At 66.5% G+C, this 113,536-nt stretch carries 122 protein-coding genes and 2 tRNA genes (1 of these 124 cut by a window edge); 55 read left to right on the forward strand and 69 right to left on the reverse strand.

Translation table 11 applies throughout. From position 1 onward, the window contains the following. The 8 genes from VGM20_04195 to VGM20_04230 form a co-directional block, all read right to left on the reverse strand. The coding region (locus tag VGM20_04195) for a hypothetical protein (GenBank protein HEY4100061.1) at window positions 1-307 on the reverse strand (307 nt) is incomplete at its 3' end. Continuing rightward, a complete protein-coding gene (locus tag VGM20_04200) occupies window positions 304-645 on the reverse strand; it encodes a hypothetical protein (protein ID HEY4100062.1) in 342 nt (113 codons plus the stop codon). The genes VGM20_04195 and VGM20_04200, both read right to left, overlap by 4 nt. Beyond that, complete coding sequence (locus VGM20_04205; GenBank protein ID HEY4100063.1) at window positions 642-1,556, reverse strand: hypothetical protein; 915 nt, start codon at window positions 1,554-1,556, stop codon at window positions 642-644. The genes VGM20_04200 and VGM20_04205 overlap by 4 nt, the downstream gene beginning before the upstream one ends. A 146-nt stretch (window positions 1,557-1,702) precedes the next feature. Beyond that, on the reverse strand, window positions 1,703-1,897 hold the full coding sequence (locus VGM20_04210; protein ID HEY4100064.1) for a hypothetical protein: 195 nt from the start codon (window positions 1,895-1,897) through the stop codon (window positions 1,703-1,705). After that, the gene (locus VGM20_04215) at window positions 1,894-2,079 is read right to left on the reverse strand and encodes a hypothetical protein (GenBank protein ID HEY4100065.1); all 186 of its coding nucleotides are present in this window, start codon (window positions 2,077-2,079) and stop codon (window positions 1,894-1,896) included. The genes VGM20_04210 and VGM20_04215 overlap by 4 nt, the downstream gene beginning before the upstream one ends. Then, window positions 2,076-2,207: a hypothetical protein gene (locus tag VGM20_04220; protein ID HEY4100066.1), complete on the reverse strand. Its 132-nt coding sequence runs from the start codon at window positions 2,205-2,207 to the stop codon at window positions 2,076-2,078. The genes VGM20_04215 and VGM20_04220 overlap by 4 nt, the downstream gene beginning before the upstream one ends. A gap of 97 nt (window positions 2,208-2,304) precedes the next feature. Then, window positions 2,305-2,718, reverse strand: a complete 414-nt coding sequence (locus tag VGM20_04225; GenBank protein HEY4100067.1) for a hypothetical protein — start codon at window positions 2,716-2,718, stop codon at window positions 2,305-2,307. Window positions 2,719-2,738: 20 nt separating this feature from the next. After that, window positions 2,739-2,942, reverse strand: coding sequence for a hypothetical protein (locus VGM20_04230; protein HEY4100068.1), 204 nt, complete (start codon window positions 2,940-2,942; stop codon window positions 2,739-2,741). A 121-nt stretch (window positions 2,943-3,063) separates the two neighbouring features. Between VGM20_04230 and VGM20_04235 the strand changes: the two genes are divergently transcribed. The 9 genes from VGM20_04235 (at window position 3,064) to VGM20_04275 (ending at window position 7,889) form a co-directional block, all read left to right on the forward strand. Beyond that, window positions 3,064-3,513 (forward strand): helix-turn-helix transcriptional regulator, encoded by a 450-nt coding sequence (locus VGM20_04235; GenBank protein ID HEY4100069.1) that lies wholly within the window; start codon window positions 3,064-3,066, stop codon window positions 3,511-3,513. Window positions 3,514-3,844: 331 nt separating this feature from the next. Continuing rightward, window positions 3,845-4,207, forward strand: a complete 363-nt coding sequence (locus VGM20_04240) for a hypothetical protein (GenBank protein HEY4100070.1) — start codon at window positions 3,845-3,847, stop codon at window positions 4,205-4,207. Further along, window positions 4,204-4,899: a hypothetical protein gene (locus VGM20_04245; GenBank protein HEY4100071.1), complete on the forward strand. Its 696-nt coding sequence runs from the start codon at window positions 4,204-4,206 to the stop codon at window positions 4,897-4,899. Before VGM20_04240 ends, VGM20_04245 begins: the two co-directional genes overlap by 4 nt. A 17-nt stretch (window positions 4,900-4,916) precedes the next feature. Next, window positions 4,917-5,258, forward strand: a complete 342-nt coding sequence (locus tag VGM20_04250) for a hypothetical protein (protein ID HEY4100072.1) — start codon at window positions 4,917-4,919, stop codon at window positions 5,256-5,258. A gap of 235 nt (window positions 5,259-5,493) precedes the next feature. Beyond that, complete coding sequence (locus tag VGM20_04255) at window positions 5,494-5,934, forward strand: hypothetical protein (GenBank protein ID HEY4100073.1); 441 nt, start codon at window positions 5,494-5,496, stop codon at window positions 5,932-5,934. A gap of 23 nt (window positions 5,935-5,957) precedes the next feature. Continuing rightward, window positions 5,958-6,236: a hypothetical protein gene (locus VGM20_04260; protein HEY4100074.1), complete on the forward strand. Its 279-nt coding sequence runs from the start codon at window positions 5,958-5,960 to the stop codon at window positions 6,234-6,236. Then, on the forward strand, window positions 6,233-6,679 hold the full coding sequence (locus VGM20_04265; protein ID HEY4100075.1) for a DUF2283 domain-containing protein: 447 nt from the start codon (window positions 6,233-6,235) through the stop codon (window positions 6,677-6,679). The genes VGM20_04260 and VGM20_04265 overlap by 4 nt, the downstream gene beginning before the upstream one ends. A 312-nt stretch (window positions 6,680-6,991) precedes the next feature. Then, entirely contained in the window at window positions 6,992-7,339 is a 348-nt protein-coding gene (locus tag VGM20_04270; GenBank protein ID HEY4100076.1) for a hypothetical protein, read from the forward strand. Next, complete coding sequence (locus tag VGM20_04275) at window positions 7,323-7,889, forward strand: hypothetical protein (GenBank protein HEY4100077.1); 567 nt, start codon at window positions 7,323-7,325, stop codon at window positions 7,887-7,889. The genes VGM20_04270 and VGM20_04275 overlap by 17 nt, the downstream gene beginning before the upstream one ends. Window positions 7,890-8,106: 217 nt before the next feature. Here the strand turns inward: VGM20_04275 and VGM20_04280 are convergent, their stop codons facing one another. From VGM20_04280 to VGM20_04340, 13 genes are all read right to left on the reverse strand, one after another. Then, entirely contained in the window at window positions 8,107-8,802 is a 696-nt protein-coding gene (locus VGM20_04280; protein HEY4100078.1) for a hypothetical protein, read from the reverse strand. After that, on the reverse strand, window positions 8,799-9,143 hold the full coding sequence (locus tag VGM20_04285; protein HEY4100079.1) for a hypothetical protein: 345 nt from the start codon (window positions 9,141-9,143) through the stop codon (window positions 8,799-8,801). Before VGM20_04285 ends, VGM20_04280 begins: the two co-directional genes overlap by 4 nt. Further along, complete coding sequence (locus VGM20_04290) at window positions 9,140-10,606, reverse strand: hypothetical protein (protein ID HEY4100080.1); 1,467 nt, start codon at window positions 10,604-10,606, stop codon at window positions 9,140-9,142. Before VGM20_04290 ends, VGM20_04285 begins: the two co-directional genes overlap by 4 nt. Before the next feature lie 3 nt (window positions 10,607-10,609). Continuing rightward, complete coding sequence (locus VGM20_04295) at window positions 10,610-11,041, reverse strand: hypothetical protein (protein HEY4100081.1); 432 nt, start codon at window positions 11,039-11,041, stop codon at window positions 10,610-10,612. 1 nt (window position 11,042) lies between these two features. After that, entirely contained in the window at window positions 11,043-11,444 is a 402-nt protein-coding gene (locus VGM20_04300; GenBank protein ID HEY4100082.1) for a hypothetical protein, read from the reverse strand. A gap of 3 nt (window positions 11,445-11,447) precedes the next feature. Beyond that, window positions 11,448-11,690, reverse strand: a complete 243-nt coding sequence (locus VGM20_04305) for a hypothetical protein (protein ID HEY4100083.1) — start codon at window positions 11,688-11,690, stop codon at window positions 11,448-11,450. Beyond that, window positions 11,687-14,239, reverse strand: a complete 2,553-nt coding sequence (locus tag VGM20_04310) for a hypothetical protein (protein HEY4100084.1) — start codon at window positions 14,237-14,239, stop codon at window positions 11,687-11,689. The genes VGM20_04305 and VGM20_04310 overlap by 4 nt, the downstream gene beginning before the upstream one ends. 25 nt (window positions 14,240-14,264) lie before the next feature. After that, window positions 14,265-14,711: a hypothetical protein gene (locus VGM20_04315; protein HEY4100085.1), complete on the reverse strand. Its 447-nt coding sequence runs from the start codon at window positions 14,709-14,711 to the stop codon at window positions 14,265-14,267. Window positions 14,712-14,723: 12 nt separating this feature from the next. Next, on the reverse strand, window positions 14,724-15,266 hold the full coding sequence (locus tag VGM20_04320; protein HEY4100086.1) for an N-acetylmuramoyl-L-alanine amidase: 543 nt from the start codon (window positions 15,264-15,266) through the stop codon (window positions 14,724-14,726). Next, window positions 15,263-15,631 carry a hypothetical protein gene (locus tag VGM20_04325; protein ID HEY4100087.1) on the reverse strand — a complete coding sequence of 123 codons (369 nt, stop codon included), beginning with the start codon at window positions 15,629-15,631 and terminating at the stop codon, window positions 15,263-15,265. The genes VGM20_04320 and VGM20_04325 overlap by 4 nt, the downstream gene beginning before the upstream one ends. A 98-nt stretch (window positions 15,632-15,729) precedes the next feature. Next, complete coding sequence (locus tag VGM20_04330; protein ID HEY4100088.1) at window positions 15,730-18,468, reverse strand: hypothetical protein; 2,739 nt, start codon at window positions 18,466-18,468, stop codon at window positions 15,730-15,732. After that, window positions 18,468-19,220: a hypothetical protein gene (locus tag VGM20_04335; protein ID HEY4100089.1), complete on the reverse strand. Its 753-nt coding sequence runs from the start codon at window positions 19,218-19,220 to the stop codon at window positions 18,468-18,470. The genes VGM20_04330 and VGM20_04335 overlap by 1 nt, the downstream gene beginning before the upstream one ends. After that, a complete protein-coding gene (locus VGM20_04340; GenBank protein ID HEY4100090.1) occupies window positions 19,220-23,077 on the reverse strand; it encodes a phage tail tape measure protein in 3,858 nt (1,285 codons plus the stop codon). The genes VGM20_04335 and VGM20_04340 overlap by 1 nt, the downstream gene beginning before the upstream one ends. Here VGM20_04340 and VGM20_04345 point away from each other — a divergent pair. Beyond that, complete coding sequence (locus VGM20_04345) at window positions 22,964-23,362, forward strand: hypothetical protein (protein HEY4100091.1); 399 nt, start codon at window positions 22,964-22,966, stop codon at window positions 23,360-23,362. The two genes, VGM20_04340 and VGM20_04345, sit on opposite strands and share 114 nt — an antisense overlap. On the opposite strand, the gene VGM20_04350 is transcribed toward VGM20_04345, so the two are convergent. The 22 genes from VGM20_04350 to VGM20_04455 all read right to left on the reverse strand — a co-directional run bounded on the left by VGM20_04350 (window position 23,314) and on the right by VGM20_04455 (window position 40,838). Then, window positions 23,314-24,174, reverse strand: coding sequence for a hypothetical protein (locus VGM20_04350; protein HEY4100092.1), 861 nt, complete (start codon window positions 24,172-24,174; stop codon window positions 23,314-23,316). The genes VGM20_04345 and VGM20_04350 overlap by 49 nt on opposite strands. Before the next feature lie 5 nt (window positions 24,175-24,179). Next, window positions 24,180-25,631, reverse strand: coding sequence for a hypothetical protein (locus tag VGM20_04355; GenBank protein HEY4100093.1), 1,452 nt, complete (start codon window positions 25,629-25,631; stop codon window positions 24,180-24,182). Between the two features lie 3 nt (window positions 25,632-25,634). Next, window positions 25,635-26,078, reverse strand: coding sequence for a hypothetical protein (locus VGM20_04360; protein HEY4100094.1), 444 nt, complete (start codon window positions 26,076-26,078; stop codon window positions 25,635-25,637). Continuing rightward, complete coding sequence (locus VGM20_04365) at window positions 26,071-26,682, reverse strand: hypothetical protein (protein ID HEY4100095.1); 612 nt, start codon at window positions 26,680-26,682, stop codon at window positions 26,071-26,073. The genes VGM20_04360 and VGM20_04365 overlap by 8 nt, the downstream gene beginning before the upstream one ends. Continuing rightward, window positions 26,679-27,065: a hypothetical protein gene (locus VGM20_04370; protein ID HEY4100096.1), complete on the reverse strand. Its 387-nt coding sequence runs from the start codon at window positions 27,063-27,065 to the stop codon at window positions 26,679-26,681. Before VGM20_04370 ends, VGM20_04365 begins: the two co-directional genes overlap by 4 nt. Continuing rightward, window positions 27,065-28,090, reverse strand: a complete 1,026-nt coding sequence (locus VGM20_04375) for a major capsid protein (protein HEY4100097.1) — start codon at window positions 28,088-28,090, stop codon at window positions 27,065-27,067. The genes VGM20_04370 and VGM20_04375 overlap by 1 nt, the downstream gene beginning before the upstream one ends. Before the next feature lie 3 nt (window positions 28,091-28,093). Continuing rightward, on the reverse strand, window positions 28,094-28,747 hold the full coding sequence (locus VGM20_04380) for a head decoration protein (protein ID HEY4100098.1): 654 nt from the start codon (window positions 28,745-28,747) through the stop codon (window positions 28,094-28,096). A gap of 3 nt (window positions 28,748-28,750) precedes the next feature. Beyond that, window positions 28,751-30,058, reverse strand: a complete 1,308-nt coding sequence (locus VGM20_04385; GenBank protein HEY4100099.1) for a S49 family peptidase — start codon at window positions 30,056-30,058, stop codon at window positions 28,751-28,753. Next, the gene (locus tag VGM20_04390; GenBank protein ID HEY4100100.1) at window positions 30,055-31,698 is read right to left on the reverse strand and encodes a phage portal protein; all 1,644 of its coding nucleotides are present in this window, start codon (window positions 31,696-31,698) and stop codon (window positions 30,055-30,057) included. The genes VGM20_04385 and VGM20_04390 overlap by 4 nt, the downstream gene beginning before the upstream one ends. Further along, window positions 31,695-32,027, reverse strand: coding sequence for a hypothetical protein (locus tag VGM20_04395; GenBank protein ID HEY4100101.1), 333 nt, complete (start codon window positions 32,025-32,027; stop codon window positions 31,695-31,697). Before VGM20_04395 ends, VGM20_04390 begins: the two co-directional genes overlap by 4 nt. Before the next feature lie 45 nt (window positions 32,028-32,072). Further along, window positions 32,073-34,001 carry a terminase gpA endonuclease subunit gene (locus VGM20_04400; GenBank protein HEY4100102.1) on the reverse strand — a complete coding sequence of 643 codons (1,929 nt, stop codon included), beginning with the start codon at window positions 33,999-34,001 and terminating at the stop codon, window positions 32,073-32,075. Then, entirely contained in the window at window positions 33,998-34,486 is a 489-nt protein-coding gene (locus VGM20_04405) for a hypothetical protein (GenBank protein HEY4100103.1), read from the reverse strand. Before VGM20_04405 ends, VGM20_04400 begins: the two co-directional genes overlap by 4 nt. 176 nt (window positions 34,487-34,662) lie before the next feature. Continuing rightward, window positions 34,663-35,151, reverse strand: coding sequence for a hypothetical protein (locus VGM20_04410; protein ID HEY4100104.1), 489 nt, complete (start codon window positions 35,149-35,151; stop codon window positions 34,663-34,665). 324 nt (window positions 35,152-35,475) lie between these two features. Continuing rightward, window positions 35,476-36,045: a hypothetical protein gene (locus tag VGM20_04415; GenBank protein ID HEY4100105.1), complete on the reverse strand. Its 570-nt coding sequence runs from the start codon at window positions 36,043-36,045 to the stop codon at window positions 35,476-35,478. Between the two features lie 151 nt (window positions 36,046-36,196). Beyond that, the gene (locus VGM20_04420; protein HEY4100106.1) at window positions 36,197-36,496 is read right to left on the reverse strand and encodes a hypothetical protein; all 300 of its coding nucleotides are present in this window, start codon (window positions 36,494-36,496) and stop codon (window positions 36,197-36,199) included. Further along, complete coding sequence (locus VGM20_04425; GenBank protein HEY4100107.1) at window positions 36,493-37,005, reverse strand: crossover junction endodeoxyribonuclease RuvC; 513 nt, start codon at window positions 37,003-37,005, stop codon at window positions 36,493-36,495. The genes VGM20_04420 and VGM20_04425 overlap by 4 nt, the downstream gene beginning before the upstream one ends. Then, the gene (locus VGM20_04430; protein ID HEY4100108.1) at window positions 37,002-38,795 is read right to left on the reverse strand and encodes a DUF87 domain-containing protein; all 1,794 of its coding nucleotides are present in this window, start codon (window positions 38,793-38,795) and stop codon (window positions 37,002-37,004) included. The genes VGM20_04425 and VGM20_04430 overlap by 4 nt, the downstream gene beginning before the upstream one ends. After that, a complete protein-coding gene (locus VGM20_04435; protein ID HEY4100109.1) occupies window positions 38,792-39,040 on the reverse strand; it encodes a hypothetical protein in 249 nt (82 codons plus the stop codon). The genes VGM20_04430 and VGM20_04435 overlap by 4 nt, the downstream gene beginning before the upstream one ends. Continuing rightward, on the reverse strand, window positions 39,037-39,732 hold the full coding sequence (locus tag VGM20_04440) for a hypothetical protein (protein ID HEY4100110.1): 696 nt from the start codon (window positions 39,730-39,732) through the stop codon (window positions 39,037-39,039). Before VGM20_04440 ends, VGM20_04435 begins: the two co-directional genes overlap by 4 nt. Before the next feature lie 19 nt (window positions 39,733-39,751). Beyond that, window positions 39,752-39,824 (reverse strand) — tRNA-Thr (locus tag VGM20_04445). Between the two features lie 71 nt (window positions 39,825-39,895). After that, window positions 39,896-40,372 (reverse strand): Ig-like domain-containing protein, encoded by a 477-nt coding sequence (locus VGM20_04450; GenBank protein ID HEY4100111.1) that lies wholly within the window; start codon window positions 40,370-40,372, stop codon window positions 39,896-39,898. A 46-nt stretch (window positions 40,373-40,418) separates the two neighbouring features. Next, entirely contained in the window at window positions 40,419-40,838 is a 420-nt protein-coding gene (locus VGM20_04455) for a hypothetical protein (GenBank protein ID HEY4100112.1), read from the reverse strand. Window positions 40,839-40,996: 158 nt separating this feature from the next. On the opposite strand from VGM20_04455, the gene VGM20_04460 reads away from it, so the two are divergent. The 5 genes from VGM20_04460 to VGM20_04480 all read left to right on the forward strand — a co-directional run bounded on the left by VGM20_04460 (window position 40,997) and on the right by VGM20_04480 (window position 44,690). Continuing rightward, window positions 40,997-41,059: transfer RNA gene (locus tag VGM20_04460), tRNA-Asn, on the forward strand. A 72-nt stretch (window positions 41,060-41,131) separates the two neighbouring features. Next, on the forward strand, window positions 41,132-42,652 hold the full coding sequence (locus VGM20_04465; protein ID HEY4100113.1) for a hypothetical protein: 1,521 nt from the start codon (window positions 41,132-41,134) through the stop codon (window positions 42,650-42,652). 167 nt (window positions 42,653-42,819) lie between these two features. Next, entirely contained in the window at window positions 42,820-43,125 is a 306-nt protein-coding gene (gene rpsN / locus VGM20_04470) for a 30S ribosomal protein S14 (GenBank protein HEY4100114.1), read from the forward strand. Window positions 43,126-43,143: 18 nt separating this feature from the next. Further along, on the forward strand, window positions 43,144-43,302 hold the full coding sequence (gene rpmG, locus VGM20_04475; protein HEY4100115.1) for a 50S ribosomal protein L33: 159 nt from the start codon (window positions 43,144-43,146) through the stop codon (window positions 43,300-43,302). Window positions 43,303-43,382: 80 nt separating this feature from the next. Further along, window positions 43,383-44,690 carry a pyridoxal-dependent decarboxylase gene (locus VGM20_04480; protein ID HEY4100116.1) on the forward strand — a complete coding sequence of 436 codons (1,308 nt, stop codon included), beginning with the start codon at window positions 43,383-43,385 and terminating at the stop codon, window positions 44,688-44,690. On the opposite strand, the gene uvrA is transcribed toward VGM20_04480, so the two are convergent. After that, window positions 44,687-47,488 (reverse strand): excinuclease ABC subunit UvrA, encoded by a 2,802-nt coding sequence (gene uvrA, locus VGM20_04485; GenBank protein ID HEY4100117.1) that lies wholly within the window; start codon window positions 47,486-47,488, stop codon window positions 44,687-44,689. The two genes, VGM20_04480 and uvrA, sit on opposite strands and share 4 nt — an antisense overlap. An 80-nt stretch (window positions 47,489-47,568) precedes the next feature. On the opposite strand from uvrA, the gene VGM20_04490 reads away from it, so the two are divergent. The 4 genes from VGM20_04490 to VGM20_04505 all read left to right on the forward strand — a co-directional run bounded on the left by VGM20_04490 (window position 47,569) and on the right by VGM20_04505 (window position 51,767). After that, the gene (locus VGM20_04490; protein HEY4100118.1) at window positions 47,569-48,630 is read left to right on the forward strand and encodes a lysylphosphatidylglycerol synthase transmembrane domain-containing protein; all 1,062 of its coding nucleotides are present in this window, start codon (window positions 47,569-47,571) and stop codon (window positions 48,628-48,630) included. Continuing rightward, window positions 48,627-50,414 carry an ABC transporter ATP-binding protein gene (locus VGM20_04495; GenBank protein HEY4100119.1) on the forward strand — a complete coding sequence of 596 codons (1,788 nt, stop codon included), beginning with the start codon at window positions 48,627-48,629 and terminating at the stop codon, window positions 50,412-50,414. Before VGM20_04490 ends, VGM20_04495 begins: the two co-directional genes overlap by 4 nt. A 153-nt stretch (window positions 50,415-50,567) precedes the next feature. Beyond that, the gene (locus VGM20_04500) at window positions 50,568-50,999 is read left to right on the forward strand and encodes an FHA domain-containing protein (protein HEY4100120.1); all 432 of its coding nucleotides are present in this window, start codon (window positions 50,568-50,570) and stop codon (window positions 50,997-50,999) included. Then, on the forward strand, window positions 51,000-51,767 hold the full coding sequence (locus tag VGM20_04505) for a Stp1/IreP family PP2C-type Ser/Thr phosphatase (GenBank protein ID HEY4100121.1): 768 nt from the start codon (window positions 51,000-51,002) through the stop codon (window positions 51,765-51,767). It abuts the gene before it with no gap. Window positions 51,768-51,788: 21 nt separating this feature from the next. On the opposite strand, the gene VGM20_04510 is transcribed toward VGM20_04505, so the two are convergent. From VGM20_04510 to VGM20_04530, 5 genes are read right to left on the reverse strand one after another with little or no spacing between them, the layout of a single operon-like run. Continuing rightward, on the reverse strand, window positions 51,789-53,012 hold the full coding sequence (locus VGM20_04510; protein HEY4100122.1) for an HD domain-containing protein: 1,224 nt from the start codon (window positions 53,010-53,012) through the stop codon (window positions 51,789-51,791). A gap of 12 nt (window positions 53,013-53,024) precedes the next feature. Further along, complete coding sequence (locus VGM20_04515) at window positions 53,025-54,884, reverse strand: phosphoenolpyruvate carboxykinase (GTP) (GenBank protein HEY4100123.1); 1,860 nt, start codon at window positions 54,882-54,884, stop codon at window positions 53,025-53,027. A gap of 27 nt (window positions 54,885-54,911) precedes the next feature. Continuing rightward, window positions 54,912-55,544, reverse strand: a complete 633-nt coding sequence (locus tag VGM20_04520; protein ID HEY4100124.1) for a hypothetical protein — start codon at window positions 55,542-55,544, stop codon at window positions 54,912-54,914. Continuing rightward, entirely contained in the window at window positions 55,544-56,134 is a 591-nt protein-coding gene (locus VGM20_04525) for a hypothetical protein (GenBank protein HEY4100125.1), read from the reverse strand. Before VGM20_04525 ends, VGM20_04520 begins: the two co-directional genes overlap by 1 nt. 37 nt (window positions 56,135-56,171) lie before the next feature. Beyond that, window positions 56,172-57,083 carry a deoxyribonuclease IV gene (locus VGM20_04530; protein ID HEY4100126.1) on the reverse strand — a complete coding sequence of 304 codons (912 nt, stop codon included), beginning with the start codon at window positions 57,081-57,083 and terminating at the stop codon, window positions 56,172-56,174. A gap of 31 nt (window positions 57,084-57,114) precedes the next feature. Between VGM20_04530 and VGM20_04535 the strand changes: the two genes are divergently transcribed. Beyond that, window positions 57,115-58,521: a diguanylate cyclase gene (locus VGM20_04535; GenBank protein HEY4100127.1), complete on the forward strand. Its 1,407-nt coding sequence runs from the start codon at window positions 57,115-57,117 to the stop codon at window positions 58,519-58,521. Here VGM20_04535 and VGM20_04540 read toward each other — a convergent pair whose 3' ends face one another. The 10 genes from VGM20_04540 to lepA are packed head-to-tail and all read right to left on the reverse strand — an operon-like array spanning window position 58,522 to window position 68,849. Beyond that, window positions 58,522-59,766, reverse strand: a complete 1,245-nt coding sequence (locus tag VGM20_04540; protein HEY4100128.1) for a peptidoglycan DD-metalloendopeptidase family protein — start codon at window positions 59,764-59,766, stop codon at window positions 58,522-58,524. Next, window positions 59,763-60,632, reverse strand: coding sequence for a permease-like cell division protein FtsX (locus VGM20_04545; GenBank protein ID HEY4100129.1), 870 nt, complete (start codon window positions 60,630-60,632; stop codon window positions 59,763-59,765). Before VGM20_04545 ends, VGM20_04540 begins: the two co-directional genes overlap by 4 nt. Next, window positions 60,629-61,315 carry a cell division ATP-binding protein FtsE gene (ftsE, locus tag VGM20_04550; GenBank protein HEY4100130.1) on the reverse strand — a complete coding sequence of 229 codons (687 nt, stop codon included), beginning with the start codon at window positions 61,313-61,315 and terminating at the stop codon, window positions 60,629-60,631. The genes VGM20_04545 and ftsE overlap by 4 nt, the downstream gene beginning before the upstream one ends. Continuing rightward, window positions 61,312-62,460: a PLP-dependent aspartate aminotransferase family protein gene (locus tag VGM20_04555; GenBank protein ID HEY4100131.1), complete on the reverse strand. Its 1,149-nt coding sequence runs from the start codon at window positions 62,458-62,460 to the stop codon at window positions 61,312-61,314. The genes ftsE and VGM20_04555 overlap by 4 nt, the downstream gene beginning before the upstream one ends. Further along, entirely contained in the window at window positions 62,457-63,002 is a 546-nt protein-coding gene (locus VGM20_04560; GenBank protein HEY4100132.1) for a hypothetical protein, read from the reverse strand. Before VGM20_04560 ends, VGM20_04555 begins: the two co-directional genes overlap by 4 nt. Further along, the gene (locus VGM20_04565) at window positions 62,999-63,901 is read right to left on the reverse strand and encodes an ATP-binding protein (GenBank protein HEY4100133.1); all 903 of its coding nucleotides are present in this window, start codon (window positions 63,899-63,901) and stop codon (window positions 62,999-63,001) included. Before VGM20_04565 ends, VGM20_04560 begins: the two co-directional genes overlap by 4 nt. Continuing rightward, window positions 63,898-64,863 carry a PfkB family carbohydrate kinase gene (locus VGM20_04570; GenBank protein ID HEY4100134.1) on the reverse strand — a complete coding sequence of 322 codons (966 nt, stop codon included), beginning with the start codon at window positions 64,861-64,863 and terminating at the stop codon, window positions 63,898-63,900. Before VGM20_04570 ends, VGM20_04565 begins: the two co-directional genes overlap by 4 nt. Continuing rightward, a complete protein-coding gene (locus VGM20_04575; protein ID HEY4100135.1) occupies window positions 64,863-65,843 on the reverse strand; it encodes an ROK family protein in 981 nt (326 codons plus the stop codon). The genes VGM20_04570 and VGM20_04575 overlap by 1 nt, the downstream gene beginning before the upstream one ends. Further along, window positions 65,843-67,045 (reverse strand): glycosyltransferase family 1 protein, encoded by a 1,203-nt coding sequence (locus VGM20_04580; GenBank protein HEY4100136.1) that lies wholly within the window; start codon window positions 67,043-67,045, stop codon window positions 65,843-65,845. The genes VGM20_04575 and VGM20_04580 overlap by 1 nt, the downstream gene beginning before the upstream one ends. A gap of 4 nt (window positions 67,046-67,049) precedes the next feature. Beyond that, window positions 67,050-68,849, reverse strand: a complete 1,800-nt coding sequence (gene lepA, locus VGM20_04585) for a translation elongation factor 4 (protein ID HEY4100137.1) — start codon at window positions 68,847-68,849, stop codon at window positions 67,050-67,052. Window positions 68,850-68,889: 40 nt separating this feature from the next. Here lepA and VGM20_04590 point away from each other — a divergent pair, with 40 nt between their 5' ends. After that, entirely contained in the window at window positions 68,890-69,786 is an 897-nt protein-coding gene (locus VGM20_04590; protein ID HEY4100138.1) for a DMT family transporter, read from the forward strand. Window positions 69,787-69,795: 9 nt separating this feature from the next. Here the strand turns inward: VGM20_04590 and VGM20_04595 are convergent, their stop codons facing one another. Together VGM20_04595 and VGM20_04600 are read right to left on the reverse strand one after the other, a co-directional pair. Further along, window positions 69,796-70,146, reverse strand: a complete 351-nt coding sequence (locus tag VGM20_04595; protein HEY4100139.1) for a carboxymuconolactone decarboxylase family protein — start codon at window positions 70,144-70,146, stop codon at window positions 69,796-69,798. Next, a complete protein-coding gene (locus VGM20_04600) occupies window positions 70,143-71,750 on the reverse strand; it encodes a M28 family peptidase (protein ID HEY4100140.1) in 1,608 nt (535 codons plus the stop codon). The genes VGM20_04595 and VGM20_04600 overlap by 4 nt, the downstream gene beginning before the upstream one ends. A 105-nt stretch (window positions 71,751-71,855) precedes the next feature. Between VGM20_04600 and VGM20_04605 the strand changes: the two genes are divergently transcribed. From VGM20_04605 to VGM20_04635, 7 genes are read left to right on the forward strand one after another with little or no spacing between them, the layout of a single operon-like run. Further along, the gene (locus VGM20_04605; protein HEY4100141.1) at window positions 71,856-72,749 is read left to right on the forward strand and encodes a DUF58 domain-containing protein; all 894 of its coding nucleotides are present in this window, start codon (window positions 71,856-71,858) and stop codon (window positions 72,747-72,749) included. After that, window positions 72,746-74,524, forward strand: a complete 1,779-nt coding sequence (locus VGM20_04610; GenBank protein ID HEY4100142.1) for a VWA domain-containing protein — start codon at window positions 72,746-72,748, stop codon at window positions 74,522-74,524. Before VGM20_04605 ends, VGM20_04610 begins: the two co-directional genes overlap by 4 nt. Next, window positions 74,525-77,794 (forward strand): transcription-repair coupling factor, encoded by a 3,270-nt coding sequence (gene mfd / locus VGM20_04615; GenBank protein ID HEY4100143.1) that lies wholly within the window; start codon window positions 74,525-74,527, stop codon window positions 77,792-77,794. 32 nt (window positions 77,795-77,826) lie between these two features. Beyond that, complete coding sequence (locus VGM20_04620; protein ID HEY4100144.1) at window positions 77,827-79,314, forward strand: peptidylprolyl isomerase; 1,488 nt, start codon at window positions 77,827-77,829, stop codon at window positions 79,312-79,314. Continuing rightward, entirely contained in the window at window positions 79,311-80,678 is a 1,368-nt protein-coding gene (locus VGM20_04625) for a peptidylprolyl isomerase (GenBank protein ID HEY4100145.1), read from the forward strand. The genes VGM20_04620 and VGM20_04625 overlap by 4 nt, the downstream gene beginning before the upstream one ends. After that, entirely contained in the window at window positions 80,675-81,589 is a 915-nt protein-coding gene (pdxA, locus tag VGM20_04630; protein ID HEY4100146.1) for a 4-hydroxythreonine-4-phosphate dehydrogenase PdxA, read from the forward strand. Before VGM20_04625 ends, pdxA begins: the two co-directional genes overlap by 4 nt. Continuing rightward, window positions 81,586-82,350: a glycosyltransferase family 2 protein gene (locus tag VGM20_04635; GenBank protein HEY4100147.1), complete on the forward strand. Its 765-nt coding sequence runs from the start codon at window positions 81,586-81,588 to the stop codon at window positions 82,348-82,350. The genes pdxA and VGM20_04635 overlap by 4 nt, the downstream gene beginning before the upstream one ends. A 1-nt stretch (window position 82,351) precedes the next feature. Here the strand turns inward: VGM20_04635 and VGM20_04640 are convergent, their stop codons facing one another. Next, window positions 82,352-83,674, reverse strand: coding sequence for a hemolysin family protein (locus VGM20_04640; protein ID HEY4100148.1), 1,323 nt, complete (start codon window positions 83,672-83,674; stop codon window positions 82,352-82,354). On the opposite strand from VGM20_04640, the gene VGM20_04645 reads away from it, so the two are divergent. The 3 genes from VGM20_04645 to VGM20_04655 all read left to right on the forward strand — a co-directional run bounded on the left by VGM20_04645 (window position 83,652) and on the right by VGM20_04655 (window position 86,920). After that, window positions 83,652-84,641, forward strand: a complete 990-nt coding sequence (locus VGM20_04645) for a cation diffusion facilitator family transporter (protein HEY4100149.1) — start codon at window positions 83,652-83,654, stop codon at window positions 84,639-84,641. The genes VGM20_04640 and VGM20_04645 overlap by 23 nt on opposite strands. Before the next feature lie 103 nt (window positions 84,642-84,744). Next, window positions 84,745-86,601, forward strand: coding sequence for a translational GTPase TypA (typA, locus tag VGM20_04650; protein ID HEY4100150.1), 1,857 nt, complete (start codon window positions 84,745-84,747; stop codon window positions 86,599-86,601). Between the two features lie 40 nt (window positions 86,602-86,641). Beyond that, a complete protein-coding gene (locus VGM20_04655) occupies window positions 86,642-86,920 on the forward strand; it encodes a hypothetical protein (protein ID HEY4100151.1) in 279 nt (92 codons plus the stop codon). Window positions 86,921-86,998: 78 nt separating this feature from the next. Here the strand turns inward: VGM20_04655 and VGM20_04660 are convergent, their stop codons facing one another. The 7 genes from VGM20_04660 to flgL all read right to left on the reverse strand — a co-directional run bounded on the left by VGM20_04660 (window position 86,999) and on the right by flgL (window position 92,810). Continuing rightward, a complete protein-coding gene (locus tag VGM20_04660) occupies window positions 86,999-87,313 on the reverse strand; it encodes a hypothetical protein (GenBank protein ID HEY4100152.1) in 315 nt (104 codons plus the stop codon). 97 nt (window positions 87,314-87,410) lie between these two features. Beyond that, complete coding sequence (locus VGM20_04665; GenBank protein ID HEY4100153.1) at window positions 87,411-87,860, reverse strand: hypothetical protein; 450 nt, start codon at window positions 87,858-87,860, stop codon at window positions 87,411-87,413. Next, window positions 87,857-88,243 carry a flagellar export chaperone FliS gene (gene fliS / locus VGM20_04670; protein ID HEY4100154.1) on the reverse strand — a complete coding sequence of 129 codons (387 nt, stop codon included), beginning with the start codon at window positions 88,241-88,243 and terminating at the stop codon, window positions 87,857-87,859. The genes VGM20_04665 and fliS overlap by 4 nt, the downstream gene beginning before the upstream one ends. Before the next feature lie 3 nt (window positions 88,244-88,246). After that, window positions 88,247-90,223, reverse strand: coding sequence for a flagellar filament capping protein FliD (fliD, locus tag VGM20_04675; protein ID HEY4100155.1), 1,977 nt, complete (start codon window positions 90,221-90,223; stop codon window positions 88,247-88,249). A gap of 72 nt (window positions 90,224-90,295) precedes the next feature. Next, a complete protein-coding gene (locus tag VGM20_04680) occupies window positions 90,296-91,393 on the reverse strand; it encodes a flagellin (GenBank protein HEY4100156.1) in 1,098 nt (365 codons plus the stop codon). 119 nt (window positions 91,394-91,512) lie between these two features. Beyond that, complete coding sequence (gene fliW / locus VGM20_04685) at window positions 91,513-91,941, reverse strand: flagellar assembly protein FliW (GenBank protein ID HEY4100157.1); 429 nt, start codon at window positions 91,939-91,941, stop codon at window positions 91,513-91,515. Further along, window positions 91,938-92,810, reverse strand: coding sequence for a flagellar hook-associated protein FlgL (gene flgL, locus VGM20_04690; GenBank protein ID HEY4100158.1), 873 nt, complete (start codon window positions 92,808-92,810; stop codon window positions 91,938-91,940). The genes fliW and flgL overlap by 4 nt, the downstream gene beginning before the upstream one ends. 84 nt (window positions 92,811-92,894) lie before the next feature. Here flgL and VGM20_04695 point away from each other — a divergent pair, with 84 nt between their 5' ends. From VGM20_04695 to VGM20_04810, 24 genes are all read left to right on the forward strand, one after another. After that, the gene (locus VGM20_04695; protein ID HEY4100159.1) at window positions 92,895-94,340 is read left to right on the forward strand and encodes a sigma-54 dependent transcriptional regulator; all 1,446 of its coding nucleotides are present in this window, start codon (window positions 92,895-92,897) and stop codon (window positions 94,338-94,340) included. A 178-nt stretch (window positions 94,341-94,518) separates the two neighbouring features. Beyond that, window positions 94,519-94,809, forward strand: a complete 291-nt coding sequence (locus VGM20_04700; GenBank protein HEY4100160.1) for a hypothetical protein — start codon at window positions 94,519-94,521, stop codon at window positions 94,807-94,809. Beyond that, complete coding sequence (gene flgC, locus VGM20_04705; protein HEY4100161.1) at window positions 94,802-95,227, forward strand: flagellar basal body rod protein FlgC; 426 nt, start codon at window positions 94,802-94,804, stop codon at window positions 95,225-95,227. Before VGM20_04700 ends, flgC begins: the two co-directional genes overlap by 8 nt. Continuing rightward, window positions 95,224-95,466: a hypothetical protein gene (locus tag VGM20_04710; GenBank protein ID HEY4100162.1), complete on the forward strand. Its 243-nt coding sequence runs from the start codon at window positions 95,224-95,226 to the stop codon at window positions 95,464-95,466. Before flgC ends, VGM20_04710 begins: the two co-directional genes overlap by 4 nt. A gap of 3 nt (window positions 95,467-95,469) precedes the next feature. Next, window positions 95,470-95,775, forward strand: a complete 306-nt coding sequence (gene fliE / locus VGM20_04715) for a flagellar hook-basal body complex protein FliE (GenBank protein ID HEY4100163.1) — start codon at window positions 95,470-95,472, stop codon at window positions 95,773-95,775. Window positions 95,776-95,779: 4 nt separating this feature from the next. Then, entirely contained in the window at window positions 95,780-97,225 is a 1,446-nt protein-coding gene (fliF, locus tag VGM20_04720) for a flagellar basal-body MS-ring/collar protein FliF (GenBank protein HEY4100164.1), read from the forward strand. A 2-nt stretch (window positions 97,226-97,227) separates the two neighbouring features. Beyond that, the gene (gene fliG / locus VGM20_04725) at window positions 97,228-98,253 is read left to right on the forward strand and encodes a flagellar motor switch protein FliG (GenBank protein HEY4100165.1); all 1,026 of its coding nucleotides are present in this window, start codon (window positions 97,228-97,230) and stop codon (window positions 98,251-98,253) included. 7 nt (window positions 98,254-98,260) lie between these two features. Next, complete coding sequence (locus VGM20_04730; GenBank protein ID HEY4100166.1) at window positions 98,261-98,836, forward strand: FliH/SctL family protein; 576 nt, start codon at window positions 98,261-98,263, stop codon at window positions 98,834-98,836. After that, window positions 98,829-100,172 carry a FliI/YscN family ATPase gene (locus VGM20_04735; protein ID HEY4100167.1) on the forward strand — a complete coding sequence of 448 codons (1,344 nt, stop codon included), beginning with the start codon at window positions 98,829-98,831 and terminating at the stop codon, window positions 100,170-100,172. The genes VGM20_04730 and VGM20_04735 overlap by 8 nt, the downstream gene beginning before the upstream one ends. Next, window positions 100,169-100,621 (forward strand): hypothetical protein, encoded by a 453-nt coding sequence (locus VGM20_04740; protein ID HEY4100168.1) that lies wholly within the window; start codon window positions 100,169-100,171, stop codon window positions 100,619-100,621. Before VGM20_04735 ends, VGM20_04740 begins: the two co-directional genes overlap by 4 nt. Further along, a complete protein-coding gene (locus tag VGM20_04745; GenBank protein HEY4100169.1) occupies window positions 100,618-101,070 on the forward strand; it encodes a hypothetical protein in 453 nt (150 codons plus the stop codon). Before VGM20_04740 ends, VGM20_04745 begins: the two co-directional genes overlap by 4 nt. Further along, window positions 101,070-102,494 carry a hypothetical protein gene (locus tag VGM20_04750; GenBank protein HEY4100170.1) on the forward strand — a complete coding sequence of 475 codons (1,425 nt, stop codon included), beginning with the start codon at window positions 101,070-101,072 and terminating at the stop codon, window positions 102,492-102,494. Before VGM20_04745 ends, VGM20_04750 begins: the two co-directional genes overlap by 1 nt. Next, on the forward strand, window positions 102,491-103,204 hold the full coding sequence (locus tag VGM20_04755; protein ID HEY4100171.1) for a flagellar hook assembly protein FlgD: 714 nt from the start codon (window positions 102,491-102,493) through the stop codon (window positions 103,202-103,204). Before VGM20_04750 ends, VGM20_04755 begins: the two co-directional genes overlap by 4 nt. Before the next feature lie 12 nt (window positions 103,205-103,216). Further along, window positions 103,217-104,470, forward strand: coding sequence for a flagellar hook protein FlgE (locus tag VGM20_04760; GenBank protein ID HEY4100172.1), 1,254 nt, complete (start codon window positions 103,217-103,219; stop codon window positions 104,468-104,470). A 323-nt stretch (window positions 104,471-104,793) separates the two neighbouring features. Continuing rightward, on the forward strand, window positions 104,794-105,228 hold the full coding sequence (locus VGM20_04765; GenBank protein HEY4100173.1) for a flagellar basal body-associated FliL family protein: 435 nt from the start codon (window positions 104,794-104,796) through the stop codon (window positions 105,226-105,228). 2 nt (window positions 105,229-105,230) lie between these two features. Then, window positions 105,231-106,124, forward strand: coding sequence for a FliM/FliN family flagellar motor switch protein (locus VGM20_04770; GenBank protein ID HEY4100174.1), 894 nt, complete (start codon window positions 105,231-105,233; stop codon window positions 106,122-106,124). Further along, window positions 106,121-106,474 (forward strand): flagellar motor switch protein FliN, encoded by a 354-nt coding sequence (gene fliN / locus VGM20_04775; protein HEY4100175.1) that lies wholly within the window; start codon window positions 106,121-106,123, stop codon window positions 106,472-106,474. Before VGM20_04770 ends, fliN begins: the two co-directional genes overlap by 4 nt. Window positions 106,475-106,477: 3 nt before the next feature. Beyond that, the gene (gene fliP, locus VGM20_04780) at window positions 106,478-107,608 is read left to right on the forward strand and encodes a flagellar type III secretion system pore protein FliP (GenBank protein ID HEY4100176.1); all 1,131 of its coding nucleotides are present in this window, start codon (window positions 106,478-106,480) and stop codon (window positions 107,606-107,608) included. Beyond that, window positions 107,605-107,874, forward strand: a complete 270-nt coding sequence (gene fliQ, locus VGM20_04785) for a flagellar biosynthesis protein FliQ (GenBank protein ID HEY4100177.1) — start codon at window positions 107,605-107,607, stop codon at window positions 107,872-107,874. The genes fliP and fliQ overlap by 4 nt, the downstream gene beginning before the upstream one ends. After that, window positions 107,871-108,674, forward strand: a complete 804-nt coding sequence (locus VGM20_04790; GenBank protein HEY4100178.1) for a flagellar biosynthetic protein FliR — start codon at window positions 107,871-107,873, stop codon at window positions 108,672-108,674. Before fliQ ends, VGM20_04790 begins: the two co-directional genes overlap by 4 nt. Window position 108,675: 1 nt before the next feature. Continuing rightward, the gene (locus tag VGM20_04795) at window positions 108,676-109,770 is read left to right on the forward strand and encodes an EscU/YscU/HrcU family type III secretion system export apparatus switch protein (protein HEY4100179.1); all 1,095 of its coding nucleotides are present in this window, start codon (window positions 108,676-108,678) and stop codon (window positions 109,768-109,770) included. Next, window positions 109,767-111,953 carry a flagellar biosynthesis protein FlhA gene (flhA, locus tag VGM20_04800; protein HEY4100180.1) on the forward strand — a complete coding sequence of 729 codons (2,187 nt, stop codon included), beginning with the start codon at window positions 109,767-109,769 and terminating at the stop codon, window positions 111,951-111,953. The genes VGM20_04795 and flhA overlap by 4 nt, the downstream gene beginning before the upstream one ends. Further along, on the forward strand, window positions 111,943-112,968 hold the full coding sequence (locus VGM20_04805; protein HEY4100181.1) for a hypothetical protein: 1,026 nt from the start codon (window positions 111,943-111,945) through the stop codon (window positions 112,966-112,968). The genes flhA and VGM20_04805 overlap by 11 nt, the downstream gene beginning before the upstream one ends. Further along, a protein-coding gene (locus tag VGM20_04810) for an AAA family ATPase (protein ID HEY4100182.1) crosses the window boundary here: on the forward strand, window positions 112,965-113,536 show its 5' portion. Its footprint extends 262 nt past the window's final position; the window shows 572 of its 834 coding nt (coding positions 1-572); it begins with the start codon at window positions 112,965-112,967; the stop codon falls past the right edge of the window. Before VGM20_04805 ends, VGM20_04810 begins: the two co-directional genes overlap by 4 nt.

The following is a 113,536-nucleotide window of genomic DNA, read 5'->3' on the forward strand; positions in this document are numbered from 1 at the left end:
GGGCATCGCGGAGAGAAGGGGTTGAAGGGAACATCTTGCGCTTCGGCCAGAACCGGCCGACCTCGGCGCCGAGCTCGAAGCCGTCGACGACGAGATAGACGAGGTGCGCCAGGAGGCGCTCGCCCACCGACGCGCCGCGGACCACCGCGGTGCGCGACCGACCATCTGGGGCCCGGACGAGATAGAGCCCGCGATCGATGCCGCGCCGTGGTGCGCGGATCCGCTCGACCGTGAACCCGGCGCAGGGATTCGGGCGGCTGGTGATCGGCACAGTGGTGCGCACGCGCCATCGGAGGAGTCGCGTCATGGCACCACCGCCGGAATCGTGGCGCCCAACAGCGCGAGCTCGGCTTCGAGGAACGCGATCCGCTCGTCGCGCCGCTCGATCTCGATTTCGCGCGCCTCGAGTCGCAGCTGCAGCGCGCCGGCGTCGAGCTTGTGCACGACCAGCTGCGCCGCCGCCTTGCGGAGGAGTTTCGCGTCAGCCTGCTCCCGCTCGGCGTGCACGGCATTCTCCGTGCGCAGCCGGACGTTCTCGTCGATCAGAATCGCATGCGATGTGCGCGAGGCAGCCGCGCCGGCGACGGCGCTGTCCCCGAGTAGCGGGAGCGTGCGATCGATGGCGTACCTGGCCGCAGCGGTCATGCGGTCACCCCGATGCCGAGGCCAGGGCCTTCCTCTGCCAGGGCCTCCGGCATTTCATCGAAGCTGGTGTCGCGCATCGCCGACGCGGCCGATGTGGGGGCGTCGCCCGTCTTCTTCGCCAACGGTTCCCACGCGGCGACCTGGTCGAGCACCCGCTTGACCTCGGCGCCGGTGCCGACTTGCAGGCGACCGAGCGTGTCGACGATCAGTTTCTCGAGCTGCCCGCGGTTCATCCGTCGCGCGAGCGCCGCCGCGACGATGGTCCGCTTCTCGTCGTCGGTCATGCGGGCGAGCTCGTGCCCTTCGTCGGCGCAGGGGATCTGCTCTTCGTTGGTGAAGAACTCGGTGGCGCCCGTTGCTTCCTTCGTGAGCAACGTGCCGCACCGCTTCTCGGCGGTCGTCAGGCAGCGATGGATCTCCGACCGGGCGTCCTGATAGAGCCAGCCCGCGCCATCGGCGGTGCGGAAGAATTCCTCGGTCGTGTCGCAGGCGGCCGCGCGCGTGGCGATCAGCCGGCCGACCGCATCGAAGATCCCCATGTGCACCACGACCGTCACATGTTCGCCCGATTGCTCGATCGTCGGCGAGCGCTCCATGTGCCGGACCGAGAGCCGCACCACGCCGCGCAGCACCTGGGCGCCGACTTCGTAGAGCATCGGCCGCTTGAACTTCTTCTGGCCGTTCTCCTCCGGGTTGCCGTAATGCACGCCTTCCTTGAGGACCGTCTCGAACGCCTTCTCCACCCGATCGTGCATGAGTGCCACGCGGCGGAGCCCTTCCTCGAACTCGTCATCGGAGAGATCCGCCAGCGTCTTCCCGGGCTGACTCATGAAGTCCTGATGCGCCTCGGCTCGTTGCAGCTGGAGCTCGCGCGAGGTCGAGACGCGCGCATTCATCGCGGCGGCGCTCACACGGGCTCCTTCGCTGCGACCGACGGCGCAACGCTACGGTGCTGTGATTCCGGCACTTGACCCTCGAAATGGTTATGGTGATCGTTGAGGGGTCCACGCAGGACACCCGTCCTACCAGAGCCCGGTTCGCGCCGGGCTTTGTCGTGCTACCAGTCCTGTCGCCCCATCCGTCCCACCGCATCCAGGTGCGCCCGCTGCAGACGCGCCCAGTCGACCTGCTCCAACCGCACCAGCACGCGCCACGCGATGACCACCGCCGGCAAGAGCAGGCCGACGATCACCCGCGAGAGAATCACGGCCGGCGCCGGGTGATCGAGGAACGCGACGACGTCCGGCCTCATCCGTCACCGCCCGGGATCATCGCGCCTGGCACGCTGCGCCAGTCATCGTGATAGAAGGGGAGACAGAGCAGCGCCGCGATCGCGACGGCGAGAATGCCGAGCACCGCGACCAGCAGAGCCAGCACGCCGCATCCGACCAGGACGAAGCCGATCGCGTTGATCACCGCGAGCACGGGATTCATGATTTCTCGTGCCCCATCGGCTTGAGCATCCGGTCGAGCAGCGCGCGGATGAGCTGCACCGCGCCGCCGAGCAGGAGGATCGTGGCGCCGAACGCGACGACGCCTTCGAGGAATTCGCGCGGGTTCACAGATGCCGCCACGCCGACCGGGCGAGGTCGATGAGGGAGCAGACGACCACGGCCGCCAGGACGACGGCCACACCGCGGCCGAGGAGATCCACGGGATTCATTTCGCCGCTCCGGTCAGTGCGCCCTTGAGCTGGAGTTCCCGCCCTCGCACCACGTCGACCGCGCGAATCAGCGCGTCGCGATTCGCCGGCGCGCCGTCGGCCAGGAAGACCGTGATCGCCTGCTGGACCCTGCACTCCGCCTCGCTGGCCGAGCAGAGCAGGCCAGCATCGAGTGATGATCGGTTCAGGTTCTCGCGGAGGAGATCGACTGCGGCGAAGAACCGCTCGAGCCGTACGGGATCGCTTTGATGCGCGTGCACCGCGTCGACCATCGCTTGCTGCAACTTCAAGAGCGCTTGGTGGGCACCGCCGACGCTGGCGTGGCCGCGGAGCACCTGGAAGCGTTCAGCTACCGCGTCGCGCCGCTGGTACTTGAACGTTGCGCGGTTCGACGCAATGCTCTCGCGCATGACTCCACGTGGAACCGCGGTCACGCCGCGCTCGGGATCTGGAGTGTGCCCCACGCGCGCCGGCGCAGAACTTCGGCGGCCGAGACATTCCGTCCCTCATCATTCGAGAGATCACCGGCCTGGCGGCGAATTTCAACCGCCTCGGTCTCGGTGAGCCGCACCATGACCGACACGCTGCGCGACTCCCGTTCTGGCTCGTCGGCTGGCGCTGAAGGTCCCGTCATGTCGCTAGCTCCTGTTAGGCGTTACTCTGTTACTCTGGCGGGAGAATGCTTGTCCCGTAACCAGTGCTTACAGTCTAACGCCTTGTTAGCAGACCTGTCAAGGGTCGGTTTAGGTGGGGTCTTGCCGGAGAAGAACTGGCGGTTTCAGCGGGTTTGGGACGAGGCGAAAGAGCCGTCGCAGGAAGCGTTCGGCCGCGGCATAGGGATCTCGGGACCGATGGTATCGATGATCGCCACCGGCGCCAGGCAGATGACCCTGGACGTGGCGCGGGCCATTAGCAGGAAGTACGGCTATCGCGTGGCATGGCTGCTTGAGGCGGAGGAGCCAGAGAAGCCGAACACCTCACAGGTCGCCGCACTTGAGCAGGCATACCGGAGAGGGGTCAGGGAGACGCTCGCGGCCTTCAGGCGCTTCGCGGACGAGCGGGAGGAACTGTTTACCGGACTAGGCGAAGGCCGCGCCGCGCGGGCGAAGGGGGCGGCTCGTCAGGTGAAGAAGGCGGAAGGGAACAAGCATGGCCCGCAATCGCCGCCAGAAGCGAGTCCGCCAGACCGGGCCCGGGAAGGATGACCTCCCCGTCGCCAGATTCGAGCCGGTTCATGATGACGCCATGGTCGTACCCGCATTCCCGGTAATGCGCCCATTTGCGGCGGAACGGCCACCACAGCACAACCGAATCCGGCGGGACGCCAAGCTCAGGAATCCCGGCATCGAAATAGGCAACAATGGGATCGTCAGGTGAGTCGGACATGCAGGCCCTTTTTCCCGTAGCGCACCCGAAAGAGTAACGCTGTAACGGTTGTCCCGTAAGTGCCTTTGATAACCCATTGTGAGGTCAAGACTTATGCGCCTCATTCTGTTTGCGGCCCTATTCCTTGTGGCGTGCAGCTCTGGCGAAACGATGACCGCCCCACCGGCCGCACACGGCGCCGTCGTCGGCAACTACCGCGCGATCTACAGCTTCACGATTCCGGCCGCGCCGTTCCCGGACCTTCACGAGACCGACACGGTATCGATCGCCGTGCAGACCGTCTCCGACGATTCGATCACCGGCACGGCGTCGGGCTCGCATGTGACGACCGGGTCGTTTTCTCTCGGCTTCTGGAACGTCGACGCCTTCCTAGTCTACGTGCAGTTGAACTACACGCCGATGCTCGAACTTCGGATGCAATTCTCTCCGACCGCGTGCGGCGCGACGACGGGCGTTCTCTATCCAGACTTCCGGCATTACTACATGGATAGCTGTTCGCTCACGAAGCAATGACAATAGCAAGCAAAGGCGATGAGTTTGCTCGTTCCGGCGGCTACGGCGGCGAATATCTCACCGCTCGGCTGGCGGACGAACTTGTCTCGCTCTGCCGTGGCATCCTCATCGACGGTGCGGTCGATCGGAACGAGGCGCGCGGACTGTGGGACTGGTGCGCCGCGAATCCGGGGGTGTCCCGGAGTTGGCCGGGAAGGGTCGTCATCGACCGCCTGAGCCGGCTACTTGCAGACGGCGCGATAGGCGATGCCGAGCTAGCCGACCTCAAATCAGTGTTCGAGGAAATCAGCGGGTTCCGTAACGGCTTTCAGGAACCGCTTGCCGCGTGCTTCACCGACCCCACACCCGAGATCACATTCGGCGGGAAACTCTTCGCAGTGACGGGCGGCTTTCTCTTCGGAACTCGGCAGGCTGTGATGCAGGCGATCGTCGATCGCCGCGGTCGGGCGCGCGACGAGGTAGTCGCGACGATTGACTATCTCCTCGTCGGCTCGCGCGCCTCACCCGCATGGAAAGAGACCAACTACGGGTCGAAGATCGAACGGGTGATGGAGATGAATCGAAAGCAGTCCCGGAGGCCGGTACACGGCCGTCCGCAGATCGGAGTCATAGCTGAGCGTGATTGGGTGAAATGCCTCGGCGTAATTCCCTCGACGCCGCCCGCGATCCACGATTCTGCGGAGACGCCGTGAAGCGATACCTCTTCCTTTTGGCGTTGCCGATCGCCGCGCGCACGGCGCCCCTGTCCGCTCAAGCCAGGCATTGCGTGAAGGGCATTCCGTGCGGCGGGGCATGCATCTCGGCGCGCTATACCTGCCACGTCGGCGTCGACACCACGCGCGCCGTGAAGGTGCAGTCGCCCGCGATGGCTGCGAAGGACACCTTTCGCGGAAGCGATTCCGTCTGGGTGGCCTCGGCGGCGGATAGCGTCTACTTCTTCGCCGTTTGCGATGCGGCCAAGGACGTCGCCCCGGCGAATCGCCGATACTTCAAGACTGAGCAGCTCGCCAAGGATGCCGGTTTCCGGCGGTCGCGGGTGAAAGGGTGTTGAGCGACGACGCGGTCCGGTGCCCGAAATGCTCCTCGCCGCAGATTCATGCGGGGAAGCGCGGATGGTCATGGACGACGGGCTTCATCGGGAGCGGCCGCGTTGTGATCACATGCCTGCACTGCGGCCACGGCTTTCGGCCGGGCCGACCGACGCGCCGATCGAAGCCAGAGCGGGTTCTACTGACAATGCTCTTCGCGGCCATGATCATCGTCTTGATCATGACGCTCGTCTCGAAGTGACCCGTCGCCCGTGGCCCTGGTCGGATCCCGTGAAGGCCGGCGATCCCCGCACCGGTAACGTCCGCTATGAGACAACGTACGACAACACGCGTGTCTCGCTGATGCAGGGCCCCGACGTGCTGCACGCCGAGATCCTGCGCAAGGCGCGGCCGGACATTCACGTCGGCGTGCCGCGCGGCGCGGCGGTGGTGCTGGCGGCGAAGCAGGCGAGCGACGAGCTGCAGATCGTCTGGACGGTGGCGAAGGGGATCGCGTCGGCGGTGATCGACGGCGAGCAGGTCGCGGCCGTCTACCTCACCGGCAAGCGGGGCGATCCGTACGCCATCCAGATGGACCGGCAGCCGGCATCAGCCAAGCTGCAGCTGGCGATCCTGCACGGGATGACGGTACTGGGCGGGAAGCCGAGAGGGTCGAAACCGACCCCCTTGACTATATAAACGATAGCGTTTATATTCCTTGCATGACGATACGGAAGCTGGTTCTCTCGGTGCACGCGGTCGATGACCTCACCGACCATAATGTGAAGCGGTGGCAGGTTCGGGTCACGATGGAAGCGGGTCGCGAATGTGAAGCGGTGACCCATACTGGCGCTGAGACCCGGTTCTCCCGGTGCGCGATGTTCGGCCGGAAGACGCTCAAAGTGGTCTTCCTACGCCGTCCAGACCACGACCTCATAATCTCAAACCATTGGATCAATCGCCCCACGAAACGGCGGCGGTTGGAAGGGAAGAAGAAATGAAGGCGACCTACTCTCGCGATGCGGACACGTTCCGCATCGCCCTCGACCTCCGGCCCGGTCCGCTGACGACCGAAGAGAACATTCCGGGAATCCTTGTCGACCGGAACCGGGCAGGGCAGGTCGTCTCGTTCACCGTGCTCAGTGCCTCGGTCACGCTGCCGAAGGGGGTCCTCGATGAAGTGCCCGAGCCCGAGGACAAGTGGCTCTCCCTCGTCGAGGCGGCGGCATATGCCTCGGCCGAGGGGGAGGAGCTGGCGGCGGCGACCCTGCGCGTTCAGATCCACCAGGGCCGAATCCCGGCTGGCGTCCTTCGGAAGGTCGGGAGGGCGACGCAGATCAGTCGGACGGGGCTCGTGAACTATCTGGAGTCGCGCGCGCCGTCTGGGCGACGGACAAAGCCAGCGCGCAAGCGGGATTCGCGGAGGATTTCTAGCGCGGCATAATGGCGACAGGTGTTCAATGTTTGGACGGTTGATTACGAGAACTGGCGGCTGGAAGTAGCTCGGCGGCTGTAGTAACCGTTGCGTCAGATAGAAATCTTCCGTACGATTCGTCGTTGCCCGCGGGGCATTGTCCCCGCGTCCGGGGAGGCAATCTCGACTTGCGCAACGGTCATCCGAGCGGAAGTGTCGACGAAGGACCGTCCTCCCTGGGCCCACCGGGCTCCCTGATGATGTCTGCCACGGAACTCCCATGCGTTTCTTCTCGTTGTGCGGTCGTGATGGCCGCCGGCGATCGGGCGCGATTGCGCTTCATTGAGCAAGCGCGTCGCCAAGAAAGTCCATCAGCTGCCCGAGCCCAAGAGGCCCCGGCAGCTGGCGAGCGAATTGGGAGAGATCGGGCAACATCTACTTCTGACCGTTGCATACAGCTACGGCGCCATTCTCGCCGGTCGCGCGATTGCGCAGATCCCCGAGCCTGTCGTTCGGGCATCATTGTATCTGGTGGACGGCGTCACGATGGGGACCTATGTCCTCAAGCGGCTGAGCGTGTTCGTCATTAAGGCAATGGATTTCGGCTTCAACTGCTACTACCGATACCTCTGGCACAAGCAGCGAATCGCACGACTCCAAAAGGGTGAGCTCGATGCCGAAGAAAATTGAACCACTGGACTCCTGGCAGGGCTTCATCGACTCGCTAGTAGCGGGGCTGTTGGCAGCGCCGCTCGGCATGTTGATGGGCTCGGGACTGATCCAAGCTGCCGGGTTTGCCTACTTGATCTGGTACACGGTGGCAATGGTACCGGGAGCGATCGTCGCGGCGATCTTCCTCATGGACATCGCGCGCGCCGCCATCGGCAAGCCGATGGCATGGGCTCCCGCGTTCATCGAGATCGTCCTTCGCTCGGATCCCGACGGACTGCGAACAGGTGCCCGTGCCCCACTCATCGTCGGAAATGCTCCGATGGTGATCTTGACGCACATCAGCGTGCTCGCTCTGATCGTTTCGAAGCGCGCAAGGAAGGCATACTTCGTCGCGCATACCGAGGCCGTCGAGCGATTCCAGCGGTCCAAGGCACAGGCCTCGCTCGATGACGTTCGCTCTCGCGCGCCTGGCTGGGTCGCAGATCAATGCTTCACCAAGACGATCAAGCTTACGCGATCGGAGCCGCACACTGGCGAGTTTGCAGTGGCGGGGCGCATGCGCGACTGATCAGGGTCGATTACCCTGCACGATCGAACGCCTCGGAGATCCTCCGGGGCGTTTTCTTTTCCGCCACAGAACTAGCCAAATGCTTGATGCATCATGGGACGGCGTGCAAATGTTGCAACGTTTGCGATTCTGCTAGTCGTCGACGGCGAGACGGCCCCTCTCGGGGCCGTTGAAGTTGAGCGCGGGGTGCACCGGGCCGACGGCCCGGCGGTAGGGTTCATGGGTGCAGGATACGCTTCACGACTTCGGCGGCCCCGGCAATGCATCCCACAGAGAAGACCTTATTCACGCACGCGCCGGTCGTCGCGGCACCAATCGCGCCGGTCTCGGCCGCGGATTCCAGCTTCGACCAGGGCGCCGGGACCTTGGCGGCTGCCTTCGCATCGGCGAGCAGCTGCGCCCGCTGGGAGAGTATCAGCGTGGAATCGGACGAGATGATCGCGCCCAGCTTCACGTTCGCCGCGATCTCCTGCACGTAAGCATCCCGGTAGCTCTGTCTGGCTGAGTCGACCGTCACGAGCTGGCGGCCGAGCGCGCCGATCTCAGTCCCGAGCGCCGGCACGAGCGAATCCCGATAGATCGCGAACGAATCGAGGGCGCTGCGCGCGGAGTCGAGCAACGCAAACGCCTTGCGCGCTCGAGCGGCCGCGCCGTCTTTCCCGGCGGAGGCGATCGCGGCCCGTCGATCGAGATCCGCCACTCGCACCGAATCCGCTCGCGCGGCCGAGTCGCGCTGCGCCAGCTGGAACCGCAGCACGGCGACGGTGCTGTCGTGCGATCGCTGCATGACAGCGAGACTGTCGGCGGATCGCCGCGCCGCCGCGGCCGCGGCGGAATGACAGATGGCGTAGCCACCCGCGAGTGCAGCGACGACGAGTCCGACGACTGCGAGCGCCTTCTGCCAGGTCGTCACCGCGGCTCGCCGGACTTGACGAAGATCACGCGTTCATGGGTGATCCGGTCGCCGTCGACGTCGAACACCTGATAGCCGAGCGTGCCGGTGAGCCCGCTGAGGGCCGCGGTCATCGCCGCGGCATCGCAGATCCCGGAGTATCGCCCCTGCGTGTTGGCGCGCTCATTAAGCGTGACTTGTGTCGACCCGAGCGGCGAATCTCCGATCTGCCGCACGAAGTAGCCCGAGACGCCCGACAGCCCGGTCGCGACTTCAGCGTTTCCCGTCGCTGCGTTCTTTCGTCGGGCATCGAACTCAAACTCCCAATCGCTATCGACCGGCACTTCCTTGCATGCGTTCATGAGTCTCTCGCAATCAGACGAAGGGACGGGGCGCTCCGGGAGGTCAAGGCGAGCGCCGGCGCCCCGCGATCAAACAAGGTGAGTGCGCTCGCTACAGACGGATGGGTCACGGCCGCGGCGCCCATGGTGAGCAGCAGGTCGAGCCCTGCCGGTGCGGCGACTGCCGCGATCCGGACCGGGCCGAAACTGAGCGCGAGGTCGAGCCCGACGGGATCGAGGATGGTGCCAGATTGCGCCGCGGCGTCCCCAAACCCGAGCAGCAGGTCGAGCCCGCCGACGTCGATCGTGAACGCGGGCGCCGGCGCGCCGAAGGCGATCGCGAGATCGAGCCCGACGGCATCCTGATCCGTCGCTGCCCTCGCGCCTCCCATTGCCAGGCCGAGATCCAGGCCGCCGGCGTCGATCACCGCTCCGATCGTCGGTGGTCCGAGACCGAGCGACAGGTCCAATCCCGCGGGATTTGAATGCGCCGACACGCTGGGCGCGCCGAGCACCAGGCCAAGATCGAGTCCCGCCGGATCGATTGCCGCCTTGTCCGACGGCGTGCCGAACGCGAGCGCAAGATCGAGCCCAGCGGGATCGATCGATGCCGCGGCCTTGGTCGTGCCGAACGCCAAGCCGAGATCGAGACCGACAGGGTCTGACGAGTCGGCGACTTTCGGTGTGCCGAGCGTGAGCGCGAGATCGAGACCGGTGGGCGTGAGGATGAGCGCCGATTTCTTGACCGCCGCGAAGAAGTAGCTGCGCGGTCGCCGCCAGCGATACATCGCCAGCGGGTCCTTACTGATGCGCTGGATCTGCGCAGGCGTCAGCGCATTGCGCCAGATGGACACCGCGCTGTGGATAGAACCGCCTGTTGATCCAGCCACCTGGAAGAACGACGTCGACGAATAGCCGTTCGTCGCTCCACTGTTGGTGGCGCTCGTATTGGCGAGCGTGCCATCCACCCAGACGCGATCGGTCGAGGCGTCGGTGACGCCGACAATCACATGCGATCCGGCCGAGGATGGGAAACTCCCACCGCTATTGACCTGGCGGAACGCGCCCTTGGCATTGTCGAAGGCCCAAATGCCGCCGGCGGCCCCAAGCGTGGAAACCCAGTAGGACGTGAAGGGGCTGGTGTTTGTGTTGTTGAAGAGGACGCCGGCCCCGCCTGTGGCGTCGCTGACGAACGCCCTGAGTCGGACGGCCCAGAGCAGGGTGATATTGACCGGAATGCGTAGAATCGAGGCCGTCGGCAGCGCATTGCTGCTGATGAGATCGGTGCTCGACGGCGTATAGAGGCCGCCGGGGCCGATCACTGGCGAACCGACTCGAGTGAGTGTGAGCCCCGATGCGCCAGGCCCAACCATCGCTTGCGACTCGGAGACGGCGAACGGCGTGCCGAGATACAGGCCGTCCCACATCCACCGGTACCGCAGGTCGCAGTCGTCGCGGTGCTGTGCGAAGGGCCTGTTCGCCATCAGTTACGACGCTTCGTCGGTATGCGGATCGATGAAGAGGGTGTTCCCGGTGGCGCCCATCGCCTTCCCCGAGCTGTTGATCACCATCAGTTTGAAATCGCGCGCCGGCGTCAGGAGGTTGCGGAGCCGAAGTACCTGGGCCGTCGAGACCGCGCGCAGCCGGAAGCTGCCGAGATAGCCATCGCGAGGATAGCCGTTCGTCGTGTCGCTATCCTCATAGGTCGTCCCGTCCTGCTGCACGACATAGAGATCGACCGGCGCATCAGCGACGACGGTCGCCGCGAACGCCGCCGAGAGGATGGCGTCGAAGTAGAGCGCCGCCGGCTTCGTAATCACTCCCGACAGCAATCCACTGCCGCTCGCGAGCGCATTCAGCCCGGCCCCCATGACCGAGATCGGCGAGCCGACAACGACTGGACTCAGGTCACTCGCCATCTCAGAGCTGAATCATCGCGTGGGTTTCATCCGCCGTCGGCTGCGTGACGGTCACGTCCACGGCGGTGACGTTCTGCGCGCCGAGATCCTGCTCGAGGACGACGGCGTTGGAATCATTCGTGTCGTACAGCACGCCGTAGCGGAAGTCTGCGCAGGTCAGCGCGGGGAACACCGGATCCGCGATGTCCGCATAGCTCTTGTTGGTGCCGGTGGCGTTGACCGCACCGCTCACCGCGTTTCCGCCAGCAGAGTAATTCGTGCCGCTCGCCTCGTGCGTGACCGCATAGGCGGTCTGACCCGGCGTATATGCCGAGGTCATCAGCGCGTACTTCAGGGCGTGGGCCACGACCTGAATCGAGTTGAGTCCTTTGCGGCGCTGGGCGGCGCTCATCGTCTGCGACATGGCTCAGCTCTCCTTCGCGGGCGTGATTTGGAGGCCGACGTGCTTGCGATGCGGCCGCTTCGCCGAACGCCCGATCACGCCCCATCGATTCGGTCCGAGCGGTTCGAGATGCTGGGCGTCGGTCCCTCGGCTGTGGCCGCCGTCGGCGGAGAACTCGATCGTGGTGCCGTCGACGGCGGTCACCGCGTGATCCTCGCCGTCCCATACCACGATGTCTCCGACAGCTGGACTGGTTGCGTTGCTCATGGCATCGTGACCTTCGCGGAATCCGCGTGAGGGATGGTGAGGTGGGTCGATCCAATCGTCACCGTCGTGGCCGCTGGTCCATCGGCGGCGGTCACCGTGGCTGGCGCGCCCGCGCGGCACTGCAGGACCGTCACGAGCAGATCCGTCGCGCGTCCCGCCGGCGGCGAGACCGTCACGGCGTAGCTACTCTGCGTGAAGCCCGGCCCGATGCTGTCAGGCGCGATCGCAAGCGCCGGCGAGCCGAGCGCGATCGTGCCGAGACACTTCCCGGTGCCGCCATCGTTCGACAGCGTGAAGGTGTTGCCGGCGATCGTCGGTTGGTGATGCATCTGCCAGCGCCACACCTTCTGCATCGACGGCGTCACCGCGGTCGCCTGGTCGACGACCACGAAGGCGCTGAGCGCGGGCAGGAACGCGACGGTGCGCGCATACCCGATCGCGATGTTGCGGCCGTTGCCAACGCCCCACGGATGGCCGTACGCATTGCCCGCTTCACCGCGGAGCACCATCAGCGTGTCGGTGAATTGCTTCTCGGTGATCGCGCCGTCGTTGCCGCCGAAGAAGACCTGGCCGCTGTCGCCGATCGTCAGGGTGTTGTAGTGGCGGCTCGCCTGCTCGATGCCGCTCGCCGAGTAGAGGTTCGCCGACGCCGTGATCCAGTCGCCGCCGCCCCAGATCATCAGCCCGTTCGCCTGCAGCGAGTTGTGGCCATCACCGACCGCGCCGGCTTGGAAGGTGAAGGCGAGCGCGTTCGGGTCCGTCCAGCTGGTGCGGCAGACGGCGTAGCCCGGTCCCGCGGCGAGGAAGCACTTCGGCTGCGCCGAGAGATCCGTCGCCGCCGGCGCGGCCGGATTGAAGTGGATCAGCTCGTCGGTGGCGACCGCAGTGCCGGCATCACTCGAGGGGACGTTGCCGATCAGACCGAGGAAGGTCTGTACCTGGGCGGCGAGCGTCGGATCGCTGATCGCGGCGAGGACATCGAGCGCGGCGACGCGATCATACGCGTACTCCGCGGCATCGCTCTCGCGCGCCTGGTCACCGAACGGCGCTTTGAAGCGACCGCCCGGCATCATCGACGCGAAACCCCATCGGAGCGCGTCACCCAACCAGCTGCTCGCGATGGGCGTCCCGCTGGTGGCGTACGCGTCCGCGAAGCGGCCGAGATACCACTGGCTGCCGGATCCGTAGTTCGTGCCTTCGTCCCACGCGCCACCAGCGCCCTCGCCCGCGAGATACGGCACGGCGACGAGGTTCCAGTGCTGCATCGCCAGTGCGCGATGATATGCCGGCCGATCGGGACCGCTTACCGCGGTCGTGGTGATGGTGTCGTCGCCGGCAGCCGCGATCGCCGCCGGGCCCGACATCATGAAGCCCCAGTAGTAATTGTTCGACGGCCAGAGCCCCCAGCCGTTGGCGCGCGACGGATTGGTTTCGGGCCAGACCCAGTCGGCGCGATTCATCAGCCAGGTCGCGGCCTGATGGCGCTGCGTGACGGTGAGGCCGGCGTAACACCAGTCGAGCCCCATGATGAAGTCGGGCAGGTTGAACCGGTACGCATAGCCCGAATCACCCTGCAGATTGTCGTCCTCCACCGCGCCGCCGGCGATGACGACGCCGGCGCGCGTGGCATACGCCTGGTTGCCGGTGCCGAGATACACGGCGCACAGCGCGGGCAGTGCGAACTCATCGGCGCCGGTGTAGACGGCACCCCTCGCGACCGACGCGTCGGCATACTGCTTCACCACCTGCCACCGTGAGGTGTTCGCCGCGGCCTGCGCCTTCAGCTGCACGAGGCGCGCCGGCGTCATCCAGACGCGCGGGTGCGCCGGCAGCGCCGACGTCAGGAACGGTGGCGGAGGAGGGGGAGCGGGCGGTGGCGATGCCGGCGAGGATCCACCGCTTGAGCTCGATGAGGGTGGGGGAGCTGGCGGAACGATCGGCGCGGTACCAGCTGGGACGACGTGCTCGGTGTCGATGACGATCGGATGCGTGCCATCGGTCAGCGCGATCGCGATCGTGTCGACGTAGAACCCGAGCGGCTTGCTGCTGAGATCGATCTGCCAGCGAAGGATCCCGGAGTCATACCCGCCGACATACCCGTTGTACGAGTTGAGCAGCGTCACCCAGGGCGTCGCCGTGGACGCGACCCATTTATTCGCGAGCGTCTGCGCCTTCGTGAGTCCGAAGCTGTCGACGCTCACCGGCTGGTCGATCGAGACCTGGTGGAAGGCGTGGCCGAGGATCGGGATCACCGGCACCGGCGCCGAGACGACTGGCGCGCTCAGTGCTGAGCAGTCCCACGTCGTCTTCAGGACGCAGTAGTGATTCACCGGCACCGTGTCCGGAATGATCTTCAGCACCGCACCGACCGCGCAGAGCACCGTGCCTGGAGCCGTCGATGGACAGGAGATCGTCGGCACCGCGGTGATGACCGTCCCCTGCGCACTAGCCGGTGCCACGGTGAGGCAGCCGGACATCAGGACCGCGAGGGCGACCGCGATCCGTCGAACGGGCACCGCCGGCCAGCGCAGCCCTATGCTGTCCAACATTCGGTAAGCTGACCGGCGATGCATATCAGGTCGCGTGCGCCACGACGGCCGGCGTCGAGGCATGGGAGTGGAGTGTCGAGATCACATGGACGATGAGCGCCACGATCCCCCCGAAGAGCACCTGGACGTCGCCCTTGCCGAGTATCCCCGGATCGCTTGTCTGGATGGTCACATGCAGCGCCGCGGCGATGGCGGTGAACACCGCGCCGCCCACCGTCGAGATGATGGCGTGCAGCGGACTGGTCGTGATCCATGCCTGCGCTTTGACGAACGCTGGCCAGACGGCGCCGACGATCGCGGCGATGATGGCGGGGATGATCAGCGAGACGAGACTGCCGGGGTCGGCGCTGCTGCCGCTCGAGGCCGCGGTGTCGGCCAGCGCGCGGATCCCGTGCGCGATCGGCGCCGCGTGCAGCGGAATGGCGATGAGCACGGCGAGGACGCCGAGCAACAGCGATCGGAGCAACTTCATGACAACTCCTGGTTACGCCGCCGCGTTGAACGGCGGACTGGTGAATGCGGCGCGCACAGCCTCGAGCGAGAGCACCGGGCGCAACGGGTTCGAGCCGGTCGGGTCGATCTTGCGGCCGCGGGGCCACGCCTCGTCGGCGTGGCCGGTGATGCGCCACGGTTCCTTCGCGAGATCCCACGCATGCTGCGCCGCGAGCTGACGGCAGAGCTCCACCACGGACCGGAACTGCAAGAGCTTGGCGGTCTCGCCATCCTTTGCCGCGATCGCGATCCCATAAAACGCCGAGTTGGCGTCCTGATAGCTGAGCCGGGCCGAGTCGCTCGGATGGCACACGCCGGCGTGCCACGCCCGCTGCTCGAGCGGCGCGATCTCGTATGCTTGACCATCGTCCAGGACCAGCACGTTATAGGAGACTTCGCAGCGCGGATCCTTCGTCAACCACTCGAGGGCGCCGGCGTCGGATCCGCTGTCGTCGTAATGCAGCATGATCCCGACCCGCCGCTGACGGAGCGTGTCCCAGCTGTGCGTGACTGGCGCGGTGGGGGCAATGATCACGGAAGGTTCTCCGCAGCCTTGCACCGGCTGAGTAGCCCAAGGTCCTTCAATCGTTGCGCGGGGCGCCCGTCGCAGACCAGCATGAGGACCGCCCGCTTCCATTCGGCGTCGTCCCGATCGTTGGCGGATTTGTTCATTTCATCGATGTGCACGGCGGTCACGGCCGAGTCGATGCGCCAGTTGAGATGATCGGTCTTGATTTCGAGGACCTTGGTGCGATCGCCAGGCGAGATCCAGGTGGCGCCGACGGCCGACGCGGCCTGCAGTCCGCCGAAGAGGAGCGTGACGCACACGCCGAGCGTCAGCGCGTTGCGCTTTCCTCCGAGAGTTGAAACCAGCTCGCCGACCATTTGAGCGGCGCTCACTCAAGCGGTTCCGTCGACGGCCGCGGGATCTTCGGATTGCGCGGGGTTCGCATGGCGGCAAGGTCGCCGCCGGGAGGGAGGGGAAACAATAAACGCCGTCAGCCGCCGACGATCGGAATCCTCCAGTGCGATCCGACGTAGCGCATCAGGTCGCGGATCTGGTCGTCGCGGAGCGCCTGCTGGTAGATGCCGACTTGGCGAATTGCGCAGGGCGTGAACTCGCGGCGGCTCGAACCATCGAAGCCCGACCCGACGAAGAGCCAGGTGTATGAAAACGCCGGCAGCGAGGAGCCCAGGTCGTAGCTCACCGACAGCCCATTATTGAAGAGCGTCACCAATCCCCGACCGTCGATCATCTTCCAGCGGGCCGCGAAGATGGACCAGACGCCAACGCCGCCCGACACCGGGGAGGTGCCGGACGGCGTGCCGCCGGGGAGATCCACACCGTATTCGATGCCGTCCCGTCGAGTCCGCATGCCCGATGGTGTATCCGCCGGCAACTTGGCCACCGAAGGGCCGGAGGTGTCGTTGTGGCTCGGGTCGCCGAGCGAAAGGATCGTCCGCGTCCCGGTCCCGATCGCGGCGCGCGCCACGATGAAGGCGGTGAGCTCCGTCCCGGTGTACGCCGTCATGCCGGTGACGCCCATCCCCATCGCCGAGCCATCGAACTTGACGTACGGCAATCCATCGCCGTCGTCGGAGAAGAACGTCGGCCGCGCGGATCCGGACGCGGTCAGATCGAGCCCGTTGCCGGACTGATCCGCCCACAGCGGGACGGGGTTGTTGTTCGCGAGCCCGATCCCCGCATCCGCCGAATAGAGCTGTGACAGCGCGATCGTCGTTCCCGGACCCTTCACCCCGAATCCCGGCAGGACCGGTGTGTTATCCGTGGCGGTCGTTGAATTGACCACCGGCACGGTGCCGATCGTGCCGCCCGTGCCGGTCAGCGAGGATACGGAGCCGCCGCCGCTCGACTGCGTCGTGAACCGCGGCACCTCCGAGGAGAGCTGCACCTTCGTTTGCGTCGGGTGCAGTTCGTCGGTGTCGACCTGGAGAATGGGGAGGGACTGATCCAGCGTCCCCATGATCGGCCGCAGCCTCCGACCGGGCAGGATGACGTCGTTCGGGTATCGGGCCAGATTCTGCCGGGCGCGATCGATGACGTTGATTGAATAGCTGCTGGCCGCGTCCCGAGTTGCCTGCAGTTCTAGATTGGCCGCGTGAATCAGCCGATTCGGCCCGCAGCCGAAGGTCACATCGATGCTATCGGTGCCGTCGCCGTCGACGAATTCACACCGTTCGATATAGAGAGGAAGACCTGCATTGCCGCCGTTGAATCCGCAGATCCTGACGCCGGCAGTCCACGCACCGAGCGTTTCGGCGGATTCATCGACCGTCAGCGTGAACCATTGATAGTTAGTCAGCGGAACGTCGCTGATCGAGAAGATCTGCCAACTCCATCCGCGCGCCGTCTGAATCCCGAGATAGAGGCTGTACGGGTAGCCGGTCGGAAAGAAGACCCGAACCCTCACCGTCCATACATGATTCCGCACGGCCCACGGCATTGGCCATGTCTGCTGGATTGCGGCATCTGGCTTGCCCTGTGCCGACGCGAGCTGCTTGACGGCGAAGACGCCTGGCGGCTGCTCGATGTTTGTGGTGTTCGTTTCCTGCGTGATCGTGCCGGCGGTTCCCCATCCGACGTCGGCATGAGTCCAGTCATCCGGCAATCCGGCGGTCCAGTTGTCGAACTTGGCGTTCCGGATCCAATTGATCCGGCTCACCGAATCGGTCACGGTGAGATAGTCGGCCGAGGTGAAGACGTTGCCGGGATCAGTCCAGACGACCTTACGCTTTCCGCTGCTATCGCGGGCCAGCCCCACGCGATCGCCGACCGAAAGGCCGGTGGCGCTCGACACCGTCACCGTCTGGGTTGCTGCCACCGATGCCGTGATCGCGTGACAGGTCACACCGTCCGCTTCGACGATGTAGTCGCCGTCGAGCTGGTCGTCGAAGCCGATCGGTACGCCATCAGCCGCATCGTCCCACGATGCGAGCGTGACATCGCTGCCGCTGATCGCGGTAATCACGAACCAGCAGCTCGCCGTGGTGAGGCCGTTGCCATCAGTCGGGAGCAATTGCGTGATGCGGTTGATTTGGCTTTGTCCGACGAGGATCGAGCCCATGTTCTTCGCGAGGCCAGCGGTAATCGGAGTGTCGCTGAACGAATACCGGATGCTCAACGCCCACTGCGTACTACTCTGCCGCTCGAAGAAGAAATACGACAACGGATCGGAGGGACCGATGCGCGACCCGTTGATCGCGTCGACCAGGGCGAGAATCGCCTGCAGCCCGTTGCCGCCGCTCACCGTCCATTGGGGAATCGGCCACGTCGGTTCCACCGTTCCCCGAACCACCCAACTCGGCATCCGCGGCAGGAGATAGGTGTCGATGATCTGGGCGGCGGTGAGGCCGATCGCCGTCGCGGTGAGCAGGACGTCGTCGCCGGCCTCCACGACAATCAGGGACTGGCGCTTGAGTAGTATCCTGGGAGGTGCCGCAGTGAGCGTGATTACACCGCTGGGACGCGTCCGATCCCACGTCAGAATCGGCCACTCCTCGATCGCACCGTTTTCCCGGCGCAGCTGCAGACACTGGGACAGCGGCAACCAGGTCTCGGCATCGAAGGTCGACGGGAGCGTCGCATCGAGGCTGTCGTCGCCGTCCTGACGTTCCGTGGTATTGAGGGCGATCCACCGAGGGATGCCCCGCAACACCGTTCCACCGTCTGCGATGAGCTTGTCGGAGAGATATCCACCAACCGTCAACGCGGGCATTACTCCCAGTCCGCCCGGTTGAAACTGAGATCGAAGGTGCCGCTGTTCGTTTGCACAGTCGGCGCGTCCTCAGGTTTGAAGATCGGATATTCGCCGTACCACGTCGCCATCGGTGAGAGCGAAACGCCTTTGCGGGTCATCCATTCCGAGGCGTCGACAGTGAGGGTGTCGGCGAGGAGAAGCGATCCGACCCATCCGAACGTGGCGATCGTGGCGCCGGCACCGTTCTTCACAGTTACGAATTGATCCGTCGATGCGCCATGGAAGACTCCCTGCCAATCTTCAACCGGAGCGGTGCCGAGCATGATGGCAACGGGTGTTGTGCTGATGCCGGTCTGTGGCGTCGCCGAGACCTGCCGCCACCGCGGGTCGGGGCATTTCAGCGTGAACGTCAACTCGACCTTCGTCATCAGGTCCCGCGCGCCAGTCTTCTTCTCGACGACCTGCGTCACGAGCCCGGAGATCTGTCGGTCGCTGCGGATCGACTGCACAATCGTGATCGTGCGCCGGTAGAACGCGGAGAGCGCGTCGACCTGCGACAGGAGGTCTGTGGGAGAGTCGCCGCGAACGAGTAGACTGAATCCGAGCGACCGAGAGCCGGTCGACGGAAAGCCGAGCACGGTCCCGAGCCCGCTGCCGAGTGCCTGCTCGTCAACCGTGATGGCCGGCAGGTCCAGCCATTGCGGCTTTGCGCTGACGGCCGCCTTGTAGGTCGAGACGTCGGTGCCATTGATCGTCAGTCCGGAGGCCATCAGATCACACTCGGGTTATCGCCGCGGTTGATCGCGGAGCGTTGATTGGCGAAGCCGAACTGGCGATTGAGCGCGTCGAGAAACCCCCGACCTGCGGCGGTTCCCGCGATGTTTCCGAGCGATGCCGGGTCGTCGGACGCGGAGGTCACCGTCACGGTGATCGGTATCGACCCGATCGTGAGCGTGACGGACCCGCTTCCAAGTGCGCCCGGCGATTGCAGTGAGGCCAGCGACGGCGGCAGCAAGGGGCCACCAGACCGGAGACTCTTCGTGTTCGCGACGATCTCCTGCAAGAGTGCGTTCGCGGTTTCAGCCAGCCCGACGAGATCCAGCGTTTCGCCGACATTGCTGGTCACCGTGGCCGACGTGGTGTTTCCGGAAGTCCCGGAGACGCCCTGCGCCGTTGCAGACGCCTGCTGTGCCGCGGTGGCCTGACTCTGCTGCAGCTGCGCGAGTTCCGCCGCCTGAGTCGACTTCAACTGATCGATCGTCGCCTGGTCGAATCCCTGTGCAATCGCGTCAGAGAGTTCCTTCGCCTGGGACTGCTGCAACGCGAGCAGGTCGGCGGCGTCGCCCTGCCCGGTGGCGCGGAGCAACCGCACGGCGAGGGAATCCTGCTCGTCGGCCTGCGCCTGCGCGGCGGCGGCCGCCTTGGTTTGTGCCGCGGCGAGGTCTTCCTGCGCCTGCGTCGCCTTGATCGCGGCGATCGTCGAGGCGTCGAATCCCTTGGCGATGGCGTCCGCTATCTCCTGTGTCTCGTCGATCTGGCGTTGCAAGGCGTCGGCAGCGTCGCCGCTTCCAGCAGCACGGAGCTGGCGGACGATGAGCGATTCGTTCTCGTTGGCCTGGTCGGTGGCCTTCTGAACCGCCGCCGCTTGATCCTCAGCCGCTTGCGTCGCCTTGATCGCCGCGATCGTGACGTCGTCATATCCGGCGGCGAGCGCTTGGTCGATTTCCGCCTGTTCCTGCTGCTGGCGTTGCAATGCGGCCGCGCCCGCTGTGTCACCTGCCGCCGTCAGATTGCGGACGGCGAGGCTGTCGGTCTCCGCTTTCGTCTGGGCCGCCGTGGCTGTCGTGACCTGCGGCAGCAGCCCGAGGAGCGTCTGGATTGTGTTGAGGAAATCGGTTGGATTGAGGCCACCGAAATCGGCAGGGTCGATCTTGCCGTCCTTGAACTGCTGGAAGATCCCCTGCAGGATCGTCGTCGCCTGCGACGCACCCGATACGGTCGAGACGTCGATCCCCTGCAGGGCATTGAAGATCGCCGGCGCACCGACCTTCGGATCGGTCAGCAGCGTCAGGAACGGCGCGAATTGGGCCGATCCGGTCGTGTTGAAGACCTTGAAGCCCGCCTGAAGCTCTGCAAGTTGGTCGGTGAAGTCGTTCGCGAATTGGGCGAACTTTTCCTCCTGTAGTCCCTTCGATATCGCGGTGAGCTCTTCGAGTGTTGGCGCAGTCTTATCGGTCAGCGTAATCCCAAGCTGATTCGCTGCAGCGTCCACATCAGCAATCGACACTCCGACGGCCGCGAGCGCCTGTTTGACAGAATCGGAGCTGCTAGCGAAGACGGGATTTCCGCTGTCATCCAACACCGGGCCGCCGGGCCCCTGAACGGGCTGGGATGATCCCGCGACGATCTGTGGAAGTCTGTTCGCGAGGGCGCCAAATGCCGCGCCGGAGAGCGTCTCGTCGCCGAACTTATTCACCTTGTCTGCGAGCGCAGCCAGCGCGGCTGCGAGGTCCTGCGTATGCTTGACGGCGTCAGCTTCCGCTTGGGCTCGAGCCGAGTCTTCGGCTTTCTGTGCTGCGCTTTCACCGAATATCGATCCGAGAACCGGAACAAGCGCTGCCGCTGCCTCAGCGGCAGCCAACACAACGTCGCCGGTAGATGCGGCGCTGACAACGTTACCTAGCTTGTCGACCGTCTTGATGCTCAACTTTTCAATCGTGTCGGCCAGCGAGCCCGCCTTCTCGGCAAACGTCACGACATTGCCGATATCCGTCGCGAGCCCATCGCTAATCAGTCCGGTAGCTTTCAGCATACCGGCGAGCGCATTTACTCCCGCAAGAACAGCATCAACGAACTGACGTTGACGTTGAATTATCGTCAGCTGCCCATCCGCGATCTTATTTAGAGCGTCCTTCGTCCCTTTCAGCCCGTCGTTGATGCCGGTGGTCGCGATCCCAGCTGCCTTGAGCAGGTCCCCGAGTTTTTGCGCTTTCTCGGTCAGCGTGATCGTCGAGTCATTGAGGATGTCAAACGCCTGCGACGCGAACGGCGTGTCCTTCAGCTTGCCATAGGCATCATTGACGGCCTCGAGATCCTTCGTCGTCTGCGCCGCCGTCGCCTGCATTTCCTTCTGGAAGGACTGCTCGAACGACGACTCGGTTGTCGTGAAATCCGAGGACGCCTTCTTCCAGAAGTCCGCTTGGATCTGGGCAGCTGCCTGAATCGCCGTACCCAGCGCGGGACTCTTCGCGATGAGGCGGTCATACACCGCGTCCAGTTCGGCGGCCGCCTTCGCCGCTGCTGATTCGTTCGGCGCGTTGGCGAGCTTCGCCTGTGCGGCCCCGAGCTGGTTGGTCGGATCGACGAGCTTGAGCAACTTCTGCAGATGGCCGTCGACTTGATCGTTGAGGTTCTGCCACGCGCCCAGCAGCTTGTCATTGATGGCGGCGGATCCATCGGCGGCAAGTTTCAGCAGCGCGGAGAGGTTCGCCTGGATCTCGTCAGCGATTTTCTGGCGAGCTGCTTCGGCCGCCGCATCCGCCTTGGGATCGCCGATGGGCGCCGATTTCGGCGGCGCGACCGACCCGCCCTTGTCTGGCCGGCTCGCGATCGTCTTCGACAGCAGCAGGAGCGCGTTGTTGTAGGCGGTGACCTGCGCCGTCGGCACGTCCTGCCCGAGCGACAGCAGCCCGCGCTCCATCGTCTGCAACGTCGCGGTTGGAAAGCTGCTGATCGAGGTGTTCAGCGCATCGAAGAGTGAGCCGAACCCATTGCGATCGATCTTCCCGAAATTCCCGTCCTGCACGACACCCGCGAGATTCTGGAGATTCGTGAAGATGCGCTGGACGGCGTCGGCTCGTTCCTTCGACCCCAGCTTGTCGAGGATACCGGAGAGATCGCCGATCGTGGTGACCAGCGAGCCGACCTCCACCGAGCGCGCCTGACCGTCAAACGCCGAGAGCGTCTGATCGAGGTCCTTGAGCAGGCCGATCACCGACGGCAGGATCTGGTTGCCCAGCTCGATTAGTTCGGCATTCAGGTTCTGCTTGAGGATGTCCCCGAGCTTGCCCGCGCTCTCCCGGCTCGTCGTTGCAGCGGCTTCGAGTGCGTTCATGTTGTCGGCGCTGCTCTGCGCCGACCCCGCCATATCGTCGAGTGCCTTTTTGCCGGCGTCTCCTTCCTTCGCGAGCTTGTTGATCTCCGCCGCGACCTGTTTGACGTTGAGGCCCTTTTCGATCAGATCGACGATGACGTTCGTCATTTGCCCGAGGCTCAGCCCGGTCGCGTCTGCGGCTGGCCCAGTCTTTTCCAGTATCCCGAACACCTCATCGAGCGGCGCGTGGCCCTTCGCCGAGGCGAAAATGTCGGCCAACGCCTGTGCATCCTGCTCCGCCGTGAGATGAAACTCCTTCCCGACGCGATCGAGGCCGGTCAGGACCGTGGTGAGATCCACACCCGACGCGTCCGCGGCCGTGACACCGGCAGTGAGCAGCGTCTGGATATCGGAGGCTGATTGGACGCCAAGCCTGGCGAGGAGCGTCGCACCCTGGGCGAGGTCGGTCTGGGAGCGCCCGCTTTCCGTCGACAGGTCCCGGATCGTGTCGCGGATCTGGCCGAGCTGGGCAATCGTTTGCGGAGCCGACGCCACCATTCCCTGCAGCGCGTTGTCGACGTCGGCCGCCATCCGGGTCGCATCGGCCGCGATGCCGAGCAGCGCGACCGAGAGACCCGCGAGCGCAACCGTTGGCTTGGACACGATGAAGCTGACGGTCTTATCGATCTCGCGTTCGATGTCCTGAAGCCCGCGTTCCAACTCGGTGGAGTCGGCGCGAAAACTCACGAAGACGTCATCGATCTTGTTGCTCACGCCGCCCCTCCTTCCGCTTCGGCGCGCGCGGCTTGGTCTCGCTGATCGCTGGCGTAGAGTTGCATCCGCAACAGGACCGATTCGAGCGCCCAGTCGCGCATCAGCACGCGCGAGGTCTGACCGAGCAGTTCGGCGGCCTTGGCGAAGAAGGGCGACCAATAGAGCTGCTCCCCGGAGGGGTTCGGATCTGGGGTAATCAGCGGCCGCGCCAGCATGATCCCCTTGTAGTTCACTTCGAGATTCATCGCGAGGATCTGATGCAGCTCGAGCGGCTGCAGCGCCTTGATCGCTTCGGGGATCTCCGGCGGCGGCTGTTCGGGCTCAAACGGCATCCCGACGCCGGGAAATGTCGCGATCCACGCACAGATGACGTGCTGCTCGGCAATCGCGTCGATAATCCGCCGCATGACCTTCGGCGCGAAGTCGGGCCGCTCGAAGAGGGTCTGCACCGTCGGCTGCAACCGGGCGATCGCGAGGTCTCGTCCATGCAGGTGCGCGAGCGTGACGAATGATTTCCGGTAGACCGTCAGGTACTTGGGTTGGCCGCTCCCATCCTGAACCCGCGAGAGCCGGACCAGCGGTGCCTCGCTGAGGGTCTCGATCGCTGCGGCGTCGGCTGCCGTTTTCTGGGGATCGACTGCACTGCCGCCGCTTCCACCGACACTACCGACCGCGTGGACCGCGATCAGGCGCCGGAGATAGACAAACCACCCCGAGGCACCGCGCTCGGGGTTGTTGGCGCCGCCTGGCGCGAAACTGGCGACCTCCGGTGGAAGGGAACCCTTCGAGCGCAGGGATCGCTCGAAGAGTTCGCATTCCGCCTTCAACCGCTGCTGACTGATATTCCGATCGGCCACATGCTTCAGGTGTAGACGGTGAGCTGCATGACCGAGCCCGGAACGATCTTGAACGGTGCGCCGGCGACACCCTTCTTCTGCAGGTTGAGCATCGTGCCGGAGATCTGCTGCGAGCAGCCGCAGAGCAGGATGAGCACCGTCTGACCGGCGAGATTCTTCCCCTGGAGGTAGAGGGCCGCGATCGGCGAAGTCCCCATGCCTTCCGTGGTGAACCGGCCAGCCGCCGCATCGGTCTGCGAGGCGGCCAGGGCATAGGCATGCACCGCCGCCAGCACGTCGACGATCGAGAAGCTGAGGGAGAGCGAGACGTCGCCCGGCTTGTAGCCGATCGTCGCCGAGTTGTTCTCGAGCTCCATCTTGTCGACCGACCCGCCGGCGTCGAGCTTGACCGATCCCTTCAGGATGCCGCCAAGCGTCGCCTGCTTCAGTCGAACCGCAGCGGTGTTGATGGGCTGCGCGCGGTAGAGCGGGGTCACCAGTGTCGTGGTGGCCGGGTTGTTGACCCGGTGCACTTCCATCGAGCCACCGACGTTGAGCTGCAGGAGATCGTCGGCGGCGAGGTTGGTGACCGACGTCAGCGAGACCGTCGTGGCGCCGGCAGAAGCCCCGGCCGACAGCGTCGTGGCCAAGGCGCCGGTCGTGGCCGGGACCAGTACGCCGATATCGTCGACCGAGTCGAGGAGATCGTTCTGCCCGGAAGTCAGCGACGTGTCGGCCGTGATCGCGACGGCGTTGTAGTCGATGCCAGCCGCGGCAGCGGTCCACTTGCAGGGCACCGTGAGCGCGGCGCCGCGCGTGAGCGCCAGCGAGACGCCGGTGTAGTCGGTATCGGCGCCCCAGAGCTCGATAGTGATCGGCGAGCCGTCGACCGTGGTGCCCTGGATGATGATGACCTGATTGACGATGGTACCGATCTCGGTCCCATCGGTCTGCACCGCCCACGGCGCGGAATGCGTCCCGGACCCGGCCACATTCGCCGGCGGGATGCCGAGAGCCGCGGCGAGGGTATGCGCGGTCAGCCCCACCAGCGCCGTCGCGAGTTCGATGTCCGCCGTCCCGAGCAGGCGATCGTAGACGAGGCGGCGATCTTCGACGGTGACATCGGTGCCGTTGTCGGAGACGCTGAAGGTGCCAGCCGAACCGATCCGGCCGAGATCGTACACGGTCATTTCGACGACCGGCTGCGCGTTGTCGTGATTGCGCATCAGCGGCCGCGTCGGCGTGATGACGAGCGAGGCGACGCTCTGGATCGTCACGCGCTCGATGTTCTCGCCTTCACCGATGCGGAAGGTCTTCCCGGCCGTGATGCCGGTGGCCGAGGTGACCGAGAACGTGGTGGCACCCTTCGCGGCCGCGGCGGTGAGCGTGGTCGTGGCCGGGGCCGACGCCTTATCGAGGGCGCGGAAGAGTCCGGAGGGGCGGAGGAAGATCTTGTTTTTCGCGCTGGCGACGGACATGGCCTACTCCGGAGTGATGAGAATGGCCAGCGCCATCGTGCGCTGGACCAGGTAGTCGAACTGCTTGTCCTGTACTTCGACGCGGTCACGCGGCCACGGCATGTCGGTCGGATCGAGTCCGGCGTTCAGGCTATGTGGGGGCGCCTGCAGCGTGGCGTTGGTGATCTGCCGTTCGGCGGCATCGAGCATTCCCGCGGCGGCATCGTCGCCATCGGCTCCAGCGGCGATCGCCGACAGGACGAATCGCACCCGCTTGTCGCCTTCAATGGGGCCGATCTCTTCGCTGGTATCCTCGAGCAGCAGGATCGGCATCGGATCCTCGCCCAACCGGTAGGCTCCCCATGCCATCGCGCAGACCGTTGCCCGACCAACGGCGGTCTGGACGTCGGTCGATCCATTCAGGATCGCGAGGATCGCGGTCGCGGCGGGGCCGGTGCCGTCAGCCATTGAACCCGAGACTCTTTCGGACCACGGTGACGTTCACGCCGGCGAGCTTGCCGCGCACCTTGTTGAGCGCGTTGATCAGGTACGGCCGCGGGCCAGTGAGGCGCCCACCACCGTCATGCAGCGCCGCCCAGCCCTTCCAGCCGCCGACGTCGCCGACCCGGCGTTCGCCATCGGTGATACCAGCCTGAATACCCTGGACGATCGTCCCCACGTCCTGCGACGGTGACGCGCCGACGACCGAGGCCCGGTGCAACGCGCCCGCATCGACGCCTTTCCGCTTGATCACACGCTGCAGCTTGAGTGTGACGCCGGACAACCGCTGTTTCCGGCTCGCGATGAACTTCCGGCTGCCGCCGTGTTGCTGCGCATCGCGGATCTGACCGCCCAGGGCGACTGCCTGCACGGTCAGGTCCCGAATGGTCCGAGCTTTCCGGCTCGGATACTGCTTGCCGGATCCCTCGTACTTGAATTCCTTGCGCACGGCGTTGCGATACATCGACGCCATCGCCTTGACCCCGGCATCCTGCGCGCCGGAGAGGCGTTCGCGGTAGGCGGTCATCCCGCCGGCGATGTCCGAGACCACCTCGACGCCGAACAGGCTCATGGCGTCGTGATCCGCTGGAGTGTGGCCAGCAGCGAGCTGATGCCGTCTTTCTCGCCGTGGACGTTGACCACCTTGAACTGCTGGCCTTCGCGCGATCCGTTGGTAACCGTGATCCGGTCGCGCTCATCGATGTCCGTCCCGGGCGGAAATGACCCGACGAGGTCGTACTCTTCGCTACCGCCGTAGCCGGCGGCGACCAGCGTTTCCGCCGAGTTGTTGAAGAAGCACCGCACGTCACTGCATCCGGCGACTGGCGTCCATGTCTCCGTGGCGACACCGCGGGTCGACTGCCCCGTCACGGTGCGCCGTCCGATCTCGACCGTTGCGACAAGTCCCGCGCAGTCGAGATCGTGAAACACGAACGCCAGATCGCCGGGCAGCATCAGAGGACGTTGACGCCGACGGTCGCGTTCGGACGCAGCGGCACCGTGAGCGGCGCCGACTGCAGGAGCAGGAACCGCACCGACGGATCCTGCTCGAGCCACGACTTCGTGAAGTACGGCACCGAGGCGAGCGAGTCATGGTCCTTGATCGCGCCATGCGCCTGCAGTCCGTCGACGCGACTGGAGGCCAGGATCACGCGTCCGCTCGTCAGGACGCGCTTCTCGGTGTCGTCGGCCGGATCCACGTACCAGCCGGTGTAGGTGTAGAAGGTGTAGCCGCGGGCCTGTCCGACCTTCTGCAGCCCTTCGGCGTCCGAGACGTCCGGCGCGATTGAGGCGTTCACGAGGTTGAACTGGTTGAATTCCGCCTTGAACGTCGTGTCCTGCAGCATCGCGGCCAGCGTTTCGGGATCCACGATCACGTTGCGTGGCACGACGCCGCAGAGCTGCTGGGCGTTGAGCGCCCAGGTCAGCAGATTGGTGAAGATGTCGGCCGCGGACTGGCCCCAGCGCGCAGTGCCGCTGAGCGCTGCGGGCGATGCCGATGCGTCGCGACCGAAATCGACGACGACGGTTTCGTAGCCATCGCCCGAGATCGTCACCTTGCCGGTGCTGAGCGTCTCGAGCGCCATGAGTTCCATGCGCCGGCGGATCATGTTGAGCTGATCCTGGAGTTCCTGCGCCAGAATCAGTTCCATCCGCTCCTGTGCGGTGAGCGAACCGCCGCCCACCTGTTCACCCATGGCGCGCTTGAACGGCCGCGTCGGGTCGAAAACGCGCTTGTCCTTGACGTATGCGGGCTTAAACGTCGCCACCTTCCGCCCGCGGCCCTCGACCACTTTCCCCGGCAGGTACGGGGAAACGAACGGCGCCACCCGACGGCGCGCGTTGTCGATGTCGAAGTGGATCTCCTCGGTGTCATCGGTGACTTGATTGCCGAAGTACGTCTGGAGCAGGGAATTGCCGGGGACCTTGAGGTCCTCGACGATGCCGAGCATGGTGTCGGTACTGAAGAGGTCCGTCATCGATCAAGCCCCCGCGGTCGGAATGAGGTGGATGCCGAGCTTCCGCAGACCCTCGCGGACGCTGTCGGCGGTGTGACCGGTGCCGTAGATCACGGCGCCGTCGTCGAAGATGCCCGTCGCGTACGCGACGCCCGTGGCGTCAGCGGCGCTGGCATCGCAGTCATCGGCGAGGATCAGGTCCGGCACTTCGCTCCCGTCCGTCGCGGCCGCCGCGGACTTGAGGTACTTGTAGACCGCGGCCGAGACCGCCACCGTGAAGGCGTCCCCAGAGATGAAGTCGGCCGATCCATCTGCGATCGTGAAGTTGATCCCGCCCGTGAACGCGACGCCGACCGTCGCGCGGCCGATTTCGATCCCGTTCGGGTTGAAGACGGCGAAGACGCCGGCGTTGGTGCCGGGCTCGACGCAGACGAGGCGGTAGTTCCCGTTCTTGGCCTCGGCGCCTGCGGTGACCGTGCCGACGGTCCCGTTGCCGGTGTTGCCGGCATCGGCCACGGCCGCGCCGACCGTGGCACTCACGGCGGTCTTGCCGAGGAGCGTGCCGCGGAGGAGGCTCTGGCCGGACAGGACGGTGATCGTGCGGGGGACGAGCTGCATGTCACCCGCGATCAGCCGATCCGGCGTGAAAGTGTCCGTGCTGAATTCAGCGGATTCCATGGGTCAGCTCCGTGCGGTGGAAGTGGCGCGTGCGGCATGGAACCGCTGCGCGATGGCGCGACCGTGATCGCGCGCCGAGGGTGCATCGCCCGATTCATCGCCTGGCGACGCCTTGAGTCCGGTTTTGGCGAGTGCCGCTTCGGCACCCTTGAGTCCTTCGAGCTTCCGATTGCGGGTGTCGCGCTCGGCTTCGAGGATGCGCTGCGATGCGATCGCAGCCGTGACGGCCGGATCCTTCTTCGCCTCGGCGATCAGCGCCTCATGGCCCTTCGACGGCAGACCTTCGAGCGCGAGAATGCGCTCGCGCTCGGCCGTCACGGCCGTTGCGACCGCCGCGGACTGCTCGGCTTCGACCGCCGAGCGTCCTTCCGCCCGCCAGGCGGCCACCGCGTCCGGATTGGCCGCGGCGAATTCTTCCTTGGTGATCATGTCTGGCTCCGTGGTGGGTGTCTCTGCGCGATACCCACCTGGGCGCGCGCGGGTGGTGCGCGCCGCGAGTTCCGCGTGCACGCTTTCGTAGCTGCCGAGTCGATCGGCGAGCCCTGCTTTGACGGCATCGGCACCGACGAGGACATCCCCGCCGCCGAAGTTCTGCATGACCTCCTCGGCCGATACACCGCGGTATTCGGCCACCTGCCCGATGAACGACTGTGCCAGCGCATCGACGAGCGCCTGAATCCGCGCCATGCCCTCGGGAGTGGACGGATCCGATGCCTTGCCGGGGCTCTGGCTGGAGACGACGTCGTAGCGCTTGATACCCTTCGACGTTTCCTGTGCGCTGCGATCGGTGAACGTGGTGCGCACGCCAATCGAGCCGAGGATCGCCATCTGTGATGCGACGACGTCCGGAGCGGCCGCGGCGAGGAGGTAGGCGGCCGACGCGCCCATGCCTTCGACGTGCGCCACCACGGGCTTCTTCGCCGACGCCGCGCGGATCTGGGCGGCCGTCTCTTCCATGCCGGTGACTTCTCCGCCGGGGGAGTCGATCGCCAGCAGAATCGCGTGAACCGCGGGGTTATCGACCGCGCTTTGCAGATCCTGCGCGATGTCATCGTACGACGTCATCCCACTCACCTGACTGAAGAGATCGGCCCGTCGAACGAGCGGTCCCTCAATGGGAATCGTCGCCACACCATCGCGCACGGTCGCCGCATGCGTATAGTCGAGCGGCCGGCCGAGCTTGGCCGCGACGGCCTCGAGGTCGTTCTCGCGCTGGACGATGCCGACGATGGTCTGCAACGACTCCGACGTGATCGCCCACGGCGTGTCGAGAATGTGCGCGAGCACCCGCTTGGGAATGCGCTTCGTCACTGATTCTCCGGGGCGGTAACGGGGACGGTTTCGGTATCCCGTGTCGTGACGGTGTTCTGCGGGGCCGGGATGCCGGCGTCGGTGAGCATCCGGCGCTCCTTCTTGACCTGGCCGAAGTCGGACATCCAGCTCCGGCCGTTGAGCGCCATCTTCTCCTCTTCGAGCGTCGTGAGCGTCGACGTCATCCGCTCGGTGGCGGCATTGGCCGCCTTGAGCTCATCCACCTGCGGCATCGTGGGACCGGACCACTGGACGCCGAGCCACGCGGCGCGTCGGAGCGGATCATCGAAGAAGCCCGGTGCCGAGAGGTATTCGCGGGCGACCGCTTCGGTGATGAGCCACTCCCAGATCGGGGCGTACCAAAGGCGTACGAAGCGCGCGCGGCGGACGAGATAGACGCGCCACGCCTCGAGGAGCGCTGCGCGGCTCGCCGAATAGCTCGAGGAGAAGTGCTTGATCAGCACTTCGTACGGGATCTCGAGCGCAATGCCGATTTGACGCACCATCGCGAGCCAGAACGGGTCGAACTGGGCGTTCGGACGCGACGGATTGGCGATCGTGATGTCTTCGCCGTCGTCCAATGACGCGATCGCCCCTTCGCCGAGCTTGAGATCGGGCGCTTTGGTCCGGGGATTGTCTGCGCGGCCCTGCGTCGCGATCGCGTCGGCACTGAAGAACGGGGTCGGGCTGTCGGGATCTCCGACCGCTTTCCGCTTGACGAAGACCGTGAAGAAGGCGCTGATCACCGCGGCCGTGAGCTCGGCGTTCGAATAGTTCCCGAGTTTGCGCAGCGGTTCGATGACCGGTGCGAAGGCGGTTACGCCGCGGAGCAGGCCCGGACGCCGACTGCGCATAATCAGCGTCGCCTGCAACTCGCCGTCGGGGCCCCGCTTTGGGATGTAGCTCCACGACTCGGCGGCATACGGACGTTGGAGCCGGTCCTCGGGGTAGATGCTGCAGACCCAGTAGCCGAGCGGCTCGCCGGTCGCCACATCGAACTTCACGCCGCCCATGGTGTCCGGAAGGATCTCAAACTGTGGATTGCAGATCCGATCCGCCTCGATCAGCTGCACCGCCAGGCCGAAGAGTCGCCCTGGTGCATCGACGTAGCGCCGGACGGCCAGGATGTCGCCGTTGACGAACTCGCCCCAGAACGCCTGCTCGCTCATCTCGTCGATCGAGCCCTGCGCGGCGTAATCGATGCAGCAATTGCCGGCGTGGGCTCGCCAGAGCCGGAGCGCGTTGGCTTCCCACTCGTCGGCCGCCTCGTCGGTCAATCCGAGCAGATCCGAGTCGATGTTCGGCGCGGGCAGGAGACCGGGACCGATCACGGCGGTGATCGTTGAGTCCGCTGCGCCCTTCGCGAGCGGTTCGTTGCGCTCGAGGTCGCGCGCGCGGGCCCGTAGACCGCCGCGGCCCGGCAGATCGCCGAGCGTGTCGCTGTTCGGGCTCAACGCGCGCGGGGTGAAGTCCATCGTTTGCCGGCGGTCCAGCCGAGCACCGATGTATTGGCCCGCGAATCCGTTGAAGAGCCGCGCGTTCATGCGCCGCGCCGCCCAGGCCGGCGACACGAACTCGATGACGCGCTCGAGCGCGTTCGGCTGCGGCGCGCCCGATCGGACGATCGAGACGCCGCTCATCCTGGCCTCGCATAACTGATCCCGATGCCGGCGCGGGCCGCCGTGGCGGCGCGCGCCGTGAACTCCTGATCCATTGCGAAGAGATCGCGGAGCATCGCGCGGGTGTACGTCAATCCGTTGTAGGTGTAGCTCTGCGCGCCCGCCTGGATGGCTTCAATCGCGGCCTTCACGCCCCAGCGCTCGGCCAGCGCGTAGAGTTTCGGCAGATCCGTGGGCGCGTAGACGATGCCTTCGACCGTCGCGGACGAATACCCGCCGGCGAGATCGGTGATGGCTCGCTGCAGCCCGTTCAGGCGTGCGGCGAAAACGAGAATGGGAGCGCCACGCATGTCGCGACATTTACGTGCCGCAATGCGCGGGAAACAATAAACGCGCTACACCACGCTGATCCCGGGCGAGATCATGCGGCGGCCGGACCGGGGCGCACCGGCGCCGCCGTCGCTCGGTGTGAAGGGCGACGACAATTCCGCCGCGAGCGCCTCCATGCCGGTCGTCACGGTCTTCGCGCCGACCGTGAAATGGGCCGCGAGCGCGTAGACCGCGAGGTCGAGGTAGTGGTTCGGGCCGAGCACGTTCCAGAACCGGTGCAGCTTGCCGCGGCGCACCTCTTCCGTCAGTCGCTCGCTCTTCGACAGCTGCTCGAGCAGCTCGATCGTGAACCAATCGGCCTCGGGGACGTGAATGAGGCCCGGTTTCCGCGTTTCGCCCTGGTCGAGCTCGATGGTGAGCCGGTTGAGGATGTCGAATTTCGCTTGCCAGGTGCCGACGCGGTACGTGGTGATCTTCGCGTGCTTGTGGAAGGTCGGTTTGCCGAGAATCGGCGCGTTTTCGTCGCCGGAGCCCATGATGCCGAACGTCCGCTCGTCCGCGCGCGCCTGATTGCGCACCCAGTTGTCGACGTCCGTCGTGTGGTGGCCGAGCCGGTCGATGAAACAGACGATCGGCCGCAGCAGCCGTCCCGATCGATGGCGGTAGGTGCGTTGCCGCCACTCATTCAGCCGGCGCCAGGGCACCGGCGTGCCCGGATCCCCTTCGAGGTACTCGTAATCGATCGGCCAGGTCTCGCGCTCGTGGCCGAACCCGAAGACCGCGCCCTCGAGCCGGTCGTCCTGCGTATCGACCGCCCGCACGAGGAACGACACGCCATCGGGAACCTCCGCCTCGTACCGCTCGGCCCGCCCGAACAGAATGTTCGTCGCCACCCAGTCCGCTGATTCCTTGTACGGCTCGCAGAGCACGGTGTTAATGAACTGTTTCCGCTTCAGCGGCTTGTCTTTGACCTCGTACCACTCCTTCACGATCGACGCCCAGCGCGCGCCGGGCACCATCCCGACGAGCGCGTTCATCCAGAAGCCCAGCGCCTCGGTTTCGGCCGGATTCTCCGCGACGAACTGACCGCCGGCGTTCATCTGCCGCTTGAACTCCTCGCCAAAGGGCCGGAGGCAGTGCTCGCAGATATAGTGCGCGGTCTCCGGCATCCCGTCGGTCCATTTCAGACCCCACGCCACGTCGCGCGATCCGAATTTCAGGATCTGCAGCTCGCCGCAGAGCGGGCAGGGCAGATGCAGGCGCGAGCGGTTGGTGGTGGCGAATTCCTCCATGATCGGGGAGTCGTCTTCGTTGGTGGGCGTGCCGAAGGCTGCCAGGTGCCGGTAGTGGAACCGTTTCATCCGGGTGGCGAGCTGGCGCAGCGGCGTGCCCTGGCGCCCGGCGTCGCGCGGGACCTGGTCGAGCTCGTCGACGCGGATGACCGCGACCGGCCGCGCCTGCAAATCGGCCGACTGCGTCATCCCGACGATGCCGAGATAGCCGCCGGGGTACGCCTTCCGCGCGATCGTGTTCATCTTGTCGCGGGTTTCGTCGGACACCAGCCCGCGGAGAACCGGGATGTCGCGGAACATCGGGTCGACGCGGTCCTTCGACCAGGTGCGGACGTCCTTCGAGTCGCGCGGCACGCCCCAGAGGATCGGCGAGGGTCGCAGATGGATCCGGGCGCCGAGATCCGCCTTCATGATCGTTGTCTTGCCGCCGACCTGGGCGGGAAGCACGCCGACGACGCGGTGCACACGGAGATCGCCCATCGCCCGCATGATCGGCGCGTGCCACGGCGTGAGATCGGGATCGTACGGTGCGAGCTGCCCGTCGTTCTCCTCGGGCGACATCATCAGGTGCTCGCGGGCCCATGCCGCGACATCCAGCGGTGAGATCGCCGCGAACGCGCCGCGACGTTCTTCGCGCTCGAGCTTGTCCCAGCGCGCGAGCTCGTCCTCGTCGATCACCTCGCCGGCGATCGCGAGCGTCACGCGGCGACCTGCTCGGGCGCATCCGGCAGCTCCAGCTGCCCCGCGTCCTCACCGCGCAGCATGGCGAGCTGGCGATTGATGATCGCCTCGAGTCGCTCGTCCAGGAGCACCGGGTCGGTGACGCCGAGCAAGCGGTCGCCGTACTGGGTCAACGTGCGGATCGCGCCGGCCGCCTGGACCGCGAGCGTCCGGTAGCGACGTCGCGCCTCCGTCTCGGTCACCAGCTGGCGCTTCTTCTCCTGCAGCTCGAGCTCGAGGATCTGGTTCTCGAGCTCGAGCTGCCGTTCCTTGCCGGCTGACTGGCGCCGCGGCCCGAACTTCTTCGCCTCGGCCGCGGCTTTGTGCTCGCGATGCCACTGCTCGGCATCGGGCCAAGCCTTTGGCATCCCGGCCTTGAGCAGATTCGCGACCTGGCGTTCTCCCACGCCGAGCTTCTTCGCCAGGACGGCGATCGTGGGCGGCTTGGGCTTCGAACTGGCTGGCAACCGCTGACGTGGTGACGGCTTGCGCCGTTTACCCACATCGCACCTGCACTGTCAATGCTACCACCCGCTGTGTGCAAATCCCCGACAGGTTCGGCGCTCCCGTTGAGACCGCACCCTGCCGGGAGGACCCGGCGACTCGGCGATCGATCCGAATCCACTGCGACCGGTCGGGAAAATCACGCAGCATCGGCGAGCCACGATGCGCCACAGTGAGCGCAGGGATGCGTTGGCGTGACCTGACCGCAGTCGGCGCAGCGATACCACACGGGATCACCTGCAGTGGCCACCTTGGTGGCATACAGCATGGCCCGACGGATGCCGTAGCCGCTGAGGAAACCGATGCCGAACGTTTCGCACACGGCCTCGAGTCCATCGAGCGGTACGTTCACGATCGCAGTCGCGACGCAGCCGAGGCATGGACGGGCCGCATCAGACTTGCCACCGTACCGGTTGCCGCGCGATCCCTGACGCCGGTCGCCGGGCTTCAGCCCCATCGCGCGCCCGAGCTGCAGGATGGCGCGCATTCGGAGCGATGCGATCCGGGCGATATCGCGAGCGGCGAAGCCGTCGTTGCGCATCGAGATTGCCACGGCGATACGATCGCCGCGCCGCATAGTGATGTCAGCGCGCAGGATCTTCTCGATCTCCGTATGTGAGCAGCTCATGGGCTGCCGGTGCGCCGTCGCGGCGCAATTCGTTGCATCATTCGCTCCCCCGAGAGAGCGCTTCGACACCGCTATCCAGTCGAACGCTGGATCGTCTGTCGAGCGATATTGACCGGCAGCCGCCGCGAGACAGAGCCGGGACGATCTATGCAGTACGCTTGCGCCGTTTTCCCGTGCGCCGCGGGTGCACCTTCGCCACGCACGCCGTACATACCGCCCGTCGTTTCTTCCAGAATCCCCGGTCCCATCCGCATCCGCCGGGGCACGCGTGGTACCAGTCGCACCGGCAGATCTCGCAGATCGCCGTGAACGCATCGAGCGCGATCACGCGATCGCTCCTGCCGGAACTGATGCTTCGGCTTCTTTCGCTCGACGTTCTGAGAGAATCGCGGCGTAGGCGGTTGGGTGCTGGTCGGCGAATGGTGGCCGGTGGTCGATGACGTACGTACCCCGCGTCTCCGTCGACTTCAGCCAGCCCATCTGAATCCAGCGCCGTTGATCTACACGGAAAGCGCGCATCGTCTGCCGCGTGATCTTCCCGGCCACTTCCAACTCAGCGAGGACGCGCAACGCGCCAGTTTTCCACTGCGTCAGCGTGATCGGGGACGGCGATCCGGCGACTGAATCGGTGGCGAATTCAGGAACCGTGCAGCGCGTCTCCGGACACCAGTCGACCCACGGCAGGCCATAGGGGTTGTGCGGAGTGAGGTCGGGACCGAACTGTTCGTAGTGCCGTGACCAGTCGGTTCTTCCAGCGAAGACGACGAGGCCGCAGTGCCTGGCGAGGCCGATGAAGGCGCCACGTTCCTCGGGGACCAGCACCGCGCGAAACTCCGGGCCATGCTGACTGTGCCAGTCGGACGGCACCGCCTGCATGATGACTTCGGCGTTCAATCGGAGCTTCGCCTGTATCCCGAGCTGGACGCCATCGGGGTAGACGACGAGCAGGTCCCACCCGTCGCACTCGGCGTAACACTTCAGGTCGGGACGACGGGCGGCAACCCAAGCGGTGAATGCCGCGCAGAGCTCGGCTTCGGTCTTGAATTCACTCATCGGCCACCGCCGGCGGGAAGGTCAACGGCTTCCGCGTCGGGTCTGGCTTCGTCGTCACGCTGGAATGCCTGTGGCCAAGGTTGCATGTGCGGATGCGGCGCCGGACGATGACAGGCACGAAGTCGAACCCACGCCACGATTCGTTGCCTGGTCCACCCTGCATTCCCCATTCACGCGCGTGGGTTTCGCCCTCGAAGACGTAGCCGCGCAGCGTTGAATCGCCGCCGCGATGCGGCCGCAGCTGGTACGACTGGGTCACCTTCACCTCACTCTTTGCCTGACGGGCGCTCACGACGCCCTCCGCTTCGGCAGCCGCGGCAGCTCGATGATCGGAGCAGCCCACGCCATGTAAACGGCGTCGCGCTCGTGTTCGGAGGTGCGCTTCGTGAAGTCCGGGAAGACGAGGAGGTTCCGTTTCGCGCGATCGGGCTTCGAGACCTTCGATGCTCCCACTTCCAGCACCCGCCGGCAGCCATATGCGCAGGTCACGAGGATGGCGCCGCGGGCCAGATGGAAGTCCGTCATGACGCGCTCGATTTTCAGCCCAGCCGAGCTGTCGCCATTCTCACGACCGTAGAGGCCGATCGTGCTGGGCTTCTCGATCAGCACGACATCGATCGGGTTGCGCGCGAACAGCGCCTGCAGGTGACTGGCCAGCAGCTGCAGCCGGACGGTGATCGCGTCGTCCGGCGAGGTGGTGATCGAGCCGGACTCGAGGAGCCGGAATTTCCCAGGCGCCTCGCGATCGACGACCGCGGCACCCATGTGGGCGAGACCCGGGTCCACGCCGAGGACGATCACTGCAGCGACTCGGGGAAGAGCAGTGGACTCGCGGCGATGCGCCCCTTCACCGGCATCACCGCGGCGCCGACGGTGATCAGGTCCGCGACATGCTGAGCACCCGTCCCGCCGGTGAGGTTGTATCCCACCGCCTGCCCGAGATCCGCGCGAGAGATCGACTCGGGATAGATCCCGATGAGGTGCTCGGCGATGCGACGGGAGCCAGCTGAGGTCCGGGCGAGAATCCGCTCGTGCAATTCTGTCAGCGTCGTGGGAACGCCGGTCGCGGTCGCGGCAGCTCGCCCCTCGCCCGTCAGGCGGAGCGAGCCCTTCGCCGGCATCTCAGCCAACCCGAAAGCGATCAAGTCGGCGATGTGCTGTGCGCCGGTACCGCCGGTCAGATTGTACCCGGCGACCATGCCGAGTTGATGCCGAGTCGTCTCCGGAATGCCGAGCGCCTCGAGTTCCGCCAGCGCGTTCAGGATCTTCACGGCGCCGGCGGACATCTTCCCGGTCGGAGCGCTGTCGGTGCTCACAGTCGTCACGCGACTTGGCGCGGCCGTGCGGGTCTCAGCTCGTGCGAGGCGCCCGATCTGTGCTTCCATCTGGCGAGCGCGATCGCGGCTATCAGCGATTCCCCGCCCGGGCGCCGGCTTCGCGTCGTTCACTTTTCGCACCTCAGCAAGCAGCCCGGTCACGCCGTCCACCAACCGGTCCCATCGATCCTTCGAACGCTCACTTTCCTCGGAGATGCGCGTGGCGAGTTGCACCAGCTGCGCGACCGCCTCCGGCTTCACAATCGGCTTCTCGACGATCTTCACTTCGACCTTCCCCGGCGCCGCGGCTGCCGGCTGTACGGTTCCGGACTTCTTTGCCTGGCGCTCGAGCTCGGCGATGCGGGCCCGGAGGCGCCTCGGGTCCTGTGCTTCGGCCTCGGCGACCGCGTCCCCGATGATCGCCCGAAGCTTCTCGCGGTCGACCGGCGCTGTCTTGATCTCGCGCGTCACGCCGTCGCCGGTGGGGGTCGCGGTGTTGTCGTACGTGGTGATCATCGGAAAGGCGACGCGCTCGAACTGCCGGGCCTCGCCGGAGCAGATCCAGCCCTCGCCGGTTTTCAGTGAGGCGAGTGAGGACGAGACGTCGGCCAGGATCTCCTTCGTGGTGTTCGCCTTGAGCCACTTCACGACCGGTTCCTGATCCGCCGGCGCGGTGAGCCGGTGCGCGATCAGAGTATCGCAGCTGCCGAGCAGGGCGTTGTGCAGCGCCTGCGTTCGCTGCGTGGCGAGGATCAGCCGGATCCCCTTCGATCGGCCGGCGGTCGCGATCGTCTTCGCCCAGTGGATCGAGAGATTCTCCGACCCGATGCCTGAGCGCTCCTTCGGCGCGAAAAGATGCGCCTCCTCGACGACGAGGTAGACGACGCCACGCATCTTCCGCAGCAAGGCGGGCGCGAATTCGGTGAAGAACCGCGCCTGGCCGCCCGGCTCGAACTCCGCCATATCGATGATCGAGAGTGGCAGCGCGCCGGTGGCCACGATCTCAGCCACCGCTTTCCCCGACGAGCTGTGGAGCGGGACGTGCCCGTGCGGGCCGCCGAGGATCTGGAAAGCGAGCCCCGCGTGCTTACCATCGGCACTCGATGTGAGTCCCCACCAGTCCGATTTCAGCGGGTCGAGGATGCAGACTCGCGCTCCCTCGGCGACGACCTGCTCGATCATCAGCTTGGACGTGATGGTCTTGCCCGCCCCGGTCTTTCCGAGGACGGCCGTGTGCTGCGACAACATCGCCGGCGAGAAGAGATGGCGCGTCACGCCAGCACTCCACCGGAAACAGGCGCGCATGGATACGGACGACCGTCGCGACCGATCAGTTCTAGAGTGATCGTCCGCTCAAGTGTTGCGATGTCCATCCGCATCGCGATGCCGTCGGTCGCGTCGACCTCTGCTACAGGCAATTCAACTTTGCCGCCGAGACGCCGAAGCAGGATGATCAGGAGCTCCCGCTTGAGGAGCTCAATTCTCGCGGCCATTTCCGGGTCGATCGCGAACTCCTTCACGTTCCCACTCGCTCGCCACTGCCATCATCCCAGACGAACTCACCATTGTCACCCACCGGCAGGTGCTTGCCGCATCCGCAGCAGAACGTCGCACCGTAGAATCGAGGATTGCGGGCATACGTCTCGGCGAGCGCCTGACCCATCGTCGTGACGACACCGCACCCAGAGTGAAGCTGCTGTTCGGTCCAGAACCTGCCCATCGCGGGCGACCTTTCCGGCGGGTATGGCTCGAAGCAGGTGTATCCCTCGTCTCCGAAACGCACGCGCTCTTCAGCTGTCAGCGGCCTGGTTGGGTATTTCGGGCGAGCGCCGACATGCTGGTAGCTCCTCCGCACAGGTCGAACGAAGCCTTTCGCGCGTTCCTCCTCGCATAGCACGCGGTAGTCCTTCTGCTGGCCGTCACCGCGGTCTTGTGACGATTCGTCAGTCCACGGCTTCCCGCTTGTGGTGCAGAGTTTCGGAGTGGCCGGATCCGACGACGTGCCGTCATCTCGCAGGGGTTCGTCGCTCATTTGGGACCTCGCCAGGAAGAGACGCCAGAGCATGTAGCACCAGAACGGGAGCCAGCCGATCGAGATCGTGAGGTCGACCCACGTGGACACGCCCTCGTGAGTTTCCCGGTACCAGCGGTAGTGCCAGACCGCGACCGGGCAGTAGATGAGCAGCACGATGAGCCAGATATGCGCGTGCACCTTCGTCCTCCCTGGGTGAAGCTCCCGGCCCGAATCGAACGGGCGACCTGCGCGTTACGAGTGCGCTGCTCTACCGACTGAGCTACAGGAGCGAGCGGTGCACCGCGCCATGATCAAGCCCGGCGCACCGTCCTGCGTCTTCACTTCTCTCCGCTTCGCTACTTCAGCTGACCGTGATCCCGATCGACGCCGAGGTGGACTTCGTCGTCGCCGTGATGGTGGCCGATCCGGTCGCGACCGCCGTGACGACGCCATTGGCATCGACCGTGGCGATCGAGGTGTCGCTCGAGCTCCAGCTGACGACCGACGAGCCATCGCTGGCGCTGCCGGTGAGCTGACTGGTGTCGCCCGCGTTGAGCGTGGTGTTGCCGCCGAGGGTGAGCGTCGGCGCCGGCGGAGCCGCCGGGGTTCCTGCCACGATCGCCGCCGCGAACGGCGCCGCATGGTCCCGCATGATCTGGACTTCGGTTCCCATCAGCTGCTTGAGCGTCGCGAGATCGGTGGCCGCCTGTACGCCGGCGGCGATCCGGTCGGCGAATCCATTGATGAGCGTCGTGCCCGAGTCCTCGAGCCCGACCGTGGCGTTCACTTCGTCGACCAGATCCTGCGGCGTGCTGTCCTGCGCCTGCGTGTCATCCATTGTCGTGCTCCTGCTGGGGTGGTGGTGGGTGCTGCGCGAAACGACGTCAGGTCGACGCCGGTGAAACGGGTGGTGTGGGGGATTCGGCCGCGGTCACGGCGGCCTGCATTCTCAGGCGCGCAGCGCGGAGCTTCGCGACCAGGTCGCGGACCTCCTCATTGTCGTGCGCGGCGTGGAACGAGCAGAGATCGTCAACCCGGCCTTGGCAGGCGGCGACCACCACGAGCGGGTCGGGCGCGGCATGCACGACGAACCGGGCGAGGACCTGTTCCTCGCCCCGGAACCGATCGACGGTCACGTGGTTGCCGAACTGCGGGGCGCCGCCGTTCTCCGCTGACAGTCGGCCGACCTGACCCCATTGCGTGACCCGCCGAGTGCCGCTCCGGACGCGGGTGACAGTCACCGCGAATTCCTCGGTCACGTTGTCCGGCGGGAGATCGTCGTCGCTGCCTGGCAGTGCGGGCATCAAGTCGCCTCTTTCAGATGGGAACGTTCAGGCGCCCGGCCCGGGACGGGTCGGCGCGGCCATGTTCGGGGAGATGTTCGGGGACCGATGGGGCCTGTTACGACTTTTCCGGGATGGGACGTGTCCGGCAAAGGCCCGTCGTAGCTACATTGTGTCCGGCCGAGGACCGGTGGCCACTGACTGTTAATCAGCGGGTCGGGGGTTCGAGTCCCTCCTCGGGAGCTGACTTTCCTGTCCAAATCTGGCGCGGGTGCTCGCTCGCGATCCCCGCTCCGATACTGGGGATGATGCCAATGCCACGGTTGATCCCGCGCCTCGCGCCGTTCCTGGTGATCCTTGCTGCGGCCAGTTGCCGCGCACCATTTCTTCCCGACAACGGCGGGGCGACCCCGCCGCCGCCGCCACCGCCGGGTCCGCTCCTTCCACTTCGCATCGGCTCCTCCGGTCCCGATTTCGCGCGCGCCGTCGCGAACGACGCGGCCGGGAACGCATACGTGGTGAGTTATTTCGCCAACACCGTCGACTTCGATGGTGGCGTCGGTGCCACCGCGAAGGTCGCGCACGGCCCCTATGACATCGCGCTCGCCAAGTACGCGTCCGACGGCACGTTCCAGTGGGTCAACGCTATCGGCGGCTCGGATGTCGACGTTCCCTATGGCGTGAAGGTCGGACCTGACGGAGCGGCCTACGTCGTCGGCTACGTCACGGCCGGCGCCGACTGCAACGGGCATATCGTTCAGAATCACGGTGATCACGATGTGCTGATCATGCGGATCACCGCCGAGGGCGTCTGCGACTGGGCAATCGGCGTCGGCGGTAGCGGCCCCGATGAGGCGCACGATCTGGCGTTCGATTCGAACGGCGACCTGCTTGTCACCGGATTCTTCTCCGACACGGTCGACTTCGATCCGGGTCCGGACGCACATACCCTCGAATCGCGCGGTGGCACCGACATCTTCGTCGCCCGGTACGGCGAGGACGGATCGTTCAAGAGCGTCGCGCAATTCGGCGGTCTTGGCAACGACGTCGGCAACGCGCTGGCAGTCCGTCTCGACGGCGACATCATCTTCGGTGGGTCATTCAACAACGCCGCGGTCTTCGGATCGTCACTGGCTCCGCTGACGCTGATCAGCTCCGGCGGGCTGGACTATTTCGTGGCGCGCCTGTCGACGTCGCTCGACCTCGAGTGGGCGATCCATGGCGGCGGCGGCGGCGACGACATGATCAACCCCGGGTGCATCGTGGCGAGCCCGACCGGCCTGATCTATGTCGCCGGGACGTTCAACGGGGTCGCATCGGTCGGACCAGGGGTCGGCGGTCAGGCACTCACCAGTCACGGTGGCGCCGACATCTTCCTTACCGGATATGACGGTGGCGGAAACTGGATCGGATTTGCGCGGGTGATCGGCGGCACCGGGACCGACGCCGTCGCCGCGCTGGCCCAGGACGCGGTCGGCAATTTCTACCTGAGCGGCTCGTTCCAGGGCTCTGTCGATTTTGATCCGGGATCCGGGACGCACGTCGTCCCGGGACTGGGGACCGGTGGGGCGTCGGACGCGTTCGTCGTGTCGCTCACCCCCGGTGGTGACCTCCGGTGGGTTGACCCGCTGACCTCGGTCATTTCTGGTGAGACCTTCCTGTCGATCGCCAACGGGATCTCGCTGGCGGGCGACGGATCGATCTGGGCGGTCGGCAGGTTCTTCGGGCTGGTCGATTTCGATCCGGGAGCAGGCTCGGTATCGCGCCAGAGCGTCGGCGACGCCGATCAGTTCATCGTCCGGTACGACCAGACGACCGGTTCGATCATCCGCTAGGGCATCGAGGCAACCCGCCGCCATCGCCGGCGCTCGCCGGGAGCGGGGGCGGACTTCCTTCACGGAGGGGGAAGTCGCCGTCCACGACCTCTCCTGCGGCCCCTACCAAAACCCCAGGGACCACGCCATCTTGGTAGGCTGTATTTTCTCGACTCCAAGATCGGACCATGGCCAAGACCAGTTCAATCCAGCGGAATCTCAAGCGGATCAAGCTTGCTACCAAGCACGCCGAGCAGCGGAAGAAGCTCAAGGCGGTCATTCGGAGCACTACGGCATCGGACGTCGAGAAGGACAAGGCGAACCGGAAGCTGCAGTCGCTCCCCCGCAATGCGTCGCCGGTGCGGATTCGCAATCGCTGTCTGCTGACCGGCCGGTCGCGGGCCTACGTCCGCCGCTTCGGCCTGTCGCGGATCGCGTTCCGCGAGATGGCGCTGCAGGGCAACATCCCCGGCGTCCGCAAGGCGTCCTGGTAACCGCGGAGAATCACGACAATGGCCAAGAAGGGACGCGTCCAGGTCAAGCTCCGCAGCAGCGAGAGCGCCTACGTCTACGTCACGACCAAGAATCCCAAGAAGCACCCTGAGCGGATGGAACTCCGGAAGTACGATCCGACGCTCAAGCGCCATACCGGGTTCAAGGAAGAGAAATAGATCTCGAAGAGTTTCGTCGGCGCGGCCATGACCTGATCGACTGGCTCGCCGACTACTACCGCGACATCGAATCACGGCCCGTGGTTCCCGCCACGCGCCCTGGCGAGCTTCGCCGGTCGCTGCCCGGATCGGCACCCGAATCTGGCGAATCGTTCGACGACATTCTCCATGACTTCCGCGAGTTGATCGTTCCCGGGATGACCCACTGGGGTCACCCGGGGTGGTTCGCATACTTCCCATCCAACTCGTCGCCGCCGTCGGTCCTCGCCGAGATCCTGGCATCGGGTCTCGGCGCCCAGTGCATGAGCTGGATCACCTCGCCGGCAGCAACTGAACTCGAGCAGACGGTGATGAGCTGGTACCGCCAGCTCCTCCAGCTCCCCGACACATTCACCGGCGTCATCCAGGATACCGCGTCCTCGTCGACATTCGTCGCATTCCTGACCGCGCGCGACCGCGCCGGAGTCGATCCGTCGAGAGTGGTGGCATACTGGTCGACGGAAGCGCATTCATCGGTGGCGAAGGCGGCGCGGCTGTCGGGGATCCCGGCCGACCGCCACCGCGTCATTTCGGTCGACGCCACCTGTGCGATGCGTCCCGACGCACTCGAGGCCGCGATGGGCGCGGATGCCGCGGCCGGGTTGGTCCCGTCGATCGTCGTCGCGACCCTCGGCACGACGTCGTCGACCGCGTGTGATCCGCTGCGGGCGATCGGCGAGGTCGCATCCGCCCACCGGGCGTGGTATCACATCGACGCTGCGTTCGGCGGCTCGGCGGCGATCGTACCGGAATTCCGGCATCTCCTCGACGGCGTCGAATTCGCGGATTCCATGGTGACCAATCCGCACAAATGGCTGCTCACCAACGTGCACTGCAGCGGGTACTTCGTGCGCGATACCGCTGCGCTCATCAGGACCTTCTCGACGACGCCGGAGTACCTGCGTACCCGTCACGACGCCGACAGCGACACCGTGAACTATCGCGACTGGGGGATCCCCCTTGGCCGGCGATTCAACGCGTTGAAACTCTGGTTCGTTCTGCGGAGCTACGGCGCCGAGGCGCTGCGCGCGATGGTACGGCAGCACATCGATTGGGGACGGCAATTCGCCGCGTGGGTCGACGACGCACCAGATTTCGAACGGCTGGCTCCGGCCCCGCTCGCGCTGGTCTGCTTCCGGCATGTGCCACCGACGATGGCGGGAGATGAGCCGGCGCTCGCGGCGCACAACGCGGCCTTGCTCGGCCGGGTGAATGCGACGGGGCGAGTGCATCTCACCCACACCACCCTCGGTGGCCGATATGCGATCCGGATGGCGATTGGTGGATTTCGCTCCGAACAGCGCCACGTCGAAGAGGCGTGGCGATTGCTGCGCGCAGAGGCCCGCTAGCCGCCGACCGTAGCGGCCGGCTCGGCCTGGAGCGCCTCCGCGAGATAGCGCCCGGTCCACGATTCCGGCTGCTGGGCCACTTCTTCCGGCCGGCCCATCGCAACGATGCGCCCTCCCTCGGGTCCGGCGTCGGGGCCCAGATCGATCACCCAGTCCGCCCGCTTGATCACATCGGTGTGATGCTCGATGACGACGACGGTATGGCCGGCGTCGACCAGCTTGTCGAGCACGCTGATCAGCACACGCACGTCGTCGATGTGGAGGCCGGTCGTCGGCTCGTCGAGGAGATAGAGCTTGCGTCCGGCGCGCTTCGACGCGGCGAGGAGTTCGCGGGCGATCTTGAGCCGCTGCGCTTCGCCACCCGACAACGTCGTCGCCGGCTGGCCCAGGCGCAGGTATCCAAGCCCCACCTGCTGCAGCTGCCACAGTGCGGTGCCGAGCCTTGCCTGATGGCGAAAGCGCCGAATCGCTTCGTCGACGCTCCACTGCAGCACGTCGTGAATCGAGAACCCCTGCACCCGGACGTCGAGCACGTCGCGCTTGAATCGGGTCCCTCCGCAGACTTCGCATGGCACGAAGACGTCGGCGAGAAAGACCATTTCGATCTTCACCTGGCCGGCGCCTTCGCAGGCGTCGCATCGACCGCCGGCCACATTGAACGAGAAGGTTGTCGGGGTGTACTTCCGCTGGCGGGCCAGCGGCTGTGACGCGAAGAGTTCGCGGATCTCGTCGTAGGCGCGAATGTAGGTGACCGGATTGGAGCGCGGCGTCCGGCCGATCGGCGTCTGGTCCACCAGCACGACGCTGTTGAGGAACTGCCATCCGTCGATCGAGTCGACGTCGCCGACCGTTTCGCCGAGATGGGTCTTGGCGGAATGCTCGCCCTCGAGGTGCCGCTGCAGCTGGCGGTAGATGATGTCGTACACGAGGGTGCTCTTGCCGGAGCCGGAGACTCCCGTGATCGCCGTGAGCGTACCGAGCGGGATGTTCACGTCGACGCCGTCGAGGTTGTGCAGGCGCGCGCCGCGCACGGCGAGCGCAGGCCCGCTCACGTCGCGGCGCACCGATGGCACGCCGATTCGCTTGGCGCCGGTCAGATACTCTGCCGTCAGCGTCTGGTGCGCGCCGGCTATTTCGCCGGCATACACCAGGCGTCCGCCGTGCTCCCCCGCACCTGGACCGAGCTCGATCATCCAGTCGGCACCGCGAATCGCACTCAGGTCGTGTTCGACGACGACCAGCGTGTTGCCGAGGTCGCGCAGGCGGCGAAGCAGTGCGAGGAGCCGATCGGTGTCGCGCGGGTGGAGTCCGATCGACGGCTCATCGAGGACGTAGATGGCGTCGACGAGGCGCGCACCGAGTGCGTTGCCGAGGGCGATGCGCTGGGCCTCGCCACCGGAGAGCGTGCGGGTCTGCCGGTCGAGCGTGAGATAGCCGAGTCCGACGTCACGGAGGTATTGCACGCGAGCATCGGTGTCCTCGAGAATCAGGTCCGCGATCTGCCGGGCGCCGCCGGAGAGGTCGAGTGCCGCGAGCCATCGATGCAGCTGATCGATCGTCAGCGCCGCCACCTGGGCAATGCTCACGCCGGCGATGTGCACCGCGAGCGATTCGGGCTTGAGCCGGGTGCCGTGACAGCTGGAGCATTCGTGGGCCATCTGGTACTGCCGCAGAAAGACCCGGATGTACTGCTTGTAGCGCTTCGCCTCGAGTGCGCGAAGAAACGGGAAAATCCCGACGAACTTCCCGACGGTCCCGTGCAGCAATGTCTCTCGGGCGGCGCCGGGGAGTTCGCGCCACGGCGTATCCATCGACACGCCGAGCGACCGCGCGGCCGTCGCCAGAAGCCGCCGCCGCCCGTCGTAGCGCGGCTTGGTCCACGGATCGAGCGCACCTTCGCGGAGCGTTCGCTCCGGGTCGGGGACGATCAGTGTGAGATCGTACTCGAGCGTCGCGCCGAAGCCGTTACAGGTGGGGCAGGCGCCGCGCGGGTTGTTGAAGGAGAAGAGGGTCGGCGTGATGCGCGGTGCCGGCGTATCGCAGACACTGCACGCCGGAGACTCGGTGAAGCGCAGTCGCTCTGCTTCGCCAAGCGCGAGGGCGATCCCCTCGCCTTCGTCGAACGCGGTGCTGATCGACTGGCTGAGCCGTCCCTGCTGGTCCGCGGTTGTCGCGAGGCGATCGACCACCACCACGACTTCGCCTGCGGTCGAAAAATCGACCGACGCGGGAAGTTCGTCGAGATGATATGGTGCCCCGTCAACGAGCAGGCGGACGAAGCCGAGTGCGCGGAGATTCTCGACCGTTCCCGCGTGGGTGACGCGTGCGGTCGCGGGGAGGGGAAAGGCGATCTGGACGCGGCCCGGATTGGCGGCGACGACCGCGTCGGTGGCGGATTGGGGCGTGTCGCGGCGCACCGGACCGCCGCAGCGGATGCACGACGCGATCCCGATGCGAGCCCAGAGGAGACGAAGGTGGTCGTAGACCTCGGTCGCGGTGCCGACGGTGGATCGCGACGACATCGACGGCGCCTGCTGCTCGATCGCCACGGCCGGCGCGATCCCGTCAATGCGGTCGACCAGCGGCTTCGGCATCCGCTCGAGGAATTGCTTGGCGTAGGTCGACAGCGACTCGATATAGCGACGCTGTCCCTCGGCATACAGCGTATCGAACGCGAGCGAGCTCTTGCCGCTTCCCGACGGACCGGTGACGACCGTGACGCTGCGGCGCGGGATTTCGACGGTGATGCCGTGCAGATTGTGCTGGCGGGCATTGATGACGCGGATGACCGTTTTCACCGCTGAAACGTAAACGGCCGCGTGGTCCGCGCCGCGTTTCACCTTTTCTCTTCCCGCATTTGACGGTACGTTTGGCGCAGATGCCCGGTATGCTCACGCCCGCGCGCCTTCGGCAAGGTTTCGCGCTCTTCGTCCTGATCTCGATTCTCGCGTACGGTGGCGTCCTCCTCTATGGCCACAATACGCACGAATTCGTGGCTTCGCTCGCGCAACTGCACTGGCGTTGGGTGCTTGCGGGAGTCGGGCTTGCTTCGCTGGACTGGTTCGGCGGCGGATTGCGGCTCTGGGTCCTGGCGCGCGAAGTCCATCCCAACCCGCCGCTGCGCGGAATGGTGATCGCCGGCGGAATGGGCGCATGGGGATCGTACGTGACGCCGGGCCAGGCGGGTGCGTCGCCGATCATGATCTATGCGATGAAGCGCTGCGGGATCCCGGTTCCCAAGGCGATGACGACGACCCTGATGTCATTCATTGCGACCGTCGCCTTCTTCGCGATCGCCGGGCGCCTGGCGCTCTGGCTCGGAGCCGGCGAATCGCTGTCGAAGTACGGCGACCTTCTCGGCCTCAATCTCCTCGACCTGTTCAAGTGGAGCAATCTCGCCTTCGCCGTGCTCGGCGTGCTGCTCCTGCTGGTGATGCTCGTGCCGAAGGTGATCTCGGCCGGAGTCCATCGCGCGGCGACGGCGCTCGGCCAGCGGAGCCGCCGGGTTGCGACCCGGCTCGACAAGCTGCGAGCCGGCATCGACCAGGCGCACGAGAGCATGCAGCGATTCAATTCTCCGCGGGGGTGGCTGTCGCTTTTCTGGGCGACGATTCTTTCGGGGCCAAGTCACGCCAACAAGCTCCTCGCCGGCTACGTGGCGTGCCGCGCCATCGGCATTCACGTCCAATTCTTCGACCTGCTGCTGCTGCAGACGTTCATCACGTCGGCGCTCTACTTCGCCCCGACGCCTGGGGGATCGGGGTTCGCCGAGTTGCTCTCGCTCGCGGTGATGGCGCCGTACCTTCCACGTGAGCAGATGCCGGGATACACGCTGGTCTGGCGCTGCATCCTCACCTGGTTCACGATCGCCGCCGGCTTCTTCGTCTTCTCGACGTGGGTCCGCCGCGGTCTCAAGGAGATCGAGGTCACTACGCCGTGAGCATTGCGGCGGATGACGTTCTCGAAGGTCCCGATCCGGAGATGGGGCGACGGCTGGTCCGGTACGTCCGTCCATATCTCGCAGCAATCAGCGTCGCCGTGGCGCTCCTCCTGGTCGACGCCGCACTGGCGCTGGTCGGTCCGTTCCTGACCCAGCGCGCACTCGACGTCGCCATACCGGCGCGCGACGGCGCGCTGCTCCTCACCCTCGGCACCGTCTACAGCGCGGCGCTCTTTGTGTCGTTTGCCGGGGAGTACGCCCAGACGATCCTGACCACGTGGGTCGGCCAGCGGGTGATGTCCGACCTGCGGCGCCAGCTCTTCGCGCAACTGCAGCGGCTGAGCATTCCATATTTTGACCGGCAGCCGATCGGCAGATTGGTGACGCGGATGACGTCGGATGTCGAGACGCTGAACGAACTCTTCTCCTCCGGGGTCGTGACGGTGGTGGGCGACGTCGCGACGCTCGTGGCGATCAGCGCGATGATGCTCGTCGTGAACTGGCGCCTGGCGCTGGTCGCATTCGCAGTCCTTCCGTTCATGCTTGGGGTCGTCGCCTTCTTCCGGCGATCGATGCGGCAGGCGTTTCGCGATATCCGCGCCGCAGTGGCCCGGCTGAACGCGTATCTGCAGGAGCAGCTGTCCGGCGTCCGGGTGGTGCAACTGTTCAATCGTCGCGAGGCGAGCGCACGGGTGCACGGCGCAGTGAATCGCGACTATCTCGCCGCGAATCTCCGGTCGATCACGCTCTACGCACTGTTCTTTCCGGTGGTCGAATTCCTCACGGCGGCCTCGATTGCGCTGCTCCTCTGGTACGCCGGCTTTCGCGGGGCCGGTCTCGGACTGACCGTCGGCGTCCTCGCGGCGTTCATCCAGCTGGTCCGGCGATTCTTTCAGCCGCTGCAGGATCTCTCGGAAAAGTTCAATCTGCTGCAGAGCGCGATGGCGAGCGGCGAGCGGATCTTCCGGTTGCTCGACATGCCGGTGGAGATTCCCGAGCCCGCCGATCCCGTGCCTTTGGCGATGCCGGTGCGCGGCGAACTCGTCTTCGATGACGTCTGGTTTCGGTACCACGCCGACGCTCCATGGGCGCTCAAGGGAGTTTCGTTTCGCGTGCCGGCGGGGGCCACCGCGGCGCTGGTGGGGCACACTGGGGCTGGGAAGAGCACCGTCCTCTCGCTCCTCCTCCGGTTCTACGCCCCGACCCGCGGTACGATCACCCTCGACGGAGTCGACCTGGCCACGGTGCCGACCGCGATGTTGCGCCGGGTTGTGGGGTTCGTACCGCAGGACCTCTTCCTCTTCCGGGACTCGCTGGCCCGGAATCTTCGCCTCGACCGCGAGGTGAGCGACGACGAACTCCGCGAGGCGTTGGTTGCCGTTGGTGGCCGGGGTGTGGTCGAACGCCTGTCGGGTGGGCTCGACCACGTGGTGGCCGAACGAGGGAGGTCGCTGTCGGTCGGGGAGCGACAGCTGATGTCGTTTGCCCGGGCTCTGGTGGGCAATCCAGCAGTCCTCCTGCTGGACGAGGCGACCAGTGCGGTCGATCCCGAAACCGAGGCGCGGATCCAGGCGGCCCTGGTCCGGATGCGGACCGGACGCACCTCCGTCGTGGTGGCGCACCGCCTCGGCACGGTCGCGGAGGCCGATCCGATCCTGGTCTTCCACCATGGAGAACTCCGGGAAGTCGGCTCCCACCGGACCCTGATGGCGCGGCGGGGTCTTTATCACCGGCTGGTTCTCCTGCAGCAGGGAGCCATGCTTCCGCCGGCTGCGTCCGCATGATTCTTGCCCCTCCCCACAATCGACGGATAGGTTTCCCGACCTTCGATGGCACTGACCACCCGCGGGGAGATCACACTGGACGGAATGAGCGTGTCCGACCGACGAACGGATAGCACCCTGGCTGAGGGCGACTCGCCGTTGGCGACCCTCCGGGTGCGTTCAGGACCGCACGCGGGGACCAATCTGCCGGTCACCGGTGCGATTGCTTCGGTCGGTGCAGACCCGGCGAACAATGTGATCATCGCCGGCGTCGACGTGGCGCCGCGCCACGGCCAGTTCCGGTTGCGCGGCGGCGTCTGGACCTTCAGCAACTTCGGAAGTCCGGGCGCGACACTGGTCGATGGCGAGCCGGTCCATGGGGACGCGGTGCTCGCCCCGGGGTCGGCGCTGCAGCTTGGTCAGGTCCAGGTCGCATTTGCGCCGGAGGACCAGTGGCGCGACTCGACCATCGAGCGGTATGCGGATGACCCGATCCCCGCCGCGATGATGCCGGTCGCATCCTCGTCGATCTGGTCGCGAGTCTGGTTTTCACTGGCGCTGTGCGCGCTGCTGGTTGCCGTCTACTTCCTCTTCCGGACCATCTGAATGCGCTTTTCCTGCGCGGCCCGCACCGATGTCGGCGTGGTTCGCTCCGGCAACGAGGATACCTACCTGATGGCCAACGACCGCGGCCTGTTCATCGTCGCAGACGGGATGGGTGGCCACGCGGCAGGTGAAGTCGCCAGCGACATGGCGACGCGGATCATCGCCGAGCAATTCCATCCGGCCCGCGGCATGAGCGACGACGAGCTGATGTCACAGCTGGTCGCGGCGATCCGGTCTGCCAACGACGCAATCTTCCGCCGCACCCTGTCGGAGCACGACAAACGCGGCATGGGGACGACGGCGACTGTTCTCGACCTGCTCCCGCGCCGGTACATGATCGGACAGGTCGGCGATTCGCGGGCGTATCTCCTGCGGGGCGGGGTCCTCTCCCAGCTCACCAAGGACCACAGCTACGTCCAGGAGCAGGTCGACGCCGGCCGCCTTACGCCCGAAGAGGCGCGGGTCCACCCGTACGCCAACGTGATCACCCGGTGCGTCGGCTCGAGCAGCGATGTGATCCCGGACCTCTACCTCGGCACCCTCGAGGCGGACGATCTTCTCCTCCTCGCATCGGACGGCCTGACCGGCATGCTCGACGACGAGGATGTCCGGCAGATCCTGAGCGGGAGCCGTGACCTGGAAGAGATCGTCGACGCCTTGATCGCCGGCGCGAATCACCGCGGCGGGCTCGACAATGTCACGGTGATTCTCGTCCGGATCGAAGAGGTCGCTCCGCCGACTGGCGAAGTGCCCGCAATGCGCGGCTGACCGTTCGGTCGCCGCGCTGAATCAGATCGCCAACAGCTCGTCGATCGAGGCGATTTCGCGCGGTTCGCTGGTGAAGACGCGCAGCCGTCGCGCGCTCCGATAGAGCTCACCGGCGATCCGCGGGAGACCGAGTGCTCCGGCGCGACCGGCATCGGTCAGGCGCTCGACGGCGCCGCTTCTCGTCATCAAGGGCAGGTCGACGCTCAGCATCGATTCCCGCTCCGGGAAATCGATCAGCACGCCGTACGGGGGCAGGCCGAGCGCCACGGCGCCCCGCTGCTCCACCTCCCGCAGCCGCTTGTGATCGCGCCAGAGCGGATCGGTCGCCACGCGATCGGGGACGTCGCTCGCGGCGAGATCGATCGCCCGCTTGTACAGGCGGCGCTGGTGGAGAGCGGCGGTGAGTGCGGTCGGGTCTTCGCGGCTCATCACCACATCGATTTCGGCGTCGGTGAATCGCTCCACGTCCGCAAGATCGAGCACTCCCCGCGCGACGGTCGCTTCCACGGCGCGCCGGAACATGCAGGTGGCGGAGCGCACGGCGTGATGCCAGTAGACATTGCGGTACATCTGGTACTTCGCGAAGAGGACGGTCTCGAGCGCGCTGACCCCTTTCTCATGCACGCCCATTTCTCCGGACCCGTCGGCGTGACGGACAAGAGTGAGTGATGCCAGCAGGCGATCGACGTCGACCGTCCCGTACGGGACGCCACACATGCGGGCGTCGCGGCTGAGATAGTCGATCTTGTCGAGATCGAGCGACCCCGACACCAGCCCCGCGAGTGGCGAATTGCTGGTCCCCTGAATCAGCCCGGCGATCCGCTCGATGAGCTGGTCGCCTCCGATGGAACGGAGCAGGTCGCCGAGCGCCCCTTCCGCGAGGCGTCGCGCGCCGATCGCTTCGTGGTCGCCGAGGTCGGATTCCTCGAGCGCATGCGAGTAGGGATAATGTCCCAGATCGTGGAGCAGCGCGGCAAGTCGCACCGCGAGGCATTCGTCATCATCGAGTCCCGCGAGCTCTCCGCGCTCGCCGAGGATGGCCAACGCCCTGCGGGCGAGATGATAGGCACCGAGGGCGTGTTCGAACCGTGAGTGCGTGGCGCCGGGATAGACGAGGAATGCGTGTCCCAGCTGCCGGACGTACCGCAGCCGCTGCATCGCCGGGGTATCGATGGCGGCTGCAGCGGCGGGTTCGAGGCGGATGTTTTCCCAGAGCGGGTCGCGGATGATTTCGTCGACTGGCACGCTGCGCGACGGCTAGACCGTCTCCGGTTCGAGGCGCCACTGCGCGTCACTGCGCCACAGGGCGGAGAGAATCAGCTCGCGCATCCACATGAACTCCTGCGGGAGCCGGTCGTAGAGCTTCTCGAAGAGTTCGCGGTGGCCGAGCAATTCCGCTTTCCACTGCTCCCGGTCGACTGTCATCAGTCGCAGGAACGCCTCCTTGGGAAAATCGAGGCCGTCCCAGCGAATATCCTCGTAGCGTGGCATCCAGCCGATCGGGCTCTCGATTCCCGAGGACCGGCCGCGCACCCGCCCGACGACCCACTCGAGCACGCGCATGTTCTGCCCGTACCCTGGCCAGATGAACTTGCCGTTCTCGTCCTTGCGGAACCAGTTGACGCAGAAGATGCGCGGCGGATCGTTGAGTCCGCGTCCCATCTGCAGCCAATGGTTGAAGTAGTCTCCCATGTGATAGCCGCAGAAGGGCAGCATCGCGAAGGGATCGCGGCGCACATGGCCGACGGCGCCGGCTGCGGCGGCGGTGGTCTCGGAGCCGATCGTCGCGCCGAGATAGACGCCGAAGCTCCAGTTGAACGCCTGGTAGACGAGCGGCACCGTGCTGGCGCGCCGGCCGCCAAAGACGAACGCGCTGATCGGCACGCCGGCCGGATCTTCCCACGCCGGATCGATCGACGGGCACTGCGATGCCGCGGCGGTGAAGCGGGCGTTGGGATGCGCCGCCGTCGTCTTGCTCTCGGGGGTCCACGGATTGCCGCGCCAATCGGTCAGCCGCGCCGGTGGCTCCTTGGTGAGCCCTTCCCACCAGACATCGCCGTCCTCGGTGAGCGCCACGTTGGTAAAGATGGCGTTCTTCGCCATCGTGGCCATTGCATTGGGATTGGTGTCGTTCGACGTCCCCGGCGCGACGCCGAAGTATCCCGCCTCGGGGTTGATCGCGCGCAACCGCCCATCGGGGCCGGGGCGGATCCACGCAATGTCATCGCCGACGGTCGTGACGCTCCACCCGTCGTAGCCCTTGGGCGGGATCAGCATCGCGAGATTGGTCTTGCCGCACGCGCTCGGAAACCCGGCCGCGAGATAGGTCTTTTCGCCGGTCGGGCTCTTGACACCGAGAATCAGCGTGTGCTCTGCCATCCATCCTTCGTCACGCCCCATCACCGAGGCGATGCGAAGCGCGAAACATTTCTTGCCGAGCAGCGCGTTGCCGCCGTATCCCGATCCGAACGACCAGATCTGCCGCTCCTCGGGGAAGTGCACGATGTACTTCTGCTTCGCGTTGCACGGCCAGCGGACATCGGCTTCCCCCGCCTCGAGCGGTTTGCCGACCGAGTGCACGCAGGGGACGAACTCGCCGTCGCCGAGCGCGTCGAGCACGGCGCGCCCCATCCGCGTCATGATGCGCATGTTGGCCACCACATACGGTGAGTCGGAGAGCTCCACCCCGATGTGCGAGAGCGGCGAACCGATCGGGCCCATCGAGAACGGGATCACGTACATGGTGCGGCCGCGCATGGACCCGTCGAACAGTCCGCGCAGCGTCTCATGCATCTCGCGGGGATCGACCCAGTTGTTGGTCGGTCCGGCATCCTGCTTCCGATGGCTGCAGATGAAGGTCCGGTCTTCGACGCGGGCCACATCTTCAGGGTCGGAGCACGCGAGATAGGAATTGGGCCGCTTCTTCTCGTCCAGCCGCACCATCATTCCGGTTTCCACCATCTCACCGCACAGTCGGTTGTACTCCGCCTCCGACCCGTCGCACCAATGAATGTGATCGGGCTGCGTCAGCGCGGCCGTGTCATTGACCCAGGCAACGAGGCGAGGGTGTCGCACCCACTGCGGTGCGGCGGACTTGTGCGGCGATGTGGCGGTCATCAAAGCTCCAGAGCGTCCGGTACCGGGCTAGCGGCGACCGGTAATGGTCAGGGTGGCGGGGTAATGATAGAGATCTGTCACCGTCTGCCGGTCCCGGTCGCTGATCCCGTCGAACATCGGATTGGAATACATCACATCACCGACGTCGGGCGAGTGCACGAGGAGACCGATCGCATGGCCGAGCTCATGCGTCATCGTGATGCTGTAGCAGGCCGGGATCCCGGGAATCTCGTCGGCGACGACGGCGAACATGAAGATGTGAATCGGCAGCGTCAGGGTGTTGGCGTTGGTGTCGACATCGAGGTCGGTCTCGCCATCGCACTGGGGCGCCATCGACAGGATCCCCCCGCCGACGTCGGATGGTGCATTCCTGACGATGATGTCGGCGGTGGTCGAGTCGGCGACCAGCGTGGCGCGGAACTCCCCGTAGAGCGTCGCATTCTGCCACCGGGCAATCGCCGTCTCGACGTTGTCCCGGATCGGTGAATCCGATGCCACCCAGACTCGCACCGGCAGCATGCTCCGCGGCCAGTGGAAGGTGAGGGTGTCGCCGAATTCGACATCCCGGAATTCATAGATGTTCGTGACGGCGGGGGCGGCGATGTTGTTGCATCCGGCGAGCGCGAGCCCCACGGCGGCGAGGAGGAGCGGCGCGCGCATCAGAACCTCCGGCTGACGCCGACGAGCAGCGCCACGCGTTGCACCGCCTGCGCGATGCCGAAGTCCCGTGCCTGCAGCACCTCGGTGGTGAAGTTGTGGGTATCGACGCGCCCGGTGACCGTGAGATTCATCGTCGCGGTGAGAGGGTGGGTCAGCAGCAGGCCCCCCGCGACGATCCACCGGTGCGTGCCGTCGTCCTGGAAGATTCCCTGGCGCTCGGAGGGGAGATAGAAGATCATCCCGCCGCCTGCCTGCCAGTGCAGCTCGCCGCGAATCGGCCCTTCGATCAGGAGCTCGGTCGTTGCAGTCCCGACCGACGCCAGCTGGTCGTGAATCGAATCGCCGTCGGTCACGTTGAGCGCCGACCGGGAATAGCTCGCCTCCACCGTTGCCCGGTACGGACCCTTCCCGGTCGGGATCGAGAACGCCGCCGTGATGGTGGGTGCCAAGGCGGGGCGAAGCCTGGTATTGAGGATGTCGTCGACGATGATCGACGAGCTGGAGGTGACCCCCGCCGACAGACGACCGGTCGCCTGGGCGGATAACGGTGCCGCGGCCAGGATCCCGAGCGAACCGATCACGAAACGCATCCAGCCAAGATGGCGGCAAACCAGCCATCGCGTCAAATCAGCTGACCAGACTCCGCAGCAGGTCGAGCATGCGCCGGTCGTTGGTCGTCTCGTCATCGCCCTTCGGCGTTTCGAGGACCTTGGGAATGCTTGCAAAGCGCGAGTCGTTCATCAGGCGCCGGAACGGCTCCACTCCCAGCGACCCCTCACCGATCAGCTCGTGCCGGTCGCGGTGCGAGGCGAACGGCGTCTTCGAATCGTTCAGGTGGATGCAGCCGAGGAGCTCGAGCCCCAGGATTCGATCCCAGGTCTCCCACACCCCGTCATAGTCGTTCACCAGGTCGTACCCAGCGCTGTACAGGTGGCAGGTATCGGCGCAGAAGCCGACGCGGTCCCGGACGTCCTCACCCACCAGGTCCCGCAGGGTCCGTAATTCCTCGAAGGAGCGGCCGAGCGCGGTGCCGGTTCCGGCGGTCACCTCCATCAGAAGCTTCACCTGACCGGGGACCTTCCTGAGCGATTCGGTGATCCCGGCGGCGTTTCGTTCGAGGCCGGCGTCCCGGTCATCGAGGAAGTTGCCGGGGTGGGAAACGATGGCATTAAGGCCAAGGGCCTCAGATCGGGACAGTTCACCTTGAAACGCTACCGTCGACTTTTCGCGCAGCGCCTGATCAGGTGACGCCAGATTGATCAGGTACGAATCGTGCGACACAATCGCGACAAGTTCATGTTCGTCCCTGGCGCGCCCGAATGCCGTAGCGATCTCGGCGGTGATGACCGGTTCCCGCCACATGTTGGGCGTCTTGGTGAAAATCTGGATCGCCGTCGCCCCGATCGCGCGCCCGCGCCCGGGCGCGGTCGGCGGTCCACCGGCGGTGGAGACGTGGGCACCGAGATATTCCTGCTGGCGGTTTCCCGAGGTGGCGTTCTTTTGCAGGCGAGGCTCCGTGGCTGAAGTCGGTCGTTTCATCGAATCTCCATCGGCGTCGCCCCGTCCGACCATGAAGAATCGGGGGGTCCGCCCGTTGGTCGTGTTCTTTGGCGATCACGCCGCCCGCCCTGACGGTCTCGAGCGGGACCTGCTTCACGCCGGTTTCCAGGTCGCGGAGGCCGACGATATCGATCATCTCCCGGCGCGTCCGTCGCTGGTGGTAGCCACCTGCCGCACCCTTGCCGGCGATCGCCACCACCTGAATGAAGCGTTCACCTCGGCCCGCGCAACGGGCGCACAGGTTGTCGTCCTCATCGGCGAAGGCGAACCGGAGGACCTGATTCGTGCCGCCGAAGCCGGCGCAGACGAATCGATGCTCATGCCGATCGAAGCTCCGCTCCTGGTCACCCGGCTGCGCGCTCGCCTGGTGGCACCACGCGCGGCACTCAACGGCCCCAGCGGCAACGACCTCAAGCTCTTCGAAGTGCTGCAGGACGTCGCTACCGAGCTGCACCGTGACGACATGCTCCACGCCCTGGTTCGATCGCTCGGCGCAGCGCTCGACGTCCGGTCGGTGTCGTGTCTGTTGCATGCCGAGGGAAGTCCCACCGGCAGGCTGCTCGCGGCAACCGACGCTCCGAAGGTACGTGATATCGACGTCGAACTCGACAAGTGGCCGGCTGCCGTCGCAGCGCTGTCGAGCGGTGAAACAGTCTTCATGCGCGACGTCCCGGGCACCCCGGTGACCGACGCTGGCGGCACCAAAGCCGGTGGACCACCGGCGGAATACGAGACGGCCGCGGCACTGCCGTTGTCGCCACAGGGGCGGCCGATCGGGACCATCGTCCTGCGCACGCGCCGCGGTGAAACTGCGCTGAATCCCGGCGCGTTGGCGTTCGCCGAACTCGCTGTGGGTGCCACGGCACGGCTCCTCGATGCCGACGACCGCCGCGGCGCCATCTCGCGCCGGCAATCGCTCGCGTCGCTGGTCGACCCGCTCACGGGATGCGCCACGCTCGACGCGCTCGACCGGAAGATCCGCGAGGAATTCGAGCGGGCGCGCCGTTACGACGTCACCTTCGCACTCGTCCTCCTCGATGTCGACGGGATGCGGGTGATCAACGAACGACTCGGCCGGGATGGCGGGCACCGCGTTCTTGCCGATCTGGGGAGGCTGCTGCAGCGCGAACTTCGCGCTCCCGACTTCGTGGCGCGATATGGCGGCGAGGAGTTTCTCCTCCTCCTGCCTGAAACCGATCTCGAAGGTGCGCGCCTGACCGTCACGCGGATCCGCGAGAAGCTCGGTCCCGCTGGTCTGGGCGAACTACATCTCGGCGTCCGGTGCCACCTCACTGCGGGCATCGTGACCTATCCGCACGCCGGGGTGCACAAGCCCGAAGATCTCTTCTCGCTGGTCGAACAGGCGTTGCTGCGGGGGAAGGAACAGGACGTCGAGCGGATCGGCAGCGCGGCGTAATCAGTTCCGGCTCTTGAGCCACGCGATCGGATCGAGTGCAATCTGGTTGTCGCCACGAATTTCGAAGTAGAGATGCGGCCGCTTGAGCGCTGAATTCTGTCCTCCCACCGTGCCGACCACCGCGCCGCGTGCTACCTGCTCTCCCTCCTTCACGTTGGTCCCCTGCAGCTGGAAGTAGAGCGAGTAATACCCGTTGCCATGCTGGAGCACCACGCCGAGGCCGTAGGTCGAGAGGCGCTGCACCCGTACGACCTTTCCCGCGGCAACGGCCTTGACGGGTGTCCCGGCCGGTGCCGCGATGCCGATGCCGGTCCAGCGCACCACGCCGCCGTCCTTGAGCGTATCCGGCCCGAAGTTGATCACGATGTCGCCTTCCACCGGCCAATCGAGCTTGCCGATGTCGCTCGTCGACATACCGCTGGTCGCCGTCGGCGCGTTGACGGTCTCCGGCCGCGCGGCACGAATCCCCGCGTTGGCGCGTTCATTCTTCTCGAGCGTCGCGAGCAGGTCGGTGATCGTCGCCTCGTCGCGCTGCGCGGCCGTCAGTTTCTGCTTCGTCTGCTGCGACGATCGCTGCAGGTCGGTGAGTTGCGCCTGGCGGTCCTGCGCCAGCTTGTCGTAGTGGTCCATCTCGGTCTGGCGTTCCTGCCGGCTCTCATCGAGCTGTGACTTGACGCCGAGCAACCGGTCACGCTCCCGCTGGACGTTCTGGTTGAGTCGTGTCACGTCGTCGACCAGCGCGCGATCCTGCCGCGAGGTGAGGTAGAGATACTTGTAGCGCGTCAGCAGGTCGCCGAACGACTCCGCCGTCAGCAGCACCTGGAAGGTGTAGAGCGGGCCGCGGCGATAGATGTCGGCGAGCCGGCGCTGGAGCACCGCCTTGCGATCGGTGAGGTTGTCCTGCGCGAGCGTCAGTTCCGCGGAGGACCGGTCGAGTTCCGATCCGAGGCCGCTGATCTGGTGTTCGATCTCGTTGACCAGCCGGTTGGTGGCGTCGCGCTGACGCTCGAGGTTTCGCAGCGCCGCTCCGACGTCGCTCACTTCCCCCTGCAACTGAAGCTGCTGGCGTTCGAGCGTGACCCGCTCCTGGCGGATTTCGTCGAGGCGTTTGCGCGATTGCGCGAGATCAGGCTGCTGTGCCCACGCCGGGAGAGCGACGAAGACGAGGGAGGCAAGGGCAACAACCAGCGTCGACGTCCGCCGCTGCCACCGGGGCGCGAACGCCGCCGGCGCCGCGGGAATCACACCTTCCTCAGGTGGCGACCGACCGATACCAGCGAGCCACCGAAGCCGAGCAGGACGCCAAAGATGACGAGCAGGATGACCTCGCCCGGCCCGAAGAACGACAGGCCGACGCCAAGCCCCATGCGCTGCGCCTTGAAGAGGGCGAAGACGCTGGCGCAGAGGAGGGTCGCCACCACGCCGCCGAGGAATCCCTTGATCGCGCCCTCAAGGAGGAACGGGCCGCGAATGAACCAGTCGGTGGCGCCGACCAGCCGCATGATGCTGATCTCGCGGGCGCGCTGCAGGACCGTGATCCGGATGGTCACACCGGTGATGACGATCGACACCAGCGCAAAGGCGAAGCCGATGGCCAGGCCGATCAGTCCTGCGATGTTGCGCAGCGAGTCGAGGCGTTTCACCCAGTCCTGCCCGTAACGCACGTCGTCGACGAAATCGAACCCCTGCATCCGCTCCGCGACCGCTGCGGCGTGGGTTGCGTCGCGGTCCTCGGGCTTCAGGGTGAGCTCGATCGACGGCGGCAGCGGATTGGTCTCGAGGTCCTTGTACGCCTCCTGGAACTCGGTCAGTTCCCGCCGCGCGCGCGCGAGAGCGCTGTCTTCGGAGACGTATTGCACACCGAGGATTTCCGGAAACGCGGCAATGTCCGACATCGCGGCGCTGATCTGCTGGCTCGGCGTATCACGCTTGATGAACGCGACGACCTGCACCCGCTCGGCGACCTGCCGCATCGCGCTGCGCAGGTTGAGTGCGACCAGGCCGAAGAGTCCGGTCACGAAGAGGGCGAAGGCGATCATGATCACCGACAGCGCCGACAGTGTGCGGGTGCGCGTGAACGACTGCAGCGCTTCGCGGGTGACGAGATTCACCACTGCTCCGTGGCGTCGGCGTCGGAATCAAAGACGAGGCGGCCGTCGCGCATCTCCAGCGTCCGCTTCCCGGCGTGCCGTACCAGATCGAGATCGTGCGTCGCCATGACGACGACGGTACCCGACGTGTTGATATCGCAGAGAAGCTGGAAGACGCCGCGGGTCGCCCGCTCGTCGAGATTGCCGGTCGGTTCATCCGCGAGGAGGATCGGCGGATCATTCACCAGCGCCCGCGCGATGGCAACGCGTTGCTGCTCGCCGCCGGAGAGTTCGCGGGGCAGCGCTTCGAGCTTGGACGAGAGACCGACCTGTTCGAGGACGCGGTTGACGCGCGCCGGGATGATGTCGGGGCGCGCGCCGGTGACTTCGAGCGCGAACGCCACATTCTCGGCGGCGGTGCGGTCCTCCAGCAACCGGAAATCCTGGAACACCACGCCAAGCCGGCGCCGCAGCCTCGGAACCTCGTCGCGCTTGAGCGAACCGATGCCGAATCCGGACACACGGACATCGCCCGACGTCGGCCGCTCTTCGGCGAACATCAACTTGAGCACGGTCGTCTTGCCGGCGCCGGAATGCCCCGTCAGGAAGACGAATTCGCCGCGACCGACATGAAAGGACACTTCGCCGAGCGCCGAGTCGGTGCCGGTGGGATACTGTTTGGTGACCTTCGTGAATCGGATCACTTCAGCGCGTCCGCCAGGTCCTTGAGCAGATCTTCAGTGTCCTCGCATCCGCAGGAGAGCCGGAGAAATCCGTCGGGAATGCCCAGGCTCGCGCGGTCCTCGGCGCTGAGCGCCTTGTGCGACGTCAGACGCGGCTCGCTGATCAGCGATTCGACGCCGGCCAGCGACGGCGCGTGGGTGATCACCTTGAGCCGCTGCAGGAATCGGTGCGCCGCCGGCGCGCCGCCTTTCAGCACCAGCCCGACCAGTCCGCCGTACCCGTCGAAGAGTCTCGCCGCGATGGCATGATCCGGATGCGCACGGAGCCCGGGATAGTGCACCGCTGCGAATTCCGGCCGCGAAGCCGCCCACTTGGCGATCGCCATCGCATTGGTGTTGGCCCGCTCCACGCGCAGCGGCATCGTCTTGAGTCCGCGCGAGACGAGCCACGCCGCATGCGGGTCGATCGACGGGCCCCACGCCCGCATCAGCCGGGTGACTTCGTCGATGATCGACGCCGATGCGGCCACGGCGCCGGCGATCACGTCGCTGTGCCCGTTGAGATACTTGGTGGCGCTGGTGATGACGATGTCGGCGCCGTGCTCGATCGGGCGGAAGTTGACCGGTGACGCAAAGGTGGAATCGACGATCAATGCGATCCCGTGCTCGCGCGCCAGCTTGGAGAGCGCCGGAACGTTGACCACCCGCATCACGGGATTGGTGAGCGCCTCGACGAAAATCGCGCGAGTGTTCTTGCGGATCGCCTTGCGCCACGCCCGTGGTTGATCGGGATCGACGTAGGTGATGCTGATGCCGTGCCGGATGAACTCATTGTCGAACAGGACGCGGGTCCCGCCGTAGATCCACAAGGCAGAGACCAGATGATCTCCCGGCCGCAGCACCGCGAGATGCCCCAGTGCCGTCGCCGCCATCCCGCTCGCCACGAAGATGGCGCGTTCGGCGCCCTCGAGGAGCGCGTACTTGGTGGCGAGCTCGACCTGGTTGGGATTGTTGCCGTAGCGGGTGTAGAGGACTTCGTCGTCGCTGCCGAGCGGATTGCGAAAGGTCGCGCTCTGGTAGATCGGGAGGACGGCGGGACTCCAGTCGTCGCCACGGCGCGGCTTGCCGTGAATCGAGATCGTGGACAACCCGTGTCGGCGGGTCATGCGACGGCTCCAATGGCGAAAGTTTCGTCGGGGTACGAGACGACGCAGCGATGCTGCGTGAGACCACGCAACGCATCAGCGGCGCGGCTCACCGGCCAGTCGAGGGCGTCCGCCACGGGGTTGATCGGGGCGCGGCCGATCCGGTCGAGCGCACCGAACGCCGTCCGCCAATCGTCGGGTGCCGCACCGAGGAGGCGCGGCTGCACCGCGTTGACGAGAATCGCGACCACGAGCAGATCGTACCGTGACAGCGCCTGTTCGATCGCGTCGGCGTGGTGCTCCTGCACGCCGCGCAGCACCAGCCGCGGCACGCCCTGATCGAGCGTCGCGACCAGCAGCTTGGCAACCACCTCGTCGGCGCAGGAGAAATCGACCAGCCCGACCTCGGAAAAGTCGAGTTCGGCGTCGTCGTCGCCGGTGTCGCGCAGGACGGTGAGCACGCGGTGACGCACCGCGGCACCGGTGGGGCGGGTCACCAGGTCGCGATACGGCGTCGACACCGCTTCGCGTAGCACGATATCGAGACGGATGATCGTGCTCATGCCGCCGGATCCTTGCCGGGGATGACGATCGTCACCTGTGATCCCGGAAACCATGGCAAGTTTTCCATGCGCGGCAATTCGTCGTCCCAGCCAGGGACGATCGCCACCCGTGCCGTGCCGCTGCGGACCGAGATCTTTCCTTCCCAGCGGGCGAGATAGCGCTTGATCCCAGCGAAACCCTGGCCACGACCGGGATCGCGGAAGCGCGAGACGCCATGAATCAGCGCAGTCTCAATCGCCTGGGCGTCGCCCCAGCGGTCGCCGAAGCGACGGCTCTGCGTCGCATCGAGCGAGCGGCGGAAGCCGATCCCTGCGTCACTCACGGCGATCACGGCCACCTTTCGCCCGCCGAGCCGGCGGCGATATACGTAGACATGCACCGCGACCCATCCCGCGGTGCCGGCGTGTTCGACGATATTCTGGCACGCCTCCGACAGCGATTGCCCGAATCCACCGACGACGCTCGGCTCGAGTTCCAGTTCGTGCTTGAGAATCTGCGTTGCATGTTCCGTCAGACGCCCGACGATCTCCATCACGTCGGCGACGTTCCGAATGATCGTCAGCGGCAGCAGGATGTCGCTAGTCTCGTCCACCCGACGGCGCGGCACCTTGCCGTGCACCTGAAAGAGCTTTTCGGCGTCGCGGAGCACGCCGGCCTTCGCCCAGTACGACGCCACGCCATCGGCGGCGGGAAGCGCCAGCTCCGGCGTCGGGGCGCCAAGCTCGGCGAGCGCCTGTCCCAATGTCAGCAGCGCCACGAATCCCGCCGGCGACGCCCACTCTGTTGCATGAGCATCGACCAGGATCCGCTCTTCGGGAGGCCACGGCCCGAGACCGGCCGCGAGCTGATCGACGGAGAGATGATCGAGATGCTGTGGAACCGGAACGACGCGGGTCACGCTGGCACCAGTTCGCCGCGAAGGTGGCGTCCCAGTCCACCTGCACCGCGGAACGAGACGCTGCGCGCCGCAGCGCGATTCGCCGCATCCAGCGCGTCGGCGATGGCATCACCCGCGACAAGCCGGGCACAGCACGTGGCGCCGAAGACATCGCCGCAGCCGGTGGGATCTCCCGGGTCGACCGCCGGTGGCGCCACGATCGCGGTGCGGAGAATCGCTTCGCGCGGCGGGATGTCGCGCGGCGAGCCGTGGAGGACGTCGAGCCGCTCGAAACCGGGGCGAGCGACATAGGCCACGCCGCGCGGACCGAGCGTCACGTTCAACAGCGAGACCCCCGCGGCGATCGCATCGGAAGCAATCGACAACGGGTCGGGGCCGAGCTGGAGCATCTCGTCTTCGTTCAGCTGCACCATATCAAAATGCGCGAACCACGCCGGTGCATTCGGCAGCGGCTGCAGCCGCCGAATTCCGTCCGGGTGCATGCCGAGAAAGAGCGAGTGAAGGTCGGCGTAGATCGGTCCGCGGAATCCGTGACGGAGCGCCTCTGCGGTGCCGAGGCACATCTCGAATCCGGAGATGAAATTGAGGTAGAGGGCATCGAGATCGTGAACCAGCGGCCCGAGCTCAGGCCAGGTCCACCCCGGCACCCCTCCCGACATCCGTTCGCAGCGCCGTTCGGCCGATTGATACCAGAGCGTCACCCGGTTGTTCGCCACCGGGACTTCGATGCAGCGTGCGGTCGGCGCGAGACGCTCCAGCGTGCCGAGGAATTCGGCGGCGCGCGGCGCCAGGTCGCGGCCGACCTTGACCAGCGGGACCATCTCCCAGTCGGGCGGCAGCGCCGCGTCCATCCCGGCGAGCGCGTACGCGATTCCGCCCCACTCCTCGGCGACCGCTCCGGACGGGTCGCGACCGTGGATCTCATCCCAGACGAGCGAACCGAGCACGCCGATGCGTGGCATCAGACGGCCCCGCTCGCCCGCTGATCGAGGAACGCCCGCGCCGCCCCGTACACGCCGGCGAGGCCGGCGAGCGCGCCGGGAACGATGGTGCATGCCGCAACCGCCGACGGGAACGCGCGCGCGGCGACTTCGCGTCGGAGCGGCTCGAAAAGCTGAGCGTGCGCATGGGTCACGCCGCCCAGGATCACGACCACGTCGGGGTTGAAGATGTTGAGGAGGTTCGCCACGCCGATTCCAAGATACCGTGCCGTGTCGTCCGCCACCTGCTGGGCGAGTGGGTCACCTGCTGCGGCCGCATGGTAGACGAGCTCGGCGGTGATCGCGGTGAGGTCGCCGCTGGCCATCTCGCGCAGCGCACTTGGCGCGCTCCCCTGCAGCCGCTCGCGCGCCCGGCGCGCGATGTTCTTGCCCGACGCGAAGACTTCGAGGCAGCCGTGCTGGCCGCAGCCACACCTGGGGCCGTTGAAGTCGATCACCATGTGACCGAACTCGCCGGCGGCGTCCGACGCTCCATGATACAGCACGCCGTCGAGCACCAGCGCGCCGCCGATGCCGGTGCCGAGGGTGAGGCCGATCACCTGTTTTCCATGCTTCGCGGCGCCGACCCACGTCTCGGCGTGCACGGCGCAGTTGGCGTCGTTCTCGATCGCGGTTGCCATCCCGGTGCCGCGCGCCAGTTCGTCGCGCAGCGGGAGGTTGGTCCAGCCGAGGTTCGGGGTGACGAGGACGATCCCGCGTGAGACATCGAGCGGACCGGGCGCACCGGCGCCGACGCCGAGGATCTCCGCGGACTGATCGGCCTTCCGCACCGCGGCGGTCGCCTCGGCGGTCATCTCGACGAGATCGGCGATCACCGCGGCGGAACCGCGCTCCGGCCGCGTCGGGCGGGAACGATCGCCCACCACGCGTGAGCCATCGACCGCGACCGCGCCGACGACACAATTGGTCCCGCCGATATCGATCCCGATGATCCACTGCATCAGCGGATCCGTTCCATGCTTGCCTCGGAGAGATCTGTAGTTGCCGGGAGCTGCGCGCCGGTGAGAACAGCATCGTAGATGGCCAGAAGCTGCGGCGCCAGCCGGTCGCCATCAAACCGGCGCGCGTGGGCCGCGCCGTCGCGCCGCATCGCAGTGGCAACGCTGGAATTGCCAAGGATCGAGGCGATCGTCTCTGCCCACGCCGCGGGGTTCTCAGGATCGGCATATCGGGCGGCGCTTCCACCGGCTTCGTGCAGGTGCCCGCCGGCCGCGGCGATCACCGGGATCCCCGCACTCTGCCCCTCCACGATCGGCATCCCGAATCCCTCGATTCGCGACGGATACAATGCGATCGCGGCAGATTGTACGAGCGCCGGAAGATCTTCCGCCGAAACTGTCGTGAGAATCCGGACCCGCCGATCGAGCCCAGCTGCCGCGATCGCACGGCGCAACGCGGGGCCTTCGCCGCCGTCGCGGCCCACCAGGATCAGCGGGAGGGTGGCGGTGGGCGGCAGCAGCGCCATCGCGGCGACGAGGACCGCGTGGTTCTTCCGGGCTTCCAGCGTGCCCACACTGAGCAGGTATTCCGACGGCAGCCCGTAGCGCGCGAGCGCGGCCTCACGCTCCGGCGCCGGGATCGGCGCCGCAAAGGCCGGATTGCGCGCCGGCGGGACGACGGCGATCCGCGACGGATCGATCTCGTAGCGATCGATCAGTTCCTGCCGGGTCCTGGCGCTCACGGCAACGACCGCCGTGGCGTGGCGCGCGCTCCACCGATACCGCCAGCGATAGCTCCAGCGATCGGCGATCGGGAACCATCCCGGATGCGCCTCATAGATAAGGTCGTGAAAGGTCACGACCGACCGGATCCCGGTGGCTGGCAGGTCGCGGGGGATCTCATGGCTGAGGCCGTGGTAGAGATCGATCGCGTCGGTTGCCGCGTCGCGCCCAAGATCGAAGGTGCGCCAGATCGCGCGAACGCCGAAGCGCTGCCAACGCCGCGGCGGCAGATGGAGTTCGGCGCCAAGTGTTTCGGGGAGCGCCGCGAACTCGGGCCGGGGTGTCCGCGGCGAATAGAGATGCATCGGGAGGGCAGGGTTGGCGCGTCGCAGGCCGGCGAGGACGCCGCGCGAATAGCTTCCCAAGCCGGTGCGGTTGCGCAGGGCGCGGACCGCGTCGAACCCGATCCGCGGTGCAGTCACGGCGCTAGTCGACCTGAAGCACGGCCAGGAACGCCTCCTGCGGAATCTCCACGCTGCCGACCTGCTTCATCCGCTTCTTTCCTTCCTTCTGCTTTTCCAGGAGCTTGCGCTTCCGGGTGATGTCGCCGCCGTAGCACTTGGCGAGGACGTCCTTCCGCAGCGCCGAAATCGACTCGCGAGCGATCACCTTGTTGCCGATCGCCGCCTGGATCGCCACCGCGAAAAGCTGCCGCGGAATCAGTTCCTTCAGTTTCTCCGCGATCTTGCGTCCCCACTCGTACGCCTTGTCGCGATGGATGATCACGCTGAAGGCGTCGATCGGGTCGCCGTTGAGAAGCATGTCGAGCTTCACCAGCGGCGATTCGCGGAACCCCGCCAGCTCGTAGTCGAGCGACGCGTAGCCGCGGGAAATCGATTTCAGCTTGTCGTAGAAATCGAGGACGATCTCGCCCAAGGGGAAGTCGAAGGTGAATTCGACGCGCGAGGCGTCGAGATAGGTCATGCCGAGATAGTCGCCGCGCCGCTCCTGCCCCAGGCTCATGATCCCGCCGATGTACTCCGACGGCGCCATGATCCGCGCACGGACGTATGGCTCCTCGATCCGCGTGATGTTGGCGGGGTCGGGAAGGGCACTGGGATTCTCCACCAGCATCATCTCGCCGTCGGTGCGGAAGACGTGGTATTCCACCGTCGGGACCGTGGTGATCAGCGACAGCGAGAACTCGCGCTCCAGCCGCTCCTGGACGATTTCGAGGTGGAGCAGGCCGAGGAATCCGCAGCGGAAGCCGAAGCCGAGCGCGGTGGATGATTCCGGCTCGTATTGGAGGGATGCGTCGTTGAGTCGCAATTTCTCCAGAGCGTCGCGAAGGTCTTCGTACTGCGCGGCGTCGGTCGGATAGACGCCGGCGAAGACCATCGACTTGACCTCCCGATATCCCGGGAGGAGTTCGCCGGCAGGCTGCGCCGCGTCAAAGACGGTATCGCCGACACGCGCGTCGCGCACGTCGCGAAGATTGGCGATGACATAGCCGACTTCGCCGGCGGCGAGCTGGTCGGTGCGGCGCTGCCCGAGCGTGAGCACTCCGACTTCGTCGACCTCGTAGACATCACCCGGATGTGCACCGAACGCGACCTGCATGCCGGGGCGCAGCGTGCCGTCGACGACGCGCACGCTGGGGATCACGCCCCGGTAGCGGTCATAGTACGAGTCGAAGATCAACGCGCGAAGCGGCGCACTGGCGGTTCCGCGCGGTGCGGGGACGCGGGCGACGATCGCTTCGAGGAGTTCGGGAACGCCGGTCCCGTCCTTCGCCGACACCGCGAGGATCTCCTCGCGCTTGGCACCGATCAGGTCGATGATCTCCTTGGCGCGCCGCTCCGGCTCGGCGCCGGGGAGATCGATCTTGTTGAGGACCGGGATGATCTCGAGCCCGGCATCGAGCGCCAGGAAGAGGTTCGACAGCGTCTGTGCCTGGATCCCCTGCGACGCGTCGACCACGAGGATCGCGCCTTCGCATGCCGCGAGCGATCGCGACACTTCGTAGGTGAAGTCGACGTGCCCCGGCGTGTCGATGAGGTTGAGCTCGTACTCGACGCCGTCGCGCGCGGTGTAACCCATCCGCACGGCGTTGAGCTTGATGGTGATCCCGCGCTCGCGCTCGAGGTCCATCGTGTCGAGGAGCTGTTCCCGCATGTCGCGCTTCGCCACGGTGCCGGTGATCTCGATCAGCCGGTCGGCAAGGGTCGACTTGCCGTGATCGATATGCGCCACAATACAGAAGTTTCGAACGCGTGCCTGATCCATGCGCAAATATAGAAGCGGCCCGGACTATATTCTCGCCCCAATGACACCGGGCCGCCGCGGTCTTTCACCCCAGGTCGGGATGCTGTTCGTCGTCCTCTTCTGGGCCGGCAACTTCACCGCGGCCAAGATCGCCTTCACCCAGCTCGATCCGCTCGCCTTCACCGCCCTGCGGTTCCTCATCGCCTCGACGGTCTTCTGGATGGTTGTCCGGGTGGTGGAAGGGCCGGCACCGCTGCCGCGCGGAGCGTTCTGGCAGCTCGTCTGCCTCGGCGTGATCGGCAACACCATCTATCAGATCTGCTTCATGGAAGGGCTCCAGCGCACCTCGGCGATCAAGAGCTCGCTGATCATCGCCGGGATGCCGGCGCTGGTGACGATGACCGCCGGGGTGCTGGGGATCGAACGAGTCACCACCAAGCAGCGGATTGCGGTCCTGGTGGCGACGGCCGGTGTGGTGGCAGTGGTCCTCGGCCGCGGCGGGTCGCTCGACCATGGCTTCGGCACCGGCGAGGAGCTGCTCCTCGGCGCGGTGGTGATGTGGACGGCGTACACCCTGATGCTGCGGCGGTGGAACCTGGCGATGTCGCCGCTGCGACTGACCGCGTGGACGATGTACACCGGGACGCCGGGGCTGGTCATTGTCGGGATTCCCGCGATCCGCCATACGCCGTGGCTGCATATCGGGGCCGCGCCGTGGGCGGGACTGTTCTACTCGTCGCTACTGTCGCTGGTGGCGGCGTACACCTTCTGGAACCGCGGCGTGGCGATGCTCGGCGCGGCGCGCACTGTAGTATTCAATACCATAGTACCGCTGGTGGCGACGGTGATCGCGATCGTGATGCTCGGCGAGCGGCCGGGGTGGATCCATGTGGTGGGCGGGGCGCTGATCGTGGGCGGGGTGCTGCTGACCGGCGGGGCGGTGCCGCCGGAGGGGTGAGACAACGTGCTAGGGCTGGAGCGCTTCCACCCGCGCCATCGCCCGCCGCAGATGCGGGATCACGATGCTCCCCCCCACCACCAAGCCCACCGAAAAGATCTCGAGGAACTCCTCCCTCGTGACGCCTTCTTCATGACACCGGATCACGTGATACGTGATGCAGTCGTCGCAGCGCAACACCAGGCTCGACACCAGCCCCAGCATCTCCTTCGTCTTCGTGCCGAGCGCGCCCGGTTCGTAGGCGCGATGGTCGAGCGCAAAGAACCGGTTGATGGTGAGATTCCCCGCGCCGAGGATGATGTCGTTCATCTTCGAGCGGAAGGCGTTGAACTCCTCGATGGTACTCGTCTCGTCGCTCATGGCCGGCGGCTCACCGGCGGCGCGCGATGCTCGATCACCACCGTCTGGTAGCTCTGCGGGTTCCACTCCGGCTTGGTCGGCGAATTGGCGATCTCGATGCCGAGGTAGAAGGCGAGCTGCGCCACGCGCGACAATTTGCTCGTGTCGATCAGCTTCACTTCATCATCAGGACGATGATACTGCGGGTGCGTGCCATTGAAGAAGAAGAGGACCGGCACGCCGTTGCGGGCAAAGTTGAAATGATCCGACCGCGTGTAGAAGCTCTCCTCCGGCCAGATATCGTCCGACGCAATCAGGTGCAGCTCGGGATGCGCGGCGTCGACGCGCGCCAGCGTCTGCCCCATGTCCGAGTGCTCCTTCCCGATCACCACGATCGAATCGGGACTGTTCCGGCCGATCATGTCCATGTTGATGTCGGCGACGATATTCCCGAGCGGCACCGGCGGGTGCGCCACGAAGTACGCCGAGCCGAGTAACCCCTTCTCCTCACCCGAGACATTGAGGATGATGATCGAGCGGCGAGTGTGCCCCTTGAGGCTCGCCACCGCTTCGGCGATCGACAGCACACCGGTTGTCCCGGAGCCGTCATCGTCGGCGCCGTTGCAGATGCTGTCGGCCCCCTTCGCGCTGCACCCGCCGACGCCGTCACCGGCGCGGCCGACATGATCCATATGTCCGGAGAAGACGACGTACTCGTGCTTGAGCACCGAATCGGTTCCCGGGAAGACGGCCACCACATTCGGCGCGCTGTTGCGCGAGACCGTCTCGTCCTTGGCGATGATCGTGATTTCTTCCTGCGGCGGCACATCCATGATCACCGGCGTCGGCGACGCGCGCATCGCCGCGAAGTCGGGAAGGTTCTGCAGCTCCGCAATCAGCGAGTCGTGCGCCACGACGGTGAGGACGCCGGTCGTCGGCACCCCCTCGACGACCGGCCGCGGGTTTCCATCGCGCATCACCGCGGCGACGGTGGCGCGGAACGCCGCGGGATCGGTCGATTGAAAGATCACCAGTGCCGCGGGCCCCTTCTGTATGATGGCGCGAGTGACCTGCTGATTGTCGGCGGCGCGCGCTGGATTCTGGATGAACGCGACCAGCGTCCCGGCGAGATTGAGCGGAGCGATGTCGACCGCCGTGACCGCGCCCGAGATCAGCTTCGCCGGGCCAGTGATCGGCGTTGCGGTCATCGGTCCGGAGACCGTCGCCCAGGTGGTGAGCGGAAAGCGCTGCGTGTTGCCGCCGCCCGACACGATCAACGTCGATGTGGTCGGCTCCGGCCGCACCCGCCCCAGCGTGTAGCGCTGCAGGAAGGTGGCGCTGTCGCCAAGGGGGGTGAATCCCCACCGGCGATAATTGTCGGCGAGGTATCGCGCCGTGAGCTCCAGCCCGCGACTCGGCGTGTTCCGCCCCTCCATCGAGTCATCGGCGATCACCGAAATCCGTTGCAGCGCCTTCTCCGGCGTGATCAGCGCGCCGGCGGCGCGGATCTCGGCGTCGGTCGCGACGCTCCCGGGTGCTGGCTGCGGTACCGCGGCCGGACGATGCCCGCCGCACGCCGCGGCGGCGATCGTCACAAGGGCAAGTCCTGCGCATGATCGGAACATCGGTCCTCGATGCGAATGTCAGCAGCAAAGATACGCCGGGGCACTGGCGGGGAGCGGCATCGCACGGGGTGCGGGCGCGTTCGAGATTCGGCTACCTTCCCCGGCATGACGCCGCACGCTCTCCGTCCCGACCTACTCGATCCGGCCGAAGTCGCGAGACTCGGCGGCCTCGAAGTCGTGACCGACGGCATTGTCGAGGGGTTCCTCGCCGGACAGCATCGCTCGCCGCGACGCGGCTTCTCGGTCGAATTCGCGGAACACCGGCAATATCAGCCGGGTGACGAACCACGCTACGTCGACTGGAAGCTGCTGGCGCGCACCGACCGACTCTACGTCAAGCAATTCGAGGAAGAGACCAACCTTCGGGCGATGCTTGTCCTCGATGCGAGTGCATCAATGGGATGGAGTGGCGCGCCTGATCGATTGAGCAAGATCGAATACGCCACCCGGCTCGCCGCGGCGCTGTCGCTGGTGCTGGTGCGGCAGCGCGACGCCGCCGGGCTCATCACCTTCGATGCGTCGGTACGTTCCGTCACGCCGGCGCGAATCCGCAGCGGGCACTGGAGCCTGATCGCGCGGACGCTCGCCGATACGACGGCTGGCGCCGGCACGGCGGCAGAGCCGGCGCTGCGACAGGTGGTCGGCGCGCTGCGCCGTCGCGGCCTCGTGATCTTCATCTCCGATCTCCTCTTCGATCGTGACCTCGCCATCAAGGCGCTGCGCTATCTCCGTCATCGCGGGCACCAGGTGCTGGTGCTGCACATCGCCGATCCCGGTGAACTCGAACTTGCGCGCGGCACCGAGACCCGTTTTCGCGATCTCGAGTCGGACGCGAACGTGACCCTCGCGCCAACGGAATGGGCTGATGCATACCGGCAGACGGTACGCGGCGTGGTGCGCGCGTGGGGTGAGGCATGCCGCGCCTCCGGTGTTCGCTACGCACTGGTGACGACCGACACGCCCTTTGGTCCGGCGCTGAGCCGCGCGTTGCGGGCGTGATCTCCTTCACGCTGCCGTGGGCGCTCGCGGGACTCGTCGCTGCCGCGCTGCCGCTGTTGCTCCATCTGGTACAGCGCCACGACGTCCCGGAAGTGCGATTTCCCGCCGTGCGCTATCTCCAGGACGCCACGCAACATGAGCAGCGCCGACTGCAACTCCGGCACTGGCTCCTCCTCCTCGTCCGCACGCTGCTGATTCTCGCGCTGGTCCTCGCCGCCGCCGGGATGACGATGCGAAAGACGCGCCTCGGAACCCACGTGCCGAGCGCGCTGGTCCTCGTGGTGGACAATTCCGCGGCGAGTGCAGTGGTGGTCGACGGGCAATCGCAGCTCACCGCGCTGGTGCGCGCGGCATCAGGCGTGCTCGATCGTGCCCTTCCCGGTGATCGCGTCTGGCTCGTGGCCGCCGACGGCATCGCCCGGACCGGCACACCATCGCAACTGCGCCAGCACCTTGCCGCGCTGAAAACAGAAGCGGCGCGCCTCGATCTCGGCCGCGCCATCTCGACCGCGCGCGACCTGATCCGCAGTAGCGGACGCACCGGTGAAGTCGCCCTCGTCTCGCCGCTGCAGCGCACCGCGCTCGGTGTGGCGCGCGGAAGCGGGCCGGTGCTGGTGATCCGGCCGACCACATCGTCGCCGGCGAATCGCGGCGTGGTCCATCTCTCCGCCGGATCGCAGCCGTGGGACGCCGCCGGTGGCCACCTGACGCTCACTATAGTGTCCAATGATACAGCGGCATCGCCGGTGACTCTTGCGGTTGGCGGGCGCCCGCTCCGCGACGTACTCGTCATTCCCGGCACTCCCTCGGTGCAGCATGTCGGGACCCTTCCTGCCGGATGGAACGAGATCTCGGCGTCGCTACCACCGGACGAATTCCGCCTCGATGATCGGCTTGCAGTGCCGGTGCATGTGGTGCCGCCGGCGCTGGTGTCGTGGGACACGACCGACCGCTACGTCGACGCTGCGGCAACAGTCCTCGCCGCCGACGGACGGATCCGTCGCGGCAACGGGATTCATCTCGGCGATCCCGGCCCGGGGCGCGGCGTCGTGCTCCCCCCGGCTGACCCGGCGAGGATCGGCGCGATCAATCGCGCGCTCGCGGCGCGAGGCGTGCCGTGGCGATTCGGCGCGCTGATTGGCGCGGCGCAGCGGATCGATTCGTCGTCGTTCCTTCCCGCGCGGGACGCGGTCACGCGCCGCTACATGCTGCAGGCGACCGGCCCGTCGGCGGAGATCCTTGCGTCGGTCAATGGCGATCCGTGGGTCGTGCGCGGCGGCGGACTGGTGCTGGTGGGATCGCGTCTCGACCCGACCTGGACGGCGTTGCCGCTCTCGGCATCGTTCGTTCCGTTCATCGATGCGCTGCTCACCGGGGCGGCGGTCGGTGAACTCCAGATCCCTGACGGCATCGCCGGGGAGCCGGTCACCCTTCCCCCGCAGGTCACTGCCATCGCGCACAACGGCACTGTCGTCCGCGTCGCCGGTCGATGGGTGCCGCAGGAAACCGGCGTGTTCCATTTGCTCGGCGGTACGGATACCTTGGGCGCCGTCGCGATTCGACTCGACGCGCGAGAATCCGATCTCACGCGCGCCACCGATCGCGAGGTGCATGCCCTCTGGCCGGGCAGCACGATCGCGGGACTGCGGGATGGACCCGCGTTGGCATTCACCGCCGGGAGTCGCGCAGATCTGCGCGGCGCCCTGCTCTTGTTGGCGCTGTGCTGCGTCCTGGTCGAGACGGTACTGGCCGGCCGCGTTCGTAGACGAGACTGAATGACGCTGCGTCCCATCCTTGAAGCCTTTGACCGCTGTGCCACGGTTCGTGCGCTGGCGGAACGGATTCCTGCGCGCGGTCGCACCCTTCGTCTCGCCGGTTTGCCCGGTTCGAGCGGAGCGGTGCTCGCCACCTGGCTCGCCGGCGACACGCTTCGCGGCCGCCTCGTCACTGTCCTCGCCGCGACGCCCGCCGACGCCGAACGATGGTTCACCGATCTGCAGCATCTCGCCAGTGACGGCGTCGCGTTGTACCCGCAGCGCGAAGCACTTGGCGAGGACGAGCCGCACTTCGAAATCGCCGGCGAACGGGTCGAGACCATCGAGGCGCTCCTTCGCGGCGAACTCCGGATCCTCATCACGACGGCGCGAGCGAGTGCGGAGCGGACGGCGATTCCGTCGTCGCTGGAAGCGCTGCGATTGCAGATCGGCGTGGGAGCCGAGCTGCCGCTCCGCGACCTGATCGAATCGCTCGGTGCGATGGGCTACAATCGCGTTGCGGCAGTGACCGAAGTGGCGGAATTCTCGGTCCGCGGCGGGATCGTCGACATCTACGGATTCGGGATGTCGGCGCCGGCGCGGCTGGAATGGTGGGGCGACGCGGTCAGCTCGATCCGCGCGTTCGACCTCACCACGCAGCGCTCGGCGGCGGAGATGCAGGAGATCACGGTGCTCCCGATCCGGAGCAACGCCGATCGCGTCGTGACGATGGGAGGCCCGACGGCGCGGAAATCGCTGCTCGAGCTCCTTCCCACCGACACTCTGCTCCTCGAGGATGCCTCGCATCCCGACGAGGAAGAGGTCGACCGTGCGTGGCGCGAAGCGGAGCATCATCTCGAGATCGCGCGGCGCCTGGGCGAAGAGACGCCGCGGCGCGAGGAGCTGTTTGTCGATCCGTCAGAGTGGCGCCAGCGCGTGGCGGCCTTTGCCAGGCTGGTGCTCCGCGACGAGCCGGCCGACCTGCAGGTCGGCTTCTTCCCGCCGGAGAAGGTCGATCGTGACCTGAATCGCCTGCGCGCCATGCTGGGGCACGGCACGCCGACGCTGATCCTGTGCGACAATGAAGGGCAGCGTGAGCGGCTCGACGAGCTGCTCGAGGACAACGGCTTCCGGCCGGCGGGGACGACGCTCGTCGTCGGCGCCCTCGACGGCGGGTTCGTGATGCCGACGCTTCGCGTCCTCACCGATCACGAAATCTTCCGTCGCGCTCGCCGCCTGCGCCGGTCGCGACGATACCGGCAGGCAGCGCCGTCGACGGTGACGGGAACGCTGGCGCTCGGCGACTATGTGGTGCATCTCGAGCACGGTATCGGGATCTACCGCGGAATTGCCGCGATCACCGTCGAGGGCGGCGTGATCGAGGTCGCCGTACTGGAGTACGAGGGCGGCGACCGGCTGAACGTCCCGCTCTATCGTCTCGACCAGCTGGAGCGATATCGCGCCGCCGACGATGATGGCGATCATCCGCCGCCCAAGCTGCATCGGATCGGGGGGACACAGTGGCGCAAGGTGCGCGAACGGACCCGGCAGGCGATCCAGGCGATGGCGGCGGAGCTTCTCGATCTCTACGCGCGGCGAAAGTCGGTCGCGGGCTACGCCTTCCCGCCCGACACTCGCTGGCAGCGTGAACTCGAATCGTCGTTTCTCTACGAGGACACGCCGGACCAGCGCACCGCCTCCGAAGCGATCAAGCGTGACATGGAACGGCCGATGCCGATGGACCGGCTCCTTGTCGGCGACGTCGGCTATGGCAAGACCGAAGTCGCGGTGCGCGCCGCGTTCAAGGCGGTGGCGGGCGGCAAGCAGGTCGCGGTGCTCGTCCCGACCACGATTCTCGCCGAGCAGCATTTCCGCACCTTCGCCGACCGCCTCGCCGACTATCCGGTCAAGATCGAGGTCCTCTCACGCTTCCGCACGCTCAAGGAACAGAAGGAAACGGTCCGCAAGCTCGCCGTTGGTGAGCTCGACATCGTGATCGGCACGCACCGGATCCTTTCCAAGGACGTGATGTTCAAGGATCTCGGCCTGCTGATCGTCGACGAGGAGCATCGCTTCGGCGTGAAGCACAAGGAGCGGCTCAAGCAGCTGCGGCTGGCGGTCGACGTGCTGACCCTCACGGCTACGCCGATCCCGCGGACGCTGCATCTCTCGCTGGCGGGGCTCCGCGATCTCACCGTGATCGAAACGCCGCCGCGCGACCGCTCACCGATTCTGACCTTCGTCGAACCGTGGGACGACGGGCTGCTCGACGAAGCGATTGCGCGCGAACTCGACCGCGGCGGCCAGGTCTTCTTCGTCCACAACCGGATCGAGACGATTGCGACGATCGTGGCGCGAGCCAGGGCGCTGGCACCGCGCGCACGCGTGGCGCTCGGCCACGGCCAGATGCCGGCCGACGAACTCGAAGAGGTCATGCGGCGTTTCGTGGTGGGCGACGTCGACATCCTCGTGTCGACGATGATCGTCGAATCGGGACTCGACGTTCCCAACGCCAACACGATGATCGTGCACGATGCCCATCGATTCGGATTGGCACAGCTCTATCAACTGCGAGGTCGTGTCGGGCGGTCGCACCGCCGGGCGTTCTGTTACCTCGTGGTCCCCGACCTGATCGACCCGGCGGCGGAGGAACGGCTGAAGGTGCTGGAGCATCATACTGATCTCGGGGCCGGGTACCGGATCGCGCTCAAGGATCTCGAGTTGCGCGGAGCGGGGAACCTGCTCGGGTCGGAACAGTCCGGGCACGCCCAGGCGGTCGGGTTCGACCTCTACCTCCGCTGGCTGGAGGAGACGGTGACGGCGATGAAGGGGCGGGTCGAGGGTGAACTCCCCCCGCCGCCCGACGTGGTCTTCGATACCCCGGCGCACCTCCCGGACACGTATGTCCCGGATGACGCCACCAAGCTCGACCTCTACCGCCGACTGGCGCGGGCGTCGGCACCGGGCGACATTGATGACCTTCGTGCCGAGCTGCGCGATCGCTTCGGGACCCCTCCGGTCGAGGCCGACGCATTGCTCGACATGGGCCGGTTGCGGACGATGGGTGCTCGCCTGGGGCTGCAGCACGTTCTGGTGCGCGGCGACGAAGCGCGGCTCACGTTCCGGCATGGAGCGGCCCCGCGCCTGGCTGGTTTGACCCAGGCGCTTGATGATGTCCAACTCGCCGCCGAGGTGCGGCGGACGGTGCCGCTGTCGCTCCGGCTGTTACGGCTGGGCGGCGAAGCGTTGGTGCCATCGCTGGTTCGAGCGCTGCGGCAGGTGGCGGCGTGAGCCGGCATTCATTCACACTCTTGGGGAGTCCGATGCGTCGTAACATGCTGTTGGCTGTGGGGCTGGCCGTCGCGGTTGGCGGGTGCGGGATGTTCTCGGCGCACTCCGATGTGGTCGAGCAGGCAGCCGGCCAGAAATTCACTTCGCAGCAGCTCGCCACCTTCCTCGATTCGGTGAAAGGACCGATCCGCCTCGACGCCCAGACCGGCAACCTGGTCACGGCGCTGTGGACCGACATGACGCTCTTCGGCCAGGCCGCCGCGGATAACAAGCTGACCACCGACTCGGCGTTCGTGGCCGAAGCGATGTGGCCGATGATCGCGCAGGCGACGGCGGCTCGCTGGATGGATACCGTGGTCACCCGGAAGGCGAAGATCACCGACGCCTCGATCGACAGCGCCTACAATGCCGATCAGGCGCGCGCAGTGCAGCACATTCTCATCACCGCCGATTCCAACGCGCCCAAGGCGGTGCACGACTCCGCCCGGAAGAGGATTGAGGGCATTCTCGCGCAGTTGAAGGGTGGGGCGTCGTTCAGCAAGCTGGCGTTCGAACAGACGCAGGATCCCGGCTCCAAGGCCGACAGCGGCTATTACCCGCCGCAGCCGCACGGCAAGTACGTGCCGGCGTTCGAGAAGGCGCTCTGGTCGCTCAAGCCCGGCGAGATGTCCGGCATCGTCACCACGGCGTACGGGTATCACATCCTGCGGCGTCCCACCGCGGCCGAATCGGCGCGCTGGTGGCGTGATTCGCTGAGCCGCTCGATGGCGACCAAGATCACCGAGCAGTATTTCAGCGACCTCAATACCAGTTACGCCGTCAAGCTCGACGCCAACGCGGTGCCGCGGATGCGCGGATCGCTCGACGATTTCGACGACCATGCGGACGACAAGTCCACGATCGCCTCGTACAAGGGCGGCGCCTTCACCACCGCCGACTTCGTCCACTGGATGCGGGCGCTCACCTCCGATCCGTTCCAGGGACAGGCGCAGCTGGGCCAGCTCAAGACGGCCCCCGACAGCGTCTTCCGCAAGTTTGCCCAGACGATGGTGCAGGAAGACCTGATGCTCAACGACGCCGTCAAGAACGGCATTCACCTGCAGCCGGCGGAATGGAAGGAGCTCGAGACCGGGTTCGCGGCCTCGATCGACACCATCAAGCAGGTACTGGGTCTCACGCCGCAGGTGCTCGACCCCAAGGCCTCCACGTCGGCTCGCGAAAAGGCGGCGCAGGAGAGGGTCGATCAGTTCTTTGTCGACATGGCGACGCAGAAGCAACAGCCGCACCCGCTCCCCGGCGTGCTCGCGGCGACCTTGCGCGCACGCAACAAGACGAAGTTCAACGCGGTCGCGATGGAACACGCCCTCGACCTGTCGCGCAGCAAGCGGGCGGCCGATTCGCTCAAGTCGGCGGGGCAGCAGCCGGCCGCAGCACCTCCGGCCGGGATGAAGCCGGCGCCCAGCGGACCGCCGATCCCCGGCGGTGACACCGGCACGAACGGAGCGGCAAAGAAGCCGTGAGCCGATTCCTCCGGGTCCGCGCAGCCGCGACCGCGCTGCTCTGCTCGATCGCCGTAACGTCGGCGCGGGCCCAGGGGGCAACCGCCCCCGACACGACCACGGTCGATCATATCGTGGCAGTGGTTGGAACCCATGCGATTCTTTCGAGTGAACTACTCGAAGAGGTGTACGCGCGGGCGAGCGGCGGCACGGACCGCATTCCGCAGCCCACGCAGGATTCGGCGGGATATCACAAGGCGCTGCGACGCTACATCGACACCCTGGTGAACTTCCAGCTGCTGCGCCAGGAAGCCGAAGCCGACACCACCATCAAGGTGACCGATCAGGAGGTCCAGGACGCGGCCGACCAGATCGTCAACAACGCGCGGAAGCAGTTCAAGACCGAAGCAGAATTCCGCGACCAGCTCAAGGCGATCGGTTTCACCAATTCCGACGAGTGGCGCGCGTCGCTGCTCGACCGCCAGCGCGGTACGATCGAGGTGAGCCGCTTCCGGTCGCAGCTCGCCGATGAAGGAAAGATCAAGTCGCTGACGCCGACGGAGAAGGAGATGCGCGCCTACTACGATGCGCACGTCGCCGAGCTCCCGCCGTCGCCCGAAACCATTTCGTTCAAGCAGATCGTCGTGGCGCCGCGGCCGACCCCCGAGGCGAAGGCGCGCGCGAAGGCGCTGGCCGATTCGCTGGTGGTGGAGCTGCGCAAGGGCGCCGACTTCGCGGCGACCGCGCGACGGTTTTCGATGGACGAGAAGAGTCGTGCCGATGGCGGCAACCTCGACTGGTTTGCCCACGGCGTCATGGTGCCGGCGTTCGAAGCCGCCGCGTTCTCGCTTCCCGTCGGCACCATCTCCGATCCGGTGGAGAGTCCGTTCGGTTACCACATCATCCAGGTGCAGCGGAAGCAGCCGGGTGAAGTGCAGGCGCGGCACATCCTGATCATGCCAGTCATCGATTCTGCCGGTGCCCGCGCCGCGCGCGACACGGCGGGCGCGATTGCCGCCGCACTCGCGAAGGGCGCCTCCTTCGACTCACTCCAGCACACCTATCACGACAACGCCGAGGACAAGGAGATCGACGACTATCCGATCCCGGCGATGCAACAGGACCCCGCGGGGAAGCCATATCTCCCGGCGATCGCCGGTCTCGACAGCGGCCAGGTCAGCAAGGTCTTCGAGCTTCCGGCGGCCGGAACGCCGCTGCGAAGCAAGTGGGCGGTGCTGCTGGTGCTGAAGCGCCGGGCGCAGGGACAGCGATCGTACGACGATCTCAAGGACCAGCTCCGCAAGCTGCTCGGCACGATGCTGGGCGAGCAGGACTATCTCACGCAGCTTCGCAACAAGACCTACGTGGACATCCGAGAGCCGTGACGCGGCGTGCCCGGCTCGCGATCACGTTGGGCGATCCGCGAGGCATCGGGCCGGAAATTACTGCTGCAGTCCTTGCCTCCGGTGTCGACGCCGATATCACCGTGATCGGCGCGCGCGAACAGCTCGGCCAGATCGAAGGCGTGACCCCGATTGCCACCGGAAGCTGGCGGCCGGGCGACCGCATCGCCCGGAACACCGCCGTCGAAGCGGGACTGATCGCCGGCCGGGCGATCGAACAGGCCGCGCGCCTCGCGCTGGCCGGCGAGGTCGACGCAATCGTCACCGCCCCCATTGAAAAACACGCCGTGCATCTCGCCGGATTCCCGTTTCCCGGGCATACCGAATGGCTCGCCCATCTTGCCGGCGGGTGCGATGTCGCGATGATGCTCGCGAGCGACCGGTTGCGGGTCGTGCTCGTCACCACGCACGTGGCGCTGCGCGACGTGCCGCTGCTGCTCACCACCGACAGGATTGTCCGGGTCGGTGCGGTGACCCGCACGGCGCTGCAACGCTGGTTCGGAATCGCCGAGCCGCGGCTCGCCGTCTGCGCCCTCAATCCGCACGCCGGAGAGCAGGGTCTGTTCGGCGATGAGGAGCAGCGGATCCTCGCGCCGGCGGTCGAACGCCTCGGCGCTCATGGTCCGCTTCCCGCCGATACCGTGTTCGTGCGCGCGATGCGCGGTGATTTCGACGTGGTCCTGGCGCCCTACCACGATGTCGGAATGACCGCCATCAAGGTGGCGTCGTTCGGGCACGGCGTGAACGTGACACTTGGGCTTCCGTTCGTGCGGACTTCCCCCGACCACGGCACGGCGATCGATATTGCCGGCACCGGACGCGCTGATACCGGCAGCATGCGCGCCGCCGTGGATCTTGCCCTCGACCTTGCCACCCGGAGCCGTGCGGCATGAGCCTGCGCGTGTCGATCCTGATCCCGGTGTACAACGAAGCCCGGACCCTCGAACGCCTGATCGACAGGGTCCGCGAAGTCGACCTCGACAAGGAGATTGTCTGCGTCGACGACGCCTCCGGCGACGGCAGTGCCGCGATTCTCGACGGGCTGCTGGAGGAAGGGAAGATCGATCAGGTGCTCCGCCATCGCGTGAATCGCGGCAAGGGCGCTGCGATCCGCACCGCGATCGACGCTGCCACCGGTGACGTCATCGTGGTGCAGGATGCCGATCTGGAATACGACCCGCGCGAAATCCCGGGACTTCTCGGGCCGATCGTCGCCGGGAACGCCGACGCCGTCTTCGGGTCGCGCTTCCTCGGCGGCCCGCACCGCGTCCTCTACTTCTGGCACTCCGTCGGCAACTCGATGCTCACGCTGATGTCGAACATGTTCACCGACCTGAACCTGACCGACATGGAAACCTGCTACAAGCTGGTGCGCGCGCCGTTGATGAAGAAGCTGATCTTCACCACCGATCGCTTCGGCTTCGAACCGGAAATCACGGCCCGGCTCGCGCAGGCGCGCGCGCGAATCTGGGAGCTGCCGATCTCGTACTCCGGCCGCACCTACGAGGAGGGGAAGAAGATCGGCTGGAAGGACGGGATCGCGGCGTTCTGGCACATCTTCCGCTTCAATGTCCTCCCCCCGCGAAACGACGTCGTGCGGCACAGGGACCGCGATCAGTATCTCGAGGGTCCATTCAAGCGGAAAGGCGAGTAGGTCACTCCGCCCCGTCGGGCGCGGGCGGACCCGGCACGTCGCGGACCACGACGGTCTGCACCCGCCGGCCGTCCATCGCGACGATCTCGAACCGGTGATTGCCGATGGTGACGCTGTCGCCATTGGCCGGCAGGCGCCCCAGCTGTCCGAAGAGGTAGCCGCCGATCGTGGTGTAGTCGGTGTCGTCGAGCTCGGCCTGGAATCGCGCATTGAAATCGCTGACCGGGAGTGCTCCGGGAATGCGCGTCGCGCCATCGCTGGTCACGCGCGACATCTGCCGCACCGGATCATGCTCGTCGTAGATCTCGCCGACGATTTCTTCCAGCAGGTCTTCCATCGTCACCAGTCCGGCGGTCCCGCCGTACTCGTCGAGGACCACGGCGAGATGACTCTTCAGCCGCTTCATGTCCGCCAGCACATCCTCGACCTCGCGTGTGCCGGGAACGAAGAGCGGTTCGCGCAGGATCGTGCCGACCATCGCCGACGGCGTGTCCCGCAGTGCGCGCAGGATGTCCTTCGCGTGCACCACGCCGACGATCTCGTCGAGTGAATCGCGATAGACGGGATAGCGGGACCGGCCGGCACGGGCGACGACATCGGCGGCGTCGGCCACCGTCATGTCGGCTTCGATCGTCACCATTTCGGTCCGGGGCGTCATCACTTCTTCGGCGCTCTTCTCGCTGAATTCAAAGACCCCTTCGAGCAGCCGCGCGTCGCTCGCTTCGAGTGCGCCCGATTCTCCCGAATGTTCCACCAGCAACCGGATCTCCTCGGGGGAGTGGAGCGGTTCGCGCTCCGAGAGCGGCTGGAGTCCCAGCAGCAGGACAAGCCGGTTGGCCGACCGGCGCAGCAACGCGATCGGATAGTGCATCACCCAGGCGAAGCCGAGGAGCGGTGGCGCGAGCCAGCATGCCACCAGTTCGGCGTGCAGCAGCGCGATCGCCTTCGGCACCAGTTCTCCGAGGAGAATGTGCAGCACGGTGATCAGGGTGAACGCCACCGCGACCGCGACGCCGTGTGTGGCGATCTTCGCGGCCGCGGGCGGCAGGGCCGCGAAGAAGGTCGCGAACATCCGTGCCACGGCTGGTTCGCCGACGGAACCCAGGCCGAGGGACGCCAGCGTGATCCCCAGCTGGGTGGCGGAGATCACGCGGTCGAGGGATTGGACCGCCCGGAGCGCCAGCGTAGCTTTGCGATTACCGCCGCCCGCCATCTCTTCGAGGCGGGTCTTTCGCGCAGAGACCAGCGCGAACTCCGCGGCGACGAAGAAGGCATTCGCCACGACGAGTGCGAGGACGACGATGACGCCGAAGCCGGTGGACATGGCCCAGAAGGTTAGCAGCCCGAGTCCGATCCCGCGCAAGATCGCGATCGTCCTTGCGCTGACCGCGGCGTTCACCGTGGTCGAGATCGCCGGCTCGTTGATGAGCAACTCGCTCACGCTGCTCGCCGACGCCTCGCACATGGGGACCGACGTCGCGGCGCTCGCCCTGGCACTCGTCGGTGCCCGCATCGCCCAGCGGCGCGAAGGCCCCGCGCAGCACTTCGGCAACCTCCGCTGGGAAGTGCTCGCCGCGATGATGAACGGCCTGGCGCTGTTCGTGATCGGCATCCTGATCACCGTCGAAGCCATCGATCGCTTCGGACACCCGCGCGCCATCAACGCCGTCCTCTTCGGCGGCGTCGCCGCAGCGGGGCTGCTCGTCAACCTCCTCTCGCTGCGCGTGCTGCACGGCCATCACGAAGAGAACCTCAACGCGCGCGGTGCCTACCTCCACATTCTTGGCGACGTCCTCGGATCCGTCGGCGCGATCGTCGGCGCGATCGTGATCCACTACACCGGGTGGACGCGCGTCGATCCGATCATCTCGGTGCTCGTCTCGGTCATCATCCTCCGCAGCGCCTGGCGGCTGGTCCGGACCAGCGGGCTGATTCTCCTCGACCGGGTTCCCGACCACCTCCAGCCGGCGCGCGTCGAGGCGGCGATGATGGCAGTCCAGGGCGTCACGCGCGTGCACGACCTGCACGTCTGGACCGTCGCCAGCGGGCTCATCGCGATGAGCGCCCACGCGGTGGCACCCGACCTCGACGCCCACCCGGCGATCCTGCGCCGCCTCGAACAGGCGATGGGAGGGATGGGGATCCGGCACGTCACGATCCAGCTCGAAACCGGTGACGAATGTGTCGGGGAACTGTGCGGCGATGATGACGGTTCTGCCGACACGCTCATGCTGGATCACGGGCACGGGCACAGCCACACGCACGGGCACCCCCACGGTCACGTCCATTAGCGGCTTGCCGCGGGGGTAGGCGGGGTCTATATATGCGCCCCGGTCCCGAGGGGTATCGCGCCCGAAGGACCGGGGCGTTGACACAAAACGAACTGAGAACACATTGCCGATCCGCAACATCGCCATCATCGCCCACGTCGATCACGGCAAGACGACGCTGGTTGATCAGATGCTTCGCCAGGCAGGCGCCTTCCGTGCCAATCAGCACGTGGAGGAGCGGGTCATGGATTCCAACCCGCTCGAGCGCGAGCGGGGCATCACCATTCTCGCCAAGAACACCTCGGTGCAATGGGGCGGGACCAAGATCAACATCGTCGATACGCCGGGTCACGCCGATTTCGGCGGTGAAGTCGAACGGATTCTCCGGATGGTCGATGGGGTGCTGATCCTGGTCGATGCCGCCGAAGGTCCGATGCCGCAGACGCGCTTCGTCACCCGCAAGGCACTCGCCCTCGGGCTCCAGCCGATCGTCGCGATCAACAAGATCGACCGCGGCGACGCCGAGCCGCTCCGGGTGCACGACGAAGTGCTGAGCCTCTTCCTCGACCTCGAAGCGACCGACAAGCAGCTCGAATGCCCGTTCCTCTACACCTCGAGCCGGGCCGGTACCGCGACCCTCGAACTCGACCATCCGGGAACCAACCTCGAGCCGCTCTTCCAGGCGATTCTCGACACCGTCCCGGCGCCGACCGGCGATCCTGAAAAGCCGTTCCAGATGCTGGTGTCGACCCTCGACTTCTCGAGCTTCCTCGGGCGCATCGCGATCGGGCGGATCGAGCGGGGCCGTCTCGCCGCTGGCGACCAGGTGACCCTCCTTCCGATGGGCGCCCCGGGGATGGTCAGCGCCGAAGAGCCTGGCGTCGAACGTGGGCGTGTTACCAAGCTCTACACCTTCGACGGACTCCACCGCGTCGAGACGGCGTCGGTCGACGCCGGCGATATCGTCGCCCTCTCGGGATTCGAAACGATCGAGATCGGGAAGACCTTCACGGCTCCCGACTATCCCGAGCGGCTCGAAGGGATCGCGGTCGAGGAACCGACGATTTCGGTTGATTTCATCGTCAACAATTCGCCGTTCGCCGGACGCGAGGGGAAGTACGTCACCTCCCGGCAGCTGCGGGACCGCCTCTTCAAGGAACTCGAGCGCAACGTGGCGCTCCGGGTCGAAGAGACCGATTCCCCCGACACCCACACCGTCTCGGGACGCGGCGAGCTTCACCTCGGCATCCTGATGGAGACGATGCGGCGCGAAGGCTACGAATTCCAGGTGTCGCGTCCCCGGGTGATTCTGCGCGAAGGCGAGAACGGCGAGCGGCTCGAGCCGTACGAGGAACTCACGATCGACGTCGCCGAGTCGTTCATGGGCGTGGTGATGGAGAAACTCGGTCCGCGGCGTTCGGAAATGCTGGAGATGCGGAATCCGGGTCAGGGAATGGTGCGGATCACCTTCAAGATTCCGGCACGTGGCCTGTTCGGGTACCGGTCGGAGTTCCTGACCGACTCGCGCGGCACCGGGATCATGCACCACCGCTTCCTCGAATACGGGCCGTGGGCTGGGCCGTTGAGCGGCAGGAAGCGCGGGGTGATGATTGCTGACCGCGAGGCGCCGGTGGTGGCGTTTGCACTGGGGAACCTGCAGGAGCGGGCGCAGATGTTCGTCGCTCCGGGTGAACAGGTGTACGAGGGGATGATCGTGGGTGAGAGTGCCCGTCCCGGCGACATGGACGTCAATGTCGGGAAGGAAAAGAAACTCACCAACATGCGGACCACGGCGTCCGACGATCACATCCTCCTCGAACCACCGCGGGAGATCACCCTGGAGTACGCGCTGGAGTACATCGAAGAGGACGAACTGATCGAGGTTACGCCCGAAAATATCCGGCTCCGCAAGCGGGTGTTGCAGGCGACCGAACGGAAGAAGGCCCAGCGTGCGGCGAACCGGGTCGCCGACGCATCTTGACTTGCAGGCCCGACCGCTCCTTTTTGCCGCCGGTCGGAGGTTGATCCGTCAACAGCAGGCTCAGTTCGGAACCGCGGAGGTTACCATGTCGGCGTGGGAGGCGTCTCTCGAAGGAATTCCGCAATCGGTGATGCGGGGGCGCTTCGACGAGGACGAAGAGGAGGAGAAGTTCGAGGGCGGAGGCTTCGACTTCGACGAGGACGATGAAGACCTCGACGAAGACGATGAAGAAGGTTTCGACGACGAAGATGACGATTTCGAGGACGAGGAGTTCGAAGGGGGAGACTTCTCCTTCGATGAGGAAAGCGAAGAGGAGTAGCCGGTCCGTCCCCTCCCGCAATGAGAAACGCCCCGCTGATCCGCCGGCGGGGCGTTCGCATTCATCAACTGCCCTGATTCACCCGGCAATCTCTCCCGCGTCGAGCAACCGCCCTGCGATCCGGTCGGCCACGGCCGGGTCATCATACGCTCCGCTAGCGACCTTCTGCGCGATCGTCTGGAGCGCCGCGGGCGACAATTCGCCGGTGGGGATGGTGGCGTCGGAAATTCCGGCGGCGGCAGGAGAGAGCTCGACCTGATCGGTGGGGGCCGTATCGCTCGCGGGGCGGTCGCCGTCGCGCGGCGCACCGACGCGGTTGCCGTGCGCCGTCCCCTGGGCGCGCTGCGGATCGGGCTGTGGGACGCTCCCTGAGACCACCGGATCGATCGCCATCCGAACTCCTCCGCGCGCGGGTCGGGGTAGAGAATACCCGATTCACCAGCACCATTCCACCGCGCTCTTTATCGGCCAGCGCGGCAGAAGTGTGAGTCTACCCCCGCCGGTCGATCAGCGTCGGTCCCGGCGCACCCCAGCGGCTGCCATATCCTCGGACGATGGCGTTGAGCTGCTCGCTGGCGCGCTTCATCTCGACTGTCACCCGTCCCGCTTCGCCGGTCATCTGCTCGGCCAGGTTCTGCGCCGCTGCGGCGGCCATCGCCCGTTCGCGCTCGAGTTCGGCAAAGAGCGACACGGCGTGCTGGTCGGGACGCGGTGTCGCGGTATCGGACTGCACCGCGGCGCGAATCGACAGGAGCTGGACCTCGCGTGCCGAGATATCCGCAAAGACTCCCTCGGCCTCGGCGGTGAAGATCTCCAGCAGGCCGGCATCCTCCATCCGGAGCACCGCGCGCTGCGCCTCGACGATGTGCCGGTAGCGCGCCAGGTCGGCGATCTGCGCCGCGAGGAGCGCGGCCGCGTCGTCGGCGGACGGCTGGTTCATACCGGGTGGCCGAGGACCTGTTCTGCCGCTCCCTGCCACGCCTCGTGCAGTTCGGTGACGATCTTGGTGACGGCGTCGAGACGGCCGAGATCGGGGTGGGCGTGCACGCCGGCGAATTCGCCGAGCATCCAGCTGTAGAGGTTCGCCAGGCCGCCCGCGAGTTCGCCGCCCGCATCGTGATTGAGCGACACCTGCAGTTCGCGGACGATCTCTTCGGCGCGGAAGAGCCGCTCGCCGCGCTGCTCGATTTCGCCGCGCTCGAGATGCCGGCGCGCCTGCCGGAGGAGGACCAGCAGGTGCGAGTAGAGCAGCACGACGCGCTGGGCCGGCTGCATCGCCAGCACTTCCATCTCACGATACCGACTCGGCTGGGAGTAGCTCATCGATCACCCGCCCAGTGCGCTGGAGTTGCCGCTCGAACTGGTCGACGAGGTCGACGGCGACGTGAATGCGAGGAGCGACTGCGCCTGCCCCTTGAGATTGGCGATCGCCGTTTCCATCGCGGAGTACTGCGCCACCAGCGCGGCACGGCGCCCGGCGAGGCGGGTATCGATGTCTGCCACCTGCTGCACCAGCCGGTCGTTCTGTGCGCTCAGCGCGGCGACGTGCTGGTCGAGCAGGCCGCTTCCCTGATTGACATAGGTATCGAGGAGCCGTTTCACGGCCGTCGCGGTTCCGACGTCGAGGGTGATGCTGCCGAGATCGCCGGTGGTTGCGCCGGCGTATCGAATCGTCAGACCGGCGGCTGCGGTATCAGTGTTCCCCACCAGGGTGCTTCCGGAACCGGTCGCTGCAAAGCCGCCGATCGTCCCCTGGACGTCGGTGCCGACTGCCGATGCGGTGGGACCCCACGCTTCCGACGCTCCGTCGCCGACGCCGTCGACCGCCACCGTGAAGCCGGCGTAGCTGGCGGCGTTCTGCGACGTCAGGACGATGTCGTTCCCGGAGGAGCTGACATCGATCCCCAGGCCGGCACCAGTGATCGCCGATTGCAGGGCGGTCACGATATCGCTGGTCGTCATCCCCGTCGTGAGCGCGAGCTGCACGCTCTTCCCGGACTGCTTGTCGGTCAGTGTCATCGTGTCGGGCGTGGCACCGGCGTCGTAGGTGCCGCTGAATCCGCTGGTCGACAGCGTTGCAGCCGTCGCCGGGGCGGTGATGTTCACGTCCCAGCTGCCGCTGCTCGTGGCGCTGCCGCTCGAGACGAATGACACGGCCGGGTTGTCGGCAGTGCGCGTCTCGCCGAAGAGCGCCTGGAGATCGCTGTATCGCGCCTGGAAGAGCGACGCGAACGTGGTCGAATTGAACGAGATCGTTCCGTCGGCGTTGAGCGAGAGCCCCGCCTTCCCGGCGGTGGCGAGGTCGCTGGCCGCGCCGGCAACGGTCTGCAGCAGCTCGTCGGGGAGCTGTCCCCGGATGCCGCGCACCAGCGAATCACCGTACAGCGCCGGGACGGTCCCGTCGGATCCGATCGTTCCCTGCTGCTGCACGAACCCGACGACATTGTTGTAGGCCGTGACGAACGATTGCATCGCCGTGGCGGCCGCGGACTCGTCCCGCGTCACCGTCAGCTGCGTCGTCGCGGTGGAATCTGCCGCGGTGAGATTGAGCGTCACCCCTTCGATCGCGTCGCTCACGGTATTGCTGCTGCGGGTGAACGCGATGTTGTCGATCGAAAAGCTCGCATCGGCGCCGGTGACCAGGAACGCCGAGGCGAGCTTGGTGCCGGCGCTGTTGATGAACCCGAACGACTGCAGGACCGTCCCGCTGGAGTCCGCGAGGGTGGCGCCAGCCGCACCGGTATTGTCGCTGGTGAGCACCAGCCGGTTGTCGGTCGGCGAGACCGAGAGGATCGACGCGGTCACGCCGCTCGGCGTCGTCCCGCTGTCGAGCGCGTTGATCGCATCGCGGATCGACGACAGCGAGTCGGTCGTCGCGACGGTCACGCTCTTGCCGTTCACGGTGAAGGTGCCGCTCACGCCGAGCGCCGCCGTGGTGCTCGATCGCGTGGTGCTGCTCAGCTTTTCCGCCGCGGCCAGCTTCGAGACCTGGATCTGATAGGTCGCCGGCGATGCCTCCGCCGTGGTCGTGGCGCTCACCACCGCTCGCGAGCCCGCCAGCACCGTCAGGTTCGTCGTGGTCGCGTCGAACGAGGTGCCGTCCTGCAGCGCTCCGGCGGCGTCATCGAGCGCACCGAGGAGGGTGCGATAGCTCGACAGCGCAGTCTGCTGGTTCTTGAGGGCGGTTTCCTGCGTTTCCATGGTCGCGGCAGGCTGGCGTTCCTGCGCGATGATCGCGTCGATCAGGCTCGACGTATCGATGCCGGAGATCAGTCCACTGATGGAGGTGAGAGGAGTGGTCATCGTCGGGCACCGTCTTCGAAGTGGTGGGGGACCGCGGCTGCGGCCCCCGCACCGGGTATCACTCCGCCGGAATTAGCGGAGCAGCGTCAGTACCTGCGCTGCCGACTGGTTGGCCTGCGAAATCATCGCCATGCCAGCCTGCTGCAGGATGTTGAACTTCGTGAACGCCGTCGTTTCCTGCGCCATGTTGGCGTCGCGGATCGTCGACTCGGCGGCGGTGGTGTTCTGCTGGATCGTGTCGACGTTGGTCTGCGCGTAGCTGATCCGGCTCTCGGCGGCGCCGATCGCGCCGATCGCCGAGTTGACGTGGTCGGTCGCGGAGTCGATCGCCGTGAGTGCTGCCTGGGCGTTCGCCGCGGTGGTCACGTTCGAGGTGCTGATACCAAGAGTCGACAGCGTCAGGTCGACCGAGCTCAGAGAGATCAGGTCGGAGCTGGCGTAGTGACCGCTGGAGCTCACCATGAAGTTGCCGCCGCTGCCGGCATTGATCGTCAGCGCGCCGATGGCGGTGTCACGGACGTACCCGGAATCGGTGTTCACCTTGACCCCGAACTCCGAGAAGTTGAGCGTCTGCGCACCGGCCACATCGGCCACCGTCTGCGACACGCCACCCTTGGTCATCGTGATCGTGTGGTTCGTGGTGTCGGCCGTCAGCGCGTAGGTGCCCGCGGCATTTCCCGTGAAGGTCGTGCCGCTCGACGGAACGCCGGTGACCGAGAACAGCGCGCTCGACGTGTTGAGCGACGCACCGAACGAACCGTCGATCAGGTTGCTCCCCTGATACTGGGTCGTCGCGGTGATGCGGGTGATTTCCTGCAGCAGCTGCTGGAACTCCGCATCGAGCTTGTCGCGCTGGGATCCGATCGTGTCCGAGTTGGATTCCGTCGCGAGCTCCTTGAGGCGGTCAAGGATGGTGGAGATGGTGTTGGTGGCGCCGTCGGCGATCTGCAGCATCGAGTTCGCCTGCGAGGCGTTGCGGGAGGCGGCAGAAAGGCTCTGCGCCTGCCCACGGAGCTTGTTGGCGATCGCGAGGCCTGCCGCGTCATCTCCCGAGCTGTTGATGCGGAAACCGGACGACAGGCGGGCAATTTCCTTGTTCATGTTCATGCCCGACGCGGTCGTGTTCAACAGCGCGATATTCGCCCCAAGATTGGTCTGGATACTCGACATGCGGTGTTCCTCCCTAAACGTGGACCCGGGGCGTCCGTGCCCCGGCGATGCGACCCGATATGGTCGCTCCGCCCGTTATCGGTTGAGGAACCCCGACCATGAGTGGCCGGGGGGAGGGGTCAGGCTGGCTGCAGGAGGGTGGGGAGATCGAACGGCACCGCGGTCCGGCCGACTGCATCGGTGCGAATGAACTGATGGCCGGCGCGGCTCACCGGATCGATGATCACCGGCGCCTGGAGATTCGCCGTCGCTGTTTCATCCTGCGCCGGCAGCGTGACGATCGCATACGCGTCGCCGCCGATCTCGCCGAGCGGCTCGCTCAGCGCACCCCACCGGATGAGGAGGAAGGCGAGCGCCGGTGCATCGAGCGACTGGAGCCAGGCGAGCGCCCGTGTCTGCGCCGGCAGCAGCGCGAAGTGCGTCGAGTTGGGGAAGCCTGGCAAGCCGTCGGCGAAGTGGACCATCCGGGAAGGCGACACCTGGATGGTACCAAAGAGCCGGGTGACAAAGGTCGGTTCGATCGAGGCGGGGCGGATGGCAGCGCTCATTGCAGGTAGTTCACCAGTGAGGTGTTGAGAATCTTGCTCGTGGCGAGCAAGCCCGCCTGGAGCGCGGTCTGGATCGACGCAAGGTTGAGCGACGCTTCCTCGATCGGGATATCCGCCGCGTTGCTGCGCGCGGTGGAAAGCGAGGTCTGCTGCGCGGTAAAGGCATTGGTCGCCGACGTGAGCGCATCGGTGCGTGCGCCGACGTCGGCGAGATTGTTCTGGGTCGCATCGAACGCCGTGTCGAGACCGGTCATCGAGGCGAGAATGGCGTTCGAATCGTTGCTGTTGAGCGCGTTCTGCAGGGCCGTGAGTGATTGCATCGCCCCCGAGTCGACAAAGAGCTGCGCGCCGGTGTGCGTGGTGTTCACGGTGACGCCGTTGCCGATCTCCGCCTGTCGCTGGGCGGTGTTGCCGACGTAGCTCCCGTCCGCCTGGAACGGCTCGGCATCGGTCGCCGTGCCGGCGAAGACATACTGGTCGCCGATCTTGAGATTGCCGAGCGACACCGCCTGGGCCAGGAGCTGCGACACTTCGGCGCCGGCGGCAGCGCGGGTCTGCGCATCGCCATTGCTCCCCGCCTGCTCGGTCGCGAGTTCCTTCGCCCGGCTGAGCAGATCGGTGAGCTGGTTGAGTGTCGATTCCTCGCCGCTCAACCCGGTCTGCACCGATGAAATGTTGCGGAGATACTGGGTCACCCCGCGGGTTGCCGCATCGATCTGCATCACCTGGCCGCCGGCCACCGGGTCGTCGGAGATCGTGGCGTTGCGCTGCCCGGTCGACACCTGCGCCGATGCCTGGTCGAGTGCATTGAACTGGTTTTCCACCTGCTGCAGTGACCTGGTGTACACCATGGCATCGGTAATTCGCATCGCGATACGTCCCTGGAGGTTTTGCGGTGCGCCGATTATCGGATACCTTTCGCGCGGCATGAGTCGCACCACGATGTTTCGGCGGTGCACCATCCTCCCGCAACCAAGGATGTGGATCGGAATGTCGAGACGATGAAGACGGTGTTGTGTGTCGACGACGAGCCCGCCGTGGCCGCGATGTTCGAACATGCACTCACCAGTCTTGGCTACGAGCCGGTCCTCGCCCTGAGCGGTGAGGAAGCCCTCCGCGTCGTCGCCGCTCGACGGATCGATCTCATCCTCGCCGACTCCCAGATGCCCGGGATGTCCGGGCTCGAACTGCTCGACGCACTCGAACAGCAGGGCCGCAACATCCCGGTCGTGATCGTCACCGGACATAGCAGCGTGGAACATGCCGTCCTCTCGATGCGCCGCGGTGCCGTCGACTACCTCACCAAGCCGGTTCGCCTTCAGACCCTCGAAATCACCATCCAGCACGCGCTCGATTTTGCCAGGCTTCGCAGCGAGAACGAGACCTTCCGGCAGGAGATCTCCCGGATCCAGGCGCGGCGCCGGCTCGTCGGCAACAGCTCGTCGCTGAAGGATCTGCAGGATGTCATGATCACCGTCGCGCCGACGCGCGCGGCCGTGCTGATCGAAGGTGAATCGGGGACCGGCAAGGAACTGATCGCGCGAGGGATTCACGACCAGAGCCCGCGCCGCGACCAGCCGTTCATCACCGTCAACTGCGCCGCACTGCCGGAAGGGCTCGTCGAAAGCGCGCTCTTCGGTCACGAAAAGGGAGCCTTCACCGGCGCCACCGCGCGGATGATCGGCGCCTTCGAGCGCGCCGACGGCGGCACGCTCCTCCTCGACGAAGTCTCCGAGATGCGGCTCGACCTGCAGGCCAAGCTGCTGCGGGCGATCCAGGAGCAGGAATTCGAACGCGTCGGCGGCCGCGACCTGGTGCGGGTGGACGTGCGGATCATCGCCACCACCAACCGGGCGCTCCTGCGCGAAGTCGACGCGGGACGCTTCCGCGCCGATCTCTACTACCGGCTGCAGGTGGTGCCGATCTACACCCCGCCGCTCCGCGACCGGGCCGACGACATTCCGCTCCTCGTCGCTCACTTCATCCATTCCAGCTGCGAAGCGCTCGGCGTCTCCTCCGCCACCCTCGCCCCCGGGACGATGGACCACCTCCAGGCGTATCGCTGGCCTGGCAACGTTCGCGAACTGGCGAACGCGGTCGAACGGGCGGTGATCCTGAGCCGCGGCCGGCCGCTGACCGCCGAAGTCTTTGCGCTGTCACGGAGCGGGGGCGAAGCCGCGCCACCGGTGCTGCACCTCTCCCGCAGCGACGAGCCGGCAGCGGTACCGGTGCCGGCAGCAGAATCCGATGAACTCCCGCTCAACCTCGCCGATCTCGAACGGGTCATGATCCAGCGCGCCCTCGCCGCCACCGGCGGCAACCGCACCCGCGCCGCCCGCCTTCTCGGCATCAGCGAACGGACCCTCCGCAACAAGCTGAACGTCCCGCAAGTCAGCTGAGCCGGTCGGCAAGCTTCGCCGGAGTTCGGAAGAAACTTCCGGCGCTCCAAACCGCGCTCCAGGAACCAGTTCGCGCATGATCTTCGCAAACCATTGCCGTCCAACGTGTTAGCTCATATGGGCCGATCAGGTACGCGGCTTGCCAAACCGCATCGCATCACACCAGCGGTGGGAGCCCATGGTTCCGAGCCTTTTCGGTCAAGGAACACTGACGCATGACCTGCGCGGCGCACTCGAGGAACTGAGCGCCACGCACGAAACGATCGCGCAGCGAGTGGCGAATGCGTCGCCATCCAGCGCGAACACGTCGTTTTCCGACCAGCTCAAGGCATCGATGTCGGGACAGGACGAATCGTTGACTCGTGACATGGCCGCACTCGCCGACACCGAGACCCGGTACGAGGCGTCGGCCAAGTTGCTGCAGCAGTCGTATTCCGATATCCGCGCCGCGATGTCCAGCAATGGCTGACGTCCCCGGCATCCCGATGCTCCCGCGTCCCTTTCGCGAGCTGATGGGACCCCTCGGCACCGCCGCGAGCGGGATGTCGCGCCAGCAGAAGTTCATCGAGGTGATCGCCAACAACATCGCCAACGCCGAGACGACGAAGACCGCCGACGGCGGGCCGTATCATCGTCAGATCGCCGTCGCGGGGACCGATCCCGTGACCGGCGCGCCGATCACCACCGTGCACGAGGACAAGTCGGCAGGAAAGACCGTGTACCAGCCGGGTCACCCCGACGCCGACGCGCAGGGATACGTCCACTACCCCAATGTCGACGTCGCGACCGAGATGGTGGACCTGATGATCGCGCGGCGGATGAACGACGCGAATGCCACGGTGTTCGAATCGGCGAAGGCGATGCTGCGAAAGGCGATCGACATTTGAGCACCATTCCTCCGATCGGCAGCGGCATCCCGCCGGTCAGCAATACGACCAGCCAGCCGCGTGCCCGCGCCACCTCCGAGGTCGCATCGCAATCGGCGCTCTGGCAGGTCCTGACCGACGAAGAGCGCGCCTTCTTCGATTCGATGACGGCACTCGGTCCGGTGAGCTATGGCGCTTCCGGCCAGTCCTCGGCCAACGCCGGCGCGCCGCTCGGCCAGCGCATCGACCTCCTTGGCTGATCGATGACGACACCGATCCGCCCCGAGATGCAGGTCGTCTCGCCGCTGGAGCGCGGCGAGGGGACGCCGATCGGCTCCGTCACCGACGGTCCCGGATTCGGAGATCTGCTCACTCGCGCGCTCGGCGGCGCCGAGTCGATGCAGCAGCAGAAGGACAACGTCATCGGCGCCTTCCTGCGAGGCGACCCGGTCGAGTTGCATCAGGTGATGGCGGCTGCCGAAGAAGCGTCGTTGTCGTTGCAGCTGCTGGTCGAAACCCGCAACAAGCTGACCAGTGCATATCAATCGCTGATGAATACGCAGGTCTGATCGCATGCCAGACGCCTGGACCCGTCTCGACGCCAATCGTCGCTTCGCCGTCATCGCCATCGCCGCGGGAATGGTTCTCCTCGCCTTTCTGCTGATGAAGCGCGCGTCGACTCCCGACTACGTCACCCTCTTCCGCGAGCTCGATCTTGCCGAGGTTGGCAACATCACCGATCAGCTCGGGAAGGCGTCAATTCAGTACCAGCTCGGCAACGGCGGAAGCGAAGTGCGCGTCCCGCTCCCCGACGCAGCGCGCGCGCGAGTGCTCCTCGCCAAGGTCGGACTTCCGGCAAATGGCCGCCCCGGGCTGGAACTCTTCGACAAGCCGTCGTGGGGGATGACCGACTTCACTCAGCACATCACCTATCGTCGCGCGCTCGAAGGCGAACTCGCCCGCACCATCGGCACGCTTCGCGGAGTGACCCGTGCGCAGGTCCACCTCGCGCTGCCGGAAGAATCGCCGATTCGCGCGCAGCAGCGGCCGCCCGAGGCGGCAGTCGTCGTCTCGCTTCAGCCGAACACGTCGCTGTCGCAGGACCAGGTGCGCGGGATCACGCAACTCGTCGCCGGCAGCGTTGAGCAGATGACGGCGGATCACGTCGTCGTCCTCGACGACAGCGGCCGACCGCTCACCGGCGCGACCGACACCGAAGGCGCGGCGCTCACCGCGCACCAGCTCGATCTCGAACAGGGAGTCGAGCAGCACCTCGCCACCAAGGTCGAACAGCTGCTGTCCTCCGCCGTTGGACCTTCGGACGTGAGGGTCCAGGTCGCGGCGCGCCTCAACTTCGACCAGGTCGAACGGACCATCGACACCTACGATCCCAACGGGAAGGTCCTCTCCAACGAGCAGCGCAGCCAGACGTCGGCGGACAGTTCCGCGGGTGATGCCGCCGGGACGGTGATCAACAACACCTATCTCAACTCGCGGAAACTCGAGAAGATCATCGGCGAGACCGGGAACGTCACGCGGCTCACCGTGTCCGTGATGCTTAACTCCCGGGCGCTCAAGGCCGATCAGGCGGCGCAGGACGACCAGCGCACGTCGCTCGCGCAGCTGGTCCGCAACGCGATCGGGATCGACAGCACCCGTGGCGACCAGCTCTCGGTAGTCGCCGTGCCGTTCACCGATCCGGTGCCGGTCAAGGTGAACCCCGCCGACACCGCCACGATCAAGGCGTCGGCGATCGACACCCTCTCCCGCTTCAGCATTCCCGCGGTCGCCCTTCTCGCAGTGATCGTCGCTCTCGTCCTGGGTCTCCGGATGCTCAAGGGCTCCGGTGCGCCGCGCGCCATCGGTGCCGGCACCGTCAATCCCGCGGTCGCCGGGGGCATCGATCAATTGACGATCAGTGACGCCGGTGGATTGCGCACCCGCGTGCAGGCGGAATCCGCGTCGTCGCCTGATGCAGCGGCTCGGGTGATCCGCGCCTGGCTCGGAAGCACACCGTGACGATGGTTGCCCAGCGCACATCCCGCGGCGGTCCGCTCACCGGTGCGCAGAAGGCCGCGGTCCTCTGCATGGCGCTCGGAACCGAGGCGGCGGCGCGGATCATGATGCGCCTCAAGCCGGCCGAGGTCGAAGCGGTTTCCAAGGCGATCGCCGAGACGCCGGCCGTTCCCGCCGAGCAGATCGACGCGGTCCTGGGCGAGTTCCAGGAAGTGGCGCGGGCCGTGGCGTCGATGGCGGAGGGGGGGGAAGAGTTCGCGCGCGAAGTGCTCGAGAAGGCGATCGGCACGCAACGGACGCGCACCGTCTTCGACCGGATCCGCCAACCACCGCCGCCGACCGACTCGAGCCAGCTGCGCCGCGCCGCGCCCGATGTGCTGATGTCGGCGTTGAAGGGGGAGAGCCCGCAGACATTGGCGCTGGTGTTGGCACACCTGGAGCCGAAGGTCGCCGCCACGATGATCTCGGGCATGGATCCCGAGCTCTCCGCCGACGTCCTCTATCGGGTTGCGCGGATGGACAAGGTCTCGCCGGATGTCCTGCACCTCGTCGAATCGTCGATCGTGTCACAGTCGCAGGCGAGTGTGCCGCAGGACCTCACGCCGTCCGGCGGTCCCGCGGTCGTCGCACAGATGCTCAATCAGATGCCCGGCGGCGCCGAAACGGCGATTCTCGACGCCGTCGGTGCGAAACAGAGCGACCTCGCCGAGACGATTCGCAACCTGATGTTCGTCTTCGAGGACCTGCGCAAGCTTGACGATCGCTCGATGCAGCGCCTCCTCCGCGACGTCGAGAGTCGTGAGCTCGCGGTGGCGCTCAAGGCCGCCAGCGATGAATTGACCCAGCGCGTGATGAAGAACATGTCGGAACGCGCCGCGGCATCGCTGCGCGAAGAGCTCGAGATGCTCGGTCCGGTCAAGGTGAAGGACGTGGAAGAGGCGCACGCCAACATCATCAAGACCGCACGCGGCTTGCAGGAGGCGGGGGAGATCGTCGTCGATCGCGGCGGCGCCGACGAGATGATCGCGTGAGGAGCGGATGACACCGCCGGCCGCAGCGCCGGGCGTTGGCGCGTGGCACCCGCCCGAACTCGGGACTCTCGCCGCGGTGAACGCCGACACCTCCGCCGCCGAGGATGCGCGTCGTGCGGCGTGGCTCGAGGGCCATACTGCGGCGATGGCCGAGCGCGACGCGCAGCTGAGCGACGCACTCACGGCGCTGGAAGCGGCGCGCCGCGCCATGCACGAAACTGCCGAACGGCTCGGCGCGCACGTCACCACGACCGTGCACGCGCTGTCGGTCGCCATTGCCCAGCACCTGGTCGAGCGTGAGCTGGCCGCTGATCCGGCCCTGCTGCAGCGGCTGGTGACTCGTGCCCTGGGGCTGGCCCCGATGAACGGCACGATCATCATCCGCCTCAATCCCGCCGATCTCGTCGCGCTCACTGCACTCGGCACCGTCGCGGAATTTGCCGGAACATCGGTCGATCTCCGCTGGACGTCGGATGAGTCGATCCATCGCGGCGGCTGCGTCGTCGAGGGACCAGCCGTGATCATCGACGGACGAATCGATCGCGCGTTGCTCGACATCTACGAACAGATCTCGCATGACTGACACTGCGATTCTCGAAGCCGCGTTGCCACGCCTCCACGCGGTGAAACGCCTGGCGGTCCTCGGCCGGGTGACGCGCGTCATCGGTCAGGTGGTGGAAGCGTCGTCGGTGCCGGTCGCCGTCGGAGAGGTCTGTCGGCTGTCGACCTCGTCGCGCAGCGTCCTCGCGCTCGTTGCCGGATTCCACGAGCGCGGCATCATGCTCCTCCCGATCGGCGAACTCGAGGGGATCCACCCCGGTGCCACCGTCACGCCGCTCGGTCGCTCGCTCTACGTGTCGGTGGGAAGCGGTCTCGTCGGTCGCGTCCTCGACGGCCTCGGGCGGCCGATCGACAAGCTCGGTCCGGTGGGAAGCACCGTCTCGCGGCCGTTGCTTGGCGATCCGCCAACGCCGCTCGAACGGATGCCGATCGACACACCATTCTCGACCGGCGTCCGCGCCATCGATGGGCTCGAGACCTTTGGTCGCGGGCAGCGCGTCGGGATCATGGCGGGCAGCGGCGTCGGGAAGAGCGTGCTCCTCGGCATGATCGCGCGCGGCGCCTCCTCCGATGTGAACGTCATCGCGCTCCTCGGCGAACGTGGTCGCGAAGTGCGCGAATTCATCGAACGGGACCTTGGTGCGGCGGGATTGGCGCGGTCGGTCGTCGTCGTCGCGACCAGTGATCAGTCGGCCGTGATGCGCGCGACCGGCGCGCTCGTCGCCACGGCGATCGCCGAGCACTTCCGCGATCACGGGAAGAACGTCCTGCTGCTGATGGATTCGGTGACCCGCGTCGCGATGGCGTGGCGCGAAGTCGGACTCTCGGTTGGCGAACCGCCGACGACGAAAGGATATCCGCCGTCGGTGTTCGTGGGGCTGCCGCGGCTCCTCGAACGCGCCGGCAACGGGGCCACGGGAAGCATCACGGGACTCTACACCGTCCTGGTCGAAGGCGATGACTTCAACGAGCCGATCGCCGACGCTGCCCGGTCGATCCTCGACGGGCACGTGGTGCTCGCGCGGCGTCTCGCCGCGGCACGCCAGTTCCCGGCGATCGACATCATCGAGAGCGTCTCGCGAGTGCGCGATTCGGTCATCGATCCCGATCATCGCGCCGCCGCCAACACCCTCATCCGGCTCGAAGCGGCGTACCGCGCCCATGAAGATCTCATCGCGGTCGGCGCCTACAAGATGGGCGCCGATCGCGCCGTCGACGCGGCGATCGCGATTCGCAGCGACGTCCTCGCGCTCCTGGTGCAGCGCCCCGACGAGCCTGCCCTCTACGCCGGAACCCGGAACGCCGTCATCGGGCTTGCCACGCGTGCCCTCCAGCACGAGAAAGGAGCGGCACGATGAAGCGATTCACGTTCCGTCTGCAACACCTTCTGCACCTTCGCGAGTCGCTGGAAAAGATGCAGGGCGCCTCGCTGGGCCACGCCGATCGCGAGACCGGCGAACGGCGGATCACCGCCGAAGAGAGCATCTCGCAGCTGGGCGCCGCGCAGGATCAGGTGCACGAGACGGCGAATGATCCCGTCGCAGCCGGCATGTGGCACACCCTCGGCCTCAGCGTCGAGGCGGCGCGGATTCGGGCGGAGCTCGATGCCCGTGACCTTCGCGAGGCGGAGGATGCACGCGCTGTGGAACTCGATCGCTTCAACGAAGCGCGCGCCGCGCGACGGGTCCTCGAGAAGCTCCGCGAGCGCCGTGCAGCTGATTGGACGGTGGAGTCGGGACGCGAGGAGCGGCGCGAGCACGACGAAATCACCCGCAGCCGTCTCCTCGACCAGGCGAACAAGCAATGAAGCCGGCGATCCCGATTGCAGGTGCGTTCGTCCTCGGTCTCGTTGGCTCGACAGTGGTGGGGATGAAGCACTCGCCGCCAGCTGATCCGGCGAAGACAACGCTCCCGCCAGCGGTGGCAGCGGCCCCGGCGTCGACACCGGCATCTGAGGCTTCGACGCGACCTGCACCGCCGCCGCCGAGCGCAACGGTCGGGGCGCCAGTGGTGCTCGACACTGCAGTTGGTCCCGCGGCCGATTCATCGGTGTCGCGCGTCGCGTCGGTTCTCCTCAGGCTGACGCCCGAGGACGCCGCACCGATCGCGGCGCGGATGGCCGACAGCGAACTCGTCCCTGTCCTTCGTCGGATGGGAGTCGACAAATCCGCGCCGCTCCTCGCCAAGCTCCCCACGGCGCGGGCGCGCGAATTGAGCCGGCTGATCATCGCGCCGGCGTCGAGCGGAACACCCTGATGCGCGTCGACGCGACCAGGTCGTCATCAGCGCCCGCCGCACGAAGTGACACAGCGACCCGGTCGTCCGACGCGTCCGGCGGCTTTCTCGCCGCGTTGCAGGCTGTCATCACCCCGGTCGTCCGCGCGGCCAGGCAACCTGCCACGACACCGGGCACGCAGGACGGCGCGAACGACGGCACCACCACCGCCGATGGTCAGTTGTCGGATGCTGCCGAGACGCCGTCAGCGCTTGACGCACTCCTCGCCGCGACGGCTCCCGGTGGCGCACCCGCGACAACGGGAGACACCGGCTCGACTGCACCCGCACCGTCCGGCGACCCGACATCGGCGGCGACGGCCGACGGAGCACAATCGCCGATCGGCGGTACCACTCCCGACGGCGTTGCCGATCCCGCACGCCCCTCCAAGGCCGTGGCGACCGATGGGACTGCTGCCTCGCAGAGCGCTGCGATGCTGATGCAGGCGGCGCTGTCGGCGAGCGGATTCGCAGTGCCGGCCCGGGGTGTGTTGTCGTCGCCCTCCGGTCCATCGAACAGCGGATCGGTCGCCGATCGCGCGGCCGCCGCTGCTGGCGGTGGATCAACGTCGACCAGCAGCTCGACCGCGGTCGCAGGCGACGGCGACGACTCGGCGCAACCGGCGCACGCCGACGCCACGCCGCAACCGGGTGCCGGCAACGCTACGCTCCCGCACGACGTCGTTGTCGCGACCAGCGGCGCTGACGACGGTGGCGGCGACGAGGGAGATGCCGCGTCCGATGATGCGCATCCCTCGGCGAAGGTCGACCGGAACGATCGCGACGGCGCCGATCAGGGGTCGCAGGCGCAGACCGGCGCATCCGCACCGTCGATCGCATCGACCGCGGCGGCTACGACGACAGCGGCCACGACCGCAGCGGCGCCGACCTTCGTGGCTGCAGCGCTTACGCAAGGCTCGCCGCAGGTCAGCACCGCGCCGCCACCGCCGCCGCAGGTGACCCACCAGGCTCCTCCCGCGCCGCCGCCACCGCCGCGCTCGCACGTCACCCTCGCGGTTGATCCCGACGTCACCGGCGCTAGCCGCATTCACGTCTCGGTGCAGGGCGCGCAGGTGAAAGCGACGATCACCGCGACCGACGGCAACGTCACCGTGATCGATCGCCAGCTCTCCGATCTGCATCGCTCGCTCGAGGACAAGGGGTTCACCGACGTTCGGGTGGCGGTGCACAGCTCCGACCACGACGCCGGACTCGCGGTGTCGGCCGGCGCCTCCGGCGGAATGACTGACAACGCGGGAACCGGCGCGCCGACAACTTCGCGCAGCCAGCCCGATGGCCGGCAGCAGCAATCGCAGCAACATCAATCGGGTTCGAATTCACCCGAGCAGGACAATGCGTCACAATCCCGGCACTATCGCGAAGAACCTGAGGAGGATGCGGCATGACATCTCCGGTCACCGGCACGACACCCACGACGCCGACCACACCGACGACGCCGTCAACGACATCGGCCACCGACTCCAGCCAGATCCTCGGCAAGGATGATTTCCTGCAGCTGCTCGTCGCGCAGCTCAAGAATCAGGATCCGATGTCGCCGATGGACGGCACTCAGTTCGCCGCGCAGCTGGCGCAGTTCTCCACCGTCGAGCAGCTCGTCGACATGAACAGCAAGCTCGACACGCAGAACGCTGCGGCGGGCCAGTCGCAGATCGCCCAGCAGGCGGGCTTCGCCACGTCGATCATCGGTCGCGACGTGATCCTCAACGGCGCCAAGCTCACCGCCGTCGATGGCACCGGCCCGCGGATCAACGTCGATCTCCTCGGCGCCGCCAAGACGGTGCACGTCGACATCCTCGACAGCGACGGCAAGACGGTCCTCGCGAGCCAGGATATCTCCGGCGTTGCCGCGGGATCGCAGACGCTTACGTTGTCGAAGGATCTCGTTCCGCCGGGGACGTACAGCTACAACGTCACCGCGCAGGACCAGTCCGGACAGGCTGTCACCGTCACGGGCAACACCATCGGTACCGTCAACAGCACCCTCTTCCAGTCAGGCCAGGTCATGGTGCGCGTCGATGGCGTCGCCGTCCCTGTCACCGATATCACCGAAATCCTCCCCGCCGAGACGACGTCGGCGCCAGCCACCACCCACTAGGAGAAACACGGAATGCTGCCTGCGCTCTATTCCGGCGTCTCGGGGCTTCGCAATCACCAGGAAGCACTTGACGTCATCGCCAACAACATCGCGAACGTGAACACCACGGCGTTCAAGGCGTCGCGTGTCACGTTCAAGGAAGCGTTCGTCCAGCTGCTCCAGGGCGCGTCGCGTCCGCCGGGCGACCTGGGCGGCGTCAACCCGATCCAGGTCGGCTCGGGAATGAACATCGGCAGCATCGATCAGCTCTTCACGCAGGGCACGCTGCAGACGACCGGGAACAACACCGATCTCGCGATCCAGGGGAACGGCTTCTTCGTCGTCGCCAACGGCGCCAAGCAGTACTACACCCGTGCCGGCAACTTCCAGCTCGACGGCAGCGGCCACCTGATCTCCGCCGACAACGGCGACATCGTGCAGGGGATCAACGCCGATTCGTCGGGGAACCTCTCGTCGTCATCGTCGCTGTCGAACATCGTCCTCCCGATCGGCCAGAAGACGCCGGCGAAGGCGACCAGCACGATCACCATGACCGGCGATCTCGATGCCGGCGCCGCCGTCGGCGATACCCACGACATGAGCGTCACCGTCTACGACGGCCTCGGCGCGGCGCACACCCTCGACATCACCTTCACCAACACCGCGCCGGGGAAGTGGGACTGGGCGGCGACATCGCCCGATGCCGACGTCACCACCGGCACCGGCACCGTCGAATTCGATGGAACCGGCAATCTCACCGCCTTCACCTATCCGGGTGGCGGGACCTCGCTGACCATGACCCCGAGCAACGGCGCGGATCCGTTCGACGTCTCGATCGATGCCGGCACCGTCGGCGACATCAACGGCCTCGCCGGCTTCGGCCATGCATCGAACGCCGTCATCACGGAGCAGGACGGCTACCAGTCCGGCGATCTCGAGTCGATTTCGATCGATTCCCAGGGCGTCATCTCGGGCTCGTTCTCCAACGGCGTCTCGCACGCCCTCGCCCAGATCGCAGTCGCCGATTTCAACAACCCGTCAGGCCTCCTGCGTCAGGGCGACGCCACCTACACCGAATCCGCCAACTCCGGGATTCCGGTCATCGGCTTCGCCGGGACGAGCAACGCCTCGTCGATCACCGCCGGCGCGCTCGAGAATTCCAACGTCGATCTCTCGGAGGAGTTCGCCGAGATGATCGTCACCCAGCGTGGCTTCCAGGCCAATGCGCGGGTCATCACCACCGCCGACGAGATGCTCAACGAGCTGGTGAACATGCAGCAGGGGTGATCGCACCGATCGCCTGACACGCCGGGCGGCGGAGCAATGCGCTTCCGCCGCCCGGCGTTTTTTTGGCCCGGCAACTCTCGCCGCCCCACCGGCAGTCTCTTCCCGACCTCACTTCCGCATCCAATCGCGCCGCCTCGGCTCCTGCGCGCGTCGAATGGGCAACTCATTGCCCGAAAAGCACTTCCACACTTCGCGCCCGGCTGGTACAGGCGTTGCCATTGCACCGTTTGACGCATTACCGGAGCGAACGTATCAGCGCACCAACGGCGCAGGAAACACCGGCAACCGCTGCTGCACCAGCTGCAGCCGGTTCGAAGCGGACGATGATGATGGCGGTCGCCGCGCTCGCGGCTGGCGGCCTGATTGGCACGTTCGTCGTCGCCCCGCGCTTTCGCGGCGGGAAGGCGCCGGCGGCAGCGACCGCCTCGGCGGACCGTGCGAAGAAGAACGACAAGGAACCGCCGCGGATCGTCAAGATCGAGAACGTGATCGTCAATCCGGCGGGGAGTCAGGGGCAGCACTACCTGATCGTCTCGGCCGACATCGAGGTCAATACCGCCGACGCCGAGGCGTCCCTGCGCCGCAACGAAATCCCGATGCGGGACGCGGTGACCGGGATCCTCGAGCGGATGACCCTCGACCGCCTGACCCAGCTCGGCGCGCGTGATTCGCTCCGCGGCCAGATCGCCAGGACCGCCGCCACCTTCGCCGGCGACACCGCGCTGAAGGTCTACCTGCCCCAGTTCCTGATCCAGTAGCGATGACCGAGCAGAACTACGTGCGGGTCTACGACTTCCGCGAGCCACCGCGTCTCGACACCGCGCGGGCCGCCGCGATCGAAGCGATGCAGTCGACCTTCGCCGCCGGTGTGCGATCGCTCCTGACGCCGAAGATGCGGGAAGTGGTCGATGCCGAGGCCGCCGGTATCGAGCTCCTCACCCCGACTGCGGCCGTGCTCGCGATCTCCGACGCCGGCAGCCGCTACCAGATCGAGCTGAATGACGCCCGCCGGTCTGACGTGATCATCGCCATCGCCCCGGAACTCGCCACCCGTCTCGTCGACCGACTCTGCGGAGCCCCAGAGGACGTCGCCGGTGCGCGCGCCCTCTCGGCGATCGAGCAGCGGCTGCTCAACGAACTGGTCGAACGCTTCGTCCCGATCGTGCGCGATGCCTTCGCCGGCCTCGCTGAGATGAAACCGGCGAATCCCCGGCTGATTCATGCGGCGCCGCCACTCCTTGGCACTCCCGGCGATCATGTCGTACTCGTCCGTTTCACCGTGCGGTCAGGGCCGGTCTCGGCTCCGCTCCTCTTCGAGTTTCCGCTCGTGCTGCTCGAGGCCGCTCCGGCGCCGTCAACCGACGAAGCGCCCACGCACGCGACGCTCCTCGAACAGCATCTCCTCGGTGTTACGGTGCCGCTCCGCGTCTGCATCGAGTTCCAGACCGCTGCGCTCGATATCGCCTCGCTGCGCGAAGGCGGCATCCTCCGCACCGGCCATCCGTGCACCTCACCTGTCGACGTCACCGCCAGCGGCCGCCGCCAGTTCACCGGCACCCTCGGCCGGGAACACGGACACGTTGGCGTTCGCATCATACGCACGACTTCTCCCGACGATCCGACTTCACGTCCACACCGAAGGACCTCTCGATGAGTGATTCGACCCCCGGCGCGTCGCGCGACGCCGCTCCCGCCGAACTCGCGGAGCTTGGCCAGGAATCGGCGATGCCGAGCGGCGCGCGGCTCGACACCCTGCTCGACATGATGCTTCCGGTGACGATCGAATTCGGCCGAACCACCATGTCGATCCAGGACGTCCTGAACCTCGGCCCCGGCTCGGTGGTGCAGCTCGAGCGGATGGTCGGCGAACCGGTCGACATCTACGTCAGCGAACGCCGTCTGGCCGAGGGCGAAATCGTCGTGATCGGCGACGCCTTCGCGGTGCGGGTCACGAAGATCCACAATCTTCCTCGCGAGCAATCGCCCCGTACCACCGGGCGCTGATTCATGTTCGCTGCGATCGCCGCGCTCGTCATCACCGTCGGAGTCATGCTCCTGGCGCTCAAGGTCCTTGGGCGCCTGCAGGGCGTGCCCAGCGGCGGGACGCGCAGCGCGTCGTTGCAGCTCCTCGATCGCGTGGCGACCGGCCCGCGCCACGGGATCGTCCTCCTGCGCGTCGGTGAGCGCGTCCTCGTCGTCGGCGTGGCGGAGAATCACACGCTCCTGGGTGAGCTCACCGGCGCCGAGCGCGAAGCGGCCCTCGATGCGCGGCAGCCGGCGGCAACCGGAAACGCTGCGTGGCGTTCGGCACTCGCGCGGTTTGGTCTCGCACTTGTCCTGATGGCGGTGCCGCACCTCGCGCGGGCGCAGGTGATTACCGCACCGAAGCCTGCCGCGACCACCCATCAAGCGCAGCGCCGCGCGTCAGTTGCCGCGCCGACGGTGCAGGGGCCGACTGCTCCGACGGTGAACGTCAGCGTCGGCACGCCGGGCGACGAGCTCAAGCTCACCGGCGCCGTCGGCATCGTCGTGCTGATGGGCGCGCTTACCGTGCTCCCCGCGGTCTTCATGCTGATGACCGGCTTCACCCGGATCCTGATCGTCCTCTCGTTCCTGCGGTCCGCACTCGGCACGCAATCGGCGCCACCAAGCTCGCTCCTCGTGGCGATCGCGCTGATCCTGACCTCGGTGGTGATGCATCCGGTCCTCGAAACCGAGAACAACACCGCGCTGCAGCCATACCTGCGGGGTGAAATCGGTCAGGTAGAGGCGTACAAGGCGGCGCTGATACCGCTTCGCAAGTTCATGCTCGCCAACACGCGTGATCGCGACCTTACCACTTTCGCCGAGATGAGCGGCAACGCGCCCGCGGCGACTGTCGACGACATCCCCACGATGACCGTCGTCGCCGCATTCGTCACCGGCGAGCTCCGGACCGCGTTCCAGATGGGCTTCGTGATCTTCCTGCCGTTTCTGGTCATCGACTTGATCGTCGCGTCGGTGCTGATGAGCATGGGGATGTTCATGCTTCCGCCGGTGATGGTGTCGCTGCCGTTCAAGCTCCTCCTCTTCGTTCTCGCCGACGGCTGGGCGCTGGTGATGCAGAACCTCGTCGCGTCATTCAGGGTCGCGACGTGACACCGCTGCTCGCCTCCGACCTCCTCCAGCGTACCCTCACGCTCGTCGTGACGGTCGCGGGGCCGATGCTCCTCGCGGCACTCGTGATCGGCATCGCTGTCTCGCTGCTGCAGGCGGTCACGCAGATCCAGGAGCAGAGCCTCACCTTCATTCCGAAGCTCGTCGTCGTGGCACTCGTCTTCATGCTCTCGCTGCCATGGATGATGCGGCTCCTGGTCGAGTTCACCGTCGGGATGTTCCGCTCGCTGCCGAGTGTGGCGCGGTGAATCCGCAATCGCTGGCGCAGGCACTGCAGCCGGTCCACTGGCCGCTGCTGATCCTGGTCACCTGCCGCGTTGCTGGCGTCGTGCTGATCGCGCCGGCATGGTCCCAGGCGACCGTCCCCGCATCGCTCCGCGGCGCGTTCGTCGTGATCGCCTCGCTGGCGATCCTTCCCGGCGTCCCCGACGCAGCGGTCAACGTCGATTCGATCTCCGTCGTCGCCCCTGCCGCGACCGAACTGATCCTCGGTCTCGCGATCGGCCTCTCCGCGGCGCTCTTTCTCTCCGGCGTCGCGATGGCCGCCGAAGTCATCTCGCTGCAGATGGGTCTGTCGCTCGGCGCGGCACTCGGTGGCGTCGCCGACGTTGGCTCCCCCGGCGTCGGCCAACTCGAAGGCCAGTTCTCGCTCGCCGTCTTCGTCGCTGTTGGCGGGCATCTGGCGCTCCTCACCGCCGTGGGACGGAGCTTCCACGCGATTCCTCCCGGCGCGCCGATCGCGATCTCCGACGGCGGCCGCGCGCTCCTGACCCTCTGTGGCAGCGTCTTCACCACGGCGGTGCAGGTCGCGGCCCCGATGATGGTGGCACTCCTCGTCACCAACATCGGCCTCGCAGTCCTCAACCGCGCCGTGCCGCAGCTCAACACGATGATGGTCGCCGTTCCGGTCACCGTTTCGGTCGGGCTCATCGCTATCGGCACCGCGATGCCGTATGCGCTCAACGTCGTGGCGAAATGGGCGACTGGCGTCGGTCCGCAGGCAGACGCCGTGATCAAGTCGTTCACGCCGCTCGTGGCGGGACACTGACGTGGCCGAGACGCCGGCACAGGAACGCACTGAGAGCCCGACGAATCGCCGCCTCACCCAGGCGCACGACGAAGGCCAGGTTCCGCGAAGCACCGAACTCTCTGCGGCCGTCGTTGTTCTCGGCGGCGCCACCGCGCTCCTCCTCCTCGGCGGCCGGACACTGGGCGCCGGGATGACGGGGCTGATGCACGACAGCACGCGCATGCTCGTCGCCGCGCCGTTCACCCAGGGCGACGTCGTGGTCCTCCTGCGCAACGCCGGTCAGGTGATGCTCAAGGCGATGGCGCCGTTCCTCCTTGCGATCGTGATCCCGGCACTGCTGGTCAACGGCATCCAGGCGCGCGGCGTCCTCTCGCTCAAGCCGATCGCCCCTGACTTCTCGCGCATCAACCCCGCCAGCGGCCTGGCGCGGCTGTTGAGCGGCCAATCGCTCTTCACGCTCATCAAGGCGATGATCAAGGTGACGATCATCGGCACCGTCGGTTGGCTGGCGATGTCGCGCGCGTGGCCGGAGATCGTGTCGCTGAGCGGCGCCGACGCGGCGACGATCCTCGTCGTCGTCCGCGATGTCACGGTGAAGCTCGTCTTCGGCTGCGGACTCGCCTTTCTGGCACTCGCGCTCGTCGATTACGGCTACGCCACGTGGCAGCACCAGAAGCGCCTCCGCATGACGCGCCAGGAAGTGATCCAGGAATTCCGCGAGCTCGAAGGCGATCCGATCCGCAAGAGCAGGATGCGCTCGCTGGCGCAGGGGCTGGTCCGCCGCCGGATGCTGCACCGCGTCAAGGAAGCCGACGTCGTCATCGTCAACCCGACCGAGATCGCGATCGCGATTCGCTACGACGGCACCTCGCCGGCACCGATCGTCCTCGCCATGGGGCGTCGCAAGCTCGCCGAGCGGATCCGCGAGATCGCCCGCCTGGCGAACATCCCGGTGGTGCAGAACATTCCGGTGGCGCGCGCCCTGATTGCCACCGCCGCCGTCGGCAAGCCGATCCCGCCCGCGCTCTACGTCGCGGTCGCCGAGGTGCTGGCATTCGTCTATCGCAAGCGCGGCCATCTCCCGCGCGCGTTGACTGAACGGACCGTCGCATGACCGCCGTCGGCGCAACGGCACCGCCGGCCCTTCGGCCCACCGACACCTCACCTCGGGCATCGGGACCGCGCGCCGGTGGCACGGGCCCTGGCAGTGGTGGCACCGGCCCCAGCGCGGTGTCGCGCCTCGCCGCGGGACTTCGCGTCTCCGGCGGTGCACAGACCTGGCTCGCGATCGGCGTCGTGATCATCGTGGCGCTCCTCGTGGTGCCGCTGCCGCCGGTGATGCTCGACGTCCTCCTCGCCACGAGCATCGCGCTGTCGATCGTCGTGCTCCTCGTGACGCTGAGCACCGTCGATCCGATCGACTTTTCGTCGTTCCCGACACTGCTTCTCCTCCTCACCCTTCTCCGACTCGGTCTCAACGTGAGCAGCGCGCGCCTGATTCTCGGGCGCGGTTACGCGGGGCAGGTGATCAACGCCTTCGGTCACTTCCTGATCGGCGGCAACTTCGTCGTCGGGCTGGTGATCTTCCTGATTCTCGTGGTGATCAACTTCATGGTGATCACCAAGGGCGCCGGCCGCATCGCCGAAGTCGCGGCGCGCTTCACCCTCGACGCCATGCCCGGCAAGCAGATGGCGATCGACGCCGATCTCGGCGCCGGCCTCATCGACGAAGCCGAAGCGCGCCGCCGCCGCCAGGATGTCGCCCGCTACGCCGATTTCTACGGCGCAATGGACGGTGCCGCGAAGTTCGTCCGCGGCGACGCCGTCGCGTGCCTCGTGATCACCGCGATCAATCTCGTCGGCGGATTCATCATCGGGCTGGCGCAGCAGGGGCTGACCGCATCCGAGTCGCTCTCGACCTACACCACGCTCACCATCGGCGACGGCCTCGTCTCCCAGATCCCGGCGCTGATCGTCAGCACGGCGGCCGGTATCCTCGTCACCTACGGCGCGTCGTCGTCGGGAGCGAGTCTCGCTCTCGCGGGCCAGCTCACTCGCCAGCCGCGCGCCCTCAACATCGCGGCAGTCATTCTCGCCGGGATGGCATTTCTCCCCGGCCTTCCGGCGATTCCGTTCCTCCTTCTCGCAGCCGGTACCGGCGCGATCGGGTGGAAGAAGCGCCCCGCCGTCGCGACGGCAGCGGCGCGCGCGGCCGCACCGGCGACTCCGGCTGCACCCGCCGCCGCGCAGATGCGCGAACTGCTGCAGGTCGAACCGCTCGAAGTCGAGATCGGCTACGCACTGATTCCGCTCGTCGACGAGGCGCAGCACGGCGATCTTCTCCACCGGATCGGCATCGTCCGCCGGCAGGTCGCCGTCGAGCTCGGCATCGTCGTCCCGCCGGCGCGCATCCGTGACAACATCCAGCTCGCGCCGACCGAATACGCCATCAAGCTGCGCGGGATGAAGGTCGCCGGCGGCGAAATCATGCCGCGCTATCTCCTCGCGCTCGACACCACGCACAAGAACGCGCCGATCGAGGGGATTCGCACCACCGATCCGACCTTCGGGATGCCTGCTGTGTGGATCACGTCCGATCGTCGCGTCGATGCCGAGGCCGAGGGATACAACGTTGTCGAGGCACCGACCGTCCTGTCGACGCACCTGATGGAGACGATTCGCCGTCACGCCGGCGATATCCTGTCGCGGCAGGATGTTCGCGAGCTCGTCGACGGCCTCCGCGAATCGCATCCGGCACTGATCGACGACCTGATTCCCAATCGCCTTCCGCTCGGCACGCTGCATCGCGTGCTACAGCGGCTGTTGCGCGAGGGGCTGCCGGTCCGCGATCTCGTCACCATTCTCGAAACGCTCGCCGACACCGCGGATACATCGAAGGATCCGGAAATACTCACCGAGCACGTCCGTCGCGCGCTGTCCAACGTGGTGGCGCAGCTCTACGCCGAGAACGACGGATGCGTGCGCGGCATCACCATCGGGCCGCGCCTCGAGTCGGCATTGATGCAGCTCTTCGCGCCGCGTGCCAGCCGCGACGGCGCGATTCCGCTCGAACCCGATCAGCTCACCGCGCTCCTTCGCACCCTTGGCGAGCTGGTCACTGCTGCTCGTCGCGACGGACGGCCGCGTCCGCTGATCACGCCGCCCGCACTCCGGACCGGCGTGCGCCGCCTGGTCGAACCGATCCTTCCCGAACTGCCGGTGATTTCGCTCGGAGAACTACCACCGCAGATGCCGGTGCAATCCCTTGCCATCTGGGAGATGACTCGTGGCTCTTGAGATCTTTACGGGCGATCACCTGCCCGCCATCCTCACCAGGATCCGCGCGGCCCTCGGCCCCGAAGCGTGCGTTGTGCAGCTGCGCCGCCGCGGTGCCGAGTTCGAGCTGATCGCTTCCGACGGCACCGGCGCCTACGCTCCGGCGCCAGCAGTCGCCGCGACCGCGCCTCGAGATCTCGCGCCGACCGCACCCCGCGATCTTCCGAAGGTAGCCCCGCGCAGCGAATGGGCTCGTCCAGTTGAAATGCAACCGGAAGAAGTCCCCGACTTCCGCAACGCACTCGATGCCCACTTTGCAGCGCCGGCCGCGCGCCCCGCTCCAGTCGCGACCGTTCGCGCTCCCGAAGCGAAGCGCGACGCCGAGACGAACGCCGCCCTCCCCAAGCGCGCGTCGTTCATGGTGCGGCCGTGGGTCGTGGCGCTCGTCGGGCCGACCGGTGCAGGGAAGACCACAACTATCGCGAAACTCGCGACGAATCGCCTCGGCTTCGGTGGTTGCCGCGTCGGCCTCATGGGGCTCGACACCTACCGCGTCGGCGCGGTGGAACAGCTCGAGACCTACGCCGATCTCGCCGATCTTCCGATCGAGATCGTCTACAGCGATGCCGAAGCGAAGCGTGCCCTGGCGCGTCTCAACGATTGCGAGGTGGTACTCGTTGATACCCCCGGTCGCGGGCCGCGTAACACCGGCGACACAGAAACCATTCGCCGATGGCTCGCCGAGCTCGCGCCCGACGAAGTCCATCTCACCGTTCCGGCCGGTCAGCTCCCCGCCGTGACCCGGCGGATTCTCCGCGCCTACGCGCCGTTCAACATCACCCACCTTCTCGCCACCAAGCTTGACGAGCACCCCGGCGAGCAGGCGGCGTTCGATATCGCCATCGAGAACTCCCGCGGCATGCGCTGGATGACCGACGGACAGGAAGTCCCCGCCGATCTTCACGCCGCCGCGGATGCCCTCGCTCGCGCCGCAACGCGTCGCGACGCCGGTGTTCTCCTGGAATCCTGCGCGTGAACGATCAGGCGAGCACGCTGCGCGCGCGCCGCGAAGCGGTCCAGTCGATCGCCGAACGCGATCCCGAGCGCCCCGTCCTCGTGATCGGGAGCGGGAAGGGCGGCGTCGGCAAGTCGATCGTTGCGGTGATGGCGAGCGCCGCGCTCGCACGCACCGGTCGTCGCGTTCTTCTCGTCGACGGCGCGCAGAATCTCGGCAACCTGCATGTGCTCCTCGGTGTGCGTCCGCCGCTCACGCCGTCGGCACTTCTCGAAGACAGTGTCGTCCCTGATCAGCTGCTGATCGAAGTCGCTCCGGCGCTCTGGCTTCTCCCAGCGGATTCCGGCGCCGAGTCGGTGCACCGCCTCGCCGCAACCGATCGCGCGCGGCTCCATCGCCGCCTCACCGGCGTCTATCGCGACTTCGATGTTGTGGTCGTCGATGCCGCTGCCGGTCTCGACGGCGCAGTTCGCTGTGTCGCGATGCACGCCACTCGCTTGATCGTGGTCACCATCCCCGAGCCCGCGGCACTCACCGACGCCTACGCGTTGATGAAGATCGTCCACGGTCAGATGCCGCGTCTCCCATT

It is taken from the genome of Gemmatimonadales bacterium (genome assembly GCA_036500345.1).
In the GTDB taxonomy this organism is placed as follows: Bacteria; Gemmatimonadota; Gemmatimonadetes; order Gemmatimonadales; family GWC2-71-9; genus Palsa-1233.

Excerpts from the sequence above, each read along its gene's own strand:
- flgL (HEY4100158.1), bottom strand. The coding sequence starts at position 92,810 with ATGCGAATTACCGATGCCATGGTGTACACCAGGTCACTGCAGCAGGTG.
- VGM20_04595 (HEY4100139.1), bottom strand. The coding sequence starts at position 70,146 with ATGAGCGACGAGACGAGTACCATCGAGGAGTTCAACGCCTTCCGCTCG.
- VGM20_04750 (HEY4100170.1), top strand. The coding sequence starts at position 101,070 with ATGCGCGTCGACGCGACCAGGTCGTCATCAGCGCCCGCCGCACGAAGT.
- VGM20_04680 (HEY4100156.1), bottom strand. The coding sequence starts at position 91,393 with ATGTCGAGTATCCAGACCAATCTTGGGGCGAATATCGCGCTGTTGAAC.
- VGM20_04260 (HEY4100074.1), top strand. The coding sequence starts at position 5,958 with ATGACGATACGGAAGCTGGTTCTCTCGGTGCACGCGGTCGATGACCTC.
- VGM20_04275 (HEY4100077.1), top strand. The coding sequence starts at position 7,323 with ATGCCGAAGAAAATTGAACCACTGGACTCCTGGCAGGGCTTCATCGAC.
- VGM20_04305 (HEY4100083.1), bottom strand. The coding sequence starts at position 11,690 with ATGAGCAACGCAACCAGTCCAGCTGTCGGAGACATCGTGGTATGGGAC.
- fliN (HEY4100175.1), top strand. The coding sequence starts at position 106,121 with ATGAGTGATTCGACCCCCGGCGCGTCGCGCGACGCCGCTCCCGCCGAA.
- VGM20_04240 (HEY4100070.1), top strand. The coding sequence starts at position 3,845 with ATGACCGCCCCACCGGCCGCACACGGCGCCGTCGTCGGCAACTACCGC.
- fliS (HEY4100154.1), bottom strand. The coding sequence starts at position 88,243 with ATGAGCTACTCCCAGCCGAGTCGGTATCGTGAGATGGAAGTGCTGGCG.
- fliE (HEY4100163.1), top strand. The coding sequence starts at position 95,470 with ATGACGACACCGATCCGCCCCGAGATGCAGGTCGTCTCGCCGCTGGAG.
- VGM20_04365 (HEY4100095.1), bottom strand. The coding sequence starts at position 26,682 with ATGAGCCTGTTCGGCGTCGAGGTGGTCTCGGACATCGCCGGCGGGATG.
- rpsN (HEY4100114.1), top strand. The coding sequence starts at position 42,820 with ATGGCCAAGACCAGTTCAATCCAGCGGAATCTCAAGCGGATCAAGCTT.
- VGM20_04765 (HEY4100173.1), top strand. The coding sequence starts at position 104,794 with ATGATGATGGCGGTCGCCGCGCTCGCGGCTGGCGGCCTGATTGGCACG.
- fliD (HEY4100155.1), bottom strand. The coding sequence starts at position 90,223 with ATGACCACTCCTCTCACCTCCATCAGTGGACTGATCTCCGGCATCGAT.
- VGM20_04450 (HEY4100111.1), bottom strand. The coding sequence starts at position 40,372 with ATGGATGACACGCAGGCGCAGGACAGCACGCCGCAGGATCTGGTCGAC.
- VGM20_04200 (HEY4100062.1), bottom strand. The coding sequence starts at position 645 with ATGACCGCTGCGGCCAGGTACGCCATCGATCGCACGCTCCCGCTACTC.
- VGM20_04310 (HEY4100084.1), bottom strand. The coding sequence starts at position 14,239 with ATGTTGGACAGCATAGGGCTGCGCTGGCCGGCGGTGCCCGTTCGACGG.
- VGM20_04290 (HEY4100080.1), bottom strand. The coding sequence starts at position 10,606 with ATGGCGAACAGGCCCTTCGCACAGCACCGCGACGACTGCGACCTGCGG.
- VGM20_04770 (HEY4100174.1), top strand. The coding sequence starts at position 105,231 with ATGACCGAGCAGAACTACGTGCGGGTCTACGACTTCCGCGAGCCACCG.
- VGM20_04755 (HEY4100171.1), top strand. The coding sequence starts at position 102,491 with ATGACATCTCCGGTCACCGGCACGACACCCACGACGCCGACCACACCG.
- flhA (HEY4100180.1), top strand. The coding sequence starts at position 109,767 with ATGACCGCCGTCGGCGCAACGGCACCGCCGGCCCTTCGGCCCACCGAC.
- VGM20_04735 (HEY4100167.1), top strand. The coding sequence starts at position 98,829 with ATGACTGACACTGCGATTCTCGAAGCCGCGTTGCCACGCCTCCACGCG.
- VGM20_04575 (HEY4100135.1), bottom strand. The coding sequence starts at position 65,843 with ATGCAGTGGATCATCGGGATCGATATCGGCGGGACCAATTGTGTCGTC.
- VGM20_04520 (HEY4100124.1), bottom strand. The coding sequence starts at position 55,544 with ATGCGCGCGCCGCTCCTCCTCGCCGCCGTGGGGCTCGCGCTCGCCGGA.
- VGM20_04600 (HEY4100140.1), bottom strand. The coding sequence starts at position 71,750 with ATGTTCCGATCATGCGCAGGACTTGCCCTTGTGACGATCGCCGCCGCG.
- VGM20_04395 (HEY4100101.1), bottom strand. The coding sequence starts at position 32,027 with ATGCGTGGCGCTCCCATTCTCGTTTTCGCCGCACGCCTGAACGGGCTG.
- VGM20_04300 (HEY4100082.1), bottom strand. The coding sequence starts at position 11,444 with ATGTCGCAGACGATGAGCGCCGCCCAGCGCCGCAAAGGACTCAACTCG.
- VGM20_04410 (HEY4100104.1), bottom strand. The coding sequence starts at position 35,151 with ATGAGCTGCTCACATACGGAGATCGAGAAGATCCTGCGCGCTGACATC.
- VGM20_04525 (HEY4100125.1), bottom strand. The coding sequence starts at position 56,134 with ATGCGTTTCGTGATCGGTTCGCTCGGGATCCTGGCCGCGGCACCGTTA.
- VGM20_04530 (HEY4100126.1), bottom strand. The coding sequence starts at position 57,083 with ATGAAACGACCGACTTCAGCCACGGAGCCTCGCCTGCAAAAGAACGCC.
- flgC (HEY4100161.1), top strand. The coding sequence starts at position 94,802 with ATGGCTGACGTCCCCGGCATCCCGATGCTCCCGCGTCCCTTTCGCGAG.
- VGM20_04760 (HEY4100172.1), top strand. The coding sequence starts at position 103,217 with ATGCTGCCTGCGCTCTATTCCGGCGTCTCGGGGCTTCGCAATCACCAG.
- VGM20_04555 (HEY4100131.1), bottom strand. The coding sequence starts at position 62,460 with ATGACCCGCCGACACGGGTTGTCCACGATCTCGATTCACGGCAAGCCG.
- VGM20_04370 (HEY4100096.1), bottom strand. The coding sequence starts at position 27,065 with ATGCTGCCCGGCGATCTGGCGTTCGTGTTTCACGATCTCGACTGCGCG.
- VGM20_04560 (HEY4100132.1), bottom strand. The coding sequence starts at position 63,002 with ATGAGCACGATCATCCGTCTCGATATCGTGCTACGCGAAGCGGTGTCG.
- VGM20_04665 (HEY4100153.1), bottom strand. The coding sequence starts at position 87,860 with ATGAACCAGCCGTCCGCCGACGACGCGGCCGCGCTCCTCGCGGCGCAG.
- VGM20_04605 (HEY4100141.1), top strand. The coding sequence starts at position 71,856 with ATGACGCCGCACGCTCTCCGTCCCGACCTACTCGATCCGGCCGAAGTC.
- VGM20_04505 (HEY4100121.1), top strand. The coding sequence starts at position 51,000 with ATGCGCTTTTCCTGCGCGGCCCGCACCGATGTCGGCGTGGTTCGCTCC.
- fliP (HEY4100176.1), top strand. The coding sequence starts at position 106,478 with ATGTTCGCTGCGATCGCCGCGCTCGTCATCACCGTCGGAGTCATGCTC.
- VGM20_04730 (HEY4100166.1), top strand. The coding sequence starts at position 98,261 with ATGACACCGCCGGCCGCAGCGCCGGGCGTTGGCGCGTGGCACCCGCCC.
- VGM20_04660 (HEY4100152.1), bottom strand. The coding sequence starts at position 87,313 with ATGGCGATCGATCCGGTGGTCTCAGGGAGCGTCCCACAGCCCGATCCG.
- fliW (HEY4100157.1), bottom strand. The coding sequence starts at position 91,941 with ATGAGCGCTGCCATCCGCCCCGCCTCGATCGAACCGACCTTTGTCACC.
- VGM20_04360 (HEY4100094.1), bottom strand. The coding sequence starts at position 26,078 with ATGGCTGACGGCACCGGCCCCGCCGCGACCGCGATCCTCGCGATCCTG.
- VGM20_04230 (HEY4100068.1), bottom strand. The coding sequence starts at position 2,942 with ATGACGGGACCTTCAGCGCCAGCCGACGAGCCAGAACGGGAGTCGCGC.
- VGM20_04330 (HEY4100088.1), bottom strand. The coding sequence starts at position 18,468 with ATGCCCGCGTTGACGGTTGGTGGATATCTCTCCGACAAGCTCATCGCA.
- mfd (HEY4100143.1), top strand. The coding sequence starts at position 74,525 with ATGACGCTGCGTCCCATCCTTGAAGCCTTTGACCGCTGTGCCACGGTT.
- VGM20_04535 (HEY4100127.1), top strand. The coding sequence starts at position 57,115 with ATGAAGAATCGGGGGGTCCGCCCGTTGGTCGTGTTCTTTGGCGATCAC.
- VGM20_04295 (HEY4100081.1), bottom strand. The coding sequence starts at position 11,041 with ATGGCGAGTGACCTGAGTCCAGTCGTTGTCGGCTCGCCGATCTCGGTC.
- VGM20_04635 (HEY4100147.1), top strand. The coding sequence starts at position 81,586 with ATGAGCCTGCGCGTGTCGATCCTGATCCCGGTGTACAACGAAGCCCGG.
- VGM20_04210 (HEY4100064.1), bottom strand. The coding sequence starts at position 1,897 with ATGAGGCCGGACGTCGTCGCGTTCCTCGATCACCCGGCGCCGGCCGTG.
- fliG (HEY4100165.1), top strand. The coding sequence starts at position 97,228 with ATGGTTGCCCAGCGCACATCCCGCGGCGGTCCGCTCACCGGTGCGCAG.
- VGM20_04465 (HEY4100113.1), top strand. The coding sequence starts at position 41,132 with ATGCCACGGTTGATCCCGCGCCTCGCGCCGTTCCTGGTGATCCTTGCT.
- VGM20_04375 (HEY4100097.1), bottom strand. The coding sequence starts at position 28,090 with ATGACGGACCTCTTCAGTACCGACACCATGCTCGGCATCGTCGAGGAC.
- VGM20_04515 (HEY4100123.1), bottom strand. The coding sequence starts at position 54,884 with ATGACCGCCACATCGCCGCACAAGTCCGCCGCACCGCAGTGGGTGCGA.
- VGM20_04645 (HEY4100149.1), top strand. The coding sequence starts at position 83,652 with ATGACGCCGAAGCCGGTGGACATGGCCCAGAAGGTTAGCAGCCCGAGT.
- VGM20_04745 (HEY4100169.1), top strand. The coding sequence starts at position 100,618 with ATGAAGCCGGCGATCCCGATTGCAGGTGCGTTCGTCCTCGGTCTCGTT.
- VGM20_04640 (HEY4100148.1), bottom strand. The coding sequence starts at position 83,674 with ATGTCCACCGGCTTCGGCGTCATCGTCGTCCTCGCACTCGTCGTGGCG.
- VGM20_04740 (HEY4100168.1), top strand. The coding sequence starts at position 100,169 with ATGAAGCGATTCACGTTCCGTCTGCAACACCTTCTGCACCTTCGCGAG.
- VGM20_04390 (HEY4100100.1), bottom strand. The coding sequence starts at position 31,698 with ATGAGCGGCGTCTCGATCGTCCGATCGGGCGCGCCGCAGCCGAACGCG.
- VGM20_04315 (HEY4100085.1), bottom strand. The coding sequence starts at position 14,711 with ATGAAGTTGCTCCGATCGCTGTTGCTCGGCGTCCTCGCCGTGCTCATC.
- VGM20_04335 (HEY4100089.1), bottom strand. The coding sequence starts at position 19,220 with ATGGCCTCCGGACTGACGATCAATGGCACCGACGTCTCGACCTACAAG.
- VGM20_04590 (HEY4100138.1), top strand. The coding sequence starts at position 68,890 with ATGACACCGGGCCGCCGCGGTCTTTCACCCCAGGTCGGGATGCTGTTC.
- VGM20_04380 (HEY4100098.1), bottom strand. The coding sequence starts at position 28,747 with ATGGAATCCGCTGAATTCAGCACGGACACTTTCACGCCGGATCGGCTG.
- VGM20_04225 (HEY4100067.1), bottom strand. The coding sequence starts at position 2,718 with ATGCGCGAGAGCATTGCGTCGAACCGCGCAACGTTCAAGTACCAGCGG.
- VGM20_04620 (HEY4100144.1), top strand. The coding sequence starts at position 77,827 with ATGCGTCGTAACATGCTGTTGGCTGTGGGGCTGGCCGTCGCGGTTGGC.
- VGM20_04490 (HEY4100118.1), top strand. The coding sequence starts at position 47,569 with ATGCCCGGTATGCTCACGCCCGCGCGCCTTCGGCAAGGTTTCGCGCTC.
- VGM20_04245 (HEY4100071.1), top strand. The coding sequence starts at position 4,204 with ATGACAATAGCAAGCAAAGGCGATGAGTTTGCTCGTTCCGGCGGCTAC.
- VGM20_04215 (HEY4100065.1), bottom strand. The coding sequence starts at position 2,079 with ATGAATCCCGTGCTCGCGGTGATCAACGCGATCGGCTTCGTCCTGGTC.
- VGM20_04265 (HEY4100075.1), top strand. The coding sequence starts at position 6,233 with ATGAAGGCGACCTACTCTCGCGATGCGGACACGTTCCGCATCGCCCTC.
- VGM20_04455 (HEY4100112.1), bottom strand. The coding sequence starts at position 40,838 with ATGCCCGCACTGCCAGGCAGCGACGACGATCTCCCGCCGGACAACGTG.
- VGM20_04700 (HEY4100160.1), top strand. The coding sequence starts at position 94,519 with ATGGTTCCGAGCCTTTTCGGTCAAGGAACACTGACGCATGACCTGCGC.
- rpmG (HEY4100115.1), top strand. The coding sequence starts at position 43,144 with ATGGCCAAGAAGGGACGCGTCCAGGTCAAGCTCCGCAGCAGCGAGAGC.
- VGM20_04570 (HEY4100134.1), bottom strand. The coding sequence starts at position 64,863 with ATGCCACGCATCGGCGTGCTCGGTTCGCTCGTCTGGGATGAGATCCAC.
- fliF (HEY4100164.1), top strand. The coding sequence starts at position 95,780 with ATGCCAGACGCCTGGACCCGTCTCGACGCCAATCGTCGCTTCGCCGTC.
- lepA (HEY4100137.1), bottom strand. The coding sequence starts at position 68,849 with ATGGATCAGGCACGCGTTCGAAACTTCTGTATTGTGGCGCATATCGAT.
- VGM20_04355 (HEY4100093.1), bottom strand. The coding sequence starts at position 25,631 with ATGTCCGTCGCCAGCGCGAAAAACAAGATCTTCCTCCGCCCCTCCGGA.
- VGM20_04285 (HEY4100079.1), bottom strand. The coding sequence starts at position 9,143 with ATGAACGCATGCAAGGAAGTGCCGGTCGATAGCGATTGGGAGTTTGAG.